This window comes from Allobaculum sp. Allo2 (genome assembly GCF_022701175.1).
GTDB classification, from domain to species: Bacteria; Bacillota_I; Bacilli_A; order Erysipelotrichales; family Erysipelotrichaceae; genus Allobaculum; species Allobaculum fili.
This window is the reverse complement of sequence record NZ_CP078088.1, coordinates 1-113,173: the sequence shown is the minus strand read 5'-3', so window position 1 is coordinate 113,173 and position 113,173 is coordinate 1. Positions and strand designations below refer to the sequence as shown.

General features: G+C 50.8%; 112 protein-coding genes, 7 tRNA genes, 31 pseudogenes, 1 riboswitch and 2 other annotated features (2 of these 153 running past the window's edge). Of the genes and pseudogenes, 116 read left to right on the top strand and 34 right to left on the bottom strand.

Annotated elements, in window-relative coordinates; all coding sequences use genetic code 11:
• Positions 1–12: the end of an L-histidine N(alpha)-methyltransferase gene (locus tag KWG61_RS00725; RefSeq protein WP_242744636.1), read on the top strand. 189 nt of this gene lie to the left of the window's left edge; 12 of the gene's 201 nt are visible here — the last part of the coding sequence; its start codon lies beyond the left edge, outside the window; its stop codon occupies positions 10–12.
• Positions 1–233 carry the 3' portion of a hypothetical protein gene (locus tag KWG61_RS00720; protein ID WP_242744635.1) on the top strand. The gene continues 7 nt to the left of window position 1, outside the view, so 233 of the gene's 240 nt are visible here — the last part of the coding sequence; the start codon falls outside the window, past its left edge; its stop codon occupies positions 231–233. Before KWG61_RS00725 ends, KWG61_RS00720 begins: the two co-directional genes overlap by 19 nt.
• A 123-nt stretch (positions 234–356) precedes the next feature.
• Complete coding sequence (locus KWG61_RS00715) at positions 357–581, top strand: hypothetical protein (protein ID WP_242744634.1); 225 nt, start codon at positions 357–359, stop codon at positions 579–581.
• On the top strand, positions 479–910 hold the full coding sequence (locus KWG61_RS16805) for a hypothetical protein (RefSeq protein ID WP_367614295.1): 432 nt from the start codon (positions 479–481) through the stop codon (positions 908–910). The genes KWG61_RS00715 and KWG61_RS16805 overlap by 103 nt, the downstream gene beginning before the upstream one ends.
• A complete protein-coding gene (locus tag KWG61_RS15675; RefSeq protein ID WP_256460819.1) occupies positions 820–1,029 on the top strand; it encodes a hypothetical protein in 210 nt (69 codons plus the stop codon). Before KWG61_RS16805 ends, KWG61_RS15675 begins: the two co-directional genes overlap by 91 nt.
• A 294-nt stretch (positions 1,030–1,323) precedes the next feature.
• Here the strand turns inward: KWG61_RS15675 and KWG61_RS00705 are convergent.
• Positions 1,324–2,812: pseudogene (locus KWG61_RS00705) on the bottom strand (helicase HerA-like domain-containing protein).
• Between the two features lie 344 nt (positions 2,813–3,156).
• Here KWG61_RS00705 and KWG61_RS00700 point away from each other — a divergent pair.
• The 10 genes from KWG61_RS00700 to KWG61_RS16800 all read left to right on the top strand — a co-directional run bounded on the left by KWG61_RS00700 (position 3,157) and on the right by KWG61_RS16800 (position 11,476).
• Positions 3,157–3,564, top strand: coding sequence for a hypothetical protein (locus KWG61_RS00700; protein ID WP_242744633.1), 408 nt, complete (start codon positions 3,157–3,159; stop codon positions 3,562–3,564).
• A gap of 186 nt (positions 3,565–3,750) precedes the next feature.
• Positions 3,751–4,092 (top strand): DnaD domain-containing protein, encoded by a 342-nt coding sequence (locus KWG61_RS00695; RefSeq protein WP_242744632.1) that lies wholly within the window; start codon positions 3,751–3,753, stop codon positions 4,090–4,092.
• Positions 4,089–4,784 carry an endonuclease III gene (gene nth / locus KWG61_RS00690; RefSeq protein ID WP_230267160.1) on the top strand — a complete coding sequence of 232 codons (696 nt, stop codon included), beginning with the start codon at positions 4,089–4,091 and terminating at the stop codon, positions 4,782–4,784. Before KWG61_RS00695 ends, nth begins: the two co-directional genes overlap by 4 nt.
• A 376-nt stretch (positions 4,785–5,160) precedes the next feature.
• Positions 5,161–6,303: a hypothetical protein gene (locus KWG61_RS00685; RefSeq protein ID WP_242744631.1), complete on the top strand. Its 1,143-nt coding sequence runs from the start codon at positions 5,161–5,163 to the stop codon at positions 6,301–6,303.
• A gap of 20 nt (positions 6,304–6,323) precedes the next feature.
• Positions 6,324–7,409 carry a collagen binding domain-containing protein gene (locus KWG61_RS00680; protein WP_242744630.1) on the top strand — a complete coding sequence of 362 codons (1,086 nt, stop codon included), beginning with the start codon at positions 6,324–6,326 and terminating at the stop codon, positions 7,407–7,409.
• Positions 7,337–8,896 (top strand): isopeptide-forming domain-containing fimbrial protein, encoded by a 1,560-nt coding sequence (locus KWG61_RS00675; protein WP_367614294.1) that lies wholly within the window; start codon positions 7,337–7,339, stop codon positions 8,894–8,896. Before KWG61_RS00680 ends, KWG61_RS00675 begins: the two co-directional genes overlap by 73 nt.
• Positions 8,893–9,594: a prealbumin-like fold domain-containing protein gene (locus KWG61_RS00670; protein WP_367614293.1), complete on the top strand. Its 702-nt coding sequence runs from the start codon at positions 8,893–8,895 to the stop codon at positions 9,592–9,594. The genes KWG61_RS00675 and KWG61_RS00670 overlap by 4 nt, the downstream gene beginning before the upstream one ends.
• Positions 9,595–9,623: 29 nt before the next feature.
• The gene (locus KWG61_RS00665; protein ID WP_367614292.1) at positions 9,624–10,421 is read left to right on the top strand and encodes a class C sortase; all 798 of its coding nucleotides are present in this window, start codon (positions 9,624–9,626) and stop codon (positions 10,419–10,421) included.
• A 72-nt stretch (positions 10,422–10,493) separates the two neighbouring features.
• Positions 10,494–11,213 (top strand): hypothetical protein, encoded by a 720-nt coding sequence (locus tag KWG61_RS00660; RefSeq protein ID WP_242744627.1) that lies wholly within the window; start codon positions 10,494–10,496, stop codon positions 11,211–11,213.
• Positions 11,159–11,476, top strand: coding sequence for a hypothetical protein (locus KWG61_RS16800; protein WP_367614291.1), 318 nt, complete (start codon positions 11,159–11,161; stop codon positions 11,474–11,476). Before KWG61_RS00660 ends, KWG61_RS16800 begins: the two co-directional genes overlap by 55 nt.
• 130 nt (positions 11,477–11,606) lie before the next feature.
• Here the strand turns inward: KWG61_RS16800 and KWG61_RS00655 are convergent, their stop codons facing one another.
• From KWG61_RS00655 to coaBC, 5 genes and pseudogenes are all read right to left on the bottom strand, one after another.
• Positions 11,607–11,933, bottom strand: a complete 327-nt coding sequence (locus KWG61_RS00655; protein WP_230267165.1) for a DUF4298 domain-containing protein — start codon at positions 11,931–11,933, stop codon at positions 11,607–11,609.
• Positions 11,934–11,995: 62 nt separating this feature from the next.
• Positions 11,996–13,388 (bottom strand): annotated as a pseudogene (locus KWG61_RS00650) (NAD(P)/FAD-dependent oxidoreductase).
• A gap of 755 nt (positions 13,389–14,143) precedes the next feature.
• Complete coding sequence (locus tag KWG61_RS00640) at positions 14,144–14,944, bottom strand: type III pantothenate kinase (RefSeq protein WP_230267168.1); 801 nt, start codon at positions 14,942–14,944, stop codon at positions 14,144–14,146.
• Positions 14,928–15,074 (bottom strand): hypothetical protein, encoded by a 147-nt coding sequence (locus tag KWG61_RS16795; RefSeq protein ID WP_367614419.1) that lies wholly within the window; start codon positions 15,072–15,074, stop codon positions 14,928–14,930. Before KWG61_RS16795 ends, KWG61_RS00640 begins: the two co-directional genes overlap by 17 nt.
• A gap of 33 nt (positions 15,075–15,107) precedes the next feature.
• Positions 15,108–16,039: pseudogene (gene coaBC / locus KWG61_RS00635) on the bottom strand (bifunctional phosphopantothenoylcysteine decarboxylase/phosphopantothenate--cysteine ligase CoaBC); the annotation flags it as partial.
• A 381-nt stretch (positions 16,040–16,420) separates the two neighbouring features.
• Between coaBC and KWG61_RS00630 the strand changes: the two are divergent.
• The 3 genes from KWG61_RS00630 to KWG61_RS00620 are packed head-to-tail and all read left to right on the top strand — an operon-like array spanning position 16,421 to position 18,094.
• A complete protein-coding gene (locus KWG61_RS00630; RefSeq protein WP_242744624.1) occupies positions 16,421–16,780 on the top strand; it encodes a glycerate kinase in 360 nt (119 codons plus the stop codon).
• Positions 16,740–17,570: a glycerate kinase gene (locus tag KWG61_RS00625; RefSeq protein WP_242744623.1), complete on the top strand. Its 831-nt coding sequence runs from the start codon at positions 16,740–16,742 to the stop codon at positions 17,568–17,570. The genes KWG61_RS00630 and KWG61_RS00625 overlap by 41 nt, the downstream gene beginning before the upstream one ends.
• Entirely contained in the window at positions 17,567–18,094 is a 528-nt protein-coding gene (locus KWG61_RS00620; protein WP_230267171.1) for a hypothetical protein, read from the top strand. The genes KWG61_RS00625 and KWG61_RS00620 overlap by 4 nt, the downstream gene beginning before the upstream one ends.
• A gap of 106 nt (positions 18,095–18,200) precedes the next feature.
• On the opposite strand, the gene KWG61_RS00615 is transcribed toward KWG61_RS00620, so the two are convergent.
• Complete coding sequence (locus KWG61_RS00615) at positions 18,201–18,485, bottom strand: hypothetical protein (RefSeq protein ID WP_242744622.1); 285 nt, start codon at positions 18,483–18,485, stop codon at positions 18,201–18,203.
• Positions 18,486–18,530: 45 nt separating this feature from the next.
• Here KWG61_RS00615 and KWG61_RS00610 point away from each other — a divergent pair, with 45 nt between their 5' ends.
• The gene (locus KWG61_RS00610) at positions 18,531–18,857 is read left to right on the top strand and encodes an Inorganic pyrophosphatase (protein WP_242744621.1); all 327 of its coding nucleotides are present in this window, start codon (positions 18,531–18,533) and stop codon (positions 18,855–18,857) included.
• Between the two features lie 250 nt (positions 18,858–19,107).
• Here the strand turns inward: KWG61_RS00610 and KWG61_RS00605 are convergent, their stop codons facing one another.
• Together KWG61_RS00605 and KWG61_RS00600 are read right to left on the bottom strand one after the other, a co-directional pair.
• Positions 19,108–19,899: a transposase gene (locus KWG61_RS00605; protein WP_242743451.1), complete on the bottom strand. Its 792-nt coding sequence runs from the start codon at positions 19,897–19,899 to the stop codon at positions 19,108–19,110.
• On the bottom strand, positions 19,896–20,339 hold the full coding sequence (locus KWG61_RS00600) for a hypothetical protein (RefSeq protein ID WP_242743450.1): 444 nt from the start codon (positions 20,337–20,339) through the stop codon (positions 19,896–19,898). The genes KWG61_RS00605 and KWG61_RS00600 overlap by 4 nt, the downstream gene beginning before the upstream one ends.
• A gap of 307 nt (positions 20,340–20,646) precedes the next feature.
• On the opposite strand from KWG61_RS00600, the gene rbr reads away from it, so the two are divergent.
• The 7 genes from rbr (at position 20,647) to KWG61_RS00565 (ending at position 26,148) form a co-directional block, all read left to right on the top strand.
• Positions 20,647–21,210 (top strand): rubrerythrin, encoded by a 564-nt coding sequence (rbr, locus tag KWG61_RS00595; RefSeq protein WP_230268499.1) that lies wholly within the window; start codon positions 20,647–20,649, stop codon positions 21,208–21,210.
• A gap of 222 nt (positions 21,211–21,432) precedes the next feature.
• Positions 21,433–21,657 (top strand): hypothetical protein, encoded by a 225-nt coding sequence (locus tag KWG61_RS00590; RefSeq protein ID WP_242744620.1) that lies wholly within the window; start codon positions 21,433–21,435, stop codon positions 21,655–21,657.
• A gap of 153 nt (positions 21,658–21,810) precedes the next feature.
• Positions 21,811–22,248: a hypothetical protein gene (locus tag KWG61_RS00585; protein ID WP_242744619.1), complete on the top strand. Its 438-nt coding sequence runs from the start codon at positions 21,811–21,813 to the stop codon at positions 22,246–22,248.
• Between the two features lie 150 nt (positions 22,249–22,398).
• Positions 22,399–24,807, top strand: coding sequence for an exonuclease SbcCD subunit D C-terminal domain-containing protein (locus tag KWG61_RS00580; RefSeq protein ID WP_242744618.1), 2,409 nt, complete (start codon positions 22,399–22,401; stop codon positions 24,805–24,807).
• 108 nt (positions 24,808–24,915) lie between these two features.
• Positions 24,916–25,347, top strand: a complete 432-nt coding sequence (locus KWG61_RS00575; protein ID WP_242744617.1) for a hypothetical protein — start codon at positions 24,916–24,918, stop codon at positions 25,345–25,347.
• 151 nt (positions 25,348–25,498) lie between these two features.
• Complete coding sequence (locus tag KWG61_RS00570) at positions 25,499–25,741, top strand: hypothetical protein (protein ID WP_242744616.1); 243 nt, start codon at positions 25,499–25,501, stop codon at positions 25,739–25,741.
• Positions 25,738–26,148 carry an SbcC/MukB-like Walker B domain-containing protein gene (locus tag KWG61_RS00565; RefSeq protein ID WP_242744615.1) on the top strand — a complete coding sequence of 137 codons (411 nt, stop codon included), beginning with the start codon at positions 25,738–25,740 and terminating at the stop codon, positions 26,146–26,148. Before KWG61_RS00570 ends, KWG61_RS00565 begins: the two co-directional genes overlap by 4 nt.
• A gap of 489 nt (positions 26,149–26,637) precedes the next feature.
• On the opposite strand, the pseudogene KWG61_RS00560 reads toward KWG61_RS00565, so the two are convergent.
• The 3 genes and pseudogenes from KWG61_RS00560 to KWG61_RS00550 form a co-directional block, all read right to left on the bottom strand.
• Positions 26,638–27,099, bottom strand: a pseudogene (locus KWG61_RS00560) (DDE-type integrase/transposase/recombinase); the annotation flags it as partial.
• The gene (locus tag KWG61_RS16790) at positions 27,000–27,482 is read right to left on the bottom strand and encodes an IS3 family transposase (RefSeq protein WP_367614290.1); all 483 of its coding nucleotides are present in this window, start codon (positions 27,480–27,482) and stop codon (positions 27,000–27,002) included. The pseudogene KWG61_RS00560 and the gene KWG61_RS16790, both read right to left, overlap by 100 nt.
• Positions 27,483–27,492: 10 nt before the next feature.
• Entirely contained in the window at positions 27,493–27,930 is a 438-nt protein-coding gene (locus KWG61_RS00550; protein ID WP_242743897.1) for an HTH domain-containing protein, read from the bottom strand.
• A gap of 897 nt (positions 27,931–28,827) precedes the next feature.
• Here KWG61_RS00550 and KWG61_RS15670 point away from each other — a divergent pair.
• On the top strand, positions 28,828–28,950 hold the full coding sequence (locus KWG61_RS15670) for a hypothetical protein (RefSeq protein WP_256460728.1): 123 nt from the start codon (positions 28,828–28,830) through the stop codon (positions 28,948–28,950).
• A gap of 521 nt (positions 28,951–29,471) precedes the next feature.
• Here KWG61_RS15670 and KWG61_RS00545 read toward each other — a convergent pair.
• The 3 genes from KWG61_RS00545 to KWG61_RS00535 form a co-directional block, all read right to left on the bottom strand.
• Positions 29,472–29,547 (bottom strand) — tRNA-Ala (locus KWG61_RS00545).
• 27 nt (positions 29,548–29,574) lie between these two features.
• A tRNA-Ile gene (locus KWG61_RS00540) sits at positions 29,575–29,651 on the bottom strand.
• 202 nt (positions 29,652–29,853) lie between these two features.
• On the bottom strand, positions 29,854–30,309 hold the full coding sequence (locus KWG61_RS00535; RefSeq protein ID WP_242744614.1) for a hypothetical protein: 456 nt from the start codon (positions 30,307–30,309) through the stop codon (positions 29,854–29,856).
• A gap of 384 nt (positions 30,310–30,693) precedes the next feature.
• Here KWG61_RS00535 and KWG61_RS00530 point away from each other — a divergent pair.
• The 7 genes from KWG61_RS00530 to KWG61_RS00500 all read left to right on the top strand — a co-directional run bounded on the left by KWG61_RS00530 (position 30,694) and on the right by KWG61_RS00500 (position 35,164).
• Positions 30,694–30,770, top strand: a tRNA-Ile gene (locus KWG61_RS00530).
• A gap of 19 nt (positions 30,771–30,789) precedes the next feature.
• Positions 30,790–30,865, top strand: a tRNA-Ala gene (locus tag KWG61_RS00525).
• A gap of 415 nt (positions 30,866–31,280) precedes the next feature.
• Positions 31,281–31,418: a helix-turn-helix transcriptional regulator gene (locus KWG61_RS00520; RefSeq protein WP_242744613.1), complete on the top strand. Its 138-nt coding sequence runs from the start codon at positions 31,281–31,283 to the stop codon at positions 31,416–31,418.
• A gap of 264 nt (positions 31,419–31,682) precedes the next feature.
• Positions 31,683–32,732 carry a CorA family divalent cation transporter gene (locus KWG61_RS00515; protein WP_230268113.1) on the top strand — a complete coding sequence of 350 codons (1,050 nt, stop codon included), beginning with the start codon at positions 31,683–31,685 and terminating at the stop codon, positions 32,730–32,732.
• Between the two features lie 150 nt (positions 32,733–32,882).
• The gene (locus KWG61_RS00510; protein ID WP_230268112.1) at positions 32,883–34,313 is read left to right on the top strand and encodes a S41 family peptidase; all 1,431 of its coding nucleotides are present in this window, start codon (positions 32,883–32,885) and stop codon (positions 34,311–34,313) included.
• Between the two features lie 143 nt (positions 34,314–34,456).
• A riboswitch (THF riboswitch) is annotated at positions 34,457–34,556 on the top strand.
• 48 nt (positions 34,557–34,604) lie between these two features.
• Positions 34,605–35,006, top strand: a complete 402-nt coding sequence (locus KWG61_RS00505; protein ID WP_242744612.1) for an ECF transporter S component — start codon at positions 34,605–34,607, stop codon at positions 35,004–35,006.
• 2 nt (positions 35,007–35,008) lie between these two features.
• On the top strand, positions 35,009–35,164 hold the full coding sequence (locus KWG61_RS00500; protein ID WP_242744611.1) for a hypothetical protein: 156 nt from the start codon (positions 35,009–35,011) through the stop codon (positions 35,162–35,164).
• A gap of 217 nt (positions 35,165–35,381) precedes the next feature.
• On the opposite strand, the gene KWG61_RS00495 is transcribed toward KWG61_RS00500, so the two are convergent.
• Positions 35,382–36,404, bottom strand: coding sequence for a folylpolyglutamate synthase/dihydrofolate synthase family protein (locus tag KWG61_RS00495; RefSeq protein WP_242745473.1), 1,023 nt, complete (start codon positions 36,402–36,404; stop codon positions 35,382–35,384).
• Entirely contained in the window at positions 36,350–36,577 is a 228-nt protein-coding gene (locus KWG61_RS00490) for a hypothetical protein (protein ID WP_242745753.1), read from the bottom strand. Before KWG61_RS00490 ends, KWG61_RS00495 begins: the two co-directional genes overlap by 55 nt.
• A 101-nt stretch (positions 36,578–36,678) precedes the next feature.
• Between KWG61_RS00490 and ung the strand changes: the two genes are divergently transcribed.
• Positions 36,679–37,350 (top strand): uracil-DNA glycosylase, encoded by a 672-nt coding sequence (gene ung, locus KWG61_RS00485; RefSeq protein ID WP_230268109.1) that lies wholly within the window; start codon positions 36,679–36,681, stop codon positions 37,348–37,350.
• Between the two features lie 487 nt (positions 37,351–37,837).
• Here ung and uvrB read toward each other — a convergent pair.
• A pseudogene (uvrB, locus tag KWG61_RS00480) lies at positions 37,838–39,811 on the bottom strand (excinuclease ABC subunit UvrB).
• A 480-nt stretch (positions 39,812–40,291) separates the two neighbouring features.
• Here uvrB and ispG point away from each other — a divergent pair.
• From ispG to KWG61_RS00370, 22 genes and pseudogenes are all read left to right on the top strand, one after another.
• Positions 40,292–41,339 (top strand): annotated as a pseudogene (gene ispG / locus KWG61_RS00475) (flavodoxin-dependent (E)-4-hydroxy-3-methylbut-2-enyl-diphosphate synthase).
• Positions 41,340–41,459: 120 nt separating this feature from the next.
• Positions 41,460–42,434, top strand: coding sequence for a phosphate acetyltransferase (pta, locus tag KWG61_RS00470; protein ID WP_230268106.1), 975 nt, complete (start codon positions 41,460–41,462; stop codon positions 42,432–42,434).
• Positions 42,435–42,737: 303 nt separating this feature from the next.
• A complete protein-coding gene (locus tag KWG61_RS00465) occupies positions 42,738–42,947 on the top strand; it encodes a hypothetical protein (protein ID WP_242744610.1) in 210 nt (69 codons plus the stop codon).
• Positions 42,948–43,287: 340 nt separating this feature from the next.
• Positions 43,288–43,557 (top strand): ACT domain-containing protein, encoded by a 270-nt coding sequence (locus KWG61_RS00460; protein ID WP_230268104.1) that lies wholly within the window; start codon positions 43,288–43,290, stop codon positions 43,555–43,557.
• Between the two features lie 8 nt (positions 43,558–43,565).
• Positions 43,566–44,920, top strand: a pseudogene (locus KWG61_RS00455) (PFL family protein).
• Positions 44,921–45,041: 121 nt separating this feature from the next.
• Positions 45,042–45,237 (top strand) — a binding site (T-box leader).
• A gap of 85 nt (positions 45,238–45,322) precedes the next feature.
• On the top strand, positions 45,323–45,538 hold the full coding sequence (locus KWG61_RS00450) for a hypothetical protein (RefSeq protein ID WP_242745751.1): 216 nt from the start codon (positions 45,323–45,325) through the stop codon (positions 45,536–45,538).
• Positions 45,514–46,128 (top strand): transporter substrate-binding domain-containing protein, encoded by a 615-nt coding sequence (locus tag KWG61_RS00445; RefSeq protein ID WP_242745742.1) that lies wholly within the window; start codon positions 45,514–45,516, stop codon positions 46,126–46,128. Before KWG61_RS00450 ends, KWG61_RS00445 begins: the two co-directional genes overlap by 25 nt.
• A gap of 13 nt (positions 46,129–46,141) precedes the next feature.
• Positions 46,142–46,819: an amino acid ABC transporter permease gene (locus KWG61_RS00440; RefSeq protein WP_242745741.1), complete on the top strand. Its 678-nt coding sequence runs from the start codon at positions 46,142–46,144 to the stop codon at positions 46,817–46,819.
• 34 nt (positions 46,820–46,853) lie between these two features.
• A pseudogene (locus KWG61_RS00435) lies at positions 46,854–47,582 on the top strand (amino acid ABC transporter ATP-binding protein).
• A gap of 30 nt (positions 47,583–47,612) precedes the next feature.
• Positions 47,613–47,840: a hypothetical protein gene (locus tag KWG61_RS00430; RefSeq protein WP_242744609.1), complete on the top strand. Its 228-nt coding sequence runs from the start codon at positions 47,613–47,615 to the stop codon at positions 47,838–47,840.
• Positions 47,756–48,816: pseudogene (locus KWG61_RS00425) on the top strand (aminotransferase class I/II-fold pyridoxal phosphate-dependent enzyme). Before KWG61_RS00430 ends, KWG61_RS00425 begins: the two are co-directional and overlap by 85 nt.
• 325 nt (positions 48,817–49,141) lie before the next feature.
• Positions 49,142–49,348 carry a hypothetical protein gene (locus KWG61_RS00415; protein ID WP_242744607.1) on the top strand — a complete coding sequence of 69 codons (207 nt, stop codon included), beginning with the start codon at positions 49,142–49,144 and terminating at the stop codon, positions 49,346–49,348.
• Positions 49,349–49,405: 57 nt separating this feature from the next.
• A complete protein-coding gene (locus KWG61_RS00410; protein WP_242744606.1) occupies positions 49,406–49,732 on the top strand; it encodes a hypothetical protein in 327 nt (108 codons plus the stop codon).
• Positions 49,733–49,906: 174 nt separating this feature from the next.
• The gene (locus KWG61_RS00405; protein ID WP_242744605.1) at positions 49,907–50,116 is read left to right on the top strand and encodes a hypothetical protein; all 210 of its coding nucleotides are present in this window, start codon (positions 49,907–49,909) and stop codon (positions 50,114–50,116) included.
• An 8-nt stretch (positions 50,117–50,124) separates the two neighbouring features.
• Positions 50,125–50,853 (top strand): hypothetical protein, encoded by a 729-nt coding sequence (locus KWG61_RS00400; protein WP_242744604.1) that lies wholly within the window; start codon positions 50,125–50,127, stop codon positions 50,851–50,853.
• 209 nt (positions 50,854–51,062) lie between these two features.
• Positions 51,063–51,506: a hypothetical protein gene (locus KWG61_RS00395; protein ID WP_242743450.1), complete on the top strand. Its 444-nt coding sequence runs from the start codon at positions 51,063–51,065 to the stop codon at positions 51,504–51,506.
• The gene (locus tag KWG61_RS00390) at positions 51,503–52,294 is read left to right on the top strand and encodes a transposase (RefSeq protein WP_242743451.1); all 792 of its coding nucleotides are present in this window, start codon (positions 51,503–51,505) and stop codon (positions 52,292–52,294) included. Before KWG61_RS00395 ends, KWG61_RS00390 begins: the two co-directional genes overlap by 4 nt.
• A 308-nt stretch (positions 52,295–52,602) precedes the next feature.
• Positions 52,603–53,103, top strand: coding sequence for a glycoside hydrolase family 20 zincin-like fold domain-containing protein (locus KWG61_RS00385; protein WP_242744603.1), 501 nt, complete (start codon positions 52,603–52,605; stop codon positions 53,101–53,103).
• A gap of 40 nt (positions 53,104–53,143) precedes the next feature.
• Positions 53,144–53,422 (top strand): beta-N-acetylglucosaminidase domain-containing protein, encoded by a 279-nt coding sequence (locus KWG61_RS15665; RefSeq protein ID WP_367614417.1) that lies wholly within the window; start codon positions 53,144–53,146, stop codon positions 53,420–53,422.
• Positions 53,389–54,645 carry a beta-N-acetylglucosaminidase domain-containing protein gene (locus KWG61_RS00380; protein ID WP_256460727.1) on the top strand — a complete coding sequence of 419 codons (1,257 nt, stop codon included), beginning with the start codon at positions 53,389–53,391 and terminating at the stop codon, positions 54,643–54,645. The genes KWG61_RS15665 and KWG61_RS00380 overlap by 34 nt, the downstream gene beginning before the upstream one ends.
• The gene (locus tag KWG61_RS00375) at positions 54,642–55,580 is read left to right on the top strand and encodes a discoidin domain-containing protein (RefSeq protein ID WP_242744602.1); all 939 of its coding nucleotides are present in this window, start codon (positions 54,642–54,644) and stop codon (positions 55,578–55,580) included. Before KWG61_RS00380 ends, KWG61_RS00375 begins: the two co-directional genes overlap by 4 nt.
• Positions 55,577–56,362: a hypothetical protein gene (locus KWG61_RS00370; protein WP_242744601.1), complete on the top strand. Its 786-nt coding sequence runs from the start codon at positions 55,577–55,579 to the stop codon at positions 56,360–56,362. The genes KWG61_RS00375 and KWG61_RS00370 overlap by 4 nt, the downstream gene beginning before the upstream one ends.
• Positions 56,363–56,827: 465 nt before the next feature.
• Here the strand turns inward: KWG61_RS00370 and KWG61_RS00365 are convergent.
• Positions 56,828–56,903, bottom strand: a tRNA-Ala gene (locus KWG61_RS00365).
• 122 nt (positions 56,904–57,025) lie between these two features.
• Here KWG61_RS00365 and KWG61_RS00360 point away from each other — a divergent pair.
• From KWG61_RS00360 to KWG61_RS00285, 17 genes and pseudogenes are all read left to right on the top strand, one after another.
• Positions 57,026–57,101: transfer RNA gene (locus KWG61_RS00360), tRNA-Glu, on the top strand.
• 116 nt (positions 57,102–57,217) lie between these two features.
• A tRNA-Glu gene (locus KWG61_RS00355) sits at positions 57,218–57,293 on the top strand.
• Positions 57,294–57,561: 268 nt separating this feature from the next.
• On the top strand, positions 57,562–57,990 hold the full coding sequence (gene rplK, locus KWG61_RS00350; protein ID WP_230268179.1) for a 50S ribosomal protein L11: 429 nt from the start codon (positions 57,562–57,564) through the stop codon (positions 57,988–57,990).
• Positions 57,991–58,002: 12 nt separating this feature from the next.
• Positions 58,003–58,684 (top strand): annotated as a pseudogene (rplA, locus tag KWG61_RS00345) (50S ribosomal protein L1).
• A gap of 28 nt (positions 58,685–58,712) precedes the next feature.
• Positions 58,713–58,835, top strand: a sequence feature (ribosomal protein L10 leader region).
• A gap of 32 nt (positions 58,836–58,867) precedes the next feature.
• Positions 58,868–59,390 (top strand): annotated as a pseudogene (gene rplJ / locus KWG61_RS00340) (50S ribosomal protein L10).
• A gap of 17 nt (positions 59,391–59,407) precedes the next feature.
• Entirely contained in the window at positions 59,408–59,779 is a 372-nt protein-coding gene (gene rplL, locus KWG61_RS00335; protein ID WP_230268176.1) for a 50S ribosomal protein L7/L12, read from the top strand.
• 693 nt (positions 59,780–60,472) lie between these two features.
• Positions 60,473–60,946 (top strand): hypothetical protein, encoded by a 474-nt coding sequence (locus KWG61_RS00330; protein ID WP_230268175.1) that lies wholly within the window; start codon positions 60,473–60,475, stop codon positions 60,944–60,946.
• An 89-nt stretch (positions 60,947–61,035) separates the two neighbouring features.
• Positions 61,036–61,179, top strand: a complete 144-nt coding sequence (locus KWG61_RS00325; protein ID WP_242744600.1) for a hypothetical protein — start codon at positions 61,036–61,038, stop codon at positions 61,177–61,179.
• The gene (locus KWG61_RS00320; protein ID WP_367614416.1) at positions 61,134–61,697 is read left to right on the top strand and encodes an ATP-binding cassette domain-containing protein; all 564 of its coding nucleotides are present in this window, start codon (positions 61,134–61,136) and stop codon (positions 61,695–61,697) included. Before KWG61_RS00325 ends, KWG61_RS00320 begins: the two co-directional genes overlap by 46 nt.
• Positions 61,698–61,947: 250 nt before the next feature.
• A complete protein-coding gene (rpsL, locus tag KWG61_RS00315) occupies positions 61,948–62,361 on the top strand; it encodes a 30S ribosomal protein S12 (RefSeq protein ID WP_230268173.1) in 414 nt (137 codons plus the stop codon).
• Positions 62,362–62,386: 25 nt separating this feature from the next.
• Positions 62,387–62,771 (top strand): annotated as a pseudogene (rpsG, locus tag KWG61_RS00310) (30S ribosomal protein S7); the annotation flags it as partial.
• 146 nt (positions 62,772–62,917) lie between these two features.
• Positions 62,918–64,990 carry an elongation factor G gene (gene fusA / locus KWG61_RS00305; protein ID WP_230268172.1) on the top strand — a complete coding sequence of 691 codons (2,073 nt, stop codon included), beginning with the start codon at positions 62,918–62,920 and terminating at the stop codon, positions 64,988–64,990.
• 71 nt (positions 64,991–65,061) lie between these two features.
• Positions 65,062–66,246, top strand: coding sequence for an elongation factor Tu (gene tuf, locus KWG61_RS00300; protein ID WP_230268171.1), 1,185 nt, complete (start codon positions 65,062–65,064; stop codon positions 66,244–66,246).
• A 973-nt stretch (positions 66,247–67,219) separates the two neighbouring features.
• On the top strand, positions 67,220–68,680 hold the full coding sequence (locus KWG61_RS00295; protein WP_230268170.1) for an APC family permease: 1,461 nt from the start codon (positions 67,220–67,222) through the stop codon (positions 68,678–68,680).
• Between the two features lie 405 nt (positions 68,681–69,085).
• On the top strand, positions 69,086–70,075 hold the full coding sequence (locus KWG61_RS00290; protein WP_367614231.1) for a M18 family aminopeptidase: 990 nt from the start codon (positions 69,086–69,088) through the stop codon (positions 70,073–70,075).
• Complete coding sequence (locus tag KWG61_RS16785; RefSeq protein WP_367614230.1) at positions 70,072–70,407, top strand: hypothetical protein; 336 nt, start codon at positions 70,072–70,074, stop codon at positions 70,405–70,407. Before KWG61_RS00290 ends, KWG61_RS16785 begins: the two co-directional genes overlap by 4 nt.
• Positions 70,408–70,535: 128 nt before the next feature.
• Positions 70,536–70,907 (top strand): hypothetical protein, encoded by a 372-nt coding sequence (locus tag KWG61_RS00285; protein WP_242744599.1) that lies wholly within the window; start codon positions 70,536–70,538, stop codon positions 70,905–70,907.
• A gap of 768 nt (positions 70,908–71,675) precedes the next feature.
• Here the strand turns inward: KWG61_RS00285 and KWG61_RS00280 are convergent.
• Positions 71,676–72,965: an IS256 family transposase gene (locus tag KWG61_RS00280; protein ID WP_242744598.1), complete on the bottom strand. Its 1,290-nt coding sequence runs from the start codon at positions 72,963–72,965 to the stop codon at positions 71,676–71,678.
• A gap of 602 nt (positions 72,966–73,567) precedes the next feature.
• Between KWG61_RS00280 and rpsJ the strand changes: the two genes are divergently transcribed.
• The 22 genes and pseudogenes from rpsJ to KWG61_RS00170 all read left to right on the top strand — a co-directional run bounded on the left by rpsJ (position 73,568) and on the right by KWG61_RS00170 (position 84,700).
• A complete protein-coding gene (gene rpsJ, locus KWG61_RS00275) occupies positions 73,568–73,864 on the top strand; it encodes a 30S ribosomal protein S10 (protein WP_242744597.1) in 297 nt (98 codons plus the stop codon).
• Positions 73,865–73,878: 14 nt separating this feature from the next.
• Positions 73,879–74,567 (top strand): annotated as a pseudogene (gene rplC / locus KWG61_RS00270) (50S ribosomal protein L3).
• On the top strand, positions 74,567–75,196 hold the full coding sequence (gene rplD / locus KWG61_RS00265) for a 50S ribosomal protein L4 (protein WP_230268140.1): 630 nt from the start codon (positions 74,567–74,569) through the stop codon (positions 75,194–75,196). The pseudogene rplC and the gene rplD overlap by 1 nt, the downstream one beginning before the upstream one ends.
• Positions 75,196–75,489, top strand: coding sequence for a 50S ribosomal protein L23 (gene rplW / locus KWG61_RS00260; protein WP_230268141.1), 294 nt, complete (start codon positions 75,196–75,198; stop codon positions 75,487–75,489). Before rplD ends, rplW begins: the two co-directional genes overlap by 1 nt.
• Before the next feature lie 140 nt (positions 75,490–75,629).
• A complete protein-coding gene (gene rplB, locus KWG61_RS00255) occupies positions 75,630–76,481 on the top strand; it encodes a 50S ribosomal protein L2 (RefSeq protein WP_256460726.1) in 852 nt (283 codons plus the stop codon).
• A gap of 77 nt (positions 76,482–76,558) precedes the next feature.
• Positions 76,559–76,774, top strand: a pseudogene (gene rpsS, locus KWG61_RS00250) (30S ribosomal protein S19); the annotation flags it as partial.
• 9 nt (positions 76,775–76,783) lie between these two features.
• The gene (rplV, locus tag KWG61_RS00245) at positions 76,784–77,119 is read left to right on the top strand and encodes a 50S ribosomal protein L22 (RefSeq protein WP_230268144.1); all 336 of its coding nucleotides are present in this window, start codon (positions 76,784–76,786) and stop codon (positions 77,117–77,119) included.
• Between the two features lie 11 nt (positions 77,120–77,130).
• Positions 77,131–77,999, top strand: a pseudogene (gene rpsC / locus KWG61_RS00240) (30S ribosomal protein S3).
• Positions 77,999–78,414 (top strand): annotated as a pseudogene (gene rplP / locus KWG61_RS00235) (50S ribosomal protein L16). The pseudogenes rpsC and rplP overlap by 1 nt, the downstream one beginning before the upstream one ends.
• 2 nt (positions 78,415–78,416) lie before the next feature.
• Positions 78,417–78,607 (top strand): annotated as a pseudogene (gene rpmC, locus KWG61_RS00230) (50S ribosomal protein L29).
• Between the two features lie 17 nt (positions 78,608–78,624).
• Positions 78,625–78,884: pseudogene (rpsQ, locus tag KWG61_RS00225) on the top strand (30S ribosomal protein S17).
• An 18-nt stretch (positions 78,885–78,902) separates the two neighbouring features.
• Positions 78,903–79,270 (top strand): annotated as a pseudogene (gene rplN, locus KWG61_RS00220) (50S ribosomal protein L14).
• Positions 79,271–79,314: 44 nt separating this feature from the next.
• Positions 79,315–79,613, top strand: a pseudogene (rplX, locus tag KWG61_RS00215) (50S ribosomal protein L24).
• A gap of 11 nt (positions 79,614–79,624) precedes the next feature.
• A pseudogene (rplE, locus tag KWG61_RS00210) lies at positions 79,625–80,166 on the top strand (50S ribosomal protein L5).
• A gap of 23 nt (positions 80,167–80,189) precedes the next feature.
• Positions 80,190–80,359, top strand: a pseudogene (locus tag KWG61_RS00205) (type Z 30S ribosomal protein S14).
• A gap of 17 nt (positions 80,360–80,376) precedes the next feature.
• Positions 80,377–80,774, top strand: a pseudogene (gene rpsH / locus KWG61_RS00200) (30S ribosomal protein S8).
• A gap of 25 nt (positions 80,775–80,799) precedes the next feature.
• Entirely contained in the window at positions 80,800–81,345 is a 546-nt protein-coding gene (rplF, locus tag KWG61_RS00195; protein ID WP_230268153.1) for a 50S ribosomal protein L6, read from the top strand.
• Between the two features lie 26 nt (positions 81,346–81,371).
• Positions 81,372–81,718 (top strand): annotated as a pseudogene (gene rplR / locus KWG61_RS00190) (50S ribosomal protein L18); the annotation flags it as partial.
• 9 nt (positions 81,719–81,727) lie between these two features.
• Positions 81,728–82,240 carry a 30S ribosomal protein S5 gene (rpsE, locus tag KWG61_RS00185; RefSeq protein ID WP_230268155.1) on the top strand — a complete coding sequence of 171 codons (513 nt, stop codon included), beginning with the start codon at positions 81,728–81,730 and terminating at the stop codon, positions 82,238–82,240.
• 15 nt (positions 82,241–82,255) lie between these two features.
• Positions 82,256–82,691 (top strand): annotated as a pseudogene (gene rplO, locus KWG61_RS00180) (50S ribosomal protein L15).
• 1 nt (position 82,692) lies between these two features.
• A complete protein-coding gene (secY, locus tag KWG61_RS00175; RefSeq protein WP_230268157.1) occupies positions 82,693–84,000 on the top strand; it encodes a preprotein translocase subunit SecY in 1,308 nt (435 codons plus the stop codon).
• A 58-nt stretch (positions 84,001–84,058) separates the two neighbouring features.
• On the top strand, positions 84,059–84,700 hold the full coding sequence (locus KWG61_RS00170; protein WP_242744595.1) for an adenylate kinase: 642 nt from the start codon (positions 84,059–84,061) through the stop codon (positions 84,698–84,700).
• Between the two features lie 691 nt (positions 84,701–85,391).
• Here the strand turns inward: KWG61_RS00170 and KWG61_RS00165 are convergent.
• A complete protein-coding gene (locus KWG61_RS00165; protein WP_242744594.1) occupies positions 85,392–85,730 on the bottom strand; it encodes an isochorismatase family protein in 339 nt (112 codons plus the stop codon).
• Between the two features lie 165 nt (positions 85,731–85,895).
• On the bottom strand, positions 85,896–86,591 hold the full coding sequence (locus KWG61_RS00160) for a hypothetical protein (protein ID WP_230268160.1): 696 nt from the start codon (positions 86,589–86,591) through the stop codon (positions 85,896–85,898).
• Between the two features lie 231 nt (positions 86,592–86,822).
• Here KWG61_RS00160 and KWG61_RS00155 point away from each other — a divergent pair, with 231 nt between their 5' ends.
• From KWG61_RS00155 to KWG61_RS00080, 16 genes and pseudogenes are all read left to right on the top strand, one after another.
• Positions 86,823–87,020 (top strand): hypothetical protein, encoded by a 198-nt coding sequence (locus KWG61_RS00155; protein WP_242744593.1) that lies wholly within the window; start codon positions 86,823–86,825, stop codon positions 87,018–87,020.
• Between the two features lie 1,072 nt (positions 87,021–88,092).
• Complete coding sequence (gene rpmJ, locus KWG61_RS00150; RefSeq protein ID WP_075819078.1) at positions 88,093–88,206, top strand: 50S ribosomal protein L36; 114 nt, start codon at positions 88,093–88,095, stop codon at positions 88,204–88,206.
• A 21-nt stretch (positions 88,207–88,227) separates the two neighbouring features.
• Positions 88,228–88,593, top strand: a complete 366-nt coding sequence (gene rpsM, locus KWG61_RS00145) for a 30S ribosomal protein S13 (RefSeq protein WP_230268162.1) — start codon at positions 88,228–88,230, stop codon at positions 88,591–88,593.
• Positions 88,594–88,615: 22 nt separating this feature from the next.
• A pseudogene (gene rpsK, locus KWG61_RS00140) lies at positions 88,616–89,003 on the top strand (30S ribosomal protein S11).
• Positions 89,004–89,157: 154 nt separating this feature from the next.
• Positions 89,158–90,117 carry a DNA-directed RNA polymerase subunit alpha gene (locus tag KWG61_RS00135; RefSeq protein WP_230268163.1) on the top strand — a complete coding sequence of 320 codons (960 nt, stop codon included), beginning with the start codon at positions 89,158–89,160 and terminating at the stop codon, positions 90,115–90,117.
• A 9-nt stretch (positions 90,118–90,126) separates the two neighbouring features.
• Positions 90,127–90,489 carry a 50S ribosomal protein L17 gene (gene rplQ / locus KWG61_RS00130; protein ID WP_230268164.1) on the top strand — a complete coding sequence of 121 codons (363 nt, stop codon included), beginning with the start codon at positions 90,127–90,129 and terminating at the stop codon, positions 90,487–90,489.
• A 142-nt stretch (positions 90,490–90,631) separates the two neighbouring features.
• Positions 90,632–91,218 (top strand): annotated as a pseudogene (locus tag KWG61_RS00125) (O-methyltransferase).
• Complete coding sequence (locus tag KWG61_RS00115) at positions 91,211–91,591, top strand: hypothetical protein (RefSeq protein ID WP_230268166.1); 381 nt, start codon at positions 91,211–91,213, stop codon at positions 91,589–91,591. The pseudogene KWG61_RS00125 and the gene KWG61_RS00115 overlap by 8 nt, the downstream one beginning before the upstream one ends.
• A 92-nt stretch (positions 91,592–91,683) precedes the next feature.
• Entirely contained in the window at positions 91,684–92,145 is a 462-nt protein-coding gene (locus KWG61_RS00110) for a hypothetical protein (RefSeq protein WP_230268167.1), read from the top strand.
• 183 nt (positions 92,146–92,328) lie between these two features.
• Positions 92,329–92,715: an IS66 family insertion sequence element accessory protein TnpB gene (gene tnpB / locus KWG61_RS00105; RefSeq protein ID WP_230268547.1), complete on the top strand. Its 387-nt coding sequence runs from the start codon at positions 92,329–92,331 to the stop codon at positions 92,713–92,715.
• Between the two features lie 90 nt (positions 92,716–92,805).
• Positions 92,806–93,249: a hypothetical protein gene (locus KWG61_RS00100; RefSeq protein ID WP_242743428.1), complete on the top strand. Its 444-nt coding sequence runs from the start codon at positions 92,806–92,808 to the stop codon at positions 93,247–93,249.
• A 37-nt stretch (positions 93,250–93,286) separates the two neighbouring features.
• Complete coding sequence (locus KWG61_RS15660; protein WP_256460690.1) at positions 93,287–93,616, top strand: transposase; 330 nt, start codon at positions 93,287–93,289, stop codon at positions 93,614–93,616.
• A gap of 17 nt (positions 93,617–93,633) precedes the next feature.
• Positions 93,634–94,644 (top strand): transposase, encoded by a 1,011-nt coding sequence (locus KWG61_RS00095; protein ID WP_242743364.1) that lies wholly within the window; start codon positions 93,634–93,636, stop codon positions 94,642–94,644.
• Between the two features lie 358 nt (positions 94,645–95,002).
• Positions 95,003–97,195 carry a glycoside hydrolase family 2 protein gene (locus KWG61_RS00090; protein WP_242744590.1) on the top strand — a complete coding sequence of 731 codons (2,193 nt, stop codon included), beginning with the start codon at positions 95,003–95,005 and terminating at the stop codon, positions 97,193–97,195.
• Positions 97,098–99,455 carry a beta-galactosidase domain 4-containing protein gene (locus tag KWG61_RS00085; protein ID WP_242744589.1) on the top strand — a complete coding sequence of 786 codons (2,358 nt, stop codon included), beginning with the start codon at positions 97,098–97,100 and terminating at the stop codon, positions 99,453–99,455. Before KWG61_RS00090 ends, KWG61_RS00085 begins: the two co-directional genes overlap by 98 nt.
• Positions 99,452–100,300, top strand: coding sequence for a LamG domain-containing protein (locus KWG61_RS00080; protein WP_242744588.1), 849 nt, complete (start codon positions 99,452–99,454; stop codon positions 100,298–100,300). Before KWG61_RS00085 ends, KWG61_RS00080 begins: the two co-directional genes overlap by 4 nt.
• 222 nt (positions 100,301–100,522) lie before the next feature.
• Here KWG61_RS00080 and KWG61_RS00075 read toward each other — a convergent pair whose 3' ends face one another.
• The 7 genes and pseudogenes from KWG61_RS00075 to KWG61_RS00045 form a co-directional block, all read right to left on the bottom strand.
• The gene (locus tag KWG61_RS00075; RefSeq protein WP_242744587.1) at positions 100,523–100,906 is read right to left on the bottom strand and encodes a FeoB-associated Cys-rich membrane protein; all 384 of its coding nucleotides are present in this window, start codon (positions 100,904–100,906) and stop codon (positions 100,523–100,525) included.
• Positions 100,907–100,999: 93 nt separating this feature from the next.
• Positions 101,000–102,480, bottom strand: a pseudogene (feoB, locus tag KWG61_RS00070) (ferrous iron transport protein B).
• A pseudogene (locus KWG61_RS16780) lies at positions 102,463–102,627 on the bottom strand (hypothetical protein); the annotation flags it as partial. The pseudogenes KWG61_RS16780 and feoB, both read right to left, overlap by 18 nt.
• Positions 102,549–103,171, bottom strand: a pseudogene (locus KWG61_RS00060) (FeoB small GTPase domain-containing protein). The pseudogenes KWG61_RS00060 and KWG61_RS16780, both read right to left, overlap by 79 nt.
• A 40-nt stretch (positions 103,172–103,211) precedes the next feature.
• A pseudogene (locus KWG61_RS00055) lies at positions 103,212–103,424 on the bottom strand (ferrous iron transport protein A); the annotation flags it as partial.
• A complete protein-coding gene (locus KWG61_RS00050) occupies positions 103,411–103,626 on the bottom strand; it encodes a hypothetical protein (RefSeq protein ID WP_242744585.1) in 216 nt (71 codons plus the stop codon). The pseudogene KWG61_RS00055 and the gene KWG61_RS00050, both read right to left, overlap by 14 nt.
• 575 nt (positions 103,627–104,201) lie before the next feature.
• Complete coding sequence (locus KWG61_RS00045; protein WP_367614415.1) at positions 104,202–106,253, bottom strand: LamG-like jellyroll fold domain-containing protein; 2,052 nt, start codon at positions 106,251–106,253, stop codon at positions 104,202–104,204.
• A 16-nt stretch (positions 106,254–106,269) separates the two neighbouring features.
• On the opposite strand from KWG61_RS00045, the gene tnpB (KWG61_RS00040) reads away from it, so the two are divergent.
• The 4 genes from tnpB (KWG61_RS00040) to KWG61_RS00030 all read left to right on the top strand — a co-directional run bounded on the left by tnpB (KWG61_RS00040) (position 106,270) and on the right by KWG61_RS00030 (position 108,588).
• Positions 106,270–106,656 (top strand): IS66 family insertion sequence element accessory protein TnpB, encoded by a 387-nt coding sequence (gene tnpB / locus KWG61_RS00040; protein ID WP_230268547.1) that lies wholly within the window; start codon positions 106,270–106,272, stop codon positions 106,654–106,656.
• Between the two features lie 92 nt (positions 106,657–106,748).
• Positions 106,749–107,192, top strand: a complete 444-nt coding sequence (locus tag KWG61_RS00035; protein ID WP_242743428.1) for a hypothetical protein — start codon at positions 106,749–106,751, stop codon at positions 107,190–107,192.
• A 38-nt stretch (positions 107,193–107,230) separates the two neighbouring features.
• Positions 107,231–107,560, top strand: a complete 330-nt coding sequence (locus KWG61_RS15655) for a transposase (protein ID WP_256460690.1) — start codon at positions 107,231–107,233, stop codon at positions 107,558–107,560.
• Between the two features lie 17 nt (positions 107,561–107,577).
• Complete coding sequence (locus KWG61_RS00030; protein WP_242743364.1) at positions 107,578–108,588, top strand: transposase; 1,011 nt, start codon at positions 107,578–107,580, stop codon at positions 108,586–108,588.
• 85 nt (positions 108,589–108,673) lie between these two features.
• Here KWG61_RS00030 and KWG61_RS00025 read toward each other — a convergent pair whose 3' ends face one another.
• From KWG61_RS00025 to KWG61_RS00005, 5 genes are read right to left on the bottom strand one after another with little or no spacing between them, the layout of a single operon-like run.
• The gene (locus KWG61_RS00025) at positions 108,674–110,293 is read right to left on the bottom strand and encodes a beta-galactosidase domain 4-containing protein (RefSeq protein WP_242744584.1); all 1,620 of its coding nucleotides are present in this window, start codon (positions 110,291–110,293) and stop codon (positions 108,674–108,676) included.
• Positions 110,293–111,036, bottom strand: a complete 744-nt coding sequence (locus KWG61_RS00020; protein WP_256460903.1) for a LamG domain-containing protein — start codon at positions 111,034–111,036, stop codon at positions 110,293–110,295. Before KWG61_RS00020 ends, KWG61_RS00025 begins: the two co-directional genes overlap by 1 nt.
• Complete coding sequence (locus tag KWG61_RS00015) at positions 111,021–112,022, bottom strand: glycoside hydrolase family 2 TIM barrel-domain containing protein (RefSeq protein WP_367614414.1); 1,002 nt, start codon at positions 112,020–112,022, stop codon at positions 111,021–111,023. The genes KWG61_RS00020 and KWG61_RS00015 overlap by 16 nt, the downstream gene beginning before the upstream one ends.
• Positions 111,950–112,951 carry a sugar-binding domain-containing protein gene (locus KWG61_RS00010; protein WP_242744582.1) on the bottom strand — a complete coding sequence of 334 codons (1,002 nt, stop codon included), beginning with the start codon at positions 112,949–112,951 and terminating at the stop codon, positions 111,950–111,952. The genes KWG61_RS00015 and KWG61_RS00010 overlap by 73 nt, the downstream gene beginning before the upstream one ends.
• Positions 112,908–113,162 (bottom strand): hypothetical protein, encoded by a 255-nt coding sequence (locus KWG61_RS00005; protein WP_242744581.1) that lies wholly within the window; start codon positions 113,160–113,162, stop codon positions 112,908–112,910. The genes KWG61_RS00010 and KWG61_RS00005 overlap by 44 nt, the downstream gene beginning before the upstream one ends.
• Positions 113,163–113,173 lie beyond the last annotated feature (11 nt).

The window sequence follows — 113,173 nt, the reverse complement described above, 5'->3', positions numbered from 1 at the left end:
TACAGTGGGTGATCACGGCGCAGGACGATAAAATTTATCAGGACTTCGCCTTCTACTTTGACGATCGCACTGTCGAAGAACATCACATGCAGACGGTCTTCTCCGACACGGATTTAAAAGAGATGCTCGAAGAAGACTTTGAAATTCTCCAGTTTTCCGGCGACTTTAACGAAGCCCCGCTCGAGGACTGCGAAAAGTATTTCATCGCCTGCAAAGCCAGACCGGCTAAGTAACACCAGTCAGATTCGACGTATACGATAAAGCCATGCGTCTCGCAATTTTTATGGAAGAGGCCGCCGGCTTTATCCCCGAGGCAGAAGCGCTATAAAGTCTTCTGCGAAGCAAGGAGGAAAAACATGCTTGGATTTATCGCAGCCATGCCCCAGGAGCAGAAGGCGATTACCGATCAGATGACGGATGTGGAAGTCCGCACAATTGCGGAAGCTGCCTTTACAAAGGCCATCTGGCCGATGAAGAAATCGTTGTCGCGCTTTCCGGCGTCGGAAAAGTCGCCGCGGCTATTGCTTCGACGCTGCTTTGCGAAAACTATCATCCCGATGCTCTGCTTTCGATCGGCGTAGCGGGCGGCCTGAAAGAAGGCCAGCACGTCGGCGAACTCGTTTTCTCGGATTATGCCATTCAGGCCGATTACGATACGTCGGCAATCGATGGAAAAGACGGAATCGGCAAAGTGTTCACCGCATCCAGAGACCTGCTCGAACGCGCCGAAGCCGCCGCAAAAGAAGCGGGACTGACGTATACCACAGGCTCTGTGGCGACGCAGGATCTGTTCATGGCGTATGAAGATGACTTCAAAAGCTGTTTTCCCGCTTTCCGCAGAGTGCGTGCAGCGAAATGGAAGGCGGCGCGATCGCGCAGGTCGCCAGCCAGTTTGGTCTGCCGTTTCTGATCATCCGCACGCTCAGCGACATTGTCGGTCACAACGACAACCCGGTAGAGTTCAGCTCGTTTGTGGAATCGTCCTCGCAGGCTGCGGGACGCTTTGTCAAAATGTTCTGCACCCGATAAGCAGACGGAAATGCAATAGAAATACAGAAGAAAAGCATCGGATCTTTCTCGATCGCCGGCCGATCGAAGAAATCCGGTGCTTTTGTGTTTCCTGCGTTCAAACGATATAAGCGGCCCTCAGAAGGCTTCCTGCCTTCTTACTTGAAAAAGGAAGAGAAGAGATCGCCGACCAGACTGCCCGCAAAGTTGCCGGCGGCCCGTTTGGCGGTGGAATTGTCGGAGCCAAGAATGCCGCGGCTGATGGATTTGCCTACGCTTCTCCCGATGCTTCGTGCAGAAGAACGGGCGGCTTTTTCACCGACTTTTCCAGAGAAGAAGATGAATTGCGCGAAGAAGAGGAACGATTCTGTCCGCGCCGGGTCTGGCTGCGGGCAGGACGGTCGTCTTCGTAATTTTCATACTCGTCTTCGTCAGCGCGACGGGTATTCGTGCGATTGGATTTCGAACGGGAGGAGGAAGAAGCACGAGTATCTGCTTCTTTTGGTCTGCTTCTTTCTGCCGCTTCTGCTCTTCAAGCGCTTCATAGGCGCTGTAGGCACCAAAGGCTTTAGCGTAGTGGTCGTACATCGGATCCCGGCTTTCCACAAGCTGGATTTGCGAGGGTGTGAGAGCCTGGAAAGAAGAGTGGGGCGGAAGAACGGTTACTTTTTCGACCGGCATCGGGGCACCGTCTTCATCGAGGAAGGAGACGAGCGCTTCGCCGGTTTTGAGCGCGGACAGTTCGCTTAGCGTATCGAGACGGGGATTGGGCCGAAAACCGGCTGCCGCCGATTTGAGCTTTTTCTGATCCGCCGGCGTATAGGCGTGGAGAGCGTGCTGAATGCGGTTCTGCAGCTGGGAAAGAATGTCTTCATCGAGATCCGACGGATTCTGGGTGATGAAAAGAGACTGACGCCTTTGGAGCGGATCAGACGAACAACCTGCGCAATCTTGTCGCGCAGCGCTTTTGGCGTATCTTCAAATAACATGTGCGCTTCATCAAAGAAGAAGACCAGCTTCGGCTTGTCGACTTCGCCGACTTCGGGAAGCGTTTCGTACAGCTCAGAAAGCATCCATAACAGAAACGTCGAGTAAAGAAAAGGATTTTGTCCAAGGCGGGACGCTTCCAGAATGTTGATCGTGCCCTGACTGCCGTTGAGCGTCAGCCAGTCGGTGATGTTCAGATCCGGCTGGTTGAAAAAGAGATCGCCGCCCTGATTTTCCAGTTCCAGCAAAGCCCGTACGATCGCCCCGGCTGAAGCCGAAGAAATGGTGCCGTACTGCGCCTGCAGTTCCTTGCGCTCGTCCATGATCAGAGAAGCCATCGCGCGGAGATCTTTCAGATCGATCAGCTGCCAGCCGCGATCGTCCGCGATTTTGAAAATGATGTTGAGTACGCCGGTTTGGGCGGGCGTAAGCGAAAGCAGACGGGAGAGCAGAAGCGGTCCCAGATCGGAAATCTTGGTGCGCAGCGGAATGCCGTTTTCGCCAAAGACGTCCCAGAAGCGGACGGGATAGCCGCAAAACGCGAACGATTCTGGATCGATGCCGCAGCTTTTCAGACGCGCGTCGATTTTTCATTTCGCTCTCCCGGCATGGCCAGGGAACTGACGTCGCCTTTCATGTCGACGAGAAAAACAGGGACGCCCAGATCGGAAAAGCTTTCCGCGAGCACTTTAAGGGTAACGGTCTTGCCCGTTCCCGTTGCGCCGGCGATCAGGCCGTGCCGGCAGGCTTTGGAAGGAAGGAGTCCATAGAGACCGTCGGCGTTTGCGCCGACGGGAAGAATTTGCGATGTCGTCATACTGATGTGGCCCTCCAGACGGGGCCGTCTCCTTTCAAAGGACAGTGCCTTTTTCTTCATTATACGAAAGCCAGGAACGATCCCCGAAAGCGCAGCGCACCTTTTGCGCCAGGCGCGCATACCGTTTTGGAGGGCGATCGGAAAGGAAGAATAGAGGTCAGGGGATCCGTTATCCAATTGATACAGAAGTCGATATAATGGAAGCCATGAGTAAGCAAAGAGGATCGGCGAGGGCGGCAGCTTCGTCGAAACAGAAGAAACCGTCCGTCAAGAAGAAAGGACCGGCGGCGCAGAAAAAGGCACGTACGGCTGGCCAATGACGGCCGCTCTTTTGCGGTGCTCTTTTGATGATCATCTGCCTGTGGGCGCTGTTTATCAGCGGACCGTCCCGCCTTTACGATGAGCAGATCGCCCAGGTGCAGGCGCGAATTGAAGAACAGGTGCCTCATGTCGAGGGCCTGACGGAAAACAAATTCGCTTTTGTCACCTGGCAGGGCTATACCGATCAGAAGCTGTACTGGTTTGACGCTCAGGGCGGCATCATTACGGAGCGGGATCTGTCCACGCTCAATTACGAAGCGGCGCGCGAAAAAGCGCGCAGCTCTTACGACATGGATCCGGAAACGGTCACGCTCGCGTACGGCTATTCGGCACCGGTGTATCAGCTGCAGTCCGGCGAACAGATCCTCATGCTCGATTACGACACCCTGGACTGGGTATATGAAAGGAACCTGGTACATGCTCAACCGTGAAGACTGGTACGCCCCTGGTTTAACCGTACCGCCTGGATTTTTGAAAATATTGATGCCCTTTCGCTCGAACCCAATGAAATTCTGACGCTGCTGGCGATCAACTACCTGCAGGAAACGAATCAGCCGGTCATCGCCGAACAGCTGGCTCTGAAAACTGGACTCGATCCGGAAGCGATTGACGAAGCGATGTCTTCGCTGTCCGACAAGGGGTGCATGACGATCGATACCCGAAACAAGCAGCTGACGATCATGCTCGACTGCCTGCTCGATCAGGCGCCGGCTGCCGGTCATCCGCTTGAAAAGACGCTGCTGTCCAGCGTGCAGGCGGAATTTGGCCGGACGCTTTCCGCCTCCGAACTCGAACGGCTCAGTCAGCTTTGCGACACGTACGAACAGTCGACAATTTTGCATGCGCTCGATGAGGCGGCTGTCTACAATAAGCGCTCGATTGCGTACATGGAAGCGCTGCTGGTCAACTGGAAAGCCAAGGGCTTAAGCGCCCAGGATATTGAAGAGGGAAGACGATGAAACCGGAAGAAATTCTGGATCAGATTGAAATTCTGTTCCCAAATGCCAAATGCGAACTGCTGCACGAAACGCCGTTTCAGCTGCTGGTCGCCGTCGTGCTGTCGGCCCAGACAACGGATGCGGGAGTAAACCGCGTCACGCCGACGCTCTTTTCCCGCTGGCCCGATTCGGCTTCGCTGGCCAAGGCGGATGTGCAGGAGGTCGCCGACACCATTCGCAGCATTGGTCTTTATCCGACCAAATCCAAAAACATCGTGGAACTCGCCCAGAAGATCGAAGAAGAGTTTCACGGCGAAGTGCCGTCCACGTTCAAGGAACTGCAGTCGCTGCCTGGCGTCGGCCGCAAGACGGCTAACGTAGTCCGTTCCGTCGCTTTCGACATTCCATCGATGGCCGTCGATACCCATGTGGAGCGGGTTTCCAAGCGTCTGGGTCTGGCCAAGTTTGACGATGATCCGCTTAAGGTCGAAGAAAAGCTGCGCCGCAAGCTGCCGCGCGAGCGCTGGAATCAGGCCCATCACGACCTCATCTTTTTCGGCCGCTATTTTTGTACGGCCCGATTCCCCAAATGCGAAAAGTGCCCGTTTGCCTCGTTTTGTAAACGGGAAAAGTTTGATCTTTACAAGGCACAGAAAATTGATCCCGACTTTGTGGCCAAGGGTGTCCGGCCAAAACGCAAAGCGTCCAAATAATTTCCAGACACACTATTGAATCCATTGACGGCTTCTTCAACAATCTTTCCGACGGTTTGAAGAAGCCGCTTTTTCTGCCTGCCCGTCTTTCAGGCGGGCGGTTTTCACCGGGAGAAAAGCGTGACGGAATGCGGAAAATAACATGATTTACACTCTATTCCACATCATTATGGAATATTTTTAATCTTTACTCCCACTCTGGCGTGTGATTATCCTTTCTTCAGATCGATCGCGGACTGCAGACGCGAAAACGGCCGGTCCAAACGGCCGGATCCAGACAAGAAGAAAGGAAAAACGAAATGTTTCAAGCGTTATTCAAGTCGTCCCGGGCTTTTTATGCGCTTTGAGTCTGTGCTGCGGCCTCTCGAGTGCCGCCGTGCAGAAGACCGATCCGCCGGACATTCCTGCGCTGACGATGCAGACGAATGAAGGCGGCAGCCTGAGGGCTGTATTGGAAAGTGAACCGATCGAATGTCCTCCCGGCCAGAAAACAGAGACCGATCTGAAAGGCGCAAAGACTCTCGAAATCGAAGCCGAAAGCCAGCCGGGCTATGTCATCGAACGACTCGAAATCAATGATGTCCCACAAAGGGATGCGATGCAGAAAGCGTCCTGGAAGAAAATCGTCCCTGTCGAAACGCCGATGGTTATCCGGGCGCGTTTTGAAAAAGAAGAAATCGGCAGAGCCAGAGCGGATCAGGCAGACGTAGAGGCTTCACAGATCTCCGATCGCTCAAGCGGGGATGCCTCCTCCAGCTCTTCTCTCGCATCGTCTTCGGAAAACGAGAGCGATCGCGAAACGGAGCAGAAGGAATCCGATCCGTCCAAAGACGGGGCAAACCCAGAAGAAAACGAAGCCAGTCCTTCTGCTTCACCGGCAGAAAGACGCGCCGCAAAGCCAAAAGCGTCCGGTCTGGTCGTCGAAGGCTATCGCGCCCTGTCCGTTCGGGTAGGCACTGCCACCGAAAACAACGGACTCTGGCTGCTCTCGAATGGAAAATGGGCGTTTTGCGGCAACTGGCAAAACGGCATGCCCTTGCGGGGCGATTCGGCGAGTGCTCCTGTAGAAGTCGATAACCCCGCTTTGCGCAAAGTTCTGTATTACGCGTATAACGGTCCGGCGAACATTCTGATCGCCAAAGGCTATTCCGAAGAAGCGCAGATCGTCATCACCGATGATCTGGTTTCGGAAGCTCTCGGCAACGGATCGTTTTCGCACAATATCGCTCTGGAGGGCAGCTGGATTCCCGTCGTTTCAAAACTCTGGGAAGAAATTCAGGCCAAACCCGATCCGACCTTTTACAAAGCCTATATGGTCACCGTCGCTGGACAGTATCTCAACTGGAACGGCCATTGGATGCCCAAGCAGCCGCTGCTGTATGGAGAGGGCGAGCCGCCCAAAGAACCGACGCACTGCTGGTTGTGGATGGAAAAAGGCACCACGATGCCCCAGATTACGGTGTCCAACTCCAAGCGCTATTCGTTTGAGGGGCGGAATTTGGCGTCTACCAGGGCCTGACGCCCGATGAATCCAAACGGGTGGGAACGCTGATCAGTCAGGCCAATGGCGAAACGAATACGCTCGATCTGGAAGAAGGCTGGTACTGCATCAAGGAACTCAAAGCGCCGCCAAACTATCAGCTCTCCTCCGAAATCCGGACGGTGCATCTCGAAAACGGCAAGACCGTCAAGGAATCGGGAAATGACACGTACTTCCAGGACACGCCGGACTACTTTGTCCCCGGTCTGATTTTGAAAAAGCAGCACAGCCGGACTCAGTCTTCCACACCGTCGAAAAGTCTGGCCGGGGCGCAGTTTCAAATCGAGTATTACCGGGACGTCAATGTGAAAGTCAAACCCGGAAAGAAGCCCGTGCCGGCGTATTCGTGGATTTATCAGACCGACAGCCAGGGGCGTCTCAAAATGGACGATTCGCATTTTGTCAGCGGCGATGAGATTTTCAAAACCGCCGATGGAACGCACGTGCTGCCCGTTGGCTGCGTACTGATCCGCGAAATCAAAGCGCCCGACGGCTACTTTCTCAATCCGGAAGAAAAGGGTATCGTCCTCGATGACACCGCCATCGACCCGTTTGAAAATCCGCTTATTTTCGAAGAGACGCCCATCGACACCATTCTGTTCAAATACGACCGGCAGACCAATGCGCCTTTAGCCGGCGTCGAATTCCGTCTTGGAAAACCGGATGGAACCGAAGAAATTTTAAAAACGGACGAAAACGGCGAAATCGCCTTTTCCTATGCGACCGATGGAACGTACACGATTCAGGAAGTGCAGCCGCTGCAGGGGTATCAGGCAGCCGCCAATGTGCTGACAGTCATCGTTGAAGGCGAACGCGTTCAGATCCAGGGTCTGGAGGATGGGCAGCGCCATGAAAACGGCCGCCTGTCCATTCCAAACGATTCAGGCGGCGCAAAACTGAAAATTCAAAAAGTCGACGAAAACAATGAGCCGCTGCAGGGCGCCGAATTTACTTTGTACGGCGAAGATCGCCAGAGTGTCCTTCAGAAAAAGAGAGCGGCGAAAACGGCGAAATTCATTTTGAAATCGAAGCGGACGGTCTGTATTACATCGCCGAAACGAAAGCGCCTGAAGGCTATCGGATGAAAACGGACGAAACGGGAAATCCGCTGCTTCATGCGATTCGATTTGCGCGCGATTCGCAGGGCAATTTGCAGATTACAGTCGATTACAAAGGCGAATCCGCCTGGCCAGAAGGCTGGAGTCTGCAGAAGGACGAAAACGGCCTTCCCGTTCTGAAATGGACAGTTTCCAATGCGAAACAGCTCCTTCTGCCCCAGAGCGGAAGTCAGGAGGCGCTGCTTTTTAGCGGCATGGCCGTTACGTTGTGTACTGTCGGGCTGCTTATGCGGACGCCCGCATTTAAGCAAAGAGAGAAGAAGAAAACGGAAAGAGGGGAACAAACGGATGAGTCACAAAGACGATGGCCGCAGGCGCTGGCTTTAAGCGCCGTCCTGGGACTGAGCGGCATGACGGCTATGTATACGCCGCTTCTGGTCCATCCAGTTCTGGCGGCGCAGACGTGCACCATTACGCTGCACCCGGGAAATACCGGATCGCTGGCGGGACGCAAGTTTGAACTGTATCGCCTGATGGATGCTCAGGAAGCCGAAGATGGAAGTTCCATTCACTACACGATCAACCCGTTATGCAAGCCGGCGCTCGTTCGAACGATCTGCGATCGAAAAGGCATTGCGCTCCAGGACATGACGGACCAGCAGATCCTGGACGAAGTCGAAACGTATCGCACGATTGTCGGCCAGCCGGAAGGCGTTCAGTCCGATTTCCGGCAGTTTGTTGAAAGTCTGCGTCCCAATCTGATGCAGTATGCCAATCCGGAAAAGCGGGTAACGATTACGCAGGCGGACGTATCCGCGGCGGACGGATCGTATGTGTTCAAAAATCTTAAGCCGGGCTGGTATCTGCTCAATGAAGCCGACATCCCCTCAAGCGCGCAGACTCATCAGGCCGCTTCGCTTTGCGTGGTGGATACGTGGACGAAAAACATGGACGTGCAGCTGAAAGGAAGCGTGCCGCAGCTGATCAAGAAAATTGAAGAAGACGATCAGAATGTCGGCTGGAACGATATCGGCGATTACCAGGGCGGGCAGAACATTCCGTATCGCATCGATGTCGCCGTGCCGTCGATGGAGGAATACGATACGTACTTCATGAAAATCCACGATGTGATGGACGCCGGTCTGACTCTGCATCCGGATTCCATTCGCTGCAGCTTTGTGGAAGGCAGCCAGATCAAAACCATTCCCGCCGGTCAGTATCGGGTCGAAACCGGAACGGAAGGCGAAACGTTTGCGGTTTGTTTTGACGACGTGAAGGGGCTGGTAAATTCCATTCTGCCCAAATTCGATGCTGCAGGAAATCACGTGTACGGCCAGACGCTGCGCATCGAATTTGAAGGCGAATTCAATGAAAACGCCTTTACCAGCGGCGAAGGCATGACCGCGCAGGAAAACGATGCGCGTCTGGAGTATTCCAGTGATCCGCGTGCGGACGGGCAGGAAAGCACAACTTCACCCCATGGGATACCGTTGTCAGCTATTCCTATGCGCTGAAGGCGACAAAGATCAATGACGCCGACAAGCCGCTTAAGGATGCAGCCTTCCGCCTGTATGAAGACGAAGCGTGCACCCGGGAAATTCTGCTTCGACCAGCGAAAGACGGCTATTTTGTTATGAACGAAAACGCAATTGCGCAAAATCCGGATCTGAAAAAGCAGGCGGTCGAAATGGTCACCGGCGCCGACGGGATTTTCCGCATTTACGGACTGGATCAGGGCAGCGTCTATTTGAAGGAAACGCGCGCGCCGCAAGGCTATCGCGGACTGTCGAAACCCGTTCAGCTCGATGTGCTTCCGACGTTTACCAATCAGCGCGATGAATACACAGCCGGCGATAAGGATCTCGATCGCAAAACCCTGAATACGCTCGAAGCCAGAGCGGTCATTACCAACCATGTGCTCGGCCAGGACGAACGCGTGGAAAAAGTACTCGAAACGTCAATCCATCCTTTGGCCCTCTATATGGATGTGGTCAACCGGACGTCTCTCGTTCTGCCTCTGAGCGGATCGAGTACAGCGCTGGTTTCTTTCGGCGCGAGCGGCCTGCTCGTTATCGGCGGACTGAGTCTGGGTCTGGCCAGCCGCCGCAAATCCAAAGCGGAAGACGAAATGGAAAACGCTGAATCTGGAAAACAAAAAATCGAAAGAAAGGTCCGAAGCAATGAAAAAGCGCGGCCAGAGAGCGGGTCGTAAAAGAACATCCGAAAGACGCTTTCCTCCTTCTGATCGTTCTGGGTCTTGGCTTCAGCATGCTGCCGGCGCTTTCTTTTTCCTGGACGAAGGCGGCGCAGGAAGACAGTGTGCGCTCCATGCTCCAGACACCGCAGAAGAGCGATGTTCAAAAACTCGAGGCGATCGATCAGAACGCCAGGCGCTACAATCAGGCACTTGCGCAGGATCTGGACGGGGCTTTTCCTTCCCGGGAGCAGGACGGCTATGAAGAACAGCTCGACTGGAACGGCAATTCGATCATGGGTTCGATTTCCATTCCCAAAATCGGGGTCCATCTGCCGATTTATCCCAGAGCCAGTGCGCAGAGCATGGCCAGCGGAGCCGGACATGTGGAATGGTCTTCGCTGCCCTGCGGCGGGAAAGGCAGTCATTGCCTGCTTTCTTCGCACCGGGGCATGGCGAGCGCGATGCTGTTTACGCGCCTGGATGAGCTGGAAGAAGGGGATCTGTTTCTGATCGAAAATCCGCTCGAGACGCTTGCCTATCGCGTCTGCGACATTCAGGTAGTGGAACCGTCCAAAACGGAGAAGCTGAAAATCGATCCGGAGGAAGATCGGGTGACGCTCATTACGTGTACGCCCTTTGGCATCAATTCACACCGTCTTTTAGTAAGCGGGATGCGCACGGAATATACCCAGGATATGGAAGAAGAGCGTCAGAGCGCTTCGCCGATGCTTTCGGTTTCTTCGCCGGTTTCCCGGCTGTTTCTGCTCGTGCCGGCTGCCCTGTTCGGTCTGGTCGGACTCGTTTTTCTGGCGCGCTTTTTCGCTCATAGGAAAAGACGCTGAATGCCTGCCTTATCGAAATACAAAACGATAAAGCAGGAGGCTTGTTTTTAAAGTTGGAAAGGAGAATGTGATTTGAATCGAATCCGACAGCTTCTCATATCGCTGCTGATGTGTCTTTGCCTGTCCGGTCTGCCCGTTCGCGCAGCCGAAATCGATGCGGCCAGCGAAGAGTCGCCTTCTCCGGCGATTCTGATCGAGCTGGAAGAGACGGAAGACCATCGAAATGGGCACGATGTGGAATTTGAGCTGTACCAGTGTGCCCGGCTCGAAAACGGCGGCTTCGAATATCTGGACGGGTATAAAAACTGTTCCCTGCAGCCGGAAGATCTTCAAAGCGCCGACGCCCTCTACAAGGCGCTCGACATTTTATCCGCGGCGAAAGGCAAGCCGATCGCTACATGTACGAGCGATAAAAACGGTCAGGCACTCTTTGAAACCGGCGAATGCGGTCTGTTTCTGATCCATACGTCCAGGCCGTCCGGCTACAACCGGATTCCGGATTTTCTTTGCGCGCTTCCCGTGTTTAACGAGGAAAACGGTTCGCTCGAATACCGGGTAAAAGTCAGCGCCAAGTCGCTGCCGCTGCCAGTCGTGCAAATCGTCAAGACTGACGAAGACGGAAAAGCCATTACGTCAAAAAACTTTGCGTTTTCCGCCTATCGGGATGAAGAGTGCAAGAATCTGCGCAACGAAGTCGCCGGCGATCCCAAAACGGCTTTGCGCGCTTCACGCTCGATCTGGGAGAAACCATTTATATTCGGGAAACCAAAGCGCCTGAAGGCTATGATCTGAGTTCACGGATCGTCAAAGCCGAGCTGCTCGAAGACGGTCAGCTTTTTATTGACGAAAGGCTGCAGACGCAAAACGCGCTGACCATTGCAGTACCGTACGCCGATCGAAAGAGCAGCCCGACACCGCAGCCTGGTACAAATCCCCGTCGACGAATACGAAAACACCGCCAAGCACGCTCAGAAGTCCGCAAACCGGATCGCAAACGCACTACCGCGATCTGCTGCTTCTGTTTGGAGCCATGTGGATGCTTCTGCTTGGCCTGATCGCCCTTCAAAGAAAGCTGGATCGAAAGAAAACCCAGTAAAAAGCACCCGCCAAAAAGCAGGTGCAAAACGGTACGATCGATCCGACGGTCCGCCCAGAAGCGGGCCGGTACAAAGATCGCTGGTGTGCTTATTTTGAATCGTTTGGATTGAGCAGTTTCTGCCAGAGGTTCAGCTCGGTTCGAAGATCTTCACACTGTTCATCGAGTGTCTGAAACAAATTGTAGAGACCATCTTCGCTGAAAATTCCGGAAGACTGATTTTCAGGCAGGGGATGGTTTTCTTCATAATCGCGATCCGCCAGCCAGTTGCCGTTAAAATACCAGTCATACAGCTCGCTCAGACTGTCCTGACCGGCTTTCAGCGCGTCCAGAAGCTGACTCATCTGGCTGGACAGGTCTTCGAGGTCCTGCATTTTCTTTTCGCGCTTTGCGCACATTCGTTCAAAATCGTTCATGGCTTTTCCTCCTTTAAAGGGATGGCCTTATGCATATATCTTAAAGAAGGCCGATCGAGGAATCAGTTTTTGTGCTTGCGGGATTCGATGAGATTGCGGGCCGCATAGACACCGCTTGCGGACGCGTGGGAGAGGGAATGGGTAACGCCGGAGCAGTCGCCGATGACGTAAAGGCCTTTGCGGGATGTTTCGAGATGGTGATCGACTTCGACTTCCATGTTGTAAAACTTGACTTCCACGCCATAGAGCAGCGTATCGTCGCTGGCCGTCGATGGCGCTACCTTATCGAGTGCGTAAATCATTTCGATGATGTCATCGAGCTGACGTTTTGGAATGACCAGAGACAGATCGCCTGGAGTAGCTTTCAGCGTCGGACGGACAAAGCCGGAATCGATGCGATCCTGAGTGGAGCGCTGACCGCGGATCAGATCGCCGAAGCGCTGTACGATCACGCCGCCGCCGAGCATGTTGGACAGACGGGCAATCGATTCGCCGTAGGCGTTGGATTCATGGAACGGTTCCGTAAAGTGGCTGGAGACGAGCAGCGCGAAGTTGGTGTTTTCCGTAAACAGGGACGGATCGGAATACGAATGGCCGTTTACGGTAATGATGCCATTGGTGTTTTCGTTGACGACCACGCCATGCGGGTTCATGCAGAACGTACGGATTTTGTCCTGATACTTTTTGGAACGGTAGACGATTTTGGATTCGTAGAGAGAATCGGTCAGTTCGCTGAAGGTGACGTAGGGCACTTCCACACGAACGCCGATGTCAATGCGGCTGGCCTGGGATTTCAGGTTGAGATCCTTGCAGATGGATTCCATCCAGCGCGAGCCGGAACGGCCGGTGGAGATGATCATCTGATCGCCTTCAAAGCGGGATCCGTCGCTGCACCAGGCGATGTAGCGACCGTCCTTGGCGACGATCGAATCGGCATGATGGAAGAAGTGGAAGTCCACTTTGTCCTTCAGTTCGTTGTACAGATTGTTCAGAACGACGAGATTGACGTCGGTACCGAGGTGACGGACGTTCGCCTTAAGCAGATGCAGGTTGTTTTCCAGACATTTCTTGTAAAGACGGGCATCGCTGCCTTCGAAAAGACGCGTCTTGTCGCCGCCGCATTTACAGTTGATTTCGTCGACGTATTCCATCAGTTCGATGGCTTCTTTTTGCCGGTGTATTCGTAAAGGGTGCCGCCGAATTCGTTGGTGATGTTGTATTTGCCATCGGAAAAGGCGCCGGCTCCGCCAAATCCGCTCATGATCGAGCAGGACGGGCAGCGTACGCAGGAAGGAACGGTGGTGCCGTTGATCGGACATTTTCTTTTGGAAAGGGAGCGCCGCTTTCGAGAACGCCGATTCGTAAAGTCGGATCCAGCCGGGTCAGCTCATACGCCGCAAAAATACCGCCGGGACCTGCACCGATAATCAAGACATCGTAAGATACAGTTTCCATAGTGTATATTCTCCTGGATTCCCTGAGGGAATGGTTTTAAATCGTTTGCGGTGGGCCTGCACACCGGTTTCGCTAAGTCGTCCCAGACCGTGCAGACACACAAAAGTCCCGCTTCCATCGGTGCATAGCGTATCCATGTCTGAATTTTCCAGAAGGATTCCTCCGGGAATATCGCTGCGACAAGTCCGAAACAAGCAGGATCAGGGCTGCTGCCAGAGAAAGGCCAAAGCCGCCCGAATACGGAATTATACGCAGGTCGGCCGCAAAAACAACGCACAGCCTCTTGTGGAAAACGGAATTTTCAACGGGGTGAATTGAAATAGTAAATGCAGCGGTTGAACCTTTCTTTGGGGATTTCGTCTTTGCAGCGCCAGCGCTGGATTCGGTCCTTCTGTCTGGATCTTTTCCGGACGTTCTGACTGAAAAGTCGATCGATCTGGCCTGAAATTCCATGAAAAAGCCGGTCGCCTGACCGGCTCGATCCGCGAGAAACAGGAATTATTCTTCTTCCTGAACGGTATCCCAGTCGGGTCCGATTTCAGGGGCGTTTTGCCCGCAAGACGTTCCTTGAGAACGCGGATTTTCATATCCATATTGTTGTGGTTGACCTTCATGTAACGATGCAGAAAATAGTCCTGAACCTGGTTGTAAAGCGAAACCAGTTCCTGGTATTTCTTCTCGTCTTCTGAAACAGGCTGTTTGGAATCTGCCATATTCGCTACCTCCGCGAATTCAGTATAGGCAGATCCGCTTTTCTAGGCGCCCGCTTTTGCCTGTGCTCTTGCCTTCTCGTATTCCCGGGTTCGCTCATACACCGTTTTGAGCCCCTTGAAAATCAGGTTGGGATCGTACACATCGATATAGTCGGTGTGCTGGCAGATCACACGGCCAAGACCGCCGGTGGCGATGACTTTGAAGTCGCCGCATTCCTTGCGGAAGGCTTCCACCGTTTTTTCAAAGCCGCCCAGGAACTGGTAGAAAATTCCCGCCTGCATGGCCGTCTGGGTGTTGCGTCCCATAACGGAGCGCGGCTTCTTGATTTCGACTTCCGGCAGCTGGGCGGTCTGTCCCCAGAGGGCGTTGGCGCCGCTTTCGATGCCTACGCCGATGGCACCGGCTTTGAAGACGCCGTCCGCATCGACATAGTCGTACGTCGTCGCGGTTCCAAAATCGACAACCAGCAGCGGCGTTCCGTATTCCTGAATGGCACCGGCGACGTCCGCAATACGGTCCGCACCGACGGAGCGCGGGTTTTCGAGCTGAACGCTCACGCCGGATTTGACGCCTGGACCGATGACGAGCGGCTCGATGCCGATGAATTTGACAATGCCGTTGCGGAAGGAGTGCATCACTTTCGGGACAACCGAAGAGACGATGACGCCTTCGATCTGTTCCGTCTTGATTTTGGCGTTTTCCAGGAAATAGTGGAGCATGAAGCCGTATTCGTCGCTTGTGCGGCGCACTTTGGTGTTCATACGGTAGGTGCAGATCAGGTCGTCCTGATCGAAGACACCGATGGTGATGTTTGAGTTTCCGACATCAATGCACAGAAGCATGGTCGTGTTTTCCTTTCTGGATTTCGAGCATCGTCAGCAGAATCTTACGGCCGAGCTCTTCTTTCGTCTGGAGGGGCAGATGGGACAGGCTGTCTGGAGTCATGAGGGTAACGATATTGGTATCGGTCATGAAGCCGGCGCCCTGGGTGTGGAGATTGTTGGCGACAAGCAGGTCGCAGTTTTTCGACAGCATTTTTCTCTGGCATTCGCGTCGAGATTTTCGGTTTCCATCGCAAAGCCGCAGAGCACCTGATCGTCTCGCTTATTCTGGCCAAGGCCGCGCAGAATGTCCGGGCTCTTAACGAATTCCATCGTCAGCGTATCGCCCGATTTTTTCATTTTCTGCTCATGCGTTGTGGCAAAGCGGTAGTCGGCAACGGCGGCGGCCATGATGATGAAATCCGCACTTTCGGCCTGTTCCTTCATCGCTTTTTCCAGATCGAGCGCGCTGACAATATCGATGCGTTTCACATTTTCTGGCGTAGGCAGATGAACCGGGCCGGCGACGAGTACAGTGTCCGCACCAAGTTTGGCGGCAGCTGTCGCAATCGCAAAGCCCTGCTTGCCGGAAGAATGGTTGGACAGAAAACGGACGGGATCGAGCGCTTCCTGCGTCGGACCGGCGGAAACGACCACGCGCTTGCCGGCTAAAGGCAGAGGTTCGAGAGCAGCAGATGCTTCTTCCTGATTGTGAAGGGCGCTCTCGATGTGCGCAACGATCTCTTCGGGTTCAGCCAGACGGCCTTTTCCCGTTTCGGCGCACGCCAGCATCCCTTCACCCGGTTCAATAAAGGACCAGCCGCGTTTAGCGAGAGTGGCAATATTGGTTTGCGTTGCCGGATTTTCATACATGTGGACGTTCATGGCCGGCGCAGCCAGAATCGGACACATGCAGGCGAGCAGCGCGGAAGAGAGCAGATCGTCGCCGATACCGCAGGCGGCTTTGGCGAGTATATTGGCATCCGCCGGCGCGATCACAAACAGATCGGCGCGGCGGGCAAGTTCAATGTGCGGAATGAGTGCTTCGTGCGTGCCGTCAAACTCATCGACGTATACATCGCGGTGCGAAAGTGCCGCAAAAGTCAGCAGGGGCACGAAGGCGGCGGCATGCCGGGTCAGAATCACATCGACCGCATAGCCTTTTTCGTCAGAGAACTGACGATCGAACAGGCCTTGAAAGCGGAAATGGATCCGGTCACGCCAAGTACAATGGTTTTCTTCTCCATAATTTATCCTTTAATGATCGAAAGCCGTGTCGGTTCGCTGTCAGTCTTTAAAAGCAGAGAACTTCAAAAATGAAGATCTCCAAAAGAGCAGACAGGAAAAGCGACCTGAAAAAAGAGAGGTCTTGCAGGAAGACTTTACAGGTCCCAAGGCTTTTTAAAATTATAGCGGGATGGAATGTAATCCCCAAATCATTTGTCAGAACACGCGGATTTACACAGAGCGCATGCGGACGGCTGGTATCATGAAACCATGAAAATCTTTATCGCCTCGGACTCCTATAAAGGCTGCATGAGCAGCCGGGAGGCCAATTATCGAATTGAAAAAGGCATACACAAAGCCGACCCCCAGGCCAAGTGCAGCAGCTTCTGTATCAGCGACGGCGGCGAAGGGTTTGTCGAAGCGTTCGCGCAGGCGTTTCAGGCGCGTGTGGAAAAGGCGGAAGCGCACGATCTGTATGGACGGCCGCTGACCGTCAGCTACGCCTGGCAGCCTGAACGCAAAACCGTCTGTGTGGAAGCGGCGTCTGTTCTTGGCCTGACGCTTCTATCCAAGGCCGTCCAGACGGCCGATGGAAGCATCCAGCCACGGACTTGGCCAGCTTTGCGCTAAACTGATTCGCGAACTTTCCCCTCAGCAAGTCGTGATCGGACTGGGCGGAACCGGAACCAATGACGGCGGCATGGGCTTTCTGGGCGCTTTTGGAGCCAGATTTTACGACCGCAGCCGTCATCTGCTTCGGCCGAGCGCGCAGAACTTAAGCAAAATCGCGTTCATCGACAAGCGGGAATTTTCCTTCCCGGCGTCGGTTCAGTTTGTGGCTGCCTGCGATGTCTCCAATCCGTTTATCGGAGAAAACGGAGCCACGCATGTGTTCGGCCGGCAGAAAGGTCTGCGTCCGTTTCAGATCGCGGGCGTGGAAAAAGCAATGAGCTGGTTCTGCGCGAAAATTGATCAGACCTTTCATGTTAATCTCAATGCATATCCCGGAGCCGGCGCGGCCGGCGGACTGGGCGGCATGCTTGGCGCCGTCTTTGACGCCCGCATCGAGTCCGGAATCCGCCTTCTTGCATCCGGAAGCCGTATGATTGAAGAAATTCAGGACGCGGATCTTGTCATTACCGGGGAAGGGCAGAGCGACGAGCAGTCCGCCAACGGAAAAGCGGTCGCGCAGATCGGAAAAATGGCCAGCCAGTACGATAAACCGGTCGTCGTCATCAGCGGAGCCCTCTCCACCGGCTATGAAAAGCTGTACGATCTGGGGATCGACGCGCTGTTTTCTACCGCGGACCGGGCTATGTCGTTTTCACAGGCTCTCAAAAGCGGTCCGGAAAAGCTCGAAGCCCAGGCGGAAAATATCATGCGTCTGCTTCAGGCCGCAGAAAGGATTTACAGGCGATGAAATCTTATGTTTTAGTTTCGAGCGCGCTTTGCGCCAGCCTTGTGCTGGGGGCCTGTTCGAATACTTCGAAAAAGCCGTATACCGTTATTGATGTGACGATGGATGAACTCGATACGCTCTTAGAGGAAAAGAAAACCTTCCCTCTGCTCGTCGAGCGGGAAGGCTGCGCGTTCTGTGCCGCGATGAACAGCTATATCGATCAGACGAAAAACGAACATGACAACATCACGGTCTACCATCTCGATACCACCGAATTCAAGCTGTTCCGCAAAGAGGAAGGCGCCAAAACGCTGGTCAGCGATACCGAAGACGGCAAGCGTCTGCTGGAACTGTTCCCCTATTTCCTCTATACGCCGGCGATTTACCGCATTGAAGACGGCAAGCCGGTGGACGGCGCGTTTGGCTATGACGAAACCAGACATACCGTCTCCCTCTGGAATCTCGATTCCACTATCGACTGGGACGGCGCGCAGAATATTCCCGTCTGGGACTATCTCGAAGAGTGCCAGCCCAAAGCGCAGTAATTCCTACGGACAGGCACGTCCCAGAAAAACAGGAAAGTCAGGCAGGATCTTTTCATAGGTCCTGCTTTTTCATGGCAGACCGTTTTACTTTGTTATCCCGGACAGATTACAGGCGTGAAAAAGCGCCATTTTGAGGGAAAATCGACAGGTTTGCGGCGGAAATCGCACCCAATACGAGGGATAGAAGAAAAGAAACACCGCTCTGCGCTTTGTGCGCTAGAATGTAAGAAAATGTAACAAAATGCGCCGCCAAGTCCCGCTGCACGCAGGGCTTTTCTGCGGCCGCTTTTTCTTCTTTACCGGGCAAAAAGTGCCGGTCAGGGAAGGAAGAATTATGGAAAGGCAGGATATCATTTATGTCTTCAACGAGATCGAGTGAACTGGAAAACAATGTTTTTTCTGGCAGAAGCTGGATACGCTGGTTCTTTCAGGAAATATGGAAACCATTCGGCAGGCCGGATCGCCGAGCGTGGACTATCCGCGGCTCTCCTATCCGGTGGACTATGTACGGATCACGGACGCCATCAGTGCTAACGGGGTACCGCTGCTCGGGTTTAAAGGCGAAGGCAAGGGCCTTAGCGTCACCGCGATTATTGTGCAGGCGGACATTCTCGAGCGGGAGCTTCTGACCAAAGTGCTCATTGGCTGCGACGAAGAAGAGACAGAACGCATCGTCAAGTTCATCAACGCGGCAGAGTTTCAGAAAGCCATTCTCGTACGCCGTTCCAACACCGTTCCCACATGGGCGCAGGCGGAACAGTAAACCGTATTTTTTTCTGAGAATCCCAATGTCATTAAGTTAAGGAGGGATAAAAATCGTATACCCTGTTCATGAGCGTTGTCATTTCTTATATTTTGCGTCTCAGGCATGACGAAAAGGATGATTTTCTACCTGTTGAAAAAATCATCCTGATGACTTTTCGGTTTTCAAATCTGTCACTTCTTCTTTCTGGTATCAGCTCTTCCTTCTCTGATCGGAGATATCCTGGCCAGAAGAAGATCTTCCAGTGTACTCAAGCTGATTCTGGCTTTTTGAACAGCCACTGTTGAATCGTTTTGATGATGAATCCGAAATCTGCCTTCTGCTTGTGCTTTTTGGCCTGAGCGATGCGCTTCTGGTGCTGACGAGATCTTTCTACCTTGTTGCGCAAACGGGAACAAAGATTGTAGAGAGTCATTTTGGCATAGATCTCTGCCTGGACCAGATCAAGCTTCCTTGAATGAGTCCATTCAAGATCGGTGTTTCGTTTCAGTCCCCTGAAGCCGACTTCAACCTGCCAGCGCAGACGGTAGATCTGCTTGATGTCCTCGGTCCCAAACTCAGCTTCCGACAGATTGGTGCAGACGGTAATGAATGATTCATTCCCTTCGCAGGCAGCTTTGAACCTCACAACCCTGATATTTAAAGGGAGTTCAGTCGTTTGACCGTCAAATTCAGGCTGCTTCCTGTACGAAGAGATGTACTTATAGACATCCCAATGGTCTTTGACATGCCTGTTGTTTTTACTGGTCAGAATCACATTGAAAGGAATGTCATACTCTTCTGACTCGGGAGTCTTATAGTACTTGAGAATGCTTGTAGATGATGTCTCGTCTTTGATACGTATGACAAAAGGGACATGTTCCTTCTGCAGGCGATAGAAAGACATAAGAGCTTCGTATCCCCGATCAGCGATGAAGATGGCTTTCTGAAATGAAGAACGCTGAGCGAGTTCAAGAAGAGCTGAATCTTCATTCTTCTCAGAGCCGGGTTGAAGCAGCGCGTCAGTAAAGACGGAGTTGAGGGCGTCGAATTCGGCATTCAAATGAACAAAGTGCCTCTTCTTGCCTTTTTAGAAGCGCCATAGGTGATGTCATTGTCCTGTTCAGGAAGAACTTGAATCTCGCTTCCATCTACAGCGAGGAGGCGATAACCCTTGAAGGTTTTAACATCAGAGCTGGAAGTTGCCTTGTTAAACCGATTGAAGACGTTTTTATAAAGTGAAGAGTTGATTTTGGAACGGGCCTGAGACACAGCAGAGGCTGAAACAGATGATCCGCCCTTAAACAGGATCCAGGGAAAGGAAGCAGCGAGGGATTCCTCTGTCAGCTGAAACGGAAGAAGGACAAGCTCATGCAGGTCAATCTGCCGCTTACGGGTGAAGGCGGACTGAGAAGTAAAATTGGCAGGGTTCGCCGTTTCTGAGCTGATGATATTGAGGAAGGTGTTTCTGAAGAAAGAACATTCTTTGGCGATAGCAGTCATAGGGAAAACTCCTTTAAGTTCTCCCCATCGGCTGCGAAGCAGACGCGCGGCGGCAGAAATTTGTCAATAGATTTTTAGAAAAAGTGAAAAACTCGAATCATTCGAGATTTGACTTGAAGAGTAGAAAAAGACCACATCACTGCTTAACGCTGATGTGGTCTGAGAAATCTTAACTTAATGACATTGCTGAGAATCCTTTAAAAGAGTGTGAAAAAGACGTATGAAAACGCGAATCTTTTTTCCTGAAGGTCAGAGGAAGTGCGGTGGGGGTTTGGTGTTATACTGGAACAAATGGAGGTAATTCCCAATGGAACTGAAAGATTCTCAGACCTGGAAAAATCTCGAAGCTGCGCTCGCAGGTGAGTCCCAGGCATACACCAAGTACCAGTGGTTCGCAGCCCAGGCGAAAAAAGAAGGCTACAACTACATCTCTAACATTTTCACAGAAACATCCGGCAACGAAAAAGCTCATGCGAAAGTATGGTTCAAGTATCTGCACGAAGGACAGGTACCAGATACGTTGACCTGCCTGCAGATGGCTTGGGATGGTGAAGACTACGAAACCACAACCATGTACGCAGACTTCGCTAAAGTCGCTCGTGAAGAAGGCTTTACCGAAATCGCACGCAAAATGGAACTGATCGGTGAAATCGAAGCCCATCACAGAGACAGATACGGCGACATGATGAACCTGATCAAGAACAACCTCGTGTTCGAGAAACCGGAAGAAGTAAACTGGATCTGTCTCAACTGCGGCTATGTAACAAAAGCAAAAGCTGCACCGAAAGTATGCCCAGTCTGCAAACATCCGCAGGGCTGGTTCGAAGCTGTTGTTGACTACAACCAGAACCTTGCTAATCCTTCCCACTAGTTCGGTTTAACCCGAAAGAAAATACAATCGGAAGACACAAAGCCGCTTGCGCAAAACGCTGGCGGCTTTTTCTATGGAAAGAGAGATTGAATTTTTCATCCTTTTCGTGCAGTAAGCACGACGGGGGCAGTCTTGAAAAAGTGGCTGATTCTTTTGGCATGGGTTTTGGTACAATAGCCGTATGACTCAGGATATTGTTCGACAGGCCGAGCGGACGATGCGATGGCTGGAAGAAGGCCATACGCTCGTCTTTTCCAATCCGCGCCTTCTGGCTCGAAAAACGGCGATACGATTGCGATCAGTGCACCCGGCTATACGCTTCGTCTGCGTACTGAGGACTTTGTTTCGCTTTACGGCCATCTGGAATGCGCCGTGCTGAACGAAAAGGAAGGCATCGACGAGCAGAAGGATGAAGAATACTATGCCTGGAGGAGAATCAAGCAATGAAAAAGAGAAAAACCAGTACCTGTTATTTATACGACGACCGCGCGCGGCTCGCTGTTTCGCTCCGGATCCGTCAATTCGACGCTTTATTTTGCGATCAATCCGGATCCCGAACTCTTGGAGTCGGAGCCGGAGTACAGAGAATACTTTGAGGAAATGAAGACGAAGGAAATCCCGCAGGCCATCGTCAACAAATTTGTGGTCAGCCAGCCGTTATACATTACCAACGATCGGATTCCGTTTGTGATCTTCAAATCCAACATCGACGAATACAGCCTGAAGGAATTCTGCAAAGCCATCCTGCAGGAATTCAGCTTCCATACCGGAAAGGCGCATACCGGCGTATACGGCTTTGACAAAACGATGTTCCTGGAAATTGGCAAGGAACCGCGTTTCTCGTTTACCCAGCATGGCGACAAGCTGACCCGCAGCGAAGAGATGGAACGCTTTAAAAATCCGCTTGCCTTTGAAGGCGACATGCAGGATCAGGGCATCATGGTGCCGTTTTATGCCTGGAAGGAAGAAAAGAGACGTCTGGCCATTCAGGAGCAGGAAAAAGCAGCCAGCGAAGAGGAAGAAGTCGTTTCCTGGTAAGGCTTTTTCAGACAGAATCAAAACGGCGAACCCGGCGCGGTCCGCCGTTTTTTACAGGACGGTTTTCGTTTTTAGCCCAGTAAAATCCGAACAGGGAAACGTCCCTGTATCGTAAAGACAGGTTTTACTGGACAGGAGAGGAATGGAATTATGCGAATCATTCATCTGGCCGACCTTCATTTAGGCAAGAAGGTGTTCGGCTACAATCTCGAAGAAGAACAGCGCGACATGCTTGCGCAGGTTTTAGCGCTCGTGGAAGAGAAAAAGACGCATGCGGTACTCCTTTGCGGCGACATTTACGATACCGCCATGCCGCCCGTCAGTGCCGTCGAGCTGCTGGACTGGTTTTTAAACGAGCTGCACAAACGGGGGCAGAGCGTGCTGATGATCAGCGGAAACCACGATTCCGCCGGCCGTCTGAGCTTTGGCTCGCAGCTGCTCGAAGCCTCCGATCTGCATATTGCCTCGGTGTATGACGGATCTGTCCCGTTTGTGGATCTGGAAGAAGGCGAAGAGCGGGTGCGCGTCCATATGCTTCCGTTTATTAAGCCCGTTACCATTCGGGCGGTCCACGAAAGAGAGTGCGCGAGCTGGGATGAAGCAATGGCGATCGCGATGGAAACTGTCGAGCTCGATTCGAGCGTGTCCAATATTCTGATGAGCCATCAGTTTTACATGGGCAGTGAAACGAGCGACAGCGAAACTCATTCGGTCGGTACGCTCGATCAGATTTCGACTTCTTTTCTCGAGCCGTTTGACTATGCGGCGCTCGGTCACCTGCATAAGCCGCAGGCAGTCGGCGATGAGCGCTTTCGCTATCCGGGAAGTCTGCTCAAGTATTCCGCTTCGGAACTGGACTGGCCGCGCGCGTTTACCGTACTGGAAACGCAGCCCGATCACTCGGTGAAAATTGAGCGGATTCCTGCGGTGCCCAAACGGGATTTTGTGCGTCTGCAGGGGACGTTTGATGAAATCGTCAGCCGGGAATTTCGACAGAGCGTCAATCCGGAAGACTACGTCTATATCGTTCTCGAAGATGAGCAGGAAGTGTTCCAGGCGTTTGAAAAGCTCTCCAGCATTTACGAGCGCCTGCTGAAAATAGAATATTCCCATCTTCATAAAGGCATCAGCGAGCAGGATCTTCAAAACGTTCAGACGAAAATGAAATCCTTTGAAGAAATCGCCTGCGAATTTTTGAACTTCAAAACGGCATCGAACCGTCGCCCCAGCAGAAAGAGGCGCTGTTCGATGCCTGGGAGGCTGTCCATGAAACCGATTAATCTGAAAATGAGCGCGTTTGGTCCGTACGCCCGTACGGAAGAGATCGATTTTCGCGTGTTCGAAAACAAGGGACTCTTTCTGATCAGCGGCGATACCGGTGCCGGCAAAACGACAATTTTTGACGGAATCGTCTACGCGTTTTACGGCGAACTGTCCGGGGATGTACGCAAACCGGGCATGCTTCGTTCCAAATACGCCGATCCGTCCACGGAAACGTATGTAGAACTGGTGTTTGAAGTCGGCGATCAGACGTATACGATCCGCCGTTCGCCAGAATACGAACGCCCAAAAACGCGCGGAACCGGCATGACCAAGCGGCCTTCCAGCGTGGAAATGATTCTTCCTGACCACAAAGCCCTGACCAAGCAGATGGAAGTCAGCGCCAAGGTGCAGGATCTGCTCGGGCTGGATATGAAACAGTTCAAGCAGGTCGCCATTCTGGCGCAGGGCGAATTTCTGAAACTGCTGCTGGCCGGGACGCAGGAGCGTACGGAAATTTTCCGGGAACTGTTCAATACGGTTGAGTACGACCGGCTTCAGAAGGAAATCGCCGAACAGGCCAAAGCGTCCGCCCAGACGTGCACGGGCATGGAAGACGACCTTCGGCGCGCCCGTCAGGCGCTTGAAGGGGTGGATGAGGAAACCCGCGAAGATACGGCCTTGTTAAAAGCCTGGCTCATCCAGCAAAATGCCCGCATGGACCAGCTGGCACAGCGCTTTGAAAAGACCACCAATGAAAATGATGCCCTTCAGAAAAAGGCAGGACGTCTGGAAAGCCAGTCTCTGGAGTACCAGAAATGGAAAAAGGCACGCAGTGCCTGGCAGAGTGCAAAGCCGCAGTTTGACCGGCTGCAGGAAGAAGCACAGAAACTCGAAAGCCAGAAGGAGAAATTCGAGCGCCAGAAAACCGAAGAGAAAAAGCTGGAAGAACAGATCACCCGCTATGATGAAGCCCAGACGGCCAGTACCCAGGCTGCTCAGGCGCAGGCGAAAACGAGACAGGCGGCCCAGCTGGCGGAACAGATGCAAAAGCAGCTCGAAGAACGCACTGGACAGATCCAGGACACAAGAAAATCGCTAGAAGCCTTTTCGCAAAGCGAAGTGGAGCTGGAAAAGTCAAAGTTCTCTTCGATCAGTTTGAAGAAATCCAGAGTCTGGAAAAGAAGCGTCGGACCGAACAGAAAACGCTGGAACAGGAAGAAGGAAACTGCGGCCGCCTTCTTCGCGAAGCCGATCAGGCTATGGAAAGCTACCGGCAGGCCAGTTCTCTGTTTTTAGCCGGGCAGGCCGGCATTCTCGCCAGTCATCTCGAAGACAGTCACCCATGCCCCGTCTGCGGTTCTCTTTCTCATCCATCGCCGGCTGTTTTGCCGGACAATGTCCCGGATGAAAAACGGTGCAGAAACTGGAGAAGGCCTCTTCGGCAAGCCGCAATGCGGCAGTGCAGGCCTCTCAGACATGCGCGGTACTGCGCAGCCGGATCGGCCAGTCGGATACGCAGATCGCGGCGCTCAAGGAAAAATCCCTGCTGAGGAAAGTGCAGAGAAAATTACAGCGCGCAAGGCGGAACTCGAAAAAGAAATTCAGCAGAAAGCCAGACTGAAAAAGCAGCTCGATCAGCTGGAAGCTGCGCAGGAAAAAGAGCAGAAGCAGCTCGAAAGCCAGAAAACACAGCTTGCTTCCCTGCAAAGTCAGGAAGCAGCGGCCGTGCAGAAAGCCAAAGTCCTTCGGGAGCAGCTGAGCATTGAAGATCCGCAGAAAGCGAAGGAAGCTCTGGACAGCCTGCGAAAAGAGCGTGCAGTCTATGAAAAAATGTGAAGGAAAACCAGGCCCAGCTGCAGCTGGCCCGTCGAGAGATCGACCAGGCGCAGGGCGTGCTGTCCACCTTTGAAAAAGAACCGGAAGATCCTGCCAAAGAGCTGGAGAAAACCAGCTTGCAAAAGAAGAACTTCGAACCCAGCTGTCCGCCTTGCGAAAAGAGCAGCTCAATCTGCAGGCTCTGGTGCAAAACAACCAGCGCCAGCTGAAAATCTGCGAAAAGATCGAAGCCGATCTGCCGGCCGCACGCAAGGAAGCCGGCATGCTGAAAAATCTGTCCGATACGGTAAACGGTTCGCTGAAGGGCGTGCAGAGAATCAATCTGGAAACGTATGTGCAGACTGCTTTTTTGAACAGATCATCAACCGCGCCAATACACGGCTTTTCACCATGACCAGCGGACAGTATGAATTGAAACGCGCACAGGACGAAGGCGGCCGTGCCAAGTCCGGTCTGGGCCTGGATGTCTGCGACCATTTCAACGATTCCGTACGGCCGGTACGAAGTCTGTCCGGCGGCGAACAGTTCCTGGCTTCTCTCTGTCTCGCATTGGGTCTCTCGGAAGAGATTCAGGCAAGCGCTGGCGGAGTTCGTCTCGAAACGCTGTTTGTCGACGAAGGCTTTGGATCGCTGGACGAAGAATGCCTCAGCAAAGCAATCGACGCGCTGGGCCAGATTGCATCTTCCCGAATGGTCGGCATCATTTCCCACGTCGAATCTCTGATGAACCGGATCGACAATCAGATTATGGTGCGCAAGGATCCGTCCAAAGGCAGCTATGTGACCATTCAGACAGCCTGAATCTGTTCGTAAAGCGAGGAAAGAAAAAGTACCTCGCCGGGCGGCTGCATAAACTTTCGAAAAACGATAAAGCTTTTGGCCAAAGATAAAGCCAAAGGCTTTTTGTCTGCCAGACTGAAGGGTTATCCCAAAACGACATAGAAGCTTTAGACGCTGCGGGGATTGTTTTCTGAAGTGTACCCCATGTCAAGGACACGATAATTAGAGAGAACCCTTTGTTCGGACACGTTATCCCTATTATCTGTTTGTCTGTTGTTTGAGCAGGATTTGTGAACAAATCCGATGAAGCGATGCGCTCAGAGTTTTTCTGAAGCGCTCCTTTACAGAGGGTTGCCCCTGGTACACTGCTGAGCCTTCAGCTGAATGGTGAACCATTCACTTTTCTGCTGAAGGCGGCTTTTGTGGGTCCAGGGGCAACGGCCCCGCTGTCAAGGACGGTCCCGCAGGGACCGAGTGGAAGAAAAATTCTGCGCGCCCCTTAAATCCCATTCACTCTGAAAGAGGATATCGGCCGGTTGTTACGTATTTGTAGAACTCATCTGGTGACAGCTTCGCCAGATCCCACTGATACCGCTCTTCATTGTAGTAGCGGATCTGCTCGTCCAGCAGCGAACAGATCTCCTGGAAAGTCCGGCACTTCTTCAGATCATCACGGATCTCGTCCTTCATATGGCCGAAGAAGCTTTCCTGAGGAGCGTTGTCCCAGCAGTTTCCTCTGCGTGACATCGACTGGCGCAGTTTCTTCTGACGGAGCAGTTCCCGAAACCCGACACTTGTGTAGTGACACCCCTGATCTGAGTGCACAATCACATCTGTTTCCAGCTCGTCTCCGTGATTCTCCACCAGCTGCTTTACTGTCTCCAGAACAAAGTCAACCTTGAGATTGTCGCTGACTCTGTAAGCCAGGACCTGTTTGGTGCAGGCATCAAGAATCGTTGAAAGATAGGCAAACTTCCCTGGTAAGGGATGTAAGTAATATCAGTCAGCAGGATCGTTCTGGGCCCGTGCTCTTCGAATTCCCGACGGACAAGGTTCTCACTGACATTGTCCGTACGCAGCGCCTTCGCCATACGGCGGTAAGGATTCGCTTTACGTATCGGACATTCCAGGTTGAACTTCCTCATGAGCCTCCGGATCTTTTTCATGTTGAACCTGATACTGGGGCTTTGATGGAGAAGGATCATCTGGATCTGTCTGGCACCGGCATGGCCGCGCGCTTTCCGGAAAGCCTGCCGAATCAGTTCGAAATCTGCTCTGTCCCGGGCTTCTCTTTGTTCACGGCTTTCTGTCTGAGCACACCAGCTGTAGTAACCTGAACGACTGACACCGTTCATTGCACACAGCTCAGTCACAGTCAGGACATTTTCCGGATCCATAATGACATCCTGAATCAGCGCGTATTTTGAAGCAGGCCTGTTCATCATGAGCGACCTGGCTTCCTCGAGTTCGCCAGTGCAATAATTTTTTTAGCGTATCGAGCTCTTTGCGCAATGCCCGGACTTCGCCTTCCAGTCTGGCTAATTCATCTCCTTTATCACCGGTCTTTTTCTGGCTCTGGGAGATGAGATAGGCAGTGTTGGACATTCTGCTCTCCCCGATGATTGCCGGATCATATCCGAGCTTCACAAAGATCTCCCGTGGAAGGCAGCCCTGGTTGTAAAGGCGAAGGAACTCGGCCTTGAATTCGTCAGTGAATTTGAGCGTGGTTGGAAAGACAGCCTTTGTGTATGGATTGGCTGCCAGAGCTGACATCTGTTCTTCGCTGAAGCGATTTCTGTTCATAATGGTCTCCTTTGGGGATTTCCGTCACGAACAGTATGCGGGCTGAAAGTGATCAGCGAAAGAACGTCGATTAGAAAGTGTCCGCAATTAGGGAACAGATCAAAACGATCGTCCAGTAGTTGGGGTCGCTGCTAATCAGGTGTCCTTGGAATAGGTTGACTCTAAAAAATTGTCCACTTTCTGGGGTACAGTTTATTCCTCCCTTCGAAAGAAGGTTTCGACAATGAAGCTAAGGAATTTCTCGAACAAGTCAGAAATTTAGAGGTTGAATATGCGCAGGATTATGACAGCCCGCGAGAGAAATTGTTCTGAATATGCGGTGATCTAGCCGATAAAATCCAAGATCAAATCGCCCCATAACGGATCAAAGTCAGAAAAATGTGGCAGCTCTGGTGAAATAGAACTTAACAAGTTTAGGGCTCCAGTCGAATCTCTCGAGCATGCAGCGGTACGAACGTCATTAAAGACAGACGGTTTTAGCTCTTTTATGTTCAGTGCACTTCTCCCGGCATTTTACTGCCGGTCGATTTAGATGTAGACATTTTTATGAAAAGTAAAGTTTCGTAGAATGGATTTGTTCTGTCCGTTCGCTGACAAAAGCTTTATTCACCGCGTTTCTGGCAATAAAGTAAGGCAAGATCAAAAGCGGCTCTCAGAAAAAACTCTCTACGGGGAGAAATTTGAAAAACGAATGCGCTGTATGGCGTTAAGTTCGTTGTTATGGCTTTAACCAGTACGAACCGGGTTGAGACGCCTCCTGGGAGTACCGGTTAGCATGCCGCTCCATTCTTTTGCAGAAAGGGGAATAATCTTGGAATCTTTTGATTAGGATTTGGTTGAAAGATACGTACGATTGTTTTTACCAACGGCGATGCTCGGCGGGTATGGATCGGAAATGTGACAAAAGCTGGCGATCATCCTATCGAAACGGATGACACGATAGGTGTCACGGAAGCTGATGAGAGCTTTAATGCTTATTTCCCTGATGAAATAGAATCCATTGAATTTGTGGACCCCTAACCGGGTCTTTTTCTTTCGGTAGAGGCTGTCTGTTTATGTGCAACAGAACCAATTCGATCCGACAGTCCCTGAATAAGTGCGCTTTGATGGAGCCATAGAATTTGAGGGGAATTGAAATTCTGAGTGCTTTAAAGGATGGGTATACAGTTGGTTGAAAACTGCTCATAGTTCTGTCTCTGCGGTTTCCAAAAGATCTATTTCTTTTGAGTAACAGACTGAACAAACCGTTCGCAGTCTTGCTTGTTCCCCGGTCTTAAGGCATGAACTTGAAATTTTGGGTAACCCCGTAAGAAACGAAACCGTTCTGGAAAAGCCGTCTTCTTAAGGCCAAAACGGGCCGGGTTTTACCGGCAGAAATAAGCATCGCGTTCGGCAGAGATAACTATCGACGAGAAGGATAAAAAGAATTTTATGCTTCAGAAGATTCTGCATTTCTGTTTCCGTTCATCCAAAATGAAGCCTTCTACGCTCAAATGGGTATAAAAAACCTTCAGGCAGTTACCTGAAGGTAAATTTACGAATGGTGGAGCGTAGGAGGATCGAACTCCTGACCCCCTGCGTGCAAAGCAGGTGCTCTCCCAGCTGAGCTAACACCCCACATAGAGTAAGAAAAAATAAATAAAATGGTGGGCCTGAATGGACTCGAACCAGCGACCTCATCCTTATCAGGGATGCGCTCTAACCACCTGAGCTACAGGCCCAATTGCTTAACGCCTGATTAGAATATCATCGCCTTAAGAAAAGGTCAAACATTTTATTTCATTTTCCATAATTGTTTTGAATGAGGCGAGCGATGAAAACCGTCCATGCCGCTGCTCCCCGGCACACCATGGATACCGCAGGTGCACCCGGAGGCGCATCAGGAGGCTGCATCGAACGCAACGAAACATCTAGAAAAGCGCATCAGTGACGGAAGGCATCCAGATCGATCGCGGCACCGATCGCGTCCAGAATCCAGCCCAGCGACACTTCTACCCGGCTCAGCAATTCTGCAGCGACGATTCCTTTATAGGCGTACGTGTAAAAGTCGCCGCCAAACGGAGTGGAAGACAGCGGAGAGCCGGCGGTTCCGATTCGAAAAATGCCGATCACGATAATAATCGTTCCCACGATCAGGCGGATCCGTCTGTACCGGGCCTTAGAATCGTTATCGGTTGTCTGTTCGGCTGGATCCTGTACATTCTTTTCCAGACTGGGATTGGGATCTTTGGAATCGGATGAATCCGCCGCTTGCTGATCCGGAACAGACGGCATTTTGGACTCCGACTGTGCAGAAGCAGGATGGTCTAAAGTGACATCCGCCGTGCAGGGCTGTTCCGGGCTTTCGGACACGTCTTTCTTCTGTTCTGCAGGTGCCATTTCCTGCGGAAGGGAGGATCTGGCTTCTTCCTGGTTTTTAAAAGAAGCAGTGCAGGAGAGGCAAAACGAAGAATTGTCTTCAGCGACAGCACCGCATCTTGGGCATTTCATATTTTTCTTTCGCTTTGATCGCGCACAGAAAAGCAGAACTGCCCGCCGCAATCGACAGCAACTATTCTATATTGATCGGAATCCCATCTTATAAGAATTACGAAACATAGATTATTGCGTATTTCACGGAAAGCGAAAGAACGGACACCGTTTTCCCTCCGCCCTGCGCTGTTCTCCGTTTCCATTCCCCTCATTCGATTTTTTAGATTTTTGAAGCATTTTTGTTTGACCCGCATGGGAGCTTTTGTTAATATGATTGAGCAATCGGGAAACGGGCCTGTAGCTCAGGTGGTTAGAGCGCATCCCTGATAAGGATGAGGTCGCTGGTTCGAGTCCATTCAGGCCCACCATTTTCCTGATTTGTTATGTGGGGTGTTAGCTCAGCTGGGAGAGCACCTGCTTTGCACGCAGGGGGTCAGGAGTTCGATCCTCCTACGCTCCACCATTTTTAGAAACTATACGGATACCTTTCTCGGTTCATGGAATTAAAGAGGTATCCGCTTTTTACGATCAGGTATTCGTTTTATTTTTTAACTGGCAATTTTCTTCGAATCCACAGATCGAAATCGGAAAGTGCACGTTTTGTTCGCTTTTTGAATGTTCGGTCTGGTCCGAATCCGACTGGAACTTGTAAAAATCGGCAGAAAAAGTGTCGGGAAAGATTTACCGGATTCCTTTCAATGTATCCGAAATCGTTGCTTCTTTTGTCCGTTTTGCTTGTTTCAGTCAAGTTCAGACGTACTGTCGATGATTGGCACGATTGTATTAATATGATTGAACTCAACTTATTTGTGGAAAAATAATATTCAAATCAGATGAAAACTGTATAATTCATATCATAAGGACAGGAGAAGTTGATCATGATACGGAACAATCTGGAGGTTGACATTAAAGTCAAGTGCGTGGAAGCAGGGCTTGTTCAGCGTACACTCGCCGAGAAACTGGGCGTGACGTCGCAGTACGTCAATCACATCATTAAGAAAAAGACGGGCTGGTGAATAAGACATTTATTCAGATCATGGAAGGTCTCGGGTATGATGTCGAACTTCGATATGTTCCCAAGAGTGAACGAACCGAAGAGGAAGAAAGCAGGAACGGAGGATGAATTTCCTCCGATTTTTTTGCTTATTTTTCTTTGGAAAAGACAGAGAAGGTACAGCCTGAATCTGTATCGATCGGAACGGCGATCTGCTTTTTCGGTTTTCACAGCCTTCGCGCCGCTAAAAGACAGGTAGAGTGGACTTAAAAGAGGTGTGCATTTTATGAATATCTGCTGGAACAGGGCGCATCCCGATCAGGCGCTGCTGATTTTGAGCAGCGAGGAAGCCCGCAAGAGAAATCCGGAATATTTCACCGGCGAAACGCTGCCGGATCTGAGTCATCCGATTCGCTTCTGCCGCATTCTGTACGATCGCGGCGTGCTTTCGGGTACGTTTGTCATTCCGCGCAAGGAACAGCCGATCGCGGATCGCATGAGCTTTGCGTTTGTTCTGGAAAATGACAGTCTTTGCTTTATCAGCGACGAAAAGGCGTTTCACAGCTATTTGCAGGCGTTTATGGACGAATACACGCTCGATATCTGCAGCGCCTTTCAGTTTCTGCTGCGCTTCATGAACTACATGATTCAGGAAGATGTGTACTTTCTTGAGGATTACAACGAAAAGCTCGAAACGATTGAGGAAAACATTTTCGAAAACAAGGAATCGGGCATGGAACGCTACATCATGATGACACGGCGTGACATGAACATTCTCGGCAACTACTACCTGCAGCTGACCGCGGTCGGCCATACGATGCAGGAGACGATCATCCCGCAGGATCAGCCCAATGAAAACGCGATGATCTCGCTGTTTCTGGCCAACAGTACGCAGCTCGAAAATCTGGCAAGCACGATCAAGGACTATACGTCCCAGATCTGGAATCTGCGGCAGACGCAGCTGTCGGACCGCCAGAACAAAGTCAGTACGCTGCTGACGATCATTTCGACGGTTTTCCTGCCGCTGACGTTCCTGACCGGCTGGTACGGCATGAACTTCCAGGACATGCCGCTGATCAAATACAGCCATGGATATGCGGTCATTATTGTAGTGATGCTGGTGATTGCGGCCGGCGAAATTCTGTATCTGCGCAAGCGGCGCTGGCTCGGATCGGACAAGGCGAAAAAGGAAAACGTCTTCCATCATGACAAAAGCCTGGATAAGAAGCTTCACAAAGCGATTCGTGAAGATCATAAGCAGGCGCGCAAGGATGAAAAAGCCGACGAGGCGCAGGCAAAGGCGTTCCATCCCAAAGACGACCGTCCCGGCGAGTAAACCGAATTGAATTTACCAAGCGTGCCCTTTCGGGCACGTTTTGTTTGAAATACGGGCGTGGTATAGTGCATACGGGCTTTTGCCTGTGCGCATGGATCGGCGCCCTGAAAGCGCAAATCCGTGCCAAGGAGGTCTATTTTGAAGAAAACGATGCATTCAATCGTAAATCGAAGCCTTTCTCTGACACTTGGCGTGCTGATGAGCTTCTCTCTGGCGGGCTGTTCCGGCTATCGCTTCATGGGAGCGGCCAGCGAGGCACAGGCGGTTAAGGATACCACCAAGTATGAAGAAGTGAAGAACATTCTGGAAAACGAATGGTACTACGGCGCCGACAACCCGAATCTCGACAGCGAGCTGACGGAAAAGGCGCTCGAGGGCATGACGAGTTTCGAAAACGATCCGCATACGATGTACCTGCCGCTCGATCGTTCGACCGACTACAGCCAGCAGCTCGCTGGAAACAATGTCGGCCTGGGAGTGGTCTGCTATCAGAACGCCGGGCAGCCGATGCGGCTGAAATCGATTTTTATCAATTCGCCGGCGGATGAAGCCGGACTGAAAGCCGGCGATGAAATTTTGAAAATCGATGATCTTGACGGAACGGGAACGCCGCTCGATCAGATCATCGAATACATTAAGGGCAAGCCGAATACATCGGTGCACCTTACGGTGCGCCGCGACGGCCAGACGCTGGAAATGGATCTTACCCCGGCCCAATACGATTCCACAGTCGCGTTTGATGTCGAAGACGGCTATGGTCTGGTGAATCTTTCGTCCTTTTCCCAGAATTCGGGAAAAGACGCGGTTGAGGCGTTCAAGCGCCTGGAAGAAGCCGGCACGAAAAATCTGATCCTCGATCTGCGCGGCAATACCGGCGGCTATCTGCACGCCATGCAGACGATCGCTTCCGCGTTTCTGCCTGCCGACAGCGTGCTGTTCAAGGAAAAGCTGCGTGACGGCACCGTGCGCGAAATTACCGTCGCCGATGACAGCTATCAGGCGAACTTTGATCACGTGTACATTTTGCAGAACGGGCTGACGGCCAGTTCCTCGGAAGTGCTGATCGGCGCTCTGAAAGATCAGATCCCGGACAAGGTCACGACGATCGGATCGAAAACGTACGGCAAGGGCACGGAACAGCTGAACAAAGTCTTTGAGGACGGAACTACGCTCAAATACACCGTCGCCGAATGGCTGACGCCAAACGGAACGTCGGTCAACATGGTCGGCATCGAACCGGACGTACCGGTTGAAGTCGAAGAATACCAGAGCGTCGGCTACCGGCTGATGAACGAAGACGAAGAGCCGATCCGGCCGGATACGGTGAACGACAACGCCGCGGCACTGCAGATTTTCCTGCGCGAGCTCGGCTATCCGGCGGTACGCGGCGACAATTACTATTCGCCCGAAAGCGAAGCGGCTCTGCGCCAGTTCCAGAGCGATAACGATCTGGAAACGACCGGCGAAGCGGATGCGAAAACGTTCGCGCTGCTCGTCCAGAAAGTCTCGGAAAAGATCAATACCGAAGGCTACGACAGCGATACGGTGTTCCAGAAAGCGCTCGAGCTGATGAATTCCTGAAAAATAACGCTTTGTTCCTTTACAGGCGGTCTATTCGGAGTCTTTCGAAAGGCCGCCTGTTTTTTGATACAAAGCGAGTCGGAACTTGCACGGTCCGGCGGGCTTCGTTGACAGAGTGGAGAGCCTCTGGCTATAGTGCATGCGACAGAGTAAGGAAACAGGCGTCAAGTGTGCCGGAAATGGGGAGTCGGTCCGGCAACGAAAAGGGTTACCCTTGCGGTTTGTTTCCTGCATCCCGCTGCACAAGAAGGAACCCTCCTTTTTCTGCAACGAGGAAAGGAGGAATATGTCATGAAAATCAAATCGCTTTTCGAATGGAAAAGCGCCCGTCTGTCCGTCCGTTCCATCGCGGGCATGGCGATGCTTTGCGCCCTGTATGTGGTGCTCAATATGTTTTCGATTTCCCTGAGTGCGACGCTTGAGATTCGCTTCTCGTTCATCGCGCTCGCGCTGAGCTGCGCGCTCTACGGGTTCTTGCCCAATCTGATCTTCTGCTTCGTGGCGGATCTTCTCGGCTTTCTCGCCCATCCGACCGGACCGTACATGCCGTTTTACGCGATGGTGCTCATGGTCAAGGCGCTCATTTACACCCTGTTCTTTTACGGACAGAAAAATGTGAGCGTATGGCGCATCGTTCTCGGGGAGGCGGTGGCCATTCTGGTCTGCAACGTGATTCTTACCCCCTGGTGCTGACCATGCTTTACGGCACGCCGTACTGGATTCTGGTGACTGGCCGCCTGCTGAAAAACCTGATCGCCTGGCCGCTCAACTCCATTATGCTGTTCTTGAGCATGCGTCTGCTTCCAGCGCTCAGTGCCCGCACGCAGCTGCGCTCCTCGCATGCAGCCTGAAGCCGATCCCCAAAGCGAGTACATAAACCGAAAACAAAGCGGAAAGTATACGAAAAATACAAATAAAACCGATAAAAAGACGCCTCTTCGAACCGACCTCGAAGAGGCGTCTTTGCCTAGAAACAGTAAGTCACCCGGGATGCAGCAACGCAGAATTGCAGAATCGCGGAAATGCCGGAATGAGGGGAAGCCGGATCCGCGCAAGTCCGGCTTTGACTCAGGCAGAGGGGGCCTGGTCAATGGCCGCATGCAGAGCCTGAAGAACTTCTCCTGCAAAATAGAGCGAACCGCATACGAGAGTATTTTTATTCGTGCTTTTCAGGCGCTCAAGCAGCGTATCGAAGGAAAGAACATCGAGGTTTTCCTTTTGCGCGAGCGTATCGAGCCGGGCCAGACGCTGCGATTCGAAATGGACAAGATGAATGTCCGGCGCAATCGTTTGCAGCCTTGCGATCATTTCGCGGGCCTGCTTGTCGGCAAGAACGGAAAAGAAAATCTGATCGATGCTCCAGCCGCCTTCCTGAAGACTTTTGCAGAGGGCGTCTATGCCGTTGGCGTTGTGGGCGCCATCTACAAAAAGCAGCGGATGGCTGCGGACGATCTGAAAGCGGGCGGGCCAGAAAAAGCGATCGATGGCCTGTTTCTGCTCGTCTGGCGTGAAAGAGAAGCCGGCCTGTTCGAGCAGCGTTCGCGCGCAAAGATAGTTTTCTTTCTGATAGGCGGGAAGTGCCGGATTCCACAGGGGATCAAGCGGGGAAAAATCGCGCGAAATTTCGATCAGAGTCGCGTGCTTCGTTTTGGCGGCGTCCTGAAATACGCGCAGGCAGGCGGGATCCTGCTCCGCGGTAACTAGAGTCATGCCTTCCTGAATGATGCCCGCTTTGGCCTGGGCAATCTCGGTTTTGGTCGAACCGAGCAGCCCCATGTGATCCAGGCCGATCGATGTGATGATGCCCCACGGATAGTCGAGAGCCGTGGTGGCGTCGCGCGTTCCGCCAAGACCGGTTTCCATGAGGACAAAATCGGGGCGGACTTCCTGAAAGAGGGCGCAGGCCATGAAGAGATCCATTTCAAACATCGTCATGTCGCGCGCTTTAAACGTTCTGGCGTACCGGTCGTAAAGTTCTTCCCATCGATCCATGGAAATCGGCTTCTGATTCAGACGGAACCGCTCGCTGTGAACCACTAGGTGCGGGGAAATGAAAGCGCCGGTGCCCAAGCCTTTCTGGGCGAGCAGCAGTTCCAGCCAGGTGATGACGGAACCTTTTCCGTTGGTGCCGGCGACGTGAATCGAATGGGGGAAAGGGAGGGGCCAAAGTCTTCGGCCAGCCATCCTCTCAGCTGATCGAGAGAATGGTTCAGGCCTTTGTGCCGTTCCATTTCCTCGACTTTCTGCATGCATGTATTCGTCATGGCTATAATGATAAGACGAGGCACAGAAAACAGCCAGCCGGCAAAGCCCCCTTCCAAATCGAAGGGGCGTGTACAGACGTGCTGGAGAAGGGAGAAACTGCATGGAATGGAAAGATGTCATGGAAGAAGAACTTCAAAACGGAACGTTAGGACCGATTCGGGCGTTTCTCGAACAGGCGTACGCGTCTTCTCCCGTCTACCCCGCAAAGGAAAACATTTTTAAGGCACTGGAAATGACTCCGCTCGATCAGGTCAAAGTCGTGATTCTCGGTCAGGATCCGTATCACGAACCGGGTCAGGCGCAGGGATATTCCTTTTCGGTGCCTTCACAGGTGCGCATTCCGCCTTCCCTGCAGAACATTTACAAGGAACTGAGCGCGGAATATCAGGTTCCGGTGTATCGCACGGGCAATCTGTCCGACTGGGCGGCGCAGGGCGTGCTGCTGCTCAACTCGATTATGACGGTGGAGCAGGGCAAGCCGCTTTCCCATTCAAAAATCGGCTGGCAGAAATTTACGGACGATCTGATCCGGGTGCTCAACAAACAGGATCAGCCGATCGTCTTTCTGCTCTGGGGCGGTCACGCCCGCAAGGCGAAGGCGCTGCTTGACAATCCGAATCATCTGGTGCTGGAAGCCGCGCATCCTTCGCCGCTTTCGGCCAACCGCGGCTTTTTCGGGTGCAATCATTTCGTGAAAGCCAACCAGTTTTTGCAGGAACACGGAAAGGAACCCATTTTCTGGACTGAGGATAACAGGCAAATGGCCGACTGACGGCAAGCCCTCTTTTACAATGAAGACAGAAATGAAAACGCCTGTCTGAAAGAGAGGGAGACCTATGAAAAGAAAACGCCGTATGGCAAATGGATTTTCTGGACTGTGATCGGCATTGCCGCCCTGATCGGTCTGTATTTCAGCCTGATGCCTCATTAAGAAAGAAACTGTCCCTTCGCAGCAGTTTTGCGAAAGGAAACAAGGACATAAAGAAACAGAAAAATGGTGCACGCTCCATGGTTTGGAGAATGCACCATTTTTTAACGGGAAATCGAGGAACTTGGCCGGATTCCTGCCGGCACGTTCCTGCGGGATCCTTTTGCGGGCTGTGTTCTGCAGGTCTGGCTGTCGGACGGATTTTCCGTGTTTTCTGTTTTTGGATTTTCCGGCTTTTCGTTTATTGCTTATTGCTTATTGCTTATTGCTTATTGCTTGCTGTTTATCGCTTTTGGCTTTTCTGATTTTTGGATGCAGGCTTCGTCTGATATCAGGCGTCGGCCTTGAGCTCGAGAATCATGTCGCGCAGTTCGGCTGCGCGTTCGAATTCGAGATCGCTGGCGGCCTGCCGCATTTCGGCTTCGAGTTCCTGAATGTATTTGGCCGTATCCTTTTGGAAAGCTTCTGCTTTCTTCGCAGGTAGCGGGCCGTCATTTCCTTCGTTTCCTTGGAATGAACGACTTCGCGGATCGGCTTGATGATCGTTTTCGGCACGATGCCATGCTCTTCGTTGTACGCCATCTGAATGGAACGGCGACGGGCGGTTTCGTCGATCGCGTAGCGCATGGATTCGGTAATGGAATCGCCGTACAAAATGACTTTGCCTTCGGCGTTTCGCGCGGCACGGCCGATGATCTGAACGAGCGAGCGCTTGGAGCGCAGGAAGCCTTCCTTGTCTGCGTCGAGAATGGCGATCAGGAAACTTCCGGAATGTCGAGGCCTTCTCGAAGCAGGTTGATGCCGACGAGCACATCGTACTTGCCACGGCGCAGATCCTGAATGATCTCGGTGCGTTCGATCGTTTTGACTTCGTGATGCAGCCAGGCCACCTTAATGTCGAGATTTTTCAGATACTCGGTGAGGTCTTCGGCCATGCGTACCGTAAGGGTGGTAATGAGCGTGCGCTCGCCTTTGGCGATGCGGTCGCGGATTTCGCCGACGAGGTCGTCGATCTGTCCTTCGGTCGGGCGGACTTCAACGATGGGATCGAGAAGACCGGTCGGACGAATGATCTGTTCGACGATTTCGCCTTCGGTCTGTTCGAGTTCATAGTCGCCGGGCGTGGCGGATACGTAAATGGACTGCGGGGCCTTTTCTTCAAATTCCGAAAACGTCAGCGGACGGTTGTCGAGAGCGGACGGCAGACGGAACCCGTAGTCGACCAGCGTCTGCTTGCGGGCGCGGTCGCCGTTGAACATGCCGCGGATCTGCGGCAGGGAAACGTGGGATTCATCGACGATCATCAGAAAGTCGTCGGGGAAATAGTCAAAAGGGTGTACGGCGTTTCGCCGGCTTTGCGGCCGTCGATGTGCCGGGAATAGTTTTCAATGCCCGGGCAGACGCCGAATTCGCGCAGCGCTTCGATGTCGTAGCGGCAGCGCTGTTCGAGGCGCTCCTTTTCCAGCGGCTTGCCGGCGCCTTCAAAATATTCCAGACGGTCTTCAAGTTCGGCCTCGATGGAATTGGCGGCGCGTTCCATGATGTCCATGCTTGTAGCGTAGCCGCTGGCCGGATACAGGTTATAGAGGTTGTACGCCTGAATGAGCTGGCCGGTGAGCGGGTTGACTTCGCAGATCCGCTCGATTTCATCGCCGAACATTTCGATGCGGATTAAAAAGCGGTCCGTATAGCCCGGCGAAATTTCGATGACATCGCCGCGCACGCGAAACGTGCCGCGCGCCGGTTCCATGTCGTTGCGCTTGTACTGCTGGGCGATCAGACGGGAGAGCAGGCTCTGACGGTCAATCTGCTCGCCGACACGGATCGTGTCGATCATGTTTTCGTACTGGGCCGGGTCCGAAGCACCGTAAATGCAGGCGACCGAAGCGACGATGATCGTATCGCGCCGGTGCAGAACGGAGTTGACCGCGGCCATGCGAAGCATGTCGAGCTCTTCGTTAGTTTTCGTGTTTTTATCGATGTACGTATCGGTTTTGGGCATGTACGCTTCCGGCTGGTAATAATCGAAGTAGGAAACGAAGTATTCCACCCGGTTGTTCGGGAAAAATTCCTTCAGCTCGGCGTACAGCTGGCTGGCGAGCGTTTTATTGTGGGCGAATACAAGCGTGGGCTTGTTGACCGCCGCGATGACGTTGGAAATGGTGTAGGTCTTGCCGGTACCGGTGGCGCCAAGCAGAACCTGATGCTTCTTGCCGGCCTGGATGCCTTCGACCAGCTCGGCAATGGCCTGCGGCTGATCACCGGCAGGGGGATAAGGAGAAACAAGTTCAAATTTTTCGTCCATAGTTCATCCTTTCTAGTCAGGCAGACCGCCATAGGCAAAAACGCGTCTGGACCGATGCCTCTTTTCTGGATGGCGGGCTTTTCGCGGCTGCACTTGCGATCTGCAGGATTCGAAGAAAAAGTCTGTCTCTGTCTGCACGGCGTCGTTTTGTCCGGCAAGCCGAAGGCGCAGAAAGGAATGCGCCCCCAGACAGGCTATACTTAATTTTAGCAGAGCCGTCAAAGGCGCCCGCCTGCGGCCCTTTCTTAAACTGCGCATAGAGGCAGGCTATGGAGTTTCCAGCAGATTTTGCCGGTTCCCTTGCGGAACGGCCGAAAAATACTGCTTTTGCGGCCAGCTGTTTTAGCCAGTGCAGGAAATTTTATGCGCCAAAGAAGACTTTGCGAAAACCAGAGGAAAAATAGAAGACAAAGTGATTTTCCAAGAGGAATGCCTGCCCTGCAGGCCGTAAAATAGATTCAGGAAAGGCGATGATACCCTGTGCACAGAACGAAAACAAGACCGGTATTTGCGGGAAATGTGCAGATCGGCGGAAACAATCATGTGGTGGTGCAGTCGATGTGCTCCATCAAGACCGATCATACTGACGAAGTCATTTCCCAGATTCTCGAACTTGAAAAATGGGCTGCGAGCTCATTCGCGTTTCGGTGATGGATTTCTCCGATGCGCGCGCGATCGAAACGATCCGCAAGGCGATTCACATTCCGCTTTGCGCCGACATCCATTTCGACTACAGACTGGCGCTGGCCGCCATTGAAGCCGGCGCGGACAAAATCCGGCTCAATCCAGGCAACATCGGCAGCCGCGCGAACGTGGAAGCCGTCGTAAAAGCCTGCAAGGAAAAACACATCCCGATTCGAATTGGCATCAACTCCGGTTCGCTCGAAAAGGACATTCACGACAAGTATGGCAAGCCGACTGCCGAAGGCATGATTGAATCGGCGCGCCGCCACGTGGATATTCTGGAAGATCTCGGCTTTTACGATATTGTGCTTTCCTTCAAGTCGAGCGATCCGCTGCTCTGCATGGAAGTGTACCGGCTGGCGAGCGAAACGTTCGACTATCCGCTTCATCTTGGCGTAACGGAAGCCGGCACGCAGATGACGTCGGCGATCAAATCGACGCTCGCGCTTGGCCCGCTTCTGCTTGAAGGCATCGGCAGCACGATTCGCATTTCGGTCAACGGCGACGCGCAGAAGGAACTGCCGATCGTGCGCGAACTGCTCAAGGACTGCCGGCTGCTCGCCGACGTGCCCAATCTGATCGCATGCCCGAGCTGCGGCCGGACGGCGTGGGACATGAAACCGGTCGTCGATGAAATGGAACAGTGGCTGCAGACGCTACGCAAACCCGTTACCGTAGCCATCATGGGCTGCGCGGTTAACGGACCTGGCGAAGCGCGTCACGCGGACATTGCAATCGCGGGCGGAAAAGGCGAAGGACTCTTGATCCGCAAGGGAGAAATTATTGAAAAATCCCGGCCGATCAGATGGTCGAACGCCTGAAAGAAGAGGTCCTCAAGTTCTGAAACCATCCTGTTTTTCGGGGAAAATAAAGCAGTTTGTGAAAGAATGGACCAATTAGGCAAATCAACAGCACAATGGTATATTGGTGGATGGAAATCCATACACACAGAGGTAAACAGAACATGATTATTTCAAAATTAGCTGAACGGATCCGCGGCAAGGATGTCCGGATCGTATTTACAGAAGGCTGGGACAAACGCGTTATGGGCGCTGCCGTTCGTCTTGCGAAAGAAAACATCCTGAAGCCGGTCCTGCTCGGTGAAAAAGAGCAGATTGAAGCCTGCGCAAAGGAAAACGGTTTTGATCTCACCGGCATCGAAATGATCGCTCCAAGCGAATTTGCGGACAAGGAAGCCATGATCACAAAAATGGTTGAACTCCGTCGAGGAAAAATGTCCCGTGAAGCCGTTGCGGAAGCGCTGAGCCACACCAACTACTTCGGCACGATGCTCGTTAAAATGGGCTATGCGGACGGTCTGCTTGGCGGTGCGACCTATTCCACAGCCGATACCGTACGTCCGGCTCTCCAGCTGGTAAAGACGGCTCCAGGTCAGTCCATCGTTTCTTCCACATTTATTCTGGTTAAAGGCAACGAACAGCTGTTCATGGCTGACTGCGCCATCAACCGCGACCCGAACCCGGATGAACTCGTAGAAATCGCCATTCAGACAGCAGACACTGCCCGCAAGTTTGGCGTAGAACCAAAAGTGGCCATGCTTTCCTACTCTTCCTTCGGCTCCGCTACCGGTCACTGCGTAGCCAAGATGGACGAGGCGACGACTCGTCTGAAACGTATGCCGCTCGACTTTGACGTAGACGGCGAAATGCAGTTTGACTGCGCCGTTGTACCGGAAGTCGCTGCACTGAAAGCACCGGAATCCAAAGTTGCCGGTCATGCCAACACCTTCATCTTCCCGAACCTTTCTTCCGGAAACATCGGCTACAAGATCGCTGCCCGTCTGGGCGGATGGGAAGCTTTAGGCCCAATTCTGCAGGGTCTGAATGCGCCGATCAACGACCTTTCCCGCGGTGCCAACGAAGAAGAAATCTACAAGATGGCGATCGTTACCGCTGCGCAGAAAGCCCTCGGTATCTAGTCGATTCTTCCCCGTTTTTCATGGAGAAACTCCATGGATCGAATTTAAAAAGTATATCCATAAGGCTGCGGCTCGAAAAGCTGCGGCCTTTTTCTTTGCTCTGCAGAGAACGGGCGGTATGAACGGTACGAAATGAAGCGGGGCGCCGTATACTGAATAGTATGAAAAACTGGAAAAATTCCCTGGCCGATTGAAGAAGGCGCCGTTGCGGATTTCGCGGACGGCGAACTGATTCTGGCGGTCAAGGATGACGAATGGAACGATGCCCAGCTTGAGCGGGCGGCCGAACCGTTTACGGTCGAAGTGTGCGAGACCAATGGCATTGTGATTTTCTTGATGGAAGGCGGACCGCTCGATACGTGCGACTTCTATTTCAACATTCAGGACTGTGAAGCCAAAGACGAATTCCTGGCGCAGAAAAATCTGAAAGTGCAGGCCGTCCTCATGGACAAGGAGGATATTATCCGCATTATTAAAACGGCTTTGCTTTCCGAAGAAAAACAAAAGAAGTAATCGATCTGCTGAAAAACAGGAAAACTTTGAATTCATGCCCGGTGAGTACGACTGCAATGTGGAAGGGCTTCAAAGCGCTTACGAACCGACGGAACTGGCAAAATACGCGAAAACTTCATTTGAACTTCGTTGATTGCCTGTACATTCGGTAAACTTGAACCTGAACGAGAGCATCCAGACGATGCTCTTTTTAACCCGGCTGTCCGCTTTGGAACAGCCGTCGCGGCGGTCTGGAAATCGGATCGCTAGGAAAGGGAAATCGAAAAGGCCGCAGCCGGCTTCTTTCCATAAGAGCGGCTGGCGGCCAGAACCCGAGAGAGAAAAATAAGGAGACAACGAGATGAAAGCAGTTATCAGTGTAGTCGGCACGGACCGCGTAGGCATTCTGGCGCTGGCCGCCAATGCCTGTGCCGATCATGGCGTCAACATTCTGGAAGTCGCGCAGACCATTCTGGACGGCATCTTTTCCATGACCATGATCGTGGACATGGATCGCATGGATACTACCTTTGATGAGTTTACACAGGGCATGGAAGCGATCGGACTGGAAAATGAACTGGTCATCCGCGTCATGAACCAGGAAATCTTTGAAGCGATGCATACGATTTAGAGGCCGCCATGCAGACAAAAAATATTCTTGAAACCATCAAAATGATCGACGAGGAATGCCTGGATATCCGAACCATTACCATGGGCATTTCTCTGCTCGACTGTGCGGACGCGGACATTCACGCCTCCTGCGCGAAAATTGAAGAAAAAATCTGCCGTCTGGCCAAGAATCTGGTCAAAGTCGGCGACGATATCAGCCGAGAATACGGCATTCCGGTCGTCAACAAGCGCATTTCGGTTACCCCGATCGCAATGCTTGTGGCCGCTTCCGGCGGCGATCCGGTCGAATACGCTCTGACACTCGAGCGCTGTGCGCAGAAGCTAGGCGTCAATTTCATCGGCGGCTATTCCGCTCTGGTGCAGAAAGGCTATTCGCACGGGGACAACGAACTGATTGAAAGCATTCCCCGCGCGCTGTCGCAGACGGAGCACGTGTGCTCTTCCGTTAATATCGGCTCCACCAAGGCTGGCATCAATATGGACGCGGTCAAGCAGATGGGCCGCATCATCCGCAGCTGCTCGGAAATCAGCGCGGATAACAGCTGCATCGCCGCAGCCAAGCTCGTTGTCTTCTGCAACGCGCCGGAAGACAACCCGTTCATGGCCGGCGCCTTCCATGGCGCAGGCGAAGGCGACTGCGTCATTAACGTCGGCGTATCCGGCCCGGGCGTCGTCCGTGCCGTTCTGGCCAAGGCCAGCAAGCACGCCACGATGGATGAGCTTGCCAACCTGATCAAGCGCACCGCGTTTAAAATTACCCGCATGGGCCAGATGGTCGGCAAGGAAGCCAGCCGCCGTCTGGGCGTTCCGTTTGGCATTGTCGATCTTTCGCTGGCGCCGACTCCGGCTGTCGGGGATTCGGTTGCCTATATTCTCGAAGAAATGGGTCTGGAAACGTGCGGCGCGTACGGCACCACCGCCTGCCTGGCCATGCTGAACGATGCCGTGAAAAAGGCGGCGTCATGGCGACCAGCCACGTCGGCGGTCTGTCCGGCGCCTTCATTCCGGTTTCGGAAGATGCCGGCATGATTCACGCAGCCAGCACCGGCTGCCTGCGTCTGGAAAAACTGGAAGCCATGACCGCAGTCTGCTCCGTCGGCCTCGACATGATCGTCGTGCCGGGCGATACGAGCGCGGACGTGCTGTCCGGCATGATCGCGGATGAAGCCGCGATCGGCATGGTCAACACGAAAACGACCGCTGTACGCATCATTCCGGCCATCGGCAAGGAAGTCGGCGACGTTCTCGATTTTGGCGGACTGCTGGGCAGCGGCCCGGTTATGCCGGTCAATCAGGAGAAAAACAGCGTGTTTGTCAACCGCGGCGGCCGTATCCCGGCTCCGCTGCAGGCCCTGAAAAACTAAAATGGGAAACCAGTCCTGAAAATCAAGAAAAAAACGATGAAAAAACGCTTAAACGCTCTTTTCCGATAAAAAGCCGCTCGTCCGGGTTTGCCTTTTGAAGGGCCTTGTGTTTAAATCGTTGCATAAAACGAAGAAGAGAAGTAGTAAAAGCCGGAACCTTGCAGAGAGACCGCGGCTGGTGAAAGCGGTCAGGGATAAAGCTTTGAACGTGTCTTGGAGTGCGGACTAATCCCCGCCGTAATCCGCGTTAAGGATGAAAGAGCCCTGGCTATTGCCGGGGAAGTAAGGTGGTACCGCGTATAATCTGCGTCCTTTCGTCAATTTCGAAAGGACGCTTTTTTATCGGACCGCTTCCTGATTCTGATCTTCTATATGGGCCGATGCCCAGGAAAGGAATAAAAAATGAAAAAGACTGTATCGATCGCATTAAGCGCACTGCTCGCCTGCGGCATTGCCGGATGCTCCTCCGCACCGGCCGAAACATCCAGCAAGGCCGATGCTTCCAGCACCGCGGCCAAAGCGGACGCCAAGGAAATCCTCATTGGTATTTCCCCGACTATCCGCCTTATGAATCCAAGGATTCCAGCAACCAGATCATCGGTTTTGACCCGGATATGACCGACTGGATCTTCAACTATCTCAACGAAAACGGACACAACTACACCTACAAGTTCGAAGAACTTTCCTTCGACACCATTATTTCCGCGCTGCAGGCCGGCCAGATCGACCTCGGCATTTCCGGTTTCACCTACGATGAAGACCGTGAAGGTATCTTCTCCGATTCCTACTACGATTCCGCACAGGTTATCGTTGTCGCTTCGGATTCCGAATTCACTAACGCTGACGATCTCAACGGCAAAGTGGTAGGCGCTCAGCAGGGAGCTACCGGCGAAGAAGCCGCTGCCATGATCGAAGGCGCTCAGGTACAGGCCGTATCCGATGCCAACCTCATGATGGAAAACCTGAAAGCACACGGCATCGACGCAGTTGTCATCGACAAGGCTGTAGCGGACCAGTACGTAGCCAACGGCGATTTCAAAATCATCGGCGACGCTCTGATGGATGAAGAAAACATCATCTACTCCACAGAAGACCACAAGGAACTGATGGATGAAATCAACGAGGCGATCAAAGCCTTCAAGGAAAGTGACGAATACACCGTTCTGACCGAAAAATGGTTCGCTCCGGCGGACAAAGACGCCGAATAAGTGAGGAGATGCCCTGACGAATGGAAAAATTCTCACCCAGGAAAACCTGCTTTTCCTGCTCAAAGGCGCCGGCATTTCGCTGCTTTTAGCCCTGGGTGCTCTGCTGATCGGCATGGTAATCGGTATCCTGCTGGCAGCCGGCCGTCTTTCCAAGGTTAAAATTCTCAACTGGCTTTGCAGCATATATGTAGAAATCTTCCGCGGTACGCCAATGCTTCTGCAGATCATGTTCTTCTATCTCGGCATTCCGGTTCTGATCCGGATGATTACCGGGGTAAGAGTTCGCATGGATGTGTATGCGGTGGCGCTGACCGCTCTGTCGCTCAACTCCGGTGCATATCAGTGTGAACTGTTCCGTTCCGGTATTCAGGGCGTTGACAAAGGACAGTGGGAAGCGTGCGAAACGCTCGGCATTTCCTACTGGCCGATGATGTTTCAGGTCATTCTGCCCCAGGCGTTCAAGCGCATCATTCCGCCTCTGGTTTCCGAGTTCATTACCCTGATCAAGGACAGTTCTCTGGCCAGCTGCATCGGTGCCGGCGAACTGATGCGCAACGCGCAGACGCTCGGTGCGCAGTACTATAACTATCTTGTTCCGCTAATCGTGGCCGGCATCATGTACCTGTTCATGACGCTGATCATCAGCTGGCTCTCAAGAAAGCTGGAAAGGAGGATGGCTGTAAGTGACTGATCCAAAAACAAACGAAGCGAAAGCTTCTGGCATCATGATCGATGCCTCCCATCTTTCAAAAACTTCGGAAAGCTGCATGCGCTGCACGATGCTTCCCTTCAGGTCAAAAAGGCGAAGTCGTCTGCCTGATCGGTCCTTCCGGTTCCGGCAAGTCGACGTTCCTTCGCTGCATTCACGGTCTGGAAACACCGGATGAAGGATCCGTTACTCTTGACGGCAAGCGCATGGATCCGAAAAACAAGGCGGAATACCGCGAGCTGCGCAATAAAATGGGTTTCGTTTTCCAGCACTTCAATCTGTTCCCGAACAAAACCGTTATCGACAACTGCAAGCTTGCCCAGACGACGGTTCTGAAGCGTTCGGATGAAGAAGCCGAAAAAGTGGCGCTCGAATATCTGGGAAAAGTCGGCCTGCTCGAAAAACGGGACAGCTATCCCAACCAGCTTTCCGGCGGACAGAAACAGCGTGTGGCGATCGCCCGAGCGCTGTGCATGAATCCGGAAATCATGCTTTTGACGAACCGACTTCCGCTCTTGACCCGGAAATGATCAAGGAAGTACTGGAAGTTATGCAGGATCTGGCTGCCCAGGGCATGACCATGATCGTGGTTACCCACGAAATGGGCTTCGCCCGCAAAGTCGGCACCCGTGTTGTCTTCCTCGAATCCGGAAAGATCGTGGAAGAGGCGGATTCCGAAACATTCTTCACAAACCCGCAAAGTGAACGGGCAAAAGAGTTCCTGTCCAAAGTTTTCTATTCCTGATCAGGAACCGCCCTGCAGGAAAGGAATTTTATGAACATCAAGGATTTTCTGACTGAACAGTGGATGAACGACTATGAACGTCAGGCGCGTTTCAACATGACCGACACATCGGCTCTGCCGATGGGCATGGAGGAACTGCTGGCGTTTGAACCGGATCTTTTAACGGTCTCGTTCTGGATTACGGATGGATTACCGGTGATCCCGCTCTTCGTCGGGAAATCCTTTCTTTATATGAAGACCAGCGCGAAGAAACGCTGACCATGACCAACGGGACGCTTCAGGCCAATGAACTGGTCATGAACATTTTGCTGAAAGCGGGCGATCATGTAGTGACCATCACGCCGGGCTACCAGCAGTTTTCCGATTATCCCCGCTGGCTTGGATGCACCGTCAGCGAACTGCCGCTCATTGAAGACGGCTGGACGCTCGACTGGATGGCGCTGGAAGAAGAATTTCAGAAGGGCACGCGCCTGATGGTGTTCGCCTCGCCGAACAATCCGACCGGGACCTGGCTCAATCGCGAAGAGGTCCTGCGTCTGCGCGATCTGGCGCGAAAATACGATGTCTGGATTCTTTGCGATGAAGTGTACCGGCAGTACGACGCGGACGAATGCGCCATGAGCGATGTGTATGAAAAAGGCGTCAGCACCGCTTCGCTTTCCAAGCTGTTCGGTCTGGCCGGCGTACGACTGGGATGGGTGAAAGCCTGCCCCGAACTCATCGCGCAGATTAATGTGTTCCGTGACTATACGCTGATCTGTGCCGGACCGCTTTCTGAAAAAGCGGCCTGGGCCGGTCTGCACCACCGTCAGGAAATACTCGAACGCTCCAAAAGAAAATCGCCGAGAACAAGAAAATTCTGGCGAAGTGGCTGGAAAAATCTCCGTGGTTTTCCTGCCAGCTGCCGCGCAAGGGAACGGTTTCCTTTCTGAAACTTCCCGAAGGGCTGTCCAGCCGGGAATTTGCGAAAGGACTTCTGGAAGAAACCGGTATTTTCTTCGTTCCGGGCTGGTGCTTTGGAATGGATCAGTATGTCCGGCTTTCCCTGGGCCGGAATTTCGAAGATCTCGAAGGCGTTCTCGATCGGATCGATGTCTGGACCGCAAAGAAGATGCAGGAAAAAAGAGAAGCTGAGCACATCCGGGCAGTAAATCCGGCGTCCGGGGAAGGGCGAAAGAAGTACGAAAATGGGAAAGAGAACCGTTCGCTTTCTATATCCGCTTTCTATATATAGTGGATATCGACATAGACTCGGATTGGACTTTTCTGAAGACCATAAATTTCCCATTGGACAGTTTTCGAAGACAAAAGCGCGCAGCCTGAAAATCCATCTGTACACATGTGGCGGCTTGAACAGCCGCTTTTTCTGTCGAACGAAAAGAAAAATGAACCGGCTGAGCAGGCTCGCCGGTACAAAGAGAAGGGGATAATTCGGCAGTTTCCTGTCCAAAACGGTAGGATAGAACCGGATGCAGCCAGGTCGCCGGCCCAAGAGCAGGCGCCAGGAAGCCGTACAAACCGGCAGATGGAGGTCATCCAGAAATTTAAGGGGTTGAACGATGCGCTACTACATCGCGGACTGTCATTTCTTTCACCGCTCGCTGCTGACCAAAATGGATCAGCGCGGGTTTGAGAGTGCAGAAGAGATGAATGAATATATGATTGAACGATGGAATCAGAAGGTAAAACGAAATGATGAAGTCGTAATTCTGGGGATTTTTCGTGGGGAAACGGAGAGCAGACGAATGAACTGCTCGAACGGCTGAATGGCCGAAAATTTCTGATCAAGGGCAATCATGACCTGTATCTGAAAGATAAAACCTTTGATCCGGAGTCATTTTGAATGGATCAAGGACTATGCGGAACTGCATGACAATCGAAGAAAGGTCGTTCTTTCGCACTATCCGATGATCTGCTACAACGGGCAGTATCGAACGGACGAGCAGGGAACGCCGACGACGTGGATGTTATATGGACATATTCATAACACCCACGATCAGGACAATCTGGATGTGTGCTGCGACTATATCGCCAGACAGACGCATGCCAGAATCGGAACCGGTGAAATCGCGCAGATTCCGTTGCAGATGATCAACTGCTTCTGCATGCGTTCGGACTATCAGCCGCTGAGTCTGGACGAGATGGATTGAAACAGAAAAGAAGAGGAGAATGCCAAAAGCGGATTTGGCCGAAGTACTCCATGCGCAAGACGTATCCAGTAAATAAGAGGCGTACACAATATATAGAAAGGCGAAAAGCCGATTTCTGAGGGAAGAGACGCTCAGAAGGGATGAACGATACCGGCTTTTGATTGGCAAAAACGTATGACACTGACCGAACGAAAGCGTCTGCTCAAAAGCATGGACGGTGCGAAAAAGGATGAGCTGATCCTGACGTATTTCAAACGGATGGATAAGCAGGAAAAAGAACTGTTTGATCTCTATATCCAAGCCGTGGCGGAAGGTAAGGAACCACCTGACGCGAAAGCGAAAATCATAGATGTCAAAAGGCTCGAACCAAGGCGGAGAAACTGATCGACCGGATGCTGGGCTGGAGAAGATGCCGCGGCGCGACCCGCACCAAAATGAAAAATGAGATGAAAAGCATTCTCAAAGAACTGCCCCTCATGCCAGAAGAAGCCGTAGAGTACGATCTCGCCTGCCAGACGTATCTGGAAATCGCCCGGCAGCTCTGTGTTGTGGATGAACGGTCTTACTACTGGAGCGGCTGTCTGGAAGAAATGAATCTGACCTGGACAGAGCTGTATCGAACCGCCTGTTCCATGTATATGGCCAGAGGAATTCGCGTCGAAACGTTTGAAAAGCTGTGCGATGCGATTTTGCCGATGGCAAACGGCGACTGGATCATTCAGGATGAACTGCTCGACGTTCTGATGGGTTATATCCGAAACGGCGATCTGCGCTTTGATCTGATCGACGACTACGATCAGAAAATTCGTGCGCTCCATGCCGAAGACAGTGCCCAGATTCAAAAGAACCGAAAGCGGATCGATCTGTACGAACATTTTTATATTCGTCTGATGGAAGCCGACGGCCAGAAAGAAGCCGCTCTCGCTCAGGTGCGCGCCTGGGAAGGCAGCGAGCGGCATAGCGAAATCCGGCGCCTGCTCGAAACGGCGGCGCGGGAAAAAAGCGCGAAGAAGAAGAACGCTTTGCAAGTCTGGCAAGGGAAAAGGAAGACGAAAGCGATTGAACCCACAGACCGGGAAAACGAACAGCGGTCATTCTGCATGAAAACGCATACAGGATGACCGCTTTTTACGACGTATTTGGTCAATGTCATTAAGTTAAGATTTCTCAGACCACATCAGCGTTAAGCAGTGATGTGGTCTTTTTCTACTCTTCAAGTCAAATCTCGAATGATTCGAGTTTTTCACTTTTTCTAAAAATCTATTGACAAATTTCTGCCGCCGCGCGTCTGCTTCGCAGCCGATGGGGAGAACTTAAAGGAGTTTTCCCTATGACTGCTATCGCCAAAGAATGTTCTTTCTTCAGAAACACCTTCCTCAATATCATCAGCTCAGAAACGGCGAACCCTGCCAATTTTACTTCTCAGTCCGCCTTCACCCGTAAGCGGCAGATTGACCTGCATGAGCTTGTCCTTCTTCCGTTTCAGCTGACAGAGGAATCCCTCGCTGCTTCCTTTCCCTGGATCCTGTTTAAGGGCGGATCATCTGTTTCAGCCTCTGCTGTGTCTCAGGCCCGTTCCAAAATCAACTCTTCACTTTATAAAAACGTCTTCAATCGGTTTAACAAGGCAACTTCCAGCTCTGATGTTAAAACCTTCAAGGGTTATCGCCTCCTCGCTGTAGATGGAAGCGAGATTCAAGTTCTTCCTGAACAGGACAATGACATCACCTATGGCGCTTCTAAAAAGGCAAGAAGAGGCACTTTGTTCATTTGAATGCCGAATTCGACGCCCTCAACTCCGTCTTTACTGACGCGCTGCTTCAACCCGGCTCTGAGAAGAATGAAGATTCAGCTCTTCTTGAACTCGCTCAGCGTTCTTCATTTCAGAAAGCCATCTTCATCGCTGATCGGGGATACGAAGCTCTTATGTCTTTCTATCGCCTGCAGAAGGAACATGTCCCTTTTGTCATACGTATCAAAGACGAGACATCATCTACAAGCATTCTCAAGTACTATAAGACTCCCGAGTCAGAAGAGTATGACATTCCTTTCAATGTGATTCTGACCAGTAAAAACAACAGGCATGTCAAAGACCATTGGGATGTCTATAAGTACATCTCTTCGTACAGGAAGCAGCCTGAATTTGACGGTCAAACGACTGAACTCCCTTTAAATATCAGGGTTGTGAGGTTCAAAGCTGCCTGCGAAGGGAATGAATCATTCATTACCGTCTGCACCAATCTGTCGGAAGCTGAGTTTGGGACCGAGGACATCAAGCAGATCTACCGTCTGCGCTGGCAGGTTGAAGTCGGCTTCAGGGGACTGAAACGAAACACCGATCTTGAATGGACTCATTCAAGGAAGCTTGATCTGGTCCAGGCAGAGATCTATGCCAAAATGACTCTCTACAATCTTTGTTCCCGTTTGCGCAACAAGGTAGAAAGATCTCGTCAGCACCAGAAGCGCATCGCTCAGGCCAAAAAGCACAAGCAGAAGGCAGATTTCGGATTCATCATCAAAACGATTCAACAGTGGCTGTTCAAAAAGCCAGAATCAGCTTGAGTACACTGGAAGATCTTCTTCTGGCCAGGATATCTCCGATCAGAGAAGGAAGAGCTGATACCAGAAAGAAGAAGTGACAGATTTGAAAACCGAAAGTCATCAGGATGATTTTTTCAACAGGTAGAAAATCATCCTTTTCGTCATGCCTGAGACGCAAAATATAAGAAATGACAACGCTCATGAACAGGGTATACGATTTTTATCCCTCCTTAACTTAATGACATTGCGTATTTGGTAAACTAAAAAGAAATAAACTCCCCGTTCGGGCTAAAAGGGAGCCCGTTTCAAATGAGAAAGGAAATATTGGGATGAAAAAATATACCTCGCGTCTGCTTGCGGCTCTGGTCAGCGCAGCGATGCTGCCGCTTCCTTCTGCACCCGTGCTCGCTGTGGAAACGCCGGAAGCAGAGCCGGAAACAGATCGTTATGAAGTCTATCCGATTCCGCATTCCGTGGAATATCCTGCATCGGACAAGTTCACCGTTTCAAACGAGGTGAACGTTGTCTATGAAAATGATATTGATCAGTACACCAAAGACTATCTTCAGGAAATTCTGAAAGAAAACGGACTGACCGCCACAACCGGAAGTGAAGCTGTGAGCGGAAAGACGAACATTCTTCTGGGCGTTCATGATTCCAACGGTGCCGCTGATGCCTGGTTTGATGCCAACGAACAGCTGAGTGCCGATCTGTTTGAAAAGACCGACGCCTACGCGCTTGATGTCGATCAGGATGGAAACACGAGTGTAATTGCGATTGTGGGCAAGGACACCGATGCTGCTTTTACGGTCTGTCCTCGCTGGAAATGATGTTCTCTTCCTTTGAAGGCAATCAGCTAAGAAAGTATCGATTGAAGACTATGCCGATAAGGAACTGCGCGGATTTATCGAAGGCTTTTACGGCGGATTCAGCTACGAAGACCGCGAGACGCAGATTCGCTTTCTGCGCAAGGTAAAAGGCAATATGTATGTCTTCGCGTCCAAGACCGACCCGTATCACGGCGGTTCAAACTGGCAAGCGCAGTATCCGCAGGAAGAGCTCAATCAGATTAAGCACCTTGTCGATGTGGCCAAAGCCAGCAAGGTTCGCTATGCGTGGTCGTTCCATGCCGGAAAATCGGCCTTTTAAACGGTGCTTCGCCGCAAAGAGACAGTGCAAACTACGGTGTATATCAGGAGCGGCTGGCTGCACTGCTTGCAAAATTCCAGCAGCTGTATGACATCGGAGTACGCGATTTCCACATTTTGAACGATGACTACAACAGCGGAGCCCCCGCGGATATCGCGCTCTTTCTGAACGATGTAAACGCCTGGCTGAAAGCAAAGGGTGACTGCGGACCGTTGGTTTACTGCCCGATCAACTACAACCGGACCTGGGCAGCGGAAGCCACAGTTACCAATGAGCTGAACGCCTATAAAAATAATCTCGACGACCATATTCTTCTGTACTGGACAGGAGAACGCGTAAACTGCCCAGTAACGCAGACGGATATTGACTGGGTCTACGAACGATCCGGTCATGAAATCGTCAACTGGCTCAACTATCCGTGCTCCGAGCACGATAAAGCCGGTATTTATCTCGGCAATATCGATTTTTATTTCTCGACCGCCGATAATCTCCAGCATACAAAAGGTCTGATGTCCAATCCGGTCAATTATCCGGAAGCGAATAAGGTCGCTTATTTCCAGCTTATGAGCTGGCTGTGGAATACGCAGAACTTTTCCGAGAACGTCGATACGATCTGGAAAAACAGCTTTAAGTACATCGAACCGGAAGTGGCAGACAGCTATGCGGTTGTGGCAAGACATCTGTCGAACTGTCCGGACTCCGGACGCTATCCAGGCGGTTTCCCGGAATCGGAAGACCTGAAAGAAAGTCTGGAAACGCTTCAGAACAGACTGAACAGCGGAATTCCCGCAGAGAGTTCTGAAGAGTTTGCGGCCGTGTATGACGAGTTCAAGGCCATTACGGCAGCCGTTGCCGATATGAAAGCCAACGGAAGCGAAGCGCTTCTTTCGGATCTGAATCCGTGGCTCAATTCGCTCGACGCGGTGGCGAAAGCCGGCATCGCGGCCATGGATGCCTATACGGCGTTCAGCGCAGGCGATATGGAAAACGCCTGGATTCACCTCAGCAAAGCCAACGAAGAATTCGCCAAATGGGACGATAACAGTCCGCGCGAATATGCCGATAAGACGGCTAAGGGCGGATCGAAGCGGCTCTATCCGTTTGTGAAGAATCTGCTGACGAAAATGTCCAATGAAATCCTGCTCAACCTGAATCCGGACTACGACGGCTTTACGCCTTCTGTAATTTCCAGCTTTGGAGAAAACACCAATACGCAAAAATGATCGACGGCGATGAAACGACGTTTGCTTCCTGGAATAGTGTCCAGACCGCTGGTGACTACTATGGTCTCGATTTAGGCCGTATGCTGAATATCCATGATGTGGAAATTATTCAGGGCGAAACGGATACGCATCATGACCGCTTCCACGAATCCACTCTTGAATACTCTGCAGACGGCGAAAACTGGACACCGATTGAAGAAAATATCAACGAAAGCCGTATCGTACGCAAAAATCTGGATGTTCGCGCCCGCTACATTCGACTTCGCGTTACTGGATTTACAGACCCGAACAACCCGAACAAGCACGATTTCTGGACCCGCGTTCGCGAGTTCACGGTAAATAAGTCCGCTAACACCCCTGCACAAATTTATTCGACGCAGGAAAATGCCGGTTCAGCTTCGATTGAATCGACAGACAGCACAGTCACACTGAAAACAAATTCCGCTTTGACTCTTGAGGCGGGTCAGTCCATCGGTGTGAAACTGACCGATCCGATCTTCATTTCCGCCTTGCAGGCTGCACAGGCCCCATCGGGCTGCGTCCTGGAATACTCGCTGGATGGTACAGCCTGGAGCAGAGAGACGATTTCCGGACGAGAGACCGTTCGTTTTGCGCGGGTACGAAATACCACGAATGCGGAAGTTGTGCTTCCTGCTGATTTTGCCCTGAACCTGATGAAAACAACGGGTGTGGTTCCGACGGTTACTTCCGATTTACCGCTCAAAGAGGGCTCCTGGTCTGCTTTGACCGACGGCAATTTGACGACGTATGCATGGACAAGCGTCAATCAGGCGGCTGGGCAGAGTATCATGATTGATCTGGGCCGCGAACTGCCGTTTAACGCGCTTTCGATTTATATGGCCGAAAATCGCCCGCGTCTTTACCATGGTGATATTTCGGTTTCCGCCAATGGAACAGACTGGAAAAAGTCATGACTGTCAATGCCGCGGATGACAAGACCGTAATTGACAGCGCACTGCGCTACCAGCGTACAGAAGGTGACGGCTCGCGGATTCGTTACATTCGAATCGATGTTACGGACAGTGCCAAAGAGGAAGCAACGGAGCAGTCAGCCTACCTGAAACTGCATGAGATTTTACTCAATGATGCACCGCTTCCGGAAGACGTTCCGTCTCTGTTTACAGGTACGGAAGAAAATATGCAGCTTGCGGCAGACAACGATCTGACAACATGCTTTGAACCGAAAGCGCCGGCAGGATCCTTTGAGTATGTCATTCCCGAAAAGAACGAGCTGCCTTGCCTGACTATCGTGCAGGACGCGGAAAACTTCTCCAATGCGGCTGTTAAAGTCCTCTATGAAGGAGATGAAGAGTGGACAGATCTGGGAACTCTGGAAAAATCGGTGAACCGCTTTGCGCTCGATGGTACAAAGAAAGCCCTTCGTGTGCGTGTAAACTGGAGCGCCGATCAGCCAAAACCAAAAATCTACGAGATCGTGATGACCGGGGACACCGCAGAAAAGTCTCAGCTCAGCACAGTGCTGACTAAAGCCAAAGGAATCAAACTTTCCGACTACGCACTTGAAGGCCAGGCGTTGGAGCAGTGGACTAGTCAGATCCGCGCTGCGCAGACCGTTTATAACAATACGAACGCTGATCAGGCTGCAGTGAACGAGGCAGCCGAAGATCTGAATCGCGATCTTCTTGCTTTACGCCTTGCCCCAGATGCAGAAAAAATCGACGCTTTAAATCGCTGATCGCTGATTTTGGGAAGAAATAGTAAATAACAAGCTTGTGTTACGCTAAAGCGCAGGTCACCATCTACCGGTGCCCTGCGCTTTTGCCTTTATTGGCGAAATGAATGACATATAAAATCAAAATAAATTGATTTTAGGATAGAAATCACGAGAGATATGCTAAAATGTTCATGGAAACTACTGGGATAAGCAAAGCAGTCATCAAGTGATGTCCACATGGAGCTTGAGAGATCCTGTCTGTCGCTGCCCTTTTGGTTTTGATTTCTGTTGTCCCCGCATCCGCGGGGTGATCCTTCGATCGTTCCTTTGGTGAAGACTGTATGGACGGAATCTCAGAATTTGGGGAGCGATCCTCGCTGTCTCAGTGTACGGGGACCCGATTCTTGGCTGTCCCAATGCTTGCAAAGGAGAGCAAAAGCAAAAAGGTTGCAGCAGATTTGATCTGTTGCAACCTTTTGTTTTCGGTGGTGGAGCGTAGGGGATTCGAACCCCTGACCTCTTGCATGCGAAGCAAGCGCTCTCCCAACTGAGCTAACACCCCGTGCAAGTCAAAGTATATCAAAAACTGATAGAATTTGAAGGCCTTAAATTTTTATTTTTGAAGAGTACATTTTATTTGCATTCTATAGAACAGATGATATTATGATTAAGCACTAAGACGACGGCGCGTTGGAGAAACGGTTAACTCATATGCCTTTCACGCATACATTCACGGGTTCGAATCCCGTACGCGTCACCATAGAAAATTCACCCGGAGATATCCGGGTTTTTTGTGCTTAAAGTATTTTTCTTTTTAGTTGCAAATGCATTGGATTGTGATATTATAACGAAGCCGATCGAGGCAAAAAAGCAAACGGCGCGTTGGAGAAACGGTTAACTCATATGCCTTTCACGCATACATTCACGGGTTCGAATCCCGTACGCGTCACCATTGAAAATTCCTCCGGGTAGATCCCGGAGTTTTTATATAATACAAACTCTGCAGAATGGCAGTGTGATCCAGATCTGGGATACTGACGTATTTGAAAGCATCGAACTTGCCCTATCTATGGGGATTTTGACGCTTTTTCACACTCTTTTCCCATTTCTATCGATTGCAAAAAGGTTCTTTCCGAGTAATATGTTCAAGGCATGCGTGGGAGGACGCGTCTTTCGTGTCCGTAAACCACTGCATAAGACCAATACAGGAGGAGAGTCTTATGGCTAAGAAAAAGAAAAAGATTACCAAAGTTGTAAAACTCCAGTTCCCTGCTGGCGGAGCCAAACCAGGTCCAGGCCTCGCAGGTGTTGGAATCAACATGCCGCAGTTCTGCTCTGCATTTAACGATGCAACCAAAGAACGCCGCGGCGATATCGTGCCTGTTGTGATCACTGCTTACGAAGACAAGAGCTTTGACTTCGTGCTGAAAACAACTCCGGCTGCTCAGATGATTAAAAAGGCAGCAGGCGTTGCAAAAGCAAGCGGCGACCAGAAACAGACTGCTGGAACAATCACTGTTGACCAGCTTAAAGAAATTGCTGAATACAAAATGCCCGATCTGAACGCTAACGACATTGAAGCTGCTATGAAGATCATTGCCGGTACTGCAAAGAACATGGGTATCAAAGTTACAGGATACGAAGGATAAGGAGGAAGACCAATGGCAAAAGTAAGTAAACGCTATGCGGCAGCGAAAGATCAGATCGATCGCTCTAAAGTATATACCGTTGAAGAAGCTGTTGATCTGGCTAAAAAGCCAGCTCCGCTAAATTCGACAGAAACAGTTGAAGTATCTTTCAACCTGAACGTTGACCCGCGTCATGCTGACCAGCAGATCCGCGGCGCAATGGTTCTCCCGAACGGAACTGGCAAATCCCAGGTCGTTGCTGTTGTTGCTGAAGGCGACAAAGCAAAAGAAGCTGAGGATGCCGGTGCGGATTTTGTAGGCTCTGACGAACTGATCCAGAAAATCCAGGGCGGATGGTTCGATTTTGATGTTCTTATCGCCACTCCGAACATGATGGGTAAACTGGGCCGTCTGGGACGCGTACTCGGACCTAAAGGTCTGATGCCTAACCCAAAAACCGGTACAGTAACGATGGATATTGCTAACGCTGTTAACGAAGTTAAAAAGGTAAAATCACTTACCGTGTTGACAAAGCCGGCAACATCAACGTACTGATCGGAAAAGTATCCTTTGACAACGACAAGCTCGTTGAAAACTTCAACGCAGTTTACGAAGTAATCAAAAAGCTCGTCCATCCAAAGTTAAAGGCACTTACATGAAGAACCTTGTTCTTTCCACAACTATGGGTCCTGGTATCCATGTTGAAATGAAGTAATTGACAAGCGCAATCTTCAACCGTACTATTTGATTGTTTCAATATTCCAAAGACAGTAACGGCGAAAGCTTAATCATGTTACCGAGGGATTGAAGAGCATTATTTTCATATGCCATTCAAGCCCGCACGCGCGGGCTTTATCTTTGAATATTGATGCAATATACAGAAAGCAGAGGAAAACTCATGAACAAAGATGTCCTTGCTCAAAAGGAAGCTGATGTTGCTGAGCTCTCGAAAAAGATTTCTGATTCTAGCTCTGTTGTCGTAGTTGAGTATCGCGGACTTACCGTAGCGGAGATCACAGAACTCCGACATGCTCTCCGCAACGAAAACGTTGAGATGAAGGTTTACAAAACACCATCGCTCAGCGCGCTGTTGAACAGCTTGGCCTCGACGGTCTGGATGCTGCACTCAAAGGACCGAACGCACTCGCATTCGGCCACGATCAGGTAGCTCCTGCTCGCGTCCTCGCTGATTTCGCAAAAACTCACGACAAGCTGATTCTGAAAAGCGGCATTGTAGACGGTGCCGTAGTAGACGAAGCAACAATCAAAACTCTCGCTGGTCTGCCTAACAAAGAAGGCATGCTCGCAAAATTTGCATCTACCCTGAATGCACCTGTTATCAAGTTTGCTCTGACCATCAAAGCTCTTGCTGAGAAAAAGGTCAGGCAGGCGAAGCCCCTGCAGAAGAAGCTGCAGCGTAATTGGAGGAAAACTTAACATGGCTAAACTGACTCAGGACGAAATCCTGTCCTATCTCGAAGAAGCAACAATCCTTGAACTGAACGAACTCGTAAAAGCAATCGAAGAAAAATTCGGCGTTGTAGCTGCTGCTGTAGCTGCTGGTCCAGCTGCTGCTGACACTGCTGCTAACGACGAACCAAGCGAAGTAACCGTAACGATGACTAACGTTGGCGGAACCAAAGTACAGGTTATCAAAGCCGTACGTGAACTCACTGGTCTCGGTCTGATCGACGCTAAGAAACTCGTTGATGCTGTTCCTGCTGTTATCAAAGAGAACATCTCTCCTGATGAAGCAGAAAAGATCAAAGAAAAACTCATGGAAGCTGGCGCTACTGTCGAAATCAAGTAATTGGTTCCACAGACGCACGAATTCTACTTTTAACACAATTAAAAAGAGCGAAGCCTTTCGGGGCCTCGCTCTTTTCTTTCGGCCGGAAAAACCAGGGCAAAAAAAGACCGGATCACTCCGGTCACTCAAGAAATGAGATTTTTGCCTGTTGTATGTACAGGTGGGTTTTCTGCCATTGCGTTTAGGATCCCAGCTTCATCCGCGAAAAAGCAGCTTATTGCTGGTATTCGACACCGGCAAGAGCATCCGAAATCCCATATCTCAGATGTAGGAAAAATGTAATTCCTTGAGCGGCTTTATTATAGCAAATCATATAAACGATGTCAGTTTGATCACCGGAAACGTTGAAGAAAGAAAGCGATCAAAAATAGCAGCACTTGTTGAATCCGATATCTGGGCCTGGAAAAACATGTACATATCCATTTCTGGATAAATTTGCAAAACAGCAGAAAACCGATCAAATTCACGCAGAATCCAATAAATTGACTAATCGCTATTGACAACTCTGCTATGCGTGAAAGGTGAAAGAGGATACATATCTGCAAAATTCGCATTAAGAATTCTCATGTAAACGAATACATAAATTATAGTTAGATATCAACCGGAAAAACTTAAAATAAACAGGCCAAATTTCTTTTCTCCTTCACGGAAGTTCCTATAATAAAGGCGAAATAAAGAAGGAGACATAAAAACATGAACAAGTTTACAAAATCTATTGCCGCAGCGGCTATGGTTCTTTCCCTTACAGGATGCGCTGCAGCAGCCCAGACAAACAGCGAGGTATCTGAAGCGGCGGTTCAGGAATTTGGTGCTTATGGCTATTCGGTAGAAGACGTTACAGAAAATGGCAATAAAGTCAGCTTCAAGGCTGTTGGTGAAGACGGCGGTGCAAATGTAAGTGTTACTCGTTTTGATGACCTGATGAGTGCTGTTGAAGCCTATGACCAGGAAAAAGCAGTTATGACGCAGTCGGATTACTACATGCTTGCAGAACAGGAAAACGGAGCTGGCAGCGTTGCAGTATTCAACAACTCCATCAACTACGTAAATGCAATCGTGGCTTTTGATGCAAAGAACAACAACATGATCGTCGTAAGAGAGATCTCTCAAACCAACATGGATCAGGTTTACGATTATCTTGCAAAGTTCGGATTCAGATTCCAGTAAGAAAGCAATAATTGAAAAGAAATACAAAAGCCCGCTCGACGGGCTTTTTGTTATCGTAATTCCATAGACAAACATGAGGAAGCTTGAAAATGGACTACGATACGACGGGCATCGAGAAAAAACAGGATGATTCTTATGAGACTTTAATCACAGCCCAAAAATCAATGTTACTCTTGGCGGGAAAACGATCCTTGAAGATTTTTCGCTTACAGTTTGCCGTAAAGGAAGAGTAGCGCTGTGCGGTCCTTCTGGAATCGGGAAAAGTACCGTGCTCCGCGTTCTGGCCGGACTGATTGATCCAAATCAAGGAACACTGGATCGAGTCGGAACGGTATCCATGGTATTTGATGATGATCGGCTGTATCCCTGTCTCAGTACACTCGAAAACATTTGTCTGGGATGCGACTGGGGAACGATTCCGCGCGCCTTACGAACGAACGCCGCCAGGAACTGGGCATCGATTTTTCACTGTGATACCTTTCTGAAACAGAAAGCAGGGACTTTGTCAGCTGGTCAGCGGAAACGCACAGCACTCGCTCGCGCCATGATGAAGAATCCGGATCTGCTTCTTCTGGATGAGACTTTCCATGCGCTGGATGAAAAGCTGCGTTACGTGCTTATGGATACGCTTCTGCAGCTGCAGAAACAGATGGGGTTCGCAATCGTCTTTGCAACGCATGATCTTCGGGAAGCAGAATATATGAATGCCCGAATTGTCTTTTACAAAATTCAGACCGGGAAAAGCCGATAGAAAATACTTACGTATCGGCTGACTCAGTTAGGAAGGGCGATGAGTAAGGGCGAAAAGTGGTCTGAGAGTGAAAATTCCGGTTACAAAACAGTTTCATAATTTTCATGATTTTTGTGATTGACATATATTTTGTGATCTACTAAACTGTCAAAGCATGCGCGGGATAGATTCCCGCTTTTAAAAGGACGAAAAATGGTCCACCCGGATTCGTTCGCATGAATAAGTTGATACAAGTAGATAAGGAGAAGAAATGCCTACTATTAATCAGTTAATTCGCAAAGGCCGTCAGTCCAGCGAGAACATGTCTAAATCTCCTGCACTGAACCGCGGATACAACTCATTGAAGTCCAGACCGACAAGCCTGTCCAGCCCGCAGAAACGCGGCGTCTGCACCCGTGTCGGAACAATGACTCCGAAGAAACCTAACTCTGCTCTTCGTAAATATGCTCGTGTACGTCTTAGCAACGGAATGGAAGTTACTGCTTACATTCCAGGTATCGGACACAACCTCCAGGAGCACTCGGTAGTACTGATCCGCGGCGGTCGTGTTAAAGACCTGCCTGGTGTACGTTACCATATCGTTCGCGGTACTCTTGACTGCGCAGGTGTAACGGACCGTCGTCAGAGCCGCTCTCTTTACGGAACCAAGAAACCTAAGAAATAAGTCAATCGTGAAAGGAGAATAAAAGATGCCAAGAAAAGGACATATTGCAAAACGGGATGTACTTCCAGATCCTATTTACAATTCCAAACTCGTCACTCGTTTAATTAACAAAATCATGATTGACGGAAAACGTGGAACTGCACAGAAAATTCTGTACAACGCCTTCGACATTGTCGAGGTTAAGACTGGCAAACAGCCAATGGAAGTTTTGAACAGGCGCTGGGCAACATTATGCCTCAGCTCGAACTTAAGGTTCGCCGTGTAGGCGGTGCGAACTACCAGGTACCAGTTGAAGTATCTGAAGAACGCCGTCTGACACTTGGACTGCGCTGGCTCGTGAACTACGCACGCCTGCGTAACGAAAAACGATGGAACAGCGACTTGCTGCTGAAATCATCGATGCCGCTAACGGTGTGGGTGCATCGGTAAAACAGCGCGACAACGTTCATCGCATGGCGGAAGCCAACAAGGCTTTTGCTCACTACCGCTGGTAGTCTGCATCCGATTCAGCTGTTATTAAAAACGGCAATCGGAGCTCTAGAAAGGATGTCGAATTATGCCAAGAGAATATTCATTAGAAAATACCCGTAATATCGGTATCATGGCACATATCGACGCCGGCAAAACAACCACCACTGAACGTATCCTGTATTACACAGGTCTTAACCACAGAATTGGTGAAACTCATGATGGCGCATCCACAATGGACTGGATGGAACAAGAAGCTGAACGTGGTATCACGATTACATCTGCGGCTACAACCGTTCATTGGAGAGGCAACCGAATCAACATTATCGATACTCCGGGCCACGTTGACTTCACAGTAGAAGTTGAACGTTCCCTGCGCGTTCTCGATGGTGCGGTTACAGTCCTCGATGCCAAGGCCGGTGTTGAACCACAGACTGAAACAGTATGGCGTCAGGCCTCCGAATACGGAGTTCCCCGTATTGTATTCGTAAATAAAATGGACTCAACAGGAGCTGACTTCCTGATGAGCTGCCAGACGATCGTTGATCGCCTGGGCGTTAAAGCTGCTCCAATTCAGCTGCCGATCGGCGCTGAAAGTGAATTCGAAGGTCTTGTAGATCTGATCGAACGCAAAGCGGTCTATAACAAAGGCGACAAAGGTATCATCGTTGAAGATGGCCCTATCCCTGAAGACATGGTAGACATGGTTGAAGAGTATCGCATGAAACTCCTCGAAACTCTGTCTGACTTTGATGAAGATCTGATGATGCAGGTCCTCGAAGGTGAAGAACCTTCCATTGAAGATATCAAGCGCGTTATCCGTAAAGCGGTATGCGACGTTGAATTCTTCCCGGTTCTTTGCGGATCCGCTTATAAAGACAAAGGCGTTCAGCCAATGCTCGACGCAGTTGTTGACTACCTCCCGTCTCCGATTGACGTACCGGCAATCAAAGGTACGACTCTTGATGGCGAACCGGATGAACGTCATCCTTCCGATGAAGAACCGTTCTCTGCGCTTGCTTTCAAAATCATGACCGATAAATACGTCGGAAAACTTACGTTCTTCCGCGTTTACTCCGGTACAGCTGATTCCGGAAGCTACGTTCTCAACTCCACAAAGGATACGAAAGAACGTTTCGGCCGTATCATGCAGATGCATGCCAACAGCCGTCACGAAATCCCGCAGGTTTTCGCAGGCGACATTGCGGCAGCAGTAGGTCTGAAAAACACCACAACTGGTGACAGCCTCTGCGAGCCGGACCATCCGATCATTCTTGAAAAGATGGAATTCCCGGAACCTGTTATTGAACAGTCCCTTGAACCAAAGACGAAAGCTGACCAGGACAAGATGGGTCTGGCTCTTGCCAAACTGGCTGAAGAAGACCCTACGTTCAGAACTTATACAAATAAGGAAACTGGACAGACCATTATCGCTGGTGTAGGTGAACTTCACCTCGATATCATCGTTGACCGTCTGCGCAGAGAATTCAACGTCGATGCGAAGATTGGCCAGCCGCAGGTTGCTTACCGTGAAACAATCCGTAAAGCTGCGGAATGTGAAGGTAAATACATCCGTCAGTCCGGTGGTAAAGGTCAGTACGGTCACGTATGGATCAAGTTTGAACCGAATGAAGAAGGTAAAGGATACGAATTCATCGACGCTGTTGTTGGTGGAACCGTACCTAAGGAATACATCAAGCCAACCAACGAAGGTCTGCAGGACGCTCTTGAAAAAGGTGTACTCGCCGGCTACCCGATGATTGACGTTAAAGCAACTCTGTTCGACGGAAGCTACCATGATGTCGACTCCTCCGAACAGGCCTACAAGATTGCTGCTTCCATGGCTCTTCGTGAAGCTGCCAAGAAGTGCGATCCTGTACTGCTCGAGCCAATCATGCTCGTTGAAATTACAGCACCAGCAGAATACCTTGGTTCTGTAATGGGCGACGTATCCAGCCGTCGCGGTCAGATCAACGATCAGGAAGAACGCGGAAATGCCGTCATCGTACGTGCATTCATCCCGCTGTCAGAAATGTTCGGCTATGTAACTGACCTGCGTTCCTTTACCCAGGGCCGCGGCAACTACTCGATGAAATTCGACCACTACAGTGAAGTACCGAAGTCGATTTCTGAGAAGATCATTGCCGAGTCCGGTAAGTAAAATACTCATTATTGCTTTTAAAATTCGAAAGCCTTAAAATGAAACAGTCTGAATAACTCTAGGAGGAAATAATGGCTAAGCAAAAATTTGACAGAAGTAAAACCCATGTCAACATTGGTACCATTGGACACGTTGACCACGGTAAAACAACTCTGACTGCTGCAATCACCAGCGTTCTCAGCGGCAAAGGCATGGCTGAGAAAACAGATTACGATCAGATTGACGGTGCTCCAGAAGAAAAAGAACGTGGAATCACCATCAACACCGCTCACGTTGAATACCAGACAGACAAACGTCACTATGCACACGTAGACTGCCCGGGTCACGCTGACTACATCAAGAACATGATCACTGGTGCAGCTCAGATGGATGGCGCTATCCTCGTTGTAGCTGCCACTGACGGACCTATGCCTCAGACTCGTGAGCACATCCTGCTCGCTCGTCAGGTAGGCGTACCTAAAATGGTTGTATTCCTGAACAAATGCGACATGGTTGACGACGAAGAACTGATCGACCTTGTTGAAATGGAAATTCGTGAACTCCTCGACGAATATGAATTCGACGGCGACGACACTCCAATCATCCGCGGATCCGCTCTGAAAGCTCTCGAAGGCGATCCGAAATGGACACCGGCTATCGAAGAACTGATGGACGCTGTTGATTCCTGGATCGATGATCCAGTTCGTGATGTCGACAAACCATTCCTGATGGCTGTCGAAGACGTTATGACAATTTCCGGTCGTGGTACCGTTGCTACAGGTCGTGTAGAACGTGGTACTGCTCACCTGTCCGACACAGTAGAAATCGTTGGTATCAAACCAACTCGCTCCACTGTACTGACTGGTCTGGAAATGTTCCACAAACAGCTCGACGAAGCTCGTGCTGGTGACAACATCGGTGCTCTGCTCCGTGGTGTTGCACGTGACGAAGTACAGCGTGGACAGGTTCTGGCAAAACCAGGATCCGTTCATCCTCACACAAAATTCAAAGCTCAGGTTTACGTACTGAGCAAAGATGAAGGCGGACGTCACACACCGTTCGTTTCCAACTACCGTCCTCAGTTCTACTTCCGTACAACTGACGTAACTGGTGTAATCACTCTGCCAGAAGGCGTTGAAATGGTTATGCCTGGCGACAACGTTGAAATGTCCGTTGAACTGATCGCTCCTATCGCTATCGAAAACGGTACTACCTTCTCTATTCGTGAAGGCGGACACACTGTAGGCGCTGGTAACGTTACTGAAATCGTTGAATAATCGACGTTCAGAAACTGACGAAGCTTTCAGCTAACTAAGAAATTAAGGAGAACCCAATCTTACGAATGGGTTCTCCTTTTGTTTTTTGCCTACCAAGAAGAGACGGATTCGCCAGTTGAAATCAGGGCCTGACCGATAATGGCTGCCTCTCTGCACACACGATCCTCTAGCAATTCTTATTTCCTCTCAACTGTATATTTGAAAAAATTCAATGGCTGGGGAAATTGGGTCCTTATTCATAGCTTGCGGTCTAGAAAAGCGTATGAGGCCTTTCTGACGGTTTTGAAGAGAATAACAGGAAAACTGTATCGCATTCATATACGAGCAGCAGAACGCTGTTCTGGAGCCTTATTCTGCCGAACCAGGAAAACCATTGAGACAACCATAAATCTCTGACTGCAAGCTCAAGGGTTTTAGTACGAGCGGAAGGGAAAACGTGATCTAGCGGACCAGACGAGGAATGCATTAAAGTTCTGACTGTATGCCGAGATGATTTCGAATGCTGAGACGATCATGCATGCTGCAGCGGCAGACAAAATCCATTCAGAGTCCCCTTTTAATGTTAAAAGCGAATGTGTGATGGAACACAGACTGTTTACAGATGTAAAACATCCGTCTACGAATCGCGAAATAAAGTGTTGACAAAACGAAAATGAGAGCACAAAGTGTCGATTTTCACTGTTTTTACATTTTTACGCCAAGTAAGGCAATTTTGAAACCTGCCTGACAAAAATTTGGTTAAAATTTGTGATGAAACAAAATGAAATTATGAAAAATTTATCTGAAATGTGTAATAATGGTAAACGCACATGCTAAGTGAATGCCTTGCATCAAAAGAGGCGGGAATGCTCTATTTTGACGTTCTGAGCAGATTTTGATCTTTAGGAGAAAATGTAATGTTTTTAAACGCTTAGATTATCCCAAAATCCGTATATTTATGGGATAATGTGTCAGAAAGGAGTGTTCTCAAATTATGAACCAAACGAAAAGTTCAGCCGGAACCGATACTAAGAAAATCACCTGGCTGACTCTGGCGTTCATGGCGTTCTCAACCGTATGGGGATTTGGTAACGTCGTAAACGGCTTTGGGTACTTCAACGGCACACAGGTAATCTTCTCATGGGTAATGATGTTCCTGCTGTACTTTGTACCTTACGCATTAATGGTTGGTGAACTTGGTTCCGCTTTTAAAACTGCCGGCGGCGGTGTAACGAGCTGGGTTCTGGAAACAACCAATCCTAAACTGGCGTATTACGCTGGTTATACGTACTGGGTAGTCCATATCCCTTACATTGCTTCGAAGGGAAGCGGCGGCCTGAAGGCTCTCGCATGGATGTTCCTGTCCAACGAATGGTATGACAGCCTGCCTGCAATTCAGGTACAGCTGGCGACTCTCGTTGTCTTCATCATCTTCCTCTGGGTAGCTTCCCGCGGCCTGACACCGCTTAAGGCTCTAACCTCCGTAGCTGGATCGAGTATGTTCGTAATGTCTCTGCTCTACATCGTAATGATGTTCGCAGCACCGGCGATCAACCCGTCCGCTTCGTTCGCTCCTATTGACTGGAGCTGGGAAGGTTTGATCCCGACATTCAACTGGCAGTACTTCACGTCTCTGTCGATTCTTGTATTCGCAGTCGGAGGATGTGAAAAGATTTCTCCTTATGTAAATAAGGTTAAAAACCCTGGTAAAGACTTCCCGAAAGGTATGATCTCCCTGGCAATCATGGTTATGGTCTGCGCTATCCTCGGTACCATCGCCATGGGTATGATGTTCAACTCTGCAGATCTGGCCAACCCGGATTTCCAGAAACAGTTCATCGCCAACGGTGCTTATATGTCCTTCCAGAAACTCGGTGAATACTACCACCTGGGCAACTTCTTCGTTATCGTATACGGTGCCTGCAATGCGATCGGTCAGTTCTCTACTCTCGTTCTTTCCATCGATGCTCCTCTGCGTATGCTTCTTGACGATGAATCCGCTCGTCAGTATGTTCCAAAGAGTCTGCTCAAGCAGAACAAATACGGTGCATACACCAACGGTATTCTGCTGATCGGTGTTCTGGCTGGTTCGATCATTCTGATTCAGATGCTCGGAACTGGTGCAGCCGATATCATCACCTGGCTGACCAAACTGAACTCTGTCTGCATGCCAATGCGTTACCTCTGGGTATTCTTCGCATATATCATGCTGCGCACAGCCGGAAACAAATTCCACAGCGATTACGTATTTGTTAAAAACAAAACCTTCGCCATCGTTGCTGGTGCATGGTGCTTCTTCGTTACCGCATTCTGCTGCATTCTCGGTGTTTATGTAGAAGGCGATGTCGTACGTACAATTCTGAACATTGCGATGCCATTCGTTCTGCTTGCTCTCGGTCTGATCATGCCGGAAATCCGCAAGGCCGAAGATCGCAAAGCTGGTATTGTAAAATAAACGTCTCTGATCTTTCTGAATTCGAATCCCTTCGGTTTGAGCGGATTTGAGTTTATTCGGAGAATATAAAGCGGAATGTCTTCGGGCTTTCCGCTTTTTTCATCCCTGTCCTGCAGATCTGGTGATCTGGCTGCCGATACTGTCTGCCAAATGCGTCCTTGCGCTGAGAGAAAGCATGCAGCCCATAATTTTTGACCATGGCTTTAATGGGAACCGACCGGCTCGGCGCACTTTCTGCTCAGAAAGACAGACCGCCCGCAAGGAAGGAAAAGGGAGTCTGGAAACCGTATTAGACCAGCGATGTTTTTCGTTTTAGTCAGGACTGTCATTCTGTACTTGAGTCGCTTTTCCAGGACATCCTGTTTCTGCTGGATATGGTATTGTCTTAGATAAGGAGGAAAACTTATGTCCTACAAAGAATTTGCAGGCAAGCTGACCGATTTTATTGCAGCGTGCCCAAGCATGTTTCATTCCGTACATTCCATTGCCGCTGAACTTGAAGCCAAAGGATTCAGCGCGCTGAAAGAAAAAGACGCCTGGAATCTTGAACCAGGCAAAGGCTACTATACAATTCGCAACAACAGTTCCATTATTGCGTTCATGATTCCGGAAAATCTGACTGACTATCATTTCCAGATGAGTGCAGCGCATACCGATTCTCCAACGTTTAAAATCAAATCCGTTCCGGAAATTACCGGGCCGGCTGAATACATCCGTCTTAACGTCGAGGCGTACGGCGGAATGATCGATTCCACATGGCTCGATCGTCCTCTGACTATTGCCGGACGTGTCATGGTCGATACCGGCAACGGTCTCGAAAGCCGTCTGTTCTATATGGATCAGGATATTCTGACCATTCCAAACATGCCGATCCATTTCAACCGTGAGATCAACGAAGGCTTCGCGTTCAACCGTCAGGTGGATCTGTGCCCTCTGTTCTCCTGCGGCGCAATGACCAAAGGCTCCTTCAATCAGATGGTTGCTGACGAACTTGGCGTAGATGTAAATGCCATCAAGGGCAAGGATCTGTTCCTGGTTAACCGTCAGAAAGGCATTCTCTGGGGCTACAAGGATGAATTCGTATCCAGCCCGAAACTTGACGACCTCGAATGCGCCTATACGACTCTGCAGGGCTTCCTGAATGCAGAACACGGAAACAAGATTGATGTTTACTGCTGCTTCGACAACGAAGAAGTCGGCTCCAACACCAAGCAGGGCGCTATGTCGACCTTCCTGCACGATGTGCTCCGTCGGATCAACAGCGCGCTCGGCAAAACGGAAGAAGAATACTACCGCGCCGTATCCGCAAGCTTCCTCGTATCGGCGGATAATGGCCATGCCGTTCATCCAAACCATCCGGAAAAACCGATGCCGGCGAAAACACGGTTTACATGAACCACGGCCCAATTATTAAAGAGGCCGCTAACCAGAAGTACACAACCGACGCCTTCTCGAGATCTGTATTCACAATGATCTGCGAAAAAGCCGGCGTTCCTGTACAGAACTTCGCAAACCGTTCGAATATTGTCGGCGGATCGACGCTGGGCAACCTTTCCAATACTCAGGTATCTGTACACGCTGTTGACATCGGACTGGCTCAGCTGGCCATGCATTCTTCCTTTGAGACCGGCGGTGCCAAAGATCCGTACTATCTCTTCCAGGCGATGCAGACTTACTTCAGCACCAATATCAAGATTGACGGAGCAGACTCCGTAAGCTTCGAATAAATGGCGAAGAAGAAAAAGAACCGGTCTGGCTGACCAAATCGATTACCAGCAACACCGCTGGCCTGATTGACGATGTTCCGTATCAGAAAGCGCTCGAACAGATCGATCGAACCGACGAGAGCGCCGGCATGAAGCATCTGCTGATCGGGTGGGCGGCTCAGGAGAGACTGGAAGACCGCAAACTTCCGGAAAAGCTGCTTTCCCGCAAGAGAAGCACTTCCTTTCGGGACTTTGCCAGAAAACAGATGATTGAAGATCGAGGAACCTTTCGTCTATCCGGCATAACGACCGCGTTTGCGATGGTTCTGCTCTGCTCCTTCATCCGCAATGCCATTTTCGGAAAGTATCTCGTTAACTTCTCGGTGGACGCCGTCGTTGCTGCCATTGGTGCAGCGCTTGCCATCCTGAACCTTAGAACGCAGCTGCAGACCGCTGAGCTGTACGGCAATACGCGGCCGATGGTTCTGACCGACGTCCTGGCTCTCGTCCTCTGGTTTTGATGATGCAGGTCTTCCGCAATTTTGACAGCTCGATTGTGATTTTCCTGGTCACCTATTTCTTCAGCCTCTGGCGTTTCAAGAAAATGCAGGAAAAATTTATTCAGGAAAACCATTTAGAAATCAGCCTGAACGCTAAAAATAGCGTTCAGGCTTTTTCTAATATAAGAATCTGTCAGAACGCGAAGTCGGATCATCTAGAGACGCTCCGGATCCGGGCTGCGATCCTCTTTCTGGGGTGAGGATGATACGTGAACAGTGATAGGTGAAAGGCAGATCGAGCTGGAATGGAGGGATCGGTCTGCCAAGGTCCGAACTTTGCGTGGTCAGGCTAGATTCTATGTGCCGCTTTAATTGCGTTATATATGGATGAATGGGGAGAGCGTGCATACAAGCGAGGCGAACATATGGAAGAACGCGCAAAAATTCAAATAAGCGAATATGAGGGCAAATATAAGAAGCGCATATACGGCAAATAAGGCAAATAAGATAAATATAAGAAAGGAAAACGCAAAGTCGCCGCGACGGAAGCATGAGATCGGAAGGACATGTCAAAAATTTTGTGTAAATTCGTTTTTGGTGGTAAAAACATTTGGCCGTTTCGAAGGCCCGAAACACGTCGCTGGACGATGAGCGATTGAAAATTTCTGGAGCGGCCCTTTATAGCGGGCGCCCCCTGCTAGACTTGTGACGTCCCTGCCAGGGTGGCATTTTTCGACGGCGGGGACGTCTTCAGGGGGTGCAGGGGAGCGGGGACCCGCTGTAAAGGGTTTAAGCGGAAGAAAATTTCATGAGCGGATTTCGGATCTGCCGCTTATCTGGCTGAGTACTTCTCCAGCCTGGCGCCCAGTTCTTCCTCGCACAGGAGCTGATTGCGTACCATTGCCCAGTTTTGAACCGTTCGTCCCTGCCATTTCTTCTCAAGCTCCACAATGCGTAGATACAAAGCCTTATAAACTGAATCCTCATTTGGAAACGAGCCCTTTTTGTTACTTTTCGCAGGCTGGAGTTAACCGACTCAATCGCATTGGTTGTATATATTATCTTTCGGACAGCGCTGCCGTGGTTAAACAGCTGGAGTACGTGATGAAAGTTACGTTCCCAGACGCTCACGGCACCAGGATATTGGCTCCATTTCTCCTCAAATTCATCGAAAGCACCCTCTGCTTCTTTAGCGTTCAAAGCACCGTAGACTCTCTTGATATCCTTGCGGAAACCAGCTCTTTCTTTGTTTGGAATATATTTAAGCGAGTTACGAAGAATATGAACAATGCAGCGCTGCACAGTAACGTTCGGAAATACAGCCTGAGCGCCGCTTTCAAGCCCGCTTACACCGTCCATGGACAGGAAAAAGATGTCTTCTATGCCTCGTGCCTTCAGTTCGTCAAAGATCTCCATCCAAAAGTGCCTGGACTCGCTCTCGCCGATCCAGATGCCAAGGATATCTTTGCAGCCTTCCGTGTCATAGCCAAGAACCACATATACAGCCTGTTCTTTTGCACCACGATCGGTTTTGACCGATACATAAAGGCAATCGACGAATACGAAAGGATAGCACTTCTTCAGGGGACGATGACGCCACTCATCAACAACCGGATAGACACGATCAATGATGTTTGAAATCGTATCCGCAGAGACCGGGAAGCCATAGATATCCTGGATGATGTCGGAGATGTCGCGCTGCGACATGCCCTGGCCATACATACGGAGTATTTTGTCCTCGATATCTGAAATATCCCGACTGCCTTTAGGAACAGCCTGCGGTTCGAATGTACCAAGGCGATCACGAGGAATACGCAGATCCAGCTCGCCCTGAGAAGACCTTACCGTCTTCTCAGAATAGCCGTTGCGGCGGTTATCCGTCGATTTAGGGGCATGCGATCCGCTGGTATAGCCGAGATGCGAATCAAGCTCTCCCTGGAGCATCTGCTCAAGGACAGGGCAAAAGATTTCCCTGATGAGGTCTGAGGCTTCTTTAAACGTCTTAGGTTTGTATTTCTTAACGATGGTTGAAGCAATCTGTTTCTGAAGGGCTGGTGCAGCTTTAGCTTTACGTGGCATAAGTGGTCTCCTTGTATAAATTTGTCAGGCTCAAGCTGATTGTATCAGTCTGATGCCTTGATGGAATTTACACAAAAGACCTTACACTCTCGATCGGAAGCCTGACGCCTGCGAGAATTCTGAGACTCTGGTGAATGATACATGAATCAGAGAGGACCGAGAACACTCAGGAGGATCAATGGAATGTCACAGCCATTTATACAGAAGCATCCACGTGCTGAGAACAGAGAAAAGCGGATTCGAAAAACGTACATAACTTCGATTTGGCGACGTCTTTTTATCGTTTTGCCAAATACGAAATGACGACGTCAGGATTAAAAGAGTAAAAGCGCTTACACAATGATGAAAGAATTTTTCAATACGGAAAGAGGCTGAAAATCCGAAAAAGCCTTTACTCGTCGGGCCGGATCTTAAGAAAATGTAAAAATCGCCGAGAAATATCGCTTGTAATGAGGGGGATATTCTGATAGACTGTTCAAGCACTGCGAGGAAGTGCGAGGTTGCTGACCCACTGAAATACGTTGTCATGGAATGGGTTGGGGAATTCGCACAGAGCATGTTTATCAAGAATAAACGAAAGGAGTAACCATGGCAAAAACACAATGAGAATCCGCTTGAAAGCGTACGAGCATCGCATTCTGGACGACAGCGCGAAGAAAATCGTTGAAGCTGCCCAGAAACATGGTGCAAAGAAAGTGGTTGGACCTGTACCTCTGCCAACAGAAAAACAGATCGTGACCATTCTTCGTGCGGTTCACAAGTACAAAGATTCCCGTGAACAGTTCGAAATCCGTACGCACAAGCGTCTGATCGAAATTGTTTCGCCGAACAAGGAAACTATCGATGCACTGCAGAGACTGGAACTGCCCAGCGGCGTTGACATCGAAATCAAACTTTAATGGAGGAAGTCATCGTGAAAGGTTTGTTAGGAAGAAAGTTAGGGATGACTCAGGTCTTCACAGAAGATGGCGTCCTGATTCCTGTAACTGTAATCGAAGCCGAACCCAACATTGTGCTGCAGGTGAAAACCGTTGAAACAGACGGCTACAATGCTGTACAGCTTGGTTTCGAAGACGTAAGAGAAAAACGTTCGACAAAACCTGAAATCGGACATGCCAAAAAAGCTGGCACTGCCCCGAAACGTTTTGTCCGCGAAGTCCGCGACTGTGACCTGGAAGTTCAGCCAGGCGACGCAGTAAGCGTAGACATCTTTACTGCTGGAGAAACTGTCGACGTAATCGGCACATCCAAAGGTAAAGGATATATGGGTACCATTTACCGCAACAATGCGCATCAGGGCCCAAAAACACATGGTGGATCCAAGAACATCCGTCACATCGGATCTCTGGCTACCAACGGTATTACATCCCGTCAGGGACGCATCATGAAGGGTACTGCAATGCCTGGTCATGAAGGTGCCAAACGCACAACTGCTCAGAACCTGACCGTAATCAAAGTTGATCCGGAAAACAACTACGTACTGATCAAAGGAAACGTTCCTGGTCCTAAAAAGGAATGGTTATGATCCGCACAGCCAAAGCTTCTAAAGGCGATAAGGCTCCTGTAGTTCTGATCAACCGCACAGAGGAGGCTGGAGAATAATGGCACTCATCAATGTACTGAATCAGATGGGCGAAGTTGTCGGCTCCATCGAGCTGAACGACAGCATCTTCGCCATTGAACCGCATAAAGACGCTCTGTACGAAGCTGTTAAAATGCAGCAGGCCGGCAAGCGTCAGGGAACGCACTCCGTTAAAGGCCGCAGCGAAGTAAGCGGCGGCGGACGTAAGCCCTACCGTCAGAAAGGCACCGGACGTGCCCGTCAGGGTTCCATCCGTGCTGCACAGTGGAGAGGCGGCGGAATTGTATTCGGCCCGACTCCCCGTGATTACTCCTACAGAATCAATAAGAAAGTTCGCCGTCTGGCTCTGAAATCTGCGCTTTCCAGCAAGGTTCAGGACAACGAATTCGGCGTACTGAACGCTCTGGTATTCGACGCTCCGAAAACAAAAGAATTCGCAGCTGTTGTGGAAGCAATCAAAGCTCCAAGCAAGACCCTGTTCGTTGTAGGCATGGACGAAGATACAGATAATGCTTATCTCTCCGCCCGCAACATCCCGGATGTCATGATGATGAACTCCCGTGGCATCAACGTTTACGACCTGCTCAACGCAAACCAGGTGTTCATGACTGAACAGGCTGTAAAAGAAGTAGAGGAGGCCCTCGCTTAATGAAAGACTACAGAGATGTACTGATCCGTCCGGTTATCACAGAACAGTCCGTAGCCGCGATGGAAGACGAAGGCAAATACACCTTCGAAGTGCCGAAACAGACCAACAAGATCGAAGTTCGTCAGGCTGTTGAAAATCTGTTCGGCGTTAAGGTTGAAAAAGTCAACATCAGCAATACCAAAGCCCATACAAAACGCAGAGGCGCTACAGTCGGCGTTGTCAATGGTTTCAAGAAAGCCGTTGTTACTCTGAAGAAGGGCGAAAAGATCGACATCTTCGGCGAAGAAGAATAAACGATCCATAGCTTCCTTCCTCTATCTATATAGAGACAAGGAAAATTCGCAAAACTGATTCCGAGGATCGAAGCCGATCCGATAAAAGAAACGGTTTTGCATCAGGGAGAAGACGCTATTTCCTGAATAAACATCGCGTATTGAGAGGAGAAAAAGTTTATGCCAATCAAAAGTATAAACCGACTACACCCGGCCGCCGTGGAATGTCTGTTCTGACTTTCGAAGAAATCACAAAGACAACTCCGGAACGCAGCCTGACTGCTCCGCTGAAATCCAAAGGCGGACGCAACAACACAGGCCGCATCACCACCCGTCACCAGGGCGGCGGTCACAAGAGAACTTACCGTATCATCGACTTCAAACGAAACAAGGACAGCATCCCTGCAACCGTTAAGGCGATTGAATATGACCCAAACCGTACTTGCAACATCGCTCTCGTAGCATATGCGGACGGTGAAAAACGCTACATCCTCGCTCCGAAAGGCCTCGAGGTCGGCGCTAAAATCGTTTCCGGTCCGGAAACGGATATCAAAGTCGGAAACGCATGCGAACTGCGCAACATGCCTGAAGGTACGATCGTTCACAACGTTGAGCTCCGTCCTGGCAAAGGCGGCCAGATGGCCCGTGCAGCCGGTGCTTCCGCACAGATTCTCGGTATTGAAGACAAATACGTTACGATGCGTCTGACATCCGGCGAAGTTCGCAAGGTACTCGGAACCTGCCGCGCTACTGTTGGCGCAGTCGGCAACGAAGACCACGCTCTGGTTAACCTCGGTAAAGCCGGAAGAACCCGCTGGAAAGGCGTTCGCCCGACAGTACGCGGTTCTGTAATGAACCCGAACGATCACCCGCATGGCGGTGGTGAAGGCCGTACGCCGATCGGCCGCAAGTCTCCAATGACGCCGTGGGGCAAGAAGGCTCTTGGCGTGAAGACACGTGCTAAGAAGAAAGCGTCGAACAAACTGATCGTACGCAGAAGAAACGGCAAATAGACAAGGAGAACGTTGAAATGAGTCGTAGTTTGAAAAAGGACCTTTCGTCGACGAAAGCCTTATGAAAAAGTTCAGGCTCTGAACGCTTCCAATAAAAAGAAGTCATTAAGACCTGGAGCCGTCGTTCAACTATTTTCCCTGAATTCGTTGAACACACATTTGCCGTATACAACGGCAAGGAACACGTACCTGTGTTCGTAACCGAAGACATGGTTGGACACAAGCTCGGTGAGTTTGCCCCAACCCGCAAATACCTCGGCCACGCAGCCGATGACAAGAAAGGCAAGAAGTAGGAGGTCAGTATGGAAGCAAGAGCAACCGCAAAAACACTTCGCATTCAGCCCCGTAAAGCCAGACTTGTCCTGGACCTGATCCGCGGCAAAAATGTTGAAGAAGCTGCAGCCATCTGCAAGTTCACTCCCAACAAAGGCGGTGAAATGGTCGGCGCAGTCCTCAAAAGCGCAGTCGCCAACGCGGTGAACAACCACGAAATGGACGAAGAAAAACTGTATGTAAAAGAATGCTACGCAAACGAAGGCGTAACACTCAAGCGCTTCATGCCTCGTGCAAAAGGCAGCGCCAGCCCGATTCATAAACGTACCAGCCATATCACTGTTGTTGTGGCTGAGAAAGACTAAGGAGGAACACCATGGGTCAGAAAGTAAGCCCGATTGGAATGCGGACCGGTATCATCCGTGACTGGCAGTCCAGATGGTATGCAGATGATAAAGAATTCTCGAAACTCCTGATGGAAGACGTGAAGATCCGCGAATTCGTCGAGAACTATTATGCAAATCTCTCCAAAGCAGCAGCAGATAAGAGAAAAGCCGATCCTCAGATCTCGAGAATCGAAATTGAAAGAACGCAGAACCGAATGACTCTGATCATTCGTACTGCTCACCCAGGCGTTGTCATTGGTCAGGATGGAAAATCCATTGAAGGCCTGAAAAAGCCCTGCAGAAAATGACTTCGGTTAAAAACCTGCAGATCAACGTCGTAGAAATCGCCAACCCGAACCTGGACGCTCGTCTGGTGGCTCGCTGGATCGCGAACGAACTCGAAAACCGTAAATCGTTCCGTGCAACCCAGAAGAAAGCCATCCAGAACACCATGCGTTCCGGTGCGAAAGGCATCAAGACATCTGTTTCCGGCCGTCTTGGCGGAGCAGATATCGCCCGTACCGAAGGTTATTCCGAAGGTGTTGTACCACTGCACACACTTCGTTCGGATATCGACTATGCCCTTGAAGAAGCAGCTACCACTTACGGCCGTCTTGGCGTAAAAGTATGGATCTGCCGCGGTGAAGTTCTCCCTGGAGAAATGGTTAAAGAACCGGAAGCTCCAAAACAGAGACGCACTCGTCCTGCAAGAGGCAGAAACGGACGCAACGGCAACGACCGCCGTCAGGGCGGCAGAGGTGCCGGACGTCAGCCCTGCAGAGAAGGCGGACGCAGAGACAGCCGTTCCAATGCGAACGCTGCACCTGCCGCCGCAGCTCCTAAAGGAGGTAACGAATAATGTTAATGCCAAAGCGTACGAAGTACCGTCGTCCGCATCGTCTTTCCTACGAAGGACGTTCCAAAGCCGGCCGTAACGTCGAATTCGGCGAATACGGTCTGGTAGCAGACAGCGGCAACTACGTTTCCAACCGTCAGATCGAGGCAGCCCGTATTGCCATGACCCGTTACATGAAACGTGGCGGTAAAGTATGGATCCGGATCTTCCCGCATCTGGCCAGAACCAAAAACCTCTTGAAGTCCGCATGGGTTCCGGTAAAGGTGCTCCAGAAGGATGGGTAGCTGTTGTTAAACCCGGCCGCGTAATGTTCGAAGTTGGCGGCGTACCGGAAGAAGTAGCTCGCGAGGCGCTCCGCCTGGCCAGCCACAAGCTTCCAGTTAAAACTCGTTTTGTTAAGAAAGGAGAAACTGAATAGTCATGAAGGCAAGTGAACTTCGCACAAAGACAGAAGCTGAACTGCTGCAGGAACTCAATCTCCTCAAAGATGAGCTGTTCAATCTCCGCTTCAAACAGGCAACTGGCCAGCTCGAGAATACTGCACGTCTTAAAGCGGTTAAAAAGACATCGCCCGCATCAAAACCGTACTGGGCGAAATGAAACAGGCTTAATCAGGGAGGACTTGGACATGGAAGAAAGAAACAACCGAAAAGTTTACCGTGGCAGAGTCATTTCTGACAAGATGGACAAAACTGTTACGGTTGCCGTTGAAACGATGAAAAACATCCGCTCTACGGCAAGCGCGTTAAATACACTAAGAAATTCAAAGCCCACGATGCGAAAAACGAAGCTAGAGAAGGAGATCTCGTTGAAATCATGGAAACAAGACCTCTTTCCAAAACCAAACGTTTCCGTCTGGTTAGCGTAGTGGAAAAAGCACGCGGCTAGAGTCAGGAGGAAGAGCAAATGATTCAAAATGAAAGCCGTTTGCGCGTAGCCGACAACACGGGTGCCAAGGAAGTCCTTGTCATTCGTCCTCTTGGCGGAAGCAAGCGCAAATTTGCCAACATCGGTGATGTCGTTGTCTGTGCTGTTAAACAGGCAGCTCCTGGCGGAGCCGTTAAAAAGGGTGACGTTGTAAAAGGCGTAATCGTTCGTTCCAAATACGGCGTACGTCGCGACAACGGAACCTACATCAAGTTCGACGACAACGCAGTCGTTCTGATCAAAGATGACAAAACCCCCGGGGTACTCGTATTTTCGGCCCGGTTGCCCGTGAACTTCGTGACCACGACTTCATGAAGATCGTTTCTCTGGCACCGGAAGTGCTGTAAGGAGGATTTCTCGTGAAGATTAAAAAGGTGACAAAGTTCAGGTAATGACCGGAGCTTACAAAGGAACCATCGGCGAAGTCCTTGCTGCATTCCCGAAAGAAGGCAAAGTCATCGTTGAAGGTGTCAACATCGTCAAAAGCACATGAAACCGACCCAGTCCAACCCGGATGGCGGAATCGTTGAAAAAGAAGCGAAGATCGATGCATCGAACGTCGCTCTCTACGACGAAAAAGCCAAAGAAGCCGGCCGCATTGGCGTTAAGGTTTCCGTTGACGAAAATGGCAAGAAAACAAAAGTCCGCTACTTCAAGAAGAGCGGCAACGAACTGAAAGAAAAGAAGTAGGAGGATAGTAAATGAACCGGTTAAAAGAAAAATACCAGTCCGAGATCGTCCCGGCTATGATGAAGCAGTTCAACTATTCTTCCGTTATGCAGGTTCCGAAGATCGAAAAAGTCGTAATCAACATTGGTGTCGGCGATGCGATCCAGAACTCGAAATATCTTGACGAAGCTGTAGAAGAACTCGCAGCGATTTCCGGTCAGCAGCCGGTAATCACAAAGGCGAAAAATCCATCGCGAACTTCAAGGTTCGTGAAGGCATGCCGATCGGCTGCAAGGTAACCCTGCGCGCGGACAGAATGTATGAATTCCTGGACAAACTGTTCAACATCTCTCTTCCGCGTGTAAGAGACTTCCGCGGTGTTTCAGACAGCGCCTTTGATGGACGCGGCAACTACACTCTCGGTGTTAAGGAACAGATCATCTTCCCGGAAATCGACTTCGATAAAGTCAACAAATCCCGTGGTATGGATGTCGTTATCGTAACCACCGCAGATACCAACGAAGAGGCAAAAGAGCTCCTTACCGCTCTTGGCATGCCCTTCGTTAAGAAATAGGAGGAACTCATGGCAAAAAAGCGATGAAGTTGAAACAGCAGCGTCCTCAGAAATTCAAAGTTCGCGAGTACACTCGCTGTCAGAGATGCGGACGTCCGCACTCCGTACTGAAAAATACGGCATCTGCCGTATCTGCTTCCGTGAACTGGCTTACAAAGGCCAGATCCCGGGTGTGAAAAAGGCTAGCTGGTAAGCAGGGAGGAAACAAGCATGACAATGACTGATCCGATCGCGGATATGCTCACCCGCATCCGCAACGCTCTTGCTCAGAAGCATGAGACTGTCTCCATGCCTTCCAGCAAAGAGAAGGAAAGAATTGCTAAAATCCTGGTCGAAGAAGGCTACATCAACGGTTTCTCCACAGAAGCTGACGGTGTTAAGAAAACGCTGACCATCGATCTGAAATACGGCAAGAACGGAGAACGCGTAATCTCCGGTCTGAAGAGAATTTCAAGCCAGGCTTCCGTGTATACGCCGGCGCAGACAACCTGCCACGCGTACTGAACGGACTTGGCACTGCGATCATCTCCACATCCCACGGTGTGATGACCGATCGCGACGCAAAGAAAGCCAATGTAGGCGGCGAAGTACTCGCCTACATCTGGTAATAGTTCAGCAGGAGGAAAATACTGAATGTCACGTATCGGCAATAAACTGATTACCATTCCTGCCGGCGTAACTGTTGAAGTTGCTCCAGGGAATGAGGTGACTGTCAAAGGTCCTAAGGGAACTCTGACAAGAAAGTTCTCCGACATCCTCACGATCGAGGTTGAAGGAAACGAAGTAACTGTAAAACGTCCAAACGATCTCAAGGCCACAAAACAGCTGCACGGAACAACCCGTGCTCTGCTGCACAACATGGTAGTCGGCGTATCTGAAGGCTTCCAGAAAGATCTTGAACTCGTTGGTATCGGTTTCCGTACAGCGGTTAAAGGAAACAAGCTGACCATGAACGTCGGCTACTCCCACCCCGTTGAAAAAGAAATCTTCGAAGGACTCGAAGTAACCTGCCCAAGCGCAACCACAATTACCGTTAAGGGCATTGACAAGCAGCTCGTCGGCGAATTCGCTGCAGAAGTGCGCGCAGTTCGCAAACCTGAGCCTTACAAAGGAAAAGGTATTCGCTATAAAGGTGAACATATCCGTCGTAAGGAAGGTAAGACTGCTGGTAAGAAATAGTGGGAAAGGAGCAAGACTATGATTAAAAACAGTCAAAAAACGAAGCAAGACAGAAACGTCATCTTCGCGTTCGCAAGAATGTCAGCGGAACTCCTGAATGCCCACGTCTGAACGTATTCAGAAGCAACGCCAACATCGAAGCCCAGATCATTGACGATACAAAGGTCATACTCTGGTATCCGCTTCTTCCGTAGCCATGAAGCTCGAAAACGGCGGAAACATCGAAGCTGCCAAGAAAGTCGGCGCAGAAATTGCCCGCCGCGCTCTTGAAAGCAATATCAAGAAAGTCGTATTTGACCGCGGCGGATATCTCTACACCGGCCGTGTTCAGGCTTTAGCTGATGCCGCTCGCGAAGGCGGCCTGGAGTTCTAGGAGGTCGCCATGGCAAACAACGATAGAAGACAGAGAAGAGAACCGAAAGAGTTCGACGAACAGGTCATTTCCATCAACCGAATCTCCAAAACCGTAAAAGGCGGTCGTAAAATGCGTTTTGCGGCTCTGGTGGTTGTTGGTGACCGTAAAGGCCGTGTCGGTGTAGGTACCGGCAAGGCAAAAGAAGTACCGGAAGCGATCCGTAAAGCTACCGAAGCTGCACGTAAGAACATGTTCCTCGTGCCAATCGTTGGAACAACCATTCCACACGAAGTTACCGGTAAATACGGCGCTGGTGCTGTATTCATGAGACCCGCTACAGAAGGTACCGGTGTTATCGCCGGCGGCGCTACACGTGCCGTTCTGGAGCTGGCCGGTATCACCGATATCCTGACCAAGAACCTCGGCAGCCGTACAAAAATCAACACTGTACGTGCTACTGTGGAAGGACTTAAATCCCTGCGTACCCTGGATCAGGTAGCTGAACTTCGCGGTAAGAAACCCGAAGAAATCCGCGGGTAAGAAGGAGGAAACGAAATGAAACTGCATGAACTTTCCCAGAGTCAGTCCCGCAAAGCGAGAAAAGAGTAGGACGCGGACCTGGTTCCGGCCTCGGCAAAACTGCCGGCCGCGGACAGAAAGGTCAGAAAGCCCGTTCCGGCGGCGGCGTTCGTCTCGGATTTGAAGGCGGACAGACCACACTGGCCCGCCGTCTTCCAAAGCGCGGCTTTACCAACTTCAACCGTAAGGAATATGCCATCATCAACGTGGCAGATCTGAACCGTTTTGAAGACGGAACCCACGTAACGCCACAGCTTCTCAAGGAAACCGGCATGCTGAAAAACAGCTCGCTGGTGTCAAAGTCCTCGGTGAAGGAACTCTCGAGAAGAAGCTCACCGTAAGTGCTGCAAAATTCTCCAAGAGTGCTGAAGAAGCCATCGTCAAAGCAGGCGGAACCGTAGAGGTTCTCTAAAATGAAAACTGTTAAGGCAATCTTTGAGAACAAGGACATCCGTAACCGTCTCCTGTTCACTCTCTTTGCCTTCCTGGTGTACCGTCTGGGATGCGCAATTACCGTCCCCGACGTAAACACCGCCGGACTGGTTGGCAGCCTGGAAAATAACAGCCTGTTTGCGATGATGAGCCTGCTTGGAGGCGGCGGACTGGAACAGTTCTCCGTTTTCGCAATCGGTGTTACTCCCTATATCACCGCTTCCATCATCATCCAGCTCTTAAGCACGGATGTTATCCCAGCGCTGACTGAACTTTCCAAACAGGGTGCAACCGGACGCAAGAAACTCGATCAGTACACCCGCTATCTGGCGGTTGTCTTCGGTTTCGTGCAGTCCATCTCCCTGACGTACAGCTTTAACAATATGTACAGCGGTCTGTTCTACAACGGTCTTTCGACCGCCAGACTTCTGTACGTTGCCATGATCTTTACTGCAGGCTCCATGTTCCTGGTATGGCTTGGTGACCAGATCTCCTTAAAAGGCCTCGGCAACGGTATGTCCATGATCATCATGGCCGGTATCGTCGGCCGCATGCCGCAGCAGTTCTCTGCTGCGTGGTCTTCCCTGGTTACCGGTGCAGACGGTGCAGCTGCTCCCGCAAACGGAGGCTGGATCTTCGCCGCCTACATCCTCGTCTACCTGCTGATCATCGTCTTTGTCGTACTGATCAACACGGCAGAGCTGAAAATTCGAATCCAGTACACTTCGAGTTCTATGTCTCTGTCCAAAAAGGCTACGATGAACTACCTGCCGCTGAAGATTAATACGGCTTCCGTTATCCCAGTCATCTTTGCTTCTTCGGTAATGATGGCTCCGATTCAGGTCGCCAGCTTCTTCGCAAACGGCGCTTCCTGGTACACCACCATGTCCAACTGGCTTGGCCTTCGTACCTGGTACTCGCTGACCATCTACGTAGTTCTGATTATTCTGTTTACCTTCTTCTACTCCAAGATGCAGGTTAACCCGGAGCAGGTCGCTGAGAACCTCGCCAAATCTGGCGCATACATTCCCAGCGTTCGTCCAGGCAAGCAGACGGAAACCTATCTGGACAAAGCCCTTTCCCGTATTACCGTACTCGGCGCGCTGGCCCTTTCGGCTATCGCTGTTCTCCCGCATCTGATGCCTCTCATCTGGCCTCAGCTGCCGACGTCCATGGCTCTGGGTGGCACCGGAATGATCATCGTTGTCGGTGTTGCGATTGAGACCGTACGTCAGATTCAGGGACTGGTAACCCAGAAAGCGTACAAGAAGTACTACGACTTCGATTAATCAACACGAAACTATGAATCCGGCTGATTAACTCAGCCGGATTTTTTGGAGACAGACTATGAATATTTTAATTATGGGAGCCCCAGGCTCTGGCAAAGGAACCTTCAGCAGCCGTCTGAAAGAAACGTACAACCTTGACCATATTTCTACCGGCGATCTGTTCCGCGAAAACATTTCCAAAGGAACCGATCTGGGCAAGGAAGCCAAAAGCTGCATCGATGCCGGTCACCTTGTACCGGATGATATCGTTAACCGCATGGTTCTGGACTACCTCGCTAACCGCATGGACAAATCCAAGGACGGCTATCTGCTCGACGGCTATCCCCGCACGCTCGAACAGGCTAAAACCTTCAAGAAGATGACCGATTCCACGGATCTGGCTACCGATGTCGTTCTTTACCTCGACGTCCCGGAAGATGTGCTGACCAAGCGCATTCTCGGCCGCCGTTCCTGCCCGAACTGCGGCGAAATTTTCAATATCTACTTCAAACCGTCCGCAAAGGAAGGCATCTGCGACAACTGCGGTCATGAACTGACTTACCGCGCAGATGACAACGAAGAAAGTCTGAAAACACGTCTCGGCGACTACCATGCCCTGACGGAACCAGTGATCGGCTTCTATCACGATCTTGGCCTCCTCAAAAAGTGGATGCTAACCGCGATTTTGAAGCGATCTGGACAGACATTGTCGAAAACCTGAAGCAGGCATAACATTCCGACCTTGCCTGCTCTACGATTCGATTCTGATGCGCGTCCTGGGAAATCCAAATCTTTATCCCCGTTTTGGATTCTGATCCGCACCGTTTCGAATCGCATTTGCCTCAAAACGATATTCATCTCTAGTTCTGTTTTCTGTTTCAAAGCGTAAAATCACACGCCATTCCGCTCCCCGCAAGCTGCGGATTCATGCAACAGGAACGCAGGATATTAGAGTCGATCGATCCTCAATCCCTGCTTTTCTTTCGAAAAGGGGATTTTTAATACGCCAACGCCGTTCATCCGATCGGCAGCTCCGTTTCAACGACACCCGATCAGTGGGCCCCCATCGCCCTAAAACGACAGATGACAGGTCAGCTGCAAGCCGGAATTGCGCCTTAAACACAGTCAAAAAGGTGTCTGATATTTCTGCATATCCAAAACCGTACTCCCGTGAAGCGGGCATAATAAAAGTACAGATGAACTCTTCAAAGAGCTATTCTGTCTCATCATCATCAGCGGCCATCGCCGCATAAACAGGAGATGTAATCAACCATGGATAGAAAAATGAATCCAGATCATAAGGACATTGCGCAAGACTGGATGAGCGTTCGGCATTCGGTTCATCAGTACAACGGAACGCCGTTGCCCATGGAAAATCAGAAAAAAGCGTCAGTTCGGACGCCTGAATGGGTTCAGAATGCGGTATTCATCTGCGATGCACCAATGGTTCTTTTCATGACCGTGATCGCGGCTTCATGGCCTCTGGAGCCTCCATTGCTTGCGCAATAGTTCAGGAGCACTTCGAAGGGAATATCGGATTCGAATGCGTCGGTGCAGCTTTTCAGTACGCAGCAGTCGGTATCGATCCCGACAAAGTAAAGCCGGTCAATGGAATTCTGCGCAAGAAATTCCCTGAACTCATCCGTAAAACAGGAATAGATCTTTTTCTGGATAATCCGTTCACTTACCTGCGCGACGAAAGGATCCACCTGCGTAGAAGGCGTGTTTTCCATCAGACCCGTCCAGCCCATTCGAGAGACATAGGGGAATCTGGCGTGTTAATAAACTGGGTAGCGACGAAATGATCAAAATGCCGCCGGGACAGCAATGTTTTGAGGTTTGAAGGGACATCTTCCGTCGCAGGGGATAAAACCCTTTCTGTACATCAATGATCACCAGACAGTCAGACATCGAAATCACCCCTTCTTGATAATAAAAATAATACCAGAGACAAAGATGATCCCGGCAGCCGTTATCCAGAAGAAGCGCCATCCATCCGTAAGCTGTTCTTCGAAAAGGGAAAAGAGCGTAGTCAGAATATCCAGATACGCAATGATGAAAAGCAGGATTTCACTTAGCCAGCCATATTTGCGCTGACGCTGGTTTTCCTCGGTTGTACGATCTTCAATCAGATATTCCAGGCGCTCAATAAGCTGATCCTTGTACTCCGTAAGTCCGCTCGACTCGATCAGCGCATTTCGAATTCTTGAAACGTAAACCGGCATGCTGGAATCCGCGGTCGTCATGAACTGATTGTAGCGAGTAAGGTACTGATTCCGTAATTTTCGCAGACTCAGGGAAGAAGCGGTTTCGGTGTCGGGACAGCCGAGATCCTGTAAAAGACAATACGTATACATCCACATGGCCTGCAAATCGATTTCCAGTGCATCCATAAACCGGACATAGTCTTTTCGAATTTCCCTGGAAGAGGTTATTACGGCAGCCCAGCTGATGTATACGTCGATATCTTCCCTTAATTCATAATCGTGAGGCAGCTCAACATCGGAAAGATCGGACTGATAGGGATCATGCATGTCATCTGTCAGAGGACATACGAAGGAATCTTCTTCATTGGCAAGGCTTGGCATCAGAAGAATTTTTAAAGATTTCACAAATGTGTCATCCGTTTTCATCATTTCCATATACTCCGCTATACTCCGCTGGATCAAGCCCTGTACAGAAATGACTGACGGTCATGACATACGACAATCCATTCGATTCCCAGTCTTCTTTCGAACTCTGCCGATGAGAGGAAGGAATGAGCGCACAAATCTGATGAAGCGCACGCAGCGTTTTCTGCATGGCGAGGAAACAGCCGGATCTTCAAAACTGCAGATCCGGCTGTGCGCTTCGCGCCGGGAACAGCAGTAGTCCTTGGCAAACTGAGCTTTGCGAATGAGAAAGGAATCGTCGCACAAGGAGAAAACGGCAATGCCGCTTTTAAAGATATACAGATCAAGCCGGCTTTGAATATGCCAGCCTGCAGCAAGATCCGGGAAAGCTTAACCAGAAATTCGGATCGTTCGACAGGAGCAAAATGATTCAGGCTCATGTACCGATCGATATGTTCCAGAGAGGTACCAGTTAATTCGCCGCCCAGATCGGCGGGGATATAGCGCCAGGGCTGAATAAAGGGTGAAGGGCATACGGTCTCCTGCTCAGGACTTGATCCTGCTGCAGACAAATCGGCCGTCGGACAGAAAAGGTAAGACAGAACGCCCAAAGAGCAAGAAGAGAAGACAGAATATCCAGATTTCATATTTCGTCAGTTTCTTCTGCACAACGCATCGTGTCGGATGGTTTTACAGGCAGGATGAGCAAGTCAAATGAGAATTTTATTTCCATATATAATACGGACTGGTCTACGACAAACCAGATCGATTTCTGAGGATGGATAAGAAGTGAAAAGAATGAACCGAATAAAACCAAAAATGAAATCAAATCATCGGCTTCTTCTTCTCCCCCTCAACCCGCACATCGTCTATAGATGCCTGTTGTTTTCAGGTGCATTCGATGCCAGCGCGAAAATGAGAACGAAATAACAGAGCAAGGAAATATCATCGAGCGTATTTCTGTGCCGGGACCGATGGATAATCGAAGCCGAAGGGGATTGCCGCCAGCAAACCGGCTGACCCTTGCATGAATCCATAATGGATATTTCATGTCGAATCGCTGAACGAACTGTTTTTCCTTTTGACGGAACAGGCAGTCTGGAAAGGAAAAAGAGTCCCATAAGAGGAGAATGTTTCGTTTTCCGCTAAGATAAAGGAGAAGAAGTACGTACGGGCAGAAAAGACCCGTCCGGATTCGTTCACAAACTTTCACAAAATGTTTCAAATGGGTCATAACTTGAAACGAAAGGCAATTGCGTCTATACTGATTAGGCGCAATTTGTTTTACCAATGGTTCCTGAACGTGAATCATCAGGGCAGCGCCCTCAGCCGTCCGGCCCGCGGTCAGTGCCCGAAAGGGAATTCCGTGAACGCCGCGAAAGCGACAAGTAATGGATCGCGCCATCAGAAATTTCAATCATCACGTTTCTGCTAAAATACGCTCACTGTGTATGAGCGGATTTTAGAAGGTTGAATACGTGAATACGAAAGGGGTATACACATGAAAGTAAGACCATCCGTGAAACCCATCTGTGACAAATGCCGTGTCATCCGCCGCAAAGGCAGAGTCATGGTAATTTGCGAAAACCCGAAGCATAAACAGAGACAGGGTTAATTAGGACAACAGGAGGAACAAATGGCTCGTATTGCAGGAGTTGACATTCCAAATAACAAACGGTCTGTCATTGCCTTAACTTATATTTATGGAATCGGCAAACCTACTGCCGAAAAGATCCTTGCAGACTGCAAGATCAGCGAAGACACCCGCATCAAAGATCTGAGCGAAGCAGAAATGAACGCACTGCGTAAAGCAGTTGACCAGATCAAGGTAGAAGGCGACCTTCGCCGTGAAGTACAGCTGAACATCAAACGTCTGATGGAAATCGGCTGCTACAGAGGTATCCGTCACCGCAAAGGACTTCCAGTTCGCGGTCAGAGAACCAAGACTAATGCCAGAACACGCAAGGGCAAGGCGAAAACAGTAGCCAACAAGAAGAAGTAGAAAGGACTGGTGAAATACTGATATGGCAAAGAAACAGCAGATTAGAAAACGTCGCGTTAAAAGAATGTTGCCAGAGGTATGGCGCACATCCACTCTACATTCAACAACACGATCGTAACCATTACCGACGAAGGCGGTAACGCAATTTCCTGGAGCTCCGCTGGAGCACTCGGCTTCAAGGGAAGCCGTAAGAGCACACCGTATGCAGCACAGATGGCTGCTGAGGCTGCAGGCAAGGCTGCAATGGATCACGGTATGAAATCCGTTGCGGTTGAAGTAAAGGTCCAGGTCCTGGACGTGAAGCCGCTGTCCGTGCTCTGCAGGTTGCAGGTCTGGACATCACAATGATCAACGACGTAACACCTATTCCCCATAACGGATGCCGTCCGCCGAAGAGACCACGCGGCTAATCCATCCGGATCAATTCATTTCCTGAACATCACTGATCCATTGGCCAGCCGGCTATTCCGGTTTCGGGTCAATCCATTTTGTTTTGGATGAAATCCGGTCAATGATAAGGAAAGAATTCATCGCTCTATTGGGAAATAAAGGAGGCCCGGCAGAATGACTAACTACGAGATTACTACGCTGGAAGAGACTGATACCCTTGGAAAATTCGAAATGTCGCCTCTCCCGGATCAGTTCGGAATTACCCTGGGAAATTCACTGAGAAGAGTGCTTCTCTCTGCAATTCCTGGAGGCGCTGTCTTCAGCATTCGAATTGATGACGTCTATCACGAGTTTACAGGTGTGGAGGGCGTCACCGAAGACGTTTCGGCGATCATCCTGAACCTGAAAAAACTGATTCTGAGTATCGATATCAGCGACAACGAGATTTATACATTGCGCATTCATGAAACAGGACCATGCGTTGTCACTGCAGGCGATATTCAGTGCCCGGAAGGGGTTAAAGTGCTTAACCCGGATCTTCCGATCTGTACTCTGTCTGCCGGTAAGGAATTTTCCATGGAAATGCAGGCCAAACTTGGCCGCGGCTTTGTGGCAGCTGATATCAACAAGCACCGCCACGCTGGCCCGAACTCCCCGATCGGAGTCATCTACACCGATTCTCTTTTCTCCCCGGTAGTACGCGTTGCCTATTCCACACGTTCGGAATACAACGAGGACCACAAGCCTTATGACGTACTGACGATGGAGATTGAAACCGACGGAACTCTCAAACCGTTCCAGACGCTCGCCATCGCATCGAAGATCCTGCGCGATCACCTTGCGATTATCGGTGAAGCCAATGTGGCGCAGGAGGATCCGGCTCTTGAAGAAGAAGAGATTCTCAAGGAACGCAATGCATCGCTCAAATCCAAGATGATTGAAGACCTTGAACTTTCGGTTCGTTCCTACAACTGTCTGAAACGTGCCGGTATTTCCACCGTAGATGAACTGTGCCAGAAGACTGAATACGAAATGCAGCATGTCAGAAACCTTGGCAAGAAATCGCTGCTTGAAATCAAAGACAAAATCTACTCCCTCGGTCTTTCCTTTAAGGCCGGCGGAGATAATCAATAGGAGTCAAAGATGAAAAACCGTAAACTCGGCCGCACTTCTGATCATCGTAAAGCCCTGCTTCGCAACATGGCCACTTCGCTGATCGAAAACGGCTCAATGGAAACCACTGAAATGAAAGCCAAAGAGCTCAGTTCAGTGATGGATCGTCTCGTCACTCTCGCTAAACGTGGAGATCTTCACGCTCGCCGTCAGGCAGCTGCGTTTGTTCGCAACGTTGAAGTTGATGACGAAGGCACTACTGCTCTGCAGAAACTGTTCGACGAAATCGGACCCGCTTATGCGGATCGTACCGGCGGATACACACGTGTTGTTAAAACACGCATCCGTCGCGGTGATGCTGCTCCGATGGCAATCGTTGAATTCGTGAAGTAAACGATCATATAACCAATTTGAAGAAGGCTTCGGCCTTCTCTTTTTCGCTCTTTTGAAAAATCTGGACCGAGATACTCTTTCGTCTGTTCAAAAAACCGGGAGTCCGTCAAAGCGGAAATATGAATTGTGATACCATAAAACCATGAGTACGTTTGAACAGCTTACGCAGTATGGACATGCCCATCAGATCCCGATTCTGATGGACGAGTCGATGGAATGGCTGGAGAAAATTCTTCTGGAATACCGTCCTTCGACCTTTCTTGAAATTGGAACCGCCATTGGCCGAACTTCCATTGAAGCGGCCCGCATTCTCCCCGATCTTCAGGTCATGACGATTGAGCGGGATCCTGAAATGGCCGCCCAGGCCAGGAAAAACATCGAAGCCAGTGAACAGAAAGATCGCATTACCTTTATTGAAGGCGACGCCCGAGATGTCGATCTGAGCGGCCAGACATTTGATCTGATTTTTATCGATGCTGCCAAAAGCCAGTACAGACGCTTTTTGAGAAATACAGTCCGCTACTTTCCGAGAATGGTCTGATCATTACCGACAACATGTTTTTCCATGGCCTGGTCGAACATCCGGAACGAACGCATAATCGACATACGAAAGGTCTGATTCGAAGACTTCGGGCGTACTGGGAGTTTCTTGAAACCAACGAGGAGTTTGAAACGACCATTCTGAACATCGGGGATGGTCTCGCTCTCACAAGGAGGAAACATGCTTAAATTCTTATTGAAAACTGGTGCCGTCGTCGCAGCAGCCGGGCTTGTACTCGGTCTGATTAAGAAATACGAAGACGACCGCGCTATGGACGAGGAAGACTGGGATTACGAAATCCAGAAAACTCCGGAAACCGACGCAGATGACGCAGCGAAGGAAACGCCGACGGATACCGCAGAAGTAAAATCTGCACCGGAAGAAACCGCCAAGCCAGAACCGGCAGAAGAGAGCACAGACGAAGAACAGTCTCTTCCTGCCATTCTTCCCGAAGAAGAACCCGTACCGGTTACAGACGAATCCGTAACGGCTGAAACGACGACACCGGAACACGAATCCGAAACGCCAGCGGAAAACAAGCCGAAATCCACTGAAGAATAAAGTCTCTTCCTCTTATGAGGAAAGAAAGCAGGCTGCTGTACAGCTTCCGATTAGAGCTGTCCAAAATCCGCCTGAAGAAAGAAGGGTAAATCATGAAAGGTCTCAACAGGTTTCTGAAATTTGTGGCCGCTCTGGCGGCGATCGCCGCTGCCGTCGCAGCCATTGTGTATTTCTTCGAACGGCGCAACCGTGAGATGGAAGAGCTAGACGCCTATCTGATGGGCGATGATCCAACGTCCTCTTCCACCGATTTCGTTTCCTCGAATACAGATGCTGCACCGGATTATCTGAAAGAAGACTTTGAACAGCTGGGCACGCTCGATCAGGGCGAAATCATTAACGTATCCCTGATGGCAAGCCCCAACGATGTACAGGCTGTCCAGGAACAGCTGGCCGCAGCCGGGTATTCGAGCACATACGATCACGAAGGCATGATTCTCGACATTACGCTCAGCGGTCCGAAAGACGAACAGGAAATTCAGGAGTTCGTTGAGGAACTCGAAAAGATTTTAAGCAGCCGCAGCGTCGAGTATATCGGCTACGCCCTCGAATAATCTGAAAAAGGATCAGATCCAATTCAACAGAAACAAGGCTCTCGCAACGGACGAACCAGCCCGGAAAGCGAGAGCCTTTTTGTATGCGGATGATCTGTTCTCAAATTGTAAGCGTCAAATAAAAGACGGGTATTTTCTCGACCGCCTCCTTGGGATAATTCCTTTATTCAAGGAGGCTTTTTCATGGAATCAATCATCCCTGCAATCGATCTCGGTATCGATTTCTCCAAAGTTAAAAACATCTATCTGGCTCAGATGCCTGCTGACCTTCGCAAAGGAATTGACGGTTACGTCTCCCTGGTTCAAGGACCTCTCGCTCTGGATCCGCTGGATGGATCCCTCTTTCTCTTCGTTAATCGACAGAAGAACAAGATCAAAGGTATCCTTCGTGACGGAAATGGATTCTGGCTTGTTTATAAGCGACTCTCCAGATCTTCCCTTCAGTGGCCTGTCAGCACTGACCAGTCCGACTTCATGCGAATTGACTGTTCGCAGCTGGCTTCTCTGCTTTCCGGTCTGTCGATTGTTCCCCAGCCGGCATTTCTGCCACGAACTTATAAGTATGTTTAAACCAATTTAAAAGGATGATTTTTGAAGGAATATCAAGATAAATCATCCTATTTACTTTATCTATCGCTCTAAATATGTTAAAATTAATACATGAATGTGCCGAACCCTTACCAGACAATCCGCAACGAGCTCCTCGAAGATCTTCATCATCAGATCAGCACCATGACGGAAGAAGAGAAAGACAAATTTATTGAGGATATGTACCTGGATCTCTATTTCGCTAAAGAAATCAATAAAGCCGTGAAAAGCGGCCGCTTTGGTCCTTCTACGGAAAAGATGGTTCCCTTGAAACTGGATTACTCTGAAAACGAGGACGGCGGCCCAGATATCAATATTCTGAATAAACAGCTGGCTCAGCTTGATCTGAAAGCCGATGTTTGTTTTAACCGGGCTGCGAAATATCAGGAAGAGGGAGACCGCTATCGTAAAGAAGCTGAAGATTTAAAGCTCAGTTCTGTTGAAGGAAGCAAGAAAAACCTTCCACCAAGTGCAGAAAGCAGGAAGCGGTCAAAGAAACCACTACCTTCAGTGTAGAAGGGAAAAGCGCATTTGCCCAGTTTGCGGCTGTGAGATGAAAACTGTTGGAATGAAACGTCACTATAGGATTCATCGGATTCCCGCTCGCTATAGGCTGGAAGAAGTGCTGCGTGAGACAGTCGCGTGCCCAAACAAGTGTACGGATGAAAACGGGAAAGCCATCATCCGCACCGCCGAACCTGACGAGCCTGCACTGATCGACAAGAGTGTCGCAACTTCCTCTATGGTCGCGGGAATTGCCTACGATAAGTTCGTAATGGGAACCCCGGCCTATCGTCAGGAAAAGCACCTGAGTCTCACGGGACTGCCGATCAGCCGTCAGACCATGGGCAACATCCTGGAAAAACTTACGATCTTTATCTGAAGCCCCTCGTAAAACAAATGATTGAGGATCTCCCAAACTGTAACGTCGTCCATATGGATGAGACGGTTTTAAAGTGCACGGAGGTTAAAGATCGAAAACAGTCTTCTATGGTTGTCGCCGTCAGCGGAATCTATGAAGAGAACCAGATGGCTGTCTATAAGTTTTTCCCTTACAAGAAACAGGAGTTCGTAATCGCCCTCCTTGGCGGTTCTTTTCGTCATGCCCTTATGACAGACGGGCTTTATGCATATGCCAACTACTATGGCCCCTGCAGAAAGCTCAACTGTATGGCCCATGCGAGAAGAAAGATCTTCGAAGCCATCAAAGTCCGGTCAGACTTCGCGCAGTATCAGGCAGACGTCCTGAAGTGGGAAAAGACCACACTGGAGAACGACGAAGAGGCCGCAGAAGCGGCAGCCCAGCTGGACGAAACAGAGAGACCCGAACCAAGTCCGGGTCTCCAGATTCTGCTCACAGCCCTGTCTCTGTTCGGGAAGCTCTACCACATCGAATCCCACGTTGCTTCTTACTCGCACGAGGCGAGAACCGAAGTTCGGCAGGAACTTTCAAAGCCCTGCTTTGAAAGACTCACAAGAGTCATGATGGAGATTCAGAGTGGATTCGAGGAAAGAAGCACCGCCTACAGAGCAGCCAAGTACTTCATGGATCGAGCGAACTCGCTGGGAAGGTACCTGGAAGACGGTGATTATCCGATCGACAATAATGTGGCAGAAAGAGCCGTAAAGCCATTCGTGATCAATCGCAAAAACTTCCAGACTACGAAGAGTATCAAAGGTGCGGAAGTCGTCGCAGCGTTTATGACTTTGTTTCGATCGGCTGAAATGAACGACTTAAATCCAGAGCGCTACATGGAGTACGTTCTGGATGAACTCAAATGGTTCAAAGACGATGAAATCGCGGTAGATGTATTGAAGTCACTTCTGCCGTATTCAAAGGATTTACCTGAATATCTTCGAATTGGATACCGTGGACCGGATCCGAAGTATGAAGAAAACGATGAAGAATAAAAAATACGCCAAGCGGGATCTCGAAAGGGATCCCGTTTAGCGTATCTAATATTCAGTCTCGCGTATACCCGTCGATTGTTTGACACTTACCTCAAATTCGTATCCCAAAAGCAAACATCTGCAGACGGGCGTTTCCAACAGAAAGAAAGAAATGGATCTTGACAAATTCTAATCCTTTAAAATACACGGCGAATATAAAATAAAACACGTGTACGAATCGCCAAACGGACTGAACTGAATCAAAAAAGAGGAAAGTGCTTTCAAAAAACATTGAATCGACACCGTGAAGACCAATATAATCTAAGTGATTCATTCTGCCCGAACCGGCAGAAGAGGAAAGAGAAAGGATTGAAACAGTATGAATAAGAGAAGACTGACTGCTCAGCTCCTCTCTGGTGTTTTAGCCGCGCAGGCTTTCCTGGCTGCGACTCCGATTGCTGCTCAGGGCGAACGAGCCAGCGATCTGAAGCCAAACGATTCCGTTACACAGGATCCTGCCGCTTCTAAATTCACAGGGATGGAGTGGAGCGGTACCGATTACACCGTCGATGGCAAGACTGAAAACTATGTCGACACCTTTGGCGTGAATCGGGAAGATGCTTCGACCATGATCGTTCCGTTCCAGGACGACGCATCCGCACGAAAAAGTGCCTTTGAATACAAGGCCAGAGAAAATTCGGACTACATGCAGATGCTGACAGGAGACAACGAGACATGGCAGCTCAATGTGGTTCAGAATCCGGAAGCCGCCGAAAAATTTGAAGGCGCAAACGGGTTCACCAGTAAAGAGTTCTCCAATGATGCATGGAAAGACGTTACGCTCCCCTGTTCCTGGACGATGCAGGGTTTTGATTTCTCCATTTACACCAACCAGACCATTCCATGGCAGACCAAATACGGCGACAGCACCTCGCCAAACCTGGCGCCTGCCGCTCCGACCCACTACAATCCGGTCGGCATGTACCGCAAAAACTTCACACTCAAAAAAGGCATGCTCGATGACAGCCGCCGCGTGTACATTAACTTCCAGGGCGTTGAGTCTGCGTATTACGTGTATGTCAACGGCCATGAAGTCGGCTATTCCGAAGATACTTTCTCGCCGCACAAATTTGATATCACCGATTACCTGCAGGAAGGCGATAACTTCCTGGCGGTTAAAGTTCTGAAATTTTCCGACGCCGTATGGATGGAAGACCAGGACATGATTTATGACGGCGGTATTTTCCGCGACGTCTTCCTGACTTCCGCACCGCTCGCCCAGATCAAGGACTACAAAGTGGAAACCGATCTCGATTCGACGTACACCAATGCCGATCTGAAAGTGAAGATGGATGTAAGCAACCTTTCGTCTTCCAATCTTGAAAACTGGAGCGTGGATCTGGCCGTTTATGACGAAGACGGTACGAACATTCAGGCCAATGCCACAGATATCAGCCAGGCTGTATCTGTAAACGCCGGCGAGGAAGGCATCGTTCAGATTACTTCCCGCGTCAACAATCCAAAACTCTGGAGTTCCGAACATCCAAACCTGTATGCGCTCGTTCTGCATCTGAAAGATGCCGACGGAAATGTTGTCGAAACGCTGTCCACACAGCTTGGTTTCCGCGAAATCGAATACACGCATACCCAGACCGATGACGATGGCTGGACCACCACGACGAAGTGGGATCCAATCAAGATCAACGGTGAAAATCTGCTGCTCAAAGGTACCGACCGTCACGACTCCGATCCGGTTTACGGCAAAGCCACCCCGATGAAATCGGTGGAAGCCGATCTGAGCCTGATGAAGCAGAACAACATCAACGCGATCCGTACCTCTCACTATTCCAACGACGACTACCTGTACTGGCTGGCTAACCGCTGGGGCCTGTACATCATGGCCGAAACAAACGTGGAATCCCACTGCTTCATGTCCGACGGCTGGCTGGGCGGCGAGTCTGGCATTGCCTCGCGCTACAAAGCAAAATTCTACAACGTCATCATGGACCGTGAAGAAACGGCGTTTGAACGTCTGAAAAACAATCCGTCCGTCGTGATGTGGTCTTTAGGAAACGAAACTGCACGACCGTATAAACTCGACGACGGCAACTACGTCTTCCGCGATGCGATGCGCTATTTCAAGGAAGAAGACCCGACCCGTCCGGTTCTGTTTGAATCGTTCGGCCCTGACATGGGCGGCGATCTGCACGGCGAACAGTATACTGGCGTAGACGGCATTAAGTACTATGCCGGCGAAGGCAAGATTCCTTACGTTCTGACCGAGTATGTTCACTCGATGGGCAACTCGACCGGACACATTTCCGACTACTGGGATGTCATCCGCTCCGCAGACAACATGGCCGGCGCCTTTGTCTGGGACTGGGTAGACCAGTCACGCTACAAGAGCCTCAGCGACTTCTTCGCTGGCTGGAACTTCAAGGAAGCCCAGCATAACCTCACCGGTACAGCCGAAGGTGAACGGAAGGATCTGCAGACCGGCCTGGACGGCAGCAAAACCCTCAACGGCGGCGCAGCGCTTCAGCGGCTACCTTCTGATCGACCAGAACGATAAGATCGATGAAACCCTCAGCGGCGCGGACCGTACGTTCACGCTCGAAGTCAACGTGAAGCCAAAATCCGTGGCCAGCGATGATGTGTATCTGACCAAGGGCGACTCGCAGGTAGCGCTCAAGACGAACAAGTCCAACCAGATTGAGTTCTACGTTTACGACAGTACCTGGAGAAGCGTAACCTGGCCGATCCCGGAAAACTGGGCCAACAACTGGCAGCATCTGACCGTGACCTACGATAAGGGCACCGTAAATCTGTACATCAACGGAGAAAAATACGGCGACACCAAGTCCACAGGCAACATCACCATCAAAAACACCAGTTACCAGCTGGGCGTAGGCGCACAGACCGAAGTCAATCTGCGCCGCGTCAACGGCGACATTTCCATTGCCCGCATTTATAACAAGGCCCTCACGGCGGACGAAGTCAGAGGCCAGCACTCCGCAGAGCCGGCCATCGGCAAAGGCGATGACTCTGTAGTCCTCTGGGTTGACTATGCGGACAAGGAAACCACACAGCTGACTGATAAGGATACGAGTGTCTGGGATTACTACAGTACCGAAGGCGCGCATGCCGGCATTTATCCAGAGGAAGCCGAAGGACACTTCCTGGCGTACGGCGGCGACTGGGGCGATGTTCCAAACGACAACTCCTTCTGCGCAAACGGTCTGGTTTCCGCCAACCGCGACCCGCAGCCGGAACTGAACGAAGTCAAATTCCAGTACCAGAACCTTTGGTTCACCGCGACGGAAATGCAGCTGCTGTCCAAGAAAGTCACCGTCTACAACGAAAACAACTTCGCTAACTTCAACGAATACGATGTGGAATGGGAAGTTCTTGAAGACGGCAAAGTCGTTAAGAGCGGAACGGTAGTTACACCAAGCATTGAAGGACGCGAAACGCAGGAAATTTCCGTTCCGTATGAATTCCCAGAGCTCAAGGACGGATGCGAATATCTGCTCAACGTACGTGCAAAACTGAAAAACGACACCGACTGGGCCAAAGCCGGCCACGAACTGTCTTACGCGCAGTTTGTTCTGCCAACCGACCAGGCACAGTATCAGGCAGCAGCCAATACGAACCCGGTAACGGTTACTCCGGACGATACCAAATTCACCGTTACTGGAAACGGCTTCTCCTTTGATATCGATAAGACGAGCGGTCAGATGCTCAACTACGTTTACGGCGATGACACTGTCATTAAGGAAGGTCCAAAACCGAACTTCTGGCGCTGCCTGACCGAAAACGATGAGCGCGAAGGCGATTCCATCTTCGACCACAACTGGAGAAATGCCATGAATAACGCCACAGCGGAAGTAACAGCTGCTGTGGAAAACGGCAAGAACGTCATTACCGCCGTTCTGACTCTGCCAAGCGCGCAGGATGCGAAAGTGACCATCGTCTACACGATCGACGGCAGCGGTGCCGTAACGATGCACATGAAGAGCGATGCGACAAACACCACCATGGGCAACTACATCATGGTCGGCTCGAACATGATTCTTCCGGAAGGATACGAAAACGTCAGCTGGTATGCGGACGGACCGGATGAAACGCTCCTTGACCGTATGACATCCGCTCGTGCGACAACCTTCTCCAAGACCGTTTCGGAAAACTTCTACCCGTACATCAAAGTCGATGACACCGGTATGTATCCAGGCACCCGCTGGATGCGCGTCTCCTCGACAAACAGCGATACCGACCTGCTCGTTGTCGCTAAGAACACCGTTCAGACCAGTGCTCTGCACTTCACCCCAGAACAGATGAACGCAGCCAGCCATCCGTACGAACTGACACCGATGAAGGATACCGTAATCGGCATCAACTACGGATCCAAGGGTACCGGCGGCGCCACCTGCGGGGAAGGCACCCGCGCAGAATACCGTCTGCCAAACCAGGTTTACGAGTGGGAATTCACTCTGGTTCCAGTCGCAAAAACCAAAGAAGACATTTCTACCGAATACCATACGTTCCACAACGCACAGATTCTGACCACCGAAGATATCGTTGAGAACGCCGCAGACGCGATGAACGAAAAGATCACCGCGTTCCTGCCGGCTCAGGCTTCTCAGCTTGACGAGGCTAAGGCGCTCAAAGCGGAATACGACGCTCTGCCAGATTCTGTAAAAGCGAAGATCACCGAAGACAACAAGACCAAAGTCAGCGGAATCGTTGCGGAAGTCGAAGCCTTCGTAGGCAAAATCAGCGTTCTGAAAGACCAGTCAAAAACCATCTCGACGTACCTCTGGAAGATACGATGAAATTCGCGCGTGAAGCCGACGGCACCGAAGCCTTTGGCGGCTACGCGTACCTCGGTCACAACGACGTGATTGCTCCTGTCTTTGCGGCAGGCAAATCCTGGACGATGGAAACCGTGATTATTCCGACAACCATGTCCGGACAGAAAACTCTGCTTTCCAAAGGCGACTATCTGACCACGCTCCGTCAGCAGAATGCCAACCTCTCCTTCCACATTTCCAACGGAAGCAGCTGGTATGCGACGGACACAAACGACAGCACCGGTTTCACCAGCGAAGAACAGGCAAATTTCGTCGGCAAGCAGCACCGCATTACCGCGATGTATGACTACACGGAAGGAACGCTCTCCATCTACTACGATGGCGAACTCCATACGACAAAGAATGTCGGCCAGGTAGACATCGCAAGCTCGGTAAACGAAGCCCAGCAGCTTTGCATCGGCATCGACCCGCAGAACACGGATCGTATCGGCGATGCGAAGTACGTCTCTGTTCGTCTCTTCAATAAGGCTCTGAGCGCTGATGAAGCGAAAACCGGCCTTACTGCAGACAATGAGAGTACCGTTCTCTGGCTTGATGCCAGCAAGCGTGCTTCGCTCGATGTGGATCTGAGCTATCTCGAACTTGCAGCCGGCAAAGCTGCAGAAGCTAACGCGCATGCAATGGACTACAAGGAAATTTCCAATGCAGTCAAGAACGCAGCCGCAACGGTTTCTGACCTGCGCAGCCAGGTTCTGGCTGGAACCGCTACGCAGCAGATGATCAACGAGAAAGCCGCTGAAATCAACAACGCGGTACTCGCTCTTCGTCTCAAACCTGTCGCTTCCAAGCTCGAAGATCTCGACTAAGCGCAGCAGCACAGCGGCCAGATGGCTAGTCCGCCTGAATGCTTATGACGATGACGTCGTGATTCCCACGTAAAGCGCGCGGATCCTGGCTATAAACCGCCTAAGCTATGCAAGTACAAGTCATTCCAGCTCAATTGACCTCTATGAAGCTCTGTATGCCCCTTTTCAGGGACATATGGGGCTTCTTTTGTCGGCCAGCCTGGAAACGCCGGACACACGGTTTTAAAACGCCTTAAAATTTCGGGCGCCTTCTGGGCAAAGAAAAGCCGGCGGCTGAAGCAGCGCCGGCTTTGAAAGGAGCGGGGCGTAAAATGACAGAAGAAGCAGAAAGTATTGAAGAAACGGCCCAGGGTGAAGAAGAGCGGAACGATCCGCTTCAAGATGAACGGACGGCTTTTTGCCTGGGTCTGCGCGGGTCGATGCGACGCTTTTCGCACAGCCGTCTTCAGCATGAATTTCCTTTCGGATCTGCATCCAGTCCACATGATGGGAGCAGTGCGCGCAGTCTCCGCTGCAGGATGTCTTCTTTTGATGAAGTGCGCCCCAGAGTATACAGAATACGATGGCGCCCAATCCAAGCGTCACAATCCAGTCGCCAATGGACATCGTGTTTCTCCTTTCCAGTTTTTAATTAAGCAGGAGCGCATCCCGTTTTCCGTCTTGCCTTCAGGGCAGAGGAGGGGATGCGCTTATTCAGCGTTATCGCTTTTCCAGGGCAATTTCCACAGGAAGCGCCCGATTACGCGCCTCATAGCCTTTTCGAAACAGCAGGTAAATCAGCAGCCCAAGAAGGGCAAAAGCGACAAGGCTGAAGACGTTAAAGGCCACTTCGCCGGTGATCAGGCCGCCGATTTGATACACCATCAGCGCGATGGAATAGGCAAAGACGCACATGTAGCCGATCGATGCGAGCGTCCATTTTGTATTGTTCATTTCGCGCTTGATGGCGCCCATGGCCGCAAAGCAGGGGGCGCAGAGCAGGTTGAAAATCATGAAGCTCCAGGCAGCGAGGGCCGAAAAGTCGGCTGCGATCGCCGTCCAGATTTCCATTCCGTTTTCTGCCACGGGCCCGGCGGAGTACAGCACCCCAAACGTATTGACGACTTCTTCCTTGGCAATGAGGCCGGTAAATGTCGCTACCGTGGCTTTCCAGGCCATGTCTCCGATCCAGCCAAGCGGTGCAAAAATCCAGGCGATCGAACGGCCGATGGACGCCAGCAGGGAAACGTTGTTGTCTTCGACCATGACGAACTGTCCGTTCTCAAAGCCAAAGCTCTGTAAAAACCAGAGCACGATCGCCGAAGCAAGAATCAGCGTACCGGCCCGCTTGATGAAGGACCAGCCCCGCTCCCAGGTCGATGAGAAAATATTGCGCAGCGTCGGCATATGGTAAGCCGGCAGTTCCATGACAAACGGCGCCGGTTCTCCCGCAAACGCCTTGAACTTTTTCAGGATGATTCCGGAGCAGACCACGGCGGCGATGCCGATCACAAATGCGCTCACGGCGATCAGAGAACTCTGGCCGAATACCGCACCCGCAAACAGGGCGATAATCGGCATTTTGGCTGAACAGGGAATGAAGCCGGTCGTCATGATCGTCATCTTCCGGTCCCGGTCTTGTTCAATCGTACGGCTGGTCATAATGCCCGGAACGCCGCATCCCGTCGCAACCAGCATCGGGATAAAGCTTTTCCAGACAGACCAAACCGCCGAAACAGGCGGTCCATGATGAACGCCACGCGCGCCATGTAGCCGCAGTCTTCAAGAATGGAAAGCAGGAAAAACAGAACGAGAATCTGCGGCACAAAGCCGAGAACCGCGCCGACGCCGCTGATTATTCCATCCTGAATCAGAGAAGCCAGCACTGGATTGACATGCATCCAGACGAGCAGGTTTTCCACGCCATTTGGAATCCATTCTCCAAAAAGAACGTCATTGACCCAGTCGGTTCCCATAGTACCAATGGAAACCGCCGTACTGCCCATCGCAATCGTATAGATGATATACATGATCAAAATGAAAATGGGAAGCGCGAGCCAGCGGTTCGTCACGATCCGGTCGACCCGGTCGGAGAGGGTAAGATCTGATTTCCGGGCTTTTCGCGTAAAGCAGTCTGTAAGAATTCGAGCAATCGCGTCATACCGCTGAGAGGTGATGATCGATTCGCAGTCATCATCCATTGCCGTTTCGATCTCTTTGCGAATGGCCTGAATCTCTGCCGTCTGTGCCTTTGAAAGCTTCAGTTCGTTCAGAACGCGTTCATCGTTTTCGAAGACTTTAACCGCATACCAGAAGCGGGTCTGCGTATCCGTTTTCGGGGCAAGAATCGCTTCGATTTTTTCAAGCGCTGCCTGTACATTCGCGCTGTACAGATCGAGAGGTTCGGGCTGGGAAGGCATTTGATGCAGGAGCTTTTCCAGTTCGTCCAGTCCTTCTTTTTCAGAGCGGAAATGGCGATTACCGGAATGTGCAGCTTTTGGGAAAGCTTCTGCAGATCGAGCGTGTCGCCGCTGGCCCGGACCAGATCGGCCATGTTAACGGCCAGGATTACCGGAATTCCCAGTTCAAGCAGCTGGGTCGTTAAATACAGATTACGTTCGATACTCGTTCCATCGACAATGTTCAGAAGCAGATCCGGCTTTTCCTGAAGCAGGTAGCTTCGCGAGACGACTTCTTCCAGACTGTAGGGGAAAGGGAATAAATGCCTGGAAGGTCCTGAAGGCGAATGGAAGAATCGTTTCTGAGCGGACCTTCTTTCTTTTCCACCGTTACGCCAGGCCAGTTGCCGGTGTACTGGCGCGCACCGGTGAGCTGGTTGAATAAAGTCGTTTTGCCGCAGTTGGGATTGCCGGCGAGTGCGATTGTCTTCATGCGTTTTCTCCTTTCCGCGGGCCCTGTCGGAAATTTCCTCGACTTCGATCATGGCTGCATCGGCTTTTCGCAAAGAGAGCTCATAGCCGCGCACATTCAGTTCCATAGGATCGCCAAGGGGCGCCACTTTTCGAATATAGACGGTCACGCCTTTGGTCAGTCCCATGTCCATAATGCGGCGCTTGACGGGTCCCGTTCCGCAAAGACGAACAATGCGAAGCGTATGACCAGGGGCAAATTCATTCAGAGTCATTGGGGCATTCCTCCATCAGAATGCGTCTGGCCATCGACGCATCGATCGCCAGACGGGTTCCTTTCACTTCTACAATCAGATTTTCTGCGATTTTCTGACGGACGACGAGTTTCGCCTGCGGAAAAAGCCAAGCTCGGCAAGCCGGGTACGCATTTTTCGCCGCCTGTGATCTTGGCGATCTGCAGGGGCGTGTCCTTGTCACAAAGGGATAAAGGCATCATGGATTCTCCTTTCAGCTGGGAATTGCAAGAACGTTCGGCAATAGTTAGGTTTAACTAACAGCGTTTAGTATAAGCTAATTGAAATGTACGTCAAACGGAATTTGTCCAGACTAACTATGTTGAATCCAATTGTGCAAACCGTCTGGTGAAAATGGTCTGACTAGACAAAGAAAAGCTGTCGGAAGAAAGAACTCTTCCGGCAGCTTTTTGCCCGTATGTTCTGTAAGGACGGTGTGGTCTGTCCTTTGATTTCGTTTCAGGCAGTCCGTCTCTGGATCCGCAGGGATCGAGACGTTCTGCAGACTGGTTTGAAGACAAGAAATACGTCCTGGGTGCATTCCATTCTCTGTTCTGTTTTGCCCGACAGAACGAGAGGGAAGAAGGCATTGAATGGGAGGGATTTCTTCGCAAAACGGATGGACGATCGCCGGTCCCTGCTCTGGCTTGCCCTCCACAACAGGAACGCAGGGATCGATGGGTTGTTAAATCGTACCAGTCAAAGGTTTGTTTCTGGCCAATGCCGATGGCGTAAATCGGATTCGACGAGAAGCTTTGATTACTTAGGAAGCTTTTCGCTGGATGGAGTCTTGCGCAGAGCGAGCATCGCATTGCTGAGTGCGGCTGCTTTTTCGTCTACGGCTTTCTGACTTGTCGGATGCTCCAGAGCGGCATCAGCAGAGGCTTTGGCGCTGCTGAAGGCGTTTTTGCCTGTGGTGCCAAATTCAGAGAGGTCAAGTTCTGCAGCTTTGGTGCAGGCGGCCTGCAGAAGCGTGAGATCGAATGTTTCCAGCTCATCAACGGTTTCAAGTCCGGCGATGGCGGCTCTCAGGTCTGCAGCGGCTTTGTTTACGTTTTCTGCGGTAGCGTACGTGCCGTTGATGGATTCTGCTGCCGCTTTGGCGCTTTCAAAGGCGCTCCAGGTAGCCTCTGTGTAGTTTTCGCTCTTCAGATCTTTTGCGATGTTGAGCTGTGCGTTCAGTGCATTTCTGGCGCTGCTGATTTCGTCGGCCGCAAAGTCGAGCCAGAGAACAACGTTTTCATTGTCGGCATCCGATGTACCAGCAGACAGCGCTTTGAGTTCGTCAGCGCTCAGGGCTTTAGAGAGAACCTTGATGTTCGAGAAGCCCATTTCCGACTTGCGGTCTGGCTTGTCGGCCATGTAGCCGATGGATGGGGTCAGCGCTTCGCTGGCGGATACGCTGCCGTTCACATCGACTGGATCGCCGGTGGCGACGCCGTCGATATAGGCGGTCAGAGTCTGGTTCGTACTGTCGTAAACGGCAGAGATTTCATGCCACTTGTTGAAGAAGCTGTCTTCGACATCATCGCCGCTTGCCTGGTACCATTCACCGTCCGTGGACTTCACGTATGTGTGAACCGCGGTACCGGTCTTGCCGGCATTCTGGTAGAAGCGCAGGCAGAAGGTGTTGTCGCCAAGCGAGAAGATGGTGCTGTATTTCTCGCGTTTATTGCTGCCGGATTCCCAGCTCCCGCTTTCGGAAGACTTGAGGGCTTCTGGAACGTAGAGCCAGCTCGAAACGGTAAAGCTGCCGTTTGCGATGGCGTTCTGAACTTTCTTGTTTGGATCCTTGAGATCCATGCCGCCGATCATGACGGTCTTGCCGTCCATTTCGTCGAGTTCTGCGGTGTGGTTGAGCGGTGTATCCAGATCGTTTGGACCAAGGTCATCGGCCACAGTGGAGGACTGAGAATGGATGGTGATGGATTTCTGTGCGGACAGATCGGTGCCGTTAATTTTGCTGGCCTTGACGATCAGCACGGTACCGTCATCCAGTTTGTTTGCGGTCAGAAGCTGTGCGTTCGCGCCTGTACCGGAAACGAGTGCGCCGCTGATTTCCTTGCCGCTTTCGTCGGTAACGGTCCAGTCGGCAGAGAAGATTTTCGCGTCAGCCGGAGTAACCGACAGAGTGAAGTCCATGGAATTGCCGGCGTCGAGGGTATCGGCATCGGAATTCAGGGCTGCTGCGGTAATGGTCGGGTTTTCATCCGCAGAGAAGAGCGGGGTGTCTTCACTGGTGTTGTCGATCCAGAGGACGGTGGACGCATCGGACGCTTTTGCGGATGCGAGCGTTTCGCCGTTCTTCGCTTCGGAGAAGACTTTTACGGATGCGAACTTGGCGTCGCTGTCGCGTCCAGTGGACGGGCAGGCACCCAGGGTGAAGTTGTAGCCGGAATAGTGCGGGTACGCGCCTTCTGTCAGAGTCTTTTCGGCTTTCTTGACGCCGTCGATGAAGACGATGATCTTGTGGGCGTCGGCATCAAAGACGGCCGTGTAGTTGTGCTGCTTGTTGAGCGTGTCGGCTTTTTCAGCATCCGACATCTTGTATTCAATCGGCTGCCAGTCACTACCGTCGTAAATGTGGAAGTCATAATAGCCTTCACGGAAACGCATGGCGAAGGTGTTGTCGCCCATACCGGCAAGCATGTTGTAGTTTTTCCAGATCGTCGGTGCGGCGTCGATGGAAATGGTCCAGGACTGGCCTTCGGTAAAGACGGATTTCCAGGTGTCTTCATGGCCGGTCTGAACGTAAGCGTCAAATAAAAGACGGGTATTTTCTCGACCGCCTCCTTGGGATAATTCCTTTATTCAAGGAGGCTTTTTCATGGAATCAATCATCCCTGCAATCGATCTCGGTATCGATTTCTCCAAAGTTAAAAACATCTATCTGGCTCAGATGCCTGCTGACCTTCGCAAAGGAATTGACGGTTACGTCTCCCTGGTTCAAGGACCTCTCGCTCTGGATCCGCTGGATGGATCCCTCTTTCTCTTCGTTAATCGACAGAAGAACAAGATCAAAGGTATCCTTCGTGACGGAAATGGATTCTGGCTTGTTTATAAGCGACTCTCCAGATCTTCCCTTCAGTGGCCTGTCAGCACTGACCAGTCCGACTTCATGCGAATTGACTGTTCGCAGCTGGCTTCTCTGCTTTCCGGTCTGTCGATTGTTCCCCAGCCGGCATTTCTGCCACGAACTTATAAGTATGTTTAAACCAATTTAAAAGGATGATTTTCTTGAAGGAATATCAAGATAAATCATCCCATTTACTTTATCTATCGCTCTAAATATGTTAAAATTAATACATGAATGTGCCGAACCCTTACCAGACAATCCGCAACGAGCTCCTCGAAGATCTTCATCATCAGATCAGCACCATGACGGAAGAAGAGAAAGACAAATTTATTGAGGATATGTACCTGGATCTCTATTTCGCTAAAGAAATCAATAAAGCCGTGAAAAGCGGCCGCTTTGGTCCTTCTACGGAAAAGATGGTTCCCTTGAAACTGGATTACTCTGAAAACGAGGACGGCGGCCCAGATATCAATATTCTGAATAAACAGCTGGCTCAGCTTGATCTGAAAGCCGATGTTTGTTTTAACCGGGCTGCGAAATATCAGGAAGAGGGAGACCGCTATCGTAAAGAAGCTGAAGATTTAAAGCTCAGTTCTGTTGAAGGAAGCAAGAAAAACCTTCCACCAAGTGCAGAAAGCAGGAAGCGGTCAAAGAAACCACTACCTTCAGTGTAGAAGGGGAAAAGCGCATTTGCCCAGTTTGCGGCTGTGAGATGAAAACTGTTGGAATGAAACGTCACTATAGGATTCATCGGATTCCCGCTCGCTATAGGCTGGAAGAAGTGCTGCGTGAGACAGTCGCGTGCCCAAACAAGTGTACGGATGAAAACGGGAAAGCCATCATCCGCACCGCCGAACCTGACGAGCCTGCACTGATCGACAAGAGTGTCGCAACTTCCTCTATGGTCGCGGGAATTGCCTACGATAAGTTCGTAATGGGAACCCCGGCCTATCGTCAGGAAAAGCACCTGAGTCTCACGGGACTGCCGATCAGCCGTCAGACCATGGGCAACATCCTGGAAAAACTTACGATCTTTATCTGAAGCCCCTCGTAAAACAAATGATTGAGGATCTCCCAAACTGTAACGTCGTCCATATGGATGAGACGGTTTTAAAGTGCACGGAGGTTAAAGATCGAAAACAGTCTTCTATGGTTGTCGCCGTCAGCGGAATCTATGAAGAGAACCAGATGGCTGTCTATAAGTTTTTCCCTTACAAGAAACAGGAGTTCGTAATCGCCCTCCTTGGCGGTTCTTTTCGTCATGCCCTTATGACAGACGGGCTTTATGCATATGCCAACTACTATGGCCCCTGCAGAAAGCTCAACTGTATGGCCCATGCGAGAAGAAAGATCTTCGAAGCCATCAAAGTCCGGTCAGACTTCGCGCAGTATCAGGCAGACGTCCTGAAGTGGGAAAAGACCACACTGGAGAACGACGAAGAGGCCGCAGAAGCGGCAGCCCAGCTGGACGAAACAGAGAGACCCGAACCAAGTCCGGGTCTCCAGATTCTGCTCACAGCCCTGTCTCTGTTCGGGAAGCTCTACCACATCGAATCCCACGTTGCTTCTTACTCGCACGAGGCGAGAACCGAAGTTCGGCAGGAACTTTCAAAGCCCTGCTTTGAAAGACTCACAAGAGTCATGATGGAGATTCAGAGTGGATTCGAGGAAAGAAGCACCGCCTACAGAGCAGCCAAGTACTTCATGGATCGAGCGAACTCGTTGGGAAGGTACCTGGAAGACGGTGATTATCCGATCGACAATAATGTGGCAGAAAGAGCCGTAAAGCCATTCGTGATCAATCGCAAAAACTTCCAGACTACGAAGAGTATCAAAGGTGCGGAAGTCGTCGCAGCGTTTATGACTTTGTTTCGATCGGCTGAAATGAACGACTTAAATCCAGAGCGCTACATGGAGTACGTTCTGGATGAACTCAAATGGTTCAAAGACGATGAAATCGCGGTAGATGTATTGAAGTCACTTCTGCCGTATTCAAAGGATTTACCTGAATATCTTCGAATTGGATACCGTGGACCGGATCCGAAGTATGAAGAAAACGATGAAGAATAAAAATACGTCAAGCGGGATCTCGAAAGGGATCCCGTTTAGCGTATCTAATATTCAGTCTCGCGTATACCCGTCGATTGTTTGACACTTACGTCTGAACGGTTCCGGCGAAGTTATATGCGTCGCCGTTTTTAACAATTTTCGCACTGCCAAGTTCCAGATCGTTATGGTTATTCGACTGGTCTTTGAGGTGCGTGATCTTCGTGCTCATGGCACGGATCTGCTCGACATAGCCTTTTACAAGTTCGGTGCGGTTTTTGTCCGCATTGACAATGTCCGCCTGGGCTTCTGGCATATTGAGCAGCGCATTATAGAGCGTCTCAACATCTTCGAGCTGGCTGTAGGAATACGGAATGAAGGAGTCCGCCTGTTCGATCAGTTCGGCAGCGCGATCGGCATCATGCTTTTCACGGTCGAACGTTTCGATCGTACGATAGCCTGCGGCGGTATCGGTCAGCGACTGATTGTCCATGGCACTTCCTTCCACCGGCAGAATGGTGAATTCCCACTCGTACGCTTTATCGTTGTAGAGCTGGTACTGGCTTAACGTATCTGGTCCGCAAGTCGCACCGCCGGTTCCGCGGCTGCCGTAGTTGACGCCGACCATGGTTTCCTTGCGCGGTTTAAGACCGTACGGGTGATCGGTGGAGTTCAGATCATCCGGTGTGAAGTGCAGAGCCTGCATTTCCAGCGGAGTCGTCGCAACGACAAGCAGGGTATCCTTGCCTTCGCCGGAAAGAGCCATCCAGTTCGTGTCGGTCATCGTTCCGGTGTCGTCGACTTTCAGATACGGGTAGAACAGATCGTCAACGGTCGACTCGTAAATGCCCTGGCGGGCGAACGTCTTGCGGTCGGAGAGGGACTCAACCGGTCCGTTTCCGTACCATTTCACATTTTCATAGCCTTCCGCGGTCGTCATCAGCGAGCCGACGCGCAGGAAGCTGCCCATGCCGCTGTGTGTGGCATCGACTTTCATATCCACTTTGACTGCGCCGTCGCCCAGAATGGTGTACGTCATGACAAGGGACGTATTGCCGACCTGCGGCAGGGTAACGTTCGTGATAATGACGTCATTATTGTCTGCGTCTTTGGAGGCGGAGATCGAGTCTACACGCAGTTCGTCATCGCCTTTCCACCAGTTCCAGTCAAAGCCGCCCTTATCGTTTTCGAACGTACCGCGCCAGAAGTTGGGTATTGGTCCGGTTTCAAGCATGAGCTTGTCGTTAAAGGTGTAGTTTTTGATGATGCCGGTCGATTTGTCGATTTCAAACGCGTACTTGTCGCCGGCAACGGTGTATTTGTCTTCTCCATCGGTGATGGATGCGGAATCCGAAGCGGCTGCGCGCGTTTTCTGGCCAGCAGAGGTTGGAATGGAAATCTGATCCCAGCAGAGAACGAAATCTTTATCCGCCCATTTTTCCTGGTCTTTTGTGGAAACGTAAAGGTTCAGATAATAATCCGCACCGTCTTTAATGGTCGCTGGCAGTTCGAATGGAACCGAAATGCTGCCGTGGGTCTGCGGTTTTACATCTACGTTCTGTGCCGTTCCGGTATTCACAACGATACCGTTTTCGAGAACTTCCCAGGTCACGTTGTATTCGTTCAGATTGGTGAAGCTGGATTCGTTGTAGACGTTGACTTTCTTTGCATCCAGATCGTCGACATCCGCGCTGAACCAGTAGTTCTTGTACTGATTCTTGACTTCCATCAGTTCCGGCTGGGGTTGCGGTCTGGCGAAACGAGGCCGTTTTCGCAGAACGAGTTGTCGTTTGGACGATCGCCCCAGTCGCCGCCGTAGCCGTAGAACTTGCCTTTGATTTCGTCCTTGTACAGGTTCGTACCATTGGTCTGACCCGACTTTGTGGAGTAGTAATCCCAGGCATCGACCTTGGCTTCCCTGTGATCATCCGCGGCATCCGCCCAGAAGAGAACGGAAGCGTCATCGGACTTGATGGCAGGATTTGCCGAATTCTGTCCGGCAATTTCTGCAGCGGTGGGGGCTTTGTTATAAATACGGCCCATCGCCACTTCACCGTTGAAGTAGCGGCCTTTTACCGTATCCGCGCCGACCTGGATCGCGTGATCCTGCGATTCGATGGATGCGGCAATCGTGCCTTCTTTCAGCAGTTTGCCATCGGCGTAAATTTTCGCCGTGCCGTTATCATACGTAGCGGCAATCTGATGCCAGCTGTTGTTCCAGTTGGCTGGTACGTCGCACTGGATGCCGGACCAGCTGTTTCCGCTCTTGACGAAGAACTCCAGCTTGCCGTCGCCGTTCATTTTCAGCGTGGTCTGATCATCGCCCTTGGACAGGAAGACATCGTCAGCCACAGTGGAATACGGTTTGACGATCGCTTCCAGCGTAAACGCCTTGCCGGAGCCGGAAAGTGCGCTGCCGACTTTGCCGTCAGTATCCGGATAGGAGAGGTAGCCGTTTAAAGACTGTGTAATATGGAACGTTTCGTCTGGCGTTTCGGAAGTGACCCACTCGCCGTTGGCTGTACCGGACAGACCTTTTTCTCGGTAACGCCATAGCTTACGCCAAGATTTTTCAGATCGACGGCGCGCGACTGGTCCACCCAGTCCCAGATAAAGCCGCCAAGCTGGTTTTCACTGGCGCGGATGGCATCCCAGTATTCTTTCAGGTTGCCGACGGAGCTGCCCATCGCGTGGGCGTATTCGCACATGACGTATGGCATTTTGCCTTCGCCGCCGCGATCCCATACGGTGCCCGTACTCGGGTACATGTTGGAACGCATGTCGGTACCCAGGTTGCCGTCGTTTCCTTCGGAATGAACCGGACGGGTACTGTCATGATTTTTGAAGTACCAGATCATGTCGCGCTGAAGACCGTTTGCGAAGTTCTTGTCGCTGTTGTAGGTCATTTCGTTTCCGATTGACCAGATCACAATCGACGGGTTGCTGCGCAGACGCTTAAAGGCGGTTTCTGTACGATCCAGACCGAGTTCGTAGAACCAGCCCTGCTTTTCGGAATTGCCCATGATCGCGTGGCATTCCATGTTCGTTTCGCCGATGAGGTACATGCCCCAGTCGTTGGCGAGCCAGTACAGGTAGTCGTCGTTGGAGTAGTGCGAAGTACGGATGGCGTTCAGGTTGTTCTGCTTCATCAGCTTCACATCTTCTTCGATAGCCGCCTGCGGAGTGGCCTTGCCGTGGAACGGGTCGGTGTCGTGACGGTTGGCGCCTTTCAGCAGCAGACGCTTGCCGTTAATTTTGATCGGGTCCCAGTGAGTGGTGGTGACGTTGTAGTTTGAATCGACTTCGGTGCGTGTGAATTCGACCTGACGGAAACCGAGCTGAGTCGAGACGGTTTCAGCAACGTTTCCATCGCCGTCCTTTAAAGTCAGAACGAGCGCGTAGAGGTTCGGATCTTCTGCGGACCAGAGTTTTGGATTTTTACGAGCGTAGTCAGCGATACGGTTCCCGTATTGCTGCTCTCGAGTTTTGGAATATCGACATTTTCATCGGTAAACAGAGCGGTGCCCTGGCGATCGTACGCGGAAGCGGAAAGCGTCCAGCCTCTGTTTTCTGCCGAAGAAAGGTTGCGGATATCGGCCTGGACGTTCAGAACTGCGTTGGTGTAGGAAGCATCCAGTGTTGTGGTGTAGTGATAGTCCTGAATCTGTACGAGCGGTGCGGATGTCAGATAGACATCGCGGAAAATACCGCCGTCATAGATCATGTCCTGGTCTTCAAACCAGGTTCCGTCGCAGAACTTGTGAACTTTGACAGCCAGCAGGTTCTCGCCGTCCATGTTGACGTAGTCGGTGATGTCGAATTTGTGCGGGCTGAAGGTGTCTTCGGAATAGCCGACTTCCTTGCCGTTCACGTAAACGTAGTAGGCGGATTCAACGCCGCGGAAATCGAGGTAAATGCGGCGGTCGCTTCCGCGCAGAGAATCATCAATGGTGAATGTCTTGCGGTACAGGCCGACCGGATTGTAGTTGGTCGGCGCAGCCGGGCAGTCTACATTGGTGTCGTATTTGGACTGCCAGGGCATCTGGGTGTTGGTATAGATCGAGAAATCAAATCCCTGGGTTGTCCAGTTCTGGGGCAGCGTAACGGATTTCCAGTCTTCGCCTTCGCCCTTCTTGAAATCGGTTTTGTAGAAGGCATGATCTTCCGTCATCATTTCATTGGCAAGTGTTTCATTCTGAACGACGGTCAGATCCCAGTTTTCGTTTTCCCCGGTCAGCATCTGCATTTTCTGAGATTCTTCACGGGCGTTGTAGTTCCATACAGCCTTCTGTGCAGCAGCAGAATTCTGATAGGGGATGATCTGGGTGCTGGCGGCTTCGCGGTTAATGCCGGTTACATCTTCTGCAGCCTGCGCGTTGCCGTCCACATCCGTGTAGTGGGTTCCCGTCCACATCCGTGTAGTGGGTTCCCGTCCACTCCTTGTGAGTGAACTTGGTTTTGTCGACGTTGGCTTTGATGGAATCCGCCGGACTCAGCCCTTGAGAGGGCGTTCCTTTCGCGGCGACGGGGATCGCCGGGAACGCGGAATAGGCCATCGCAGCAGAAACAAGCAGCGATAAAACCTTATGTTTCTTCATTCCAGTTTCTC

Coding starts and splice junctions, on each gene's coding strand:
- rpsL (WP_230268173.1), top strand. CDS start 61,948: ATGCCTACTATTAATCAGTTAATTCGCAAAGGCCGTCAGTCCAGCGAG.
- KWG61_RS00550 (WP_242743897.1), bottom strand. CDS start 27,930: ATGAACAGAAATCGCTTCAGCGAAGAACAGATGTCAGCTCTGGCAGCC.
- KWG61_RS00590 (WP_242744620.1), top strand. CDS start 21,433: ATGGCTGGAAGAAGGCCATACGCTCGTCTTTTCCAATCCGCGCCTTCT.
- rbr (WP_230268499.1), top strand. CDS start 20,647: ATGGAACTGAAAGATTCTCAGACCTGGAAAAATCTCGAAGCTGCGCTC.
- KWG61_RS00510 (WP_230268112.1), top strand. CDS start 32,883: ATGCATTCAATCGTAAATCGAAGCCTTTCTCTGACACTTGGCGTGCTG.
- KWG61_RS00505 (WP_242744612.1), top strand. CDS start 34,605: ATGAAAATCAAATCGCTTTTCGAATGGAAAAGCGCCCGTCTGTCCGTC.
- KWG61_RS00090 (WP_242744590.1), top strand. CDS start 95,003: ATGAATAAGAGAAGACTGACTGCTCAGCTCCTCTCTGGTGTTTTAGCC.
- KWG61_RS00520 (WP_242744613.1), top strand. CDS start 31,281: ATGATACGGAACAATCTGGAGGTTGACATTAAAGTCAAGTGCGTGGAA.
- KWG61_RS00165 (WP_242744594.1), bottom strand. CDS start 85,730: ATGGGCTGGACGGGTCTGATGGAAAACACGCCTTCTACGCAGGTGGAT.
- KWG61_RS00610 (WP_242744621.1), top strand. CDS start 18,531: ATGGAAACCATTCGGCAGGCCGGATCGCCGAGCGTGGACTATCCGCGG.
- KWG61_RS00630 (WP_242744624.1), top strand. CDS start 16,421: ATGAAAATCTTTATCGCCTCGGACTCCTATAAAGGCTGCATGAGCAGC.
- KWG61_RS00370 (WP_242744601.1), top strand. CDS start 55,577: ATGACTGTCAATGCCGCGGATGACAAGACCGTAATTGACAGCGCACTG.
- KWG61_RS00100 (WP_242743428.1), top strand. CDS start 92,806: ATGAATGTGCCGAACCCTTACCAGACAATCCGCAACGAGCTCCTCGAA.
- KWG61_RS00295 (WP_230268170.1), top strand. CDS start 67,220: ATGAACCAAACGAAAAGTTCAGCCGGAACCGATACTAAGAAAATCACC.
- tuf (WP_230268171.1), top strand. CDS start 65,062: ATGGCTAAGCAAAAATTTGACAGAAGTAAAACCCATGTCAACATTGGT.
- KWG61_RS00330 (WP_230268175.1), top strand. CDS start 60,473: ATGAACAAGTTTACAAAATCTATTGCCGCAGCGGCTATGGTTCTTTCC.
- pta (WP_230268106.1), top strand. CDS start 41,460: ATGATTATTTCAAAATTAGCTGAACGGATCCGCGGCAAGGATGTCCGG.
- KWG61_RS00135 (WP_230268163.1), top strand. CDS start 89,158: ATGACTAACTACGAGATTACTACGCTGGAAGAGACTGATACCCTTGGA.
- KWG61_RS00625 (WP_242744623.1), top strand. CDS start 16,740: ATGGAAGCATCCAGCCACGGACTTGGCCAGCTTTGCGCTAAACTGATT.
- KWG61_RS00405 (WP_242744605.1), top strand. CDS start 49,907: ATGACACTGACCGAACGAAAGCGTCTGCTCAAAAGCATGGACGGTGCG.
- fusA (WP_230268172.1), top strand. CDS start 62,918: ATGCCAAGAGAATATTCATTAGAAAATACCCGTAATATCGGTATCATG.
- rpmJ (WP_075819078.1), top strand. CDS start 88,093: ATGAAAGTAAGACCATCCGTGAAACCCATCTGTGACAAATGCCGTGTC.
- rpsE (WP_230268155.1), top strand. CDS start 81,728: ATGGCAAACAACGATAGAAGACAGAGAAGAGAACCGAAAGAGTTCGAC.
- KWG61_RS00385 (WP_242744603.1), top strand. CDS start 52,603: ATGAAAAAATATACCTCGCGTCTGCTTGCGGCTCTGGTCAGCGCAGCG.
- KWG61_RS15660 (WP_256460690.1), top strand. CDS start 93,287: ATGAAAACTGTTGGAATGAAACGTCACTATAGGATTCATCGGATTCCC.
- KWG61_RS00030 (WP_242743364.1), top strand. CDS start 107,578: ATGATTGAGGATCTCCCAAACTGTAACGTCGTCCATATGGATGAGACG.
- tnpB (WP_230268547.1), top strand. CDS start 106,270: ATGGAATCAATCATCCCTGCAATCGATCTCGGTATCGATTTCTCCAAA.
- nth (WP_230267160.1), top strand. CDS start 4,089: ATGAAACCGGAAGAAATTCTGGATCAGATTGAAATTCTGTTCCCAAAT.
- KWG61_RS00115 (WP_230268166.1), top strand. CDS start 91,211: ATGCTTAAATTCTTATTGAAAACTGGTGCCGTCGTCGCAGCAGCCGGG.
- KWG61_RS00290 (WP_367614231.1), top strand. CDS start 69,086: ATGTCCTACAAAGAATTTGCAGGCAAGCTGACCGATTTTATTGCAGCG.
- KWG61_RS00080 (WP_242744588.1), top strand. CDS start 99,452: ATGAAATTCGCGCGTGAAGCCGACGGCACCGAAGCCTTTGGCGGCTAC.
- KWG61_RS00095 (WP_242743364.1), top strand. CDS start 93,634: ATGATTGAGGATCTCCCAAACTGTAACGTCGTCCATATGGATGAGACG.
- rpsM (WP_230268162.1), top strand. CDS start 88,228: ATGGCTCGTATTGCAGGAGTTGACATTCCAAATAACAAACGGTCTGTC.
- KWG61_RS00575 (WP_242744617.1), top strand. CDS start 24,916: ATGAAAAACGGTGCAGAAACTGGAGAAGGCCTCTTCGGCAAGCCGCAA.
- KWG61_RS00170 (WP_242744595.1), top strand. CDS start 84,059: ATGAATATTTTAATTATGGGAGCCCCAGGCTCTGGCAAAGGAACCTTC.
- KWG61_RS00715 (WP_242744634.1), top strand. CDS start 357: ATGCTTGGATTTATCGCAGCCATGCCCCAGGAGCAGAAGGCGATTACC.
- KWG61_RS00395 (WP_242743450.1), top strand. CDS start 51,063: ATGACTGCTATCGCCAAAGAATGTTCTTTCTTCAGAAACACCTTCCTC.
- tnpB (WP_230268547.1), top strand. CDS start 92,329: ATGGAATCAATCATCCCTGCAATCGATCTCGGTATCGATTTCTCCAAA.
- KWG61_RS00600 (WP_242743450.1), bottom strand. CDS start 20,339: ATGACTGCTATCGCCAAAGAATGTTCTTTCTTCAGAAACACCTTCCTC.
- KWG61_RS00325 (WP_242744600.1), top strand. CDS start 61,036: ATGGACTACGATACGACGGGCATCGAGAAAAAACAGGATGATTCTTAT.
- KWG61_RS00450 (WP_242745751.1), top strand. CDS start 45,323: ATGAAAAAGACTGTATCGATCGCATTAAGCGCACTGCTCGCCTGCGGC.
- KWG61_RS00280 (WP_242744598.1), bottom strand. CDS start 72,965: ATGCCACGTAAAGCTAAAGCTGCACCAGCCCTTCAGAAACAGATTGCT.
- KWG61_RS00500 (WP_242744611.1), top strand. CDS start 35,009: ATGCTTTACGGCACGCCGTACTGGATTCTGGTGACTGGCCGCCTGCTG.
- KWG61_RS00035 (WP_242743428.1), top strand. CDS start 106,749: ATGAATGTGCCGAACCCTTACCAGACAATCCGCAACGAGCTCCTCGAA.
- KWG61_RS00005 (WP_242744581.1), bottom strand. CDS start 113,162: ATGAAGAAACATAAGGTTTTATCGCTGCTTGTTTCTGCTGCGATGGCC.
- KWG61_RS00400 (WP_242744604.1), top strand. CDS start 50,125: ATGCTGGGCTGGAGAAGATGCCGCGGCGCGACCCGCACCAAAATGAAA.
- KWG61_RS00565 (WP_242744615.1), top strand. CDS start 25,738: ATGACCAGCGGACAGTATGAATTGAAACGCGCACAGGACGAAGGCGGC.
- KWG61_RS00110 (WP_230268167.1), top strand. CDS start 91,684: ATGAAAGGTCTCAACAGGTTTCTGAAATTTGTGGCCGCTCTGGCGGCG.
- KWG61_RS15655 (WP_256460690.1), top strand. CDS start 107,231: ATGAAAACTGTTGGAATGAAACGTCACTATAGGATTCATCGGATTCCC.
- rplF (WP_230268153.1), top strand. CDS start 80,800: ATGTCACGTATCGGCAATAAACTGATTACCATTCCTGCCGGCGTAACT.
- KWG61_RS00490 (WP_242745753.1), bottom strand. CDS start 36,577: ATGACGAATACATGCATGCAGAAAGTCGAGGAAATGGAACGGCACAAA.
- KWG61_RS00695 (WP_242744632.1), top strand. CDS start 3,751: ATGTCTTCGCTGTCCGACAAGGGGTGCATGACGATCGATACCCGAAAC.
- rplL (WP_230268176.1), top strand. CDS start 59,408: ATGGCTAAACTGACTCAGGACGAAATCCTGTCCTATCTCGAAGAAGCA.
- KWG61_RS00585 (WP_242744619.1), top strand. CDS start 21,811: ATGAAGACGAAGGAAATCCCGCAGGCCATCGTCAACAAATTTGTGGTC.
- KWG61_RS00075 (WP_242744587.1), bottom strand. CDS start 100,906: ATGTCCATTGGCGACTGGATTGTGACGCTTGGATTGGGCGCCATCGTA.
- KWG61_RS00515 (WP_230268113.1), top strand. CDS start 31,683: ATGAATATCTGCTGGAACAGGGCGCATCCCGATCAGGCGCTGCTGATT.
- rplD (WP_230268140.1), top strand. CDS start 74,567: ATGGCACTCATCAATGTACTGAATCAGATGGGCGAAGTTGTCGGCTCC.
- rplV (WP_230268144.1), top strand. CDS start 76,784: ATGGAAGCAAGAGCAACCGCAAAAACACTTCGCATTCAGCCCCGTAAA.
- KWG61_RS00640 (WP_230267168.1), bottom strand. CDS start 14,944: ATGCTTCTGTGCATTGATGTCGGAAACTCAAACATCACCATCGGTGTC.
- KWG61_RS00285 (WP_242744599.1), top strand. CDS start 70,536: ATGAAGCATCTGCTGATCGGGTGGGCGGCTCAGGAGAGACTGGAAGAC.
- secY (WP_230268157.1), top strand. CDS start 82,693: ATGAAAACTGTTAAGGCAATCTTTGAGAACAAGGACATCCGTAACCGT.
- rplW (WP_230268141.1), top strand. CDS start 75,196: ATGAAAGACTACAGAGATGTACTGATCCGTCCGGTTATCACAGAACAG.
- KWG61_RS00580 (WP_242744618.1), top strand. CDS start 22,399: ATGCGAATCATTCATCTGGCCGACCTTCATTTAGGCAAGAAGGTGTTC.
- KWG61_RS00375 (WP_242744602.1), top strand. CDS start 54,642: ATGATCGACGGCGATGAAACGACGTTTGCTTCCTGGAATAGTGTCCAG.
- KWG61_RS00535 (WP_242744614.1), bottom strand. CDS start 30,309: ATGGCACCTGCAGAACAGAAGAAAGACGTGTCCGAAAGCCCGGAACAG.
- KWG61_RS16790 (WP_367614290.1), bottom strand. CDS start 27,482: ATGAACGGTGTCAGTCGTTCAGGTTACTACAGCTGGTGTGCTCAGACA.
- KWG61_RS00025 (WP_242744584.1), bottom strand. CDS start 110,293: ATGGAAGTCAAGAATCAGTACAAGAACTACTGGTTCAGCGCGGATGTC.
- KWG61_RS00655 (WP_230267165.1), bottom strand. CDS start 11,933: ATGAACGATTTTGAACGAATGTGCGCAAAGCGCGAAAAGAAAATGCAG.
- rplQ (WP_230268164.1), top strand. CDS start 90,127: ATGAAAAACCGTAAACTCGGCCGCACTTCTGATCATCGTAAAGCCCTG.
- KWG61_RS16795 (WP_367614419.1), bottom strand. CDS start 15,074: ATGACCGATACCAATATCGTTACCCTCATGACTCCAGACAGCCTGTCC.
- KWG61_RS00430 (WP_242744609.1), top strand. CDS start 47,613: ATGAACATCAAGGATTTTCTGACTGAACAGTGGATGAACGACTATGAA.
- ung (WP_230268109.1), top strand. CDS start 36,679: ATGGAATGGAAAGATGTCATGGAAGAAGAACTTCAAAACGGAACGTTA.
- KWG61_RS00415 (WP_242744607.1), top strand. CDS start 49,142: ATGCGCTACTACATCGCGGACTGTCATTTCTTTCACCGCTCGCTGCTG.
- rpsJ (WP_242744597.1), top strand. CDS start 73,568: ATGAGAATCCGCTTGAAAGCGTACGAGCATCGCATTCTGGACGACAGC.
- KWG61_RS00460 (WP_230268104.1), top strand. CDS start 43,288: ATGAAAGCAGTTATCAGTGTAGTCGGCACGGACCGCGTAGGCATTCTG.
- rplK (WP_230268179.1), top strand. CDS start 57,562: ATGGCTAAGAAAAAGAAAAAGATTACCAAAGTTGTAAAACTCCAGTTC.
- KWG61_RS00620 (WP_230267171.1), top strand. CDS start 17,567: ATGAAATCTTATGTTTTAGTTTCGAGCGCGCTTTGCGCCAGCCTTGTG.
- KWG61_RS16785 (WP_367614230.1), top strand. CDS start 70,072: ATGAACCACGGCCCAATTATTAAAGAGGCCGCTAACCAGAAGTACACA.